The 115,343-nt window shown below is 38.5% G+C and carries 109 protein-coding genes, 1 tRNA gene and 2 riboswitches (1 of these 112 only partly in view); of the genes, 56 read left to right on the top strand and 54 right to left on the bottom strand.

What is annotated here, in order from left to right; all coding sequences use genetic code 11:
- Positions 1-106: 106 nt before the first annotated feature.
- Entirely contained in the window at positions 107-319 is a 213-nt protein-coding gene (locus DS737_RS09270; RefSeq protein WP_004638793.1) for a hypothetical protein, read from the top strand.
- A gap of 49 nt (positions 320-368) precedes the next feature.
- On the opposite strand, the gene bioB is transcribed toward DS737_RS09270, so the two are convergent.
- Together bioB and queG are read right to left on the bottom strand one after the other, a co-directional pair.
- On the bottom strand, positions 369-1,358 hold the full coding sequence (gene bioB, locus DS737_RS09265; protein WP_113997372.1) for a biotin synthase BioB: 990 nt from the start codon (positions 1,356-1,358) through the stop codon (positions 369-371).
- A gap of 79 nt (positions 1,359-1,437) precedes the next feature.
- Positions 1,438-2,562: a tRNA epoxyqueuosine(34) reductase QueG gene (queG, locus tag DS737_RS09260; protein WP_005090755.1), complete on the bottom strand. Its 1,125-nt coding sequence runs from the start codon at positions 2,560-2,562 to the stop codon at positions 1,438-1,440.
- Positions 2,563-2,585: 23 nt separating this feature from the next.
- On the opposite strand from queG, the gene DS737_RS09255 reads away from it, so the two are divergent.
- On the top strand, positions 2,586-4,094 hold the full coding sequence (locus DS737_RS09255; RefSeq protein ID WP_113997371.1) for an NAD(P)H-hydrate dehydratase: 1,509 nt from the start codon (positions 2,586-2,588) through the stop codon (positions 4,092-4,094).
- Positions 4,095-4,100: 6 nt separating this feature from the next.
- Here the strand turns inward: DS737_RS09255 and ruvC are convergent, their stop codons facing one another.
- On the bottom strand, positions 4,101-4,646 hold the full coding sequence (gene ruvC / locus DS737_RS09250; protein ID WP_004638800.1) for a crossover junction endodeoxyribonuclease RuvC: 546 nt from the start codon (positions 4,644-4,646) through the stop codon (positions 4,101-4,103).
- 299 nt (positions 4,647-4,945) lie between these two features.
- Between ruvC and DS737_RS09245 the strand changes: the two genes are divergently transcribed.
- The 4 genes from DS737_RS09245 (at position 4,946) to DS737_RS09230 (ending at position 6,268) form a co-directional block, all read left to right on the top strand.
- A tRNA-Met gene (locus DS737_RS09245) sits at positions 4,946-5,022 on the top strand.
- A 191-nt stretch (positions 5,023-5,213) separates the two neighbouring features.
- Entirely contained in the window at positions 5,214-5,432 is a 219-nt protein-coding gene (locus DS737_RS09240) for a hypothetical protein (RefSeq protein ID WP_004638801.1), read from the top strand.
- 110 nt (positions 5,433-5,542) lie between these two features.
- Positions 5,543-5,752 carry a cold-shock protein gene (locus DS737_RS09235; protein WP_004638802.1) on the top strand — a complete coding sequence of 70 codons (210 nt, stop codon included), beginning with the start codon at positions 5,543-5,545 and terminating at the stop codon, positions 5,750-5,752.
- Positions 5,753-6,055: 303 nt separating this feature from the next.
- Positions 6,056-6,268 carry a cold-shock protein gene (locus DS737_RS09230; protein ID WP_004638805.1) on the top strand — a complete coding sequence of 71 codons (213 nt, stop codon included), beginning with the start codon at positions 6,056-6,058 and terminating at the stop codon, positions 6,266-6,268.
- A gap of 101 nt (positions 6,269-6,369) precedes the next feature.
- Here DS737_RS09230 and DS737_RS09225 read toward each other — a convergent pair whose 3' ends face one another.
- Positions 6,370-7,416 (bottom strand): hypothetical protein, encoded by a 1,047-nt coding sequence (locus tag DS737_RS09225; protein WP_113997370.1) that lies wholly within the window; start codon positions 7,414-7,416, stop codon positions 6,370-6,372.
- Between the two features lie 507 nt (positions 7,417-7,923).
- Here DS737_RS09225 and DS737_RS16180 point away from each other — a divergent pair.
- The 3 genes from DS737_RS16180 to DS737_RS09215 all read left to right on the top strand — a co-directional run bounded on the left by DS737_RS16180 (position 7,924) and on the right by DS737_RS09215 (position 9,394).
- Positions 7,924-8,085 carry a hypothetical protein gene (locus tag DS737_RS16180; protein WP_171287583.1) on the top strand — a complete coding sequence of 54 codons (162 nt, stop codon included), beginning with the start codon at positions 7,924-7,926 and terminating at the stop codon, positions 8,083-8,085.
- A 113-nt stretch (positions 8,086-8,198) separates the two neighbouring features.
- Complete coding sequence (locus DS737_RS09220) at positions 8,199-8,633, top strand: I78 family peptidase inhibitor (RefSeq protein WP_005081013.1); 435 nt, start codon at positions 8,199-8,201, stop codon at positions 8,631-8,633.
- A 200-nt stretch (positions 8,634-8,833) separates the two neighbouring features.
- Positions 8,834-9,394: an FxsA family protein gene (locus DS737_RS09215; protein ID WP_075315694.1), complete on the top strand. Its 561-nt coding sequence runs from the start codon at positions 8,834-8,836 to the stop codon at positions 9,392-9,394.
- Between the two features lie 45 nt (positions 9,395-9,439).
- On the opposite strand, the gene DS737_RS16175 is transcribed toward DS737_RS09215, so the two are convergent.
- Entirely contained in the window at positions 9,440-9,613 is a 174-nt protein-coding gene (locus DS737_RS16175; RefSeq protein WP_004638813.1) for a hypothetical protein, read from the bottom strand.
- A gap of 240 nt (positions 9,614-9,853) precedes the next feature.
- Here DS737_RS16175 and DS737_RS09210 point away from each other — a divergent pair, with 240 nt between their 5' ends.
- Positions 9,854-10,111 carry a hypothetical protein gene (locus tag DS737_RS09210; protein ID WP_171055746.1) on the top strand — a complete coding sequence of 86 codons (258 nt, stop codon included), beginning with the start codon at positions 9,854-9,856 and terminating at the stop codon, positions 10,109-10,111.
- Positions 10,112-10,182: 71 nt separating this feature from the next.
- On the opposite strand, the gene metK is transcribed toward DS737_RS09210, so the two are convergent.
- Entirely contained in the window at positions 10,183-11,349 is a 1,167-nt protein-coding gene (metK, locus tag DS737_RS09205) for a methionine adenosyltransferase (protein ID WP_004638816.1), read from the bottom strand.
- 381 nt (positions 11,350-11,730) lie between these two features.
- On the opposite strand from metK, the gene tkt reads away from it, so the two are divergent.
- On the top strand, positions 11,731-13,719 hold the full coding sequence (gene tkt, locus DS737_RS09200; RefSeq protein WP_075315500.1) for a transketolase: 1,989 nt from the start codon (positions 11,731-11,733) through the stop codon (positions 13,717-13,719).
- Positions 13,720-13,859: 140 nt separating this feature from the next.
- On the top strand, positions 13,860-14,492 hold the full coding sequence (locus DS737_RS09195) for a hypothetical protein (RefSeq protein WP_004638821.1): 633 nt from the start codon (positions 13,860-13,862) through the stop codon (positions 14,490-14,492).
- 36 nt (positions 14,493-14,528) lie between these two features.
- On the opposite strand, the gene DS737_RS09190 is transcribed toward DS737_RS09195, so the two are convergent.
- Entirely contained in the window at positions 14,529-14,939 is a 411-nt protein-coding gene (locus DS737_RS09190) for an OsmC family protein (RefSeq protein WP_113997369.1), read from the bottom strand.
- 109 nt (positions 14,940-15,048) lie between these two features.
- Positions 15,049-16,140 carry an AOC03_06830 family ribosome hibernation factor gene (locus DS737_RS09185; RefSeq protein WP_113997368.1) on the bottom strand — a complete coding sequence of 364 codons (1,092 nt, stop codon included), beginning with the start codon at positions 16,138-16,140 and terminating at the stop codon, positions 15,049-15,051.
- Between the two features lie 273 nt (positions 16,141-16,413).
- On the opposite strand from DS737_RS09185, the gene DS737_RS09180 reads away from it, so the two are divergent.
- Positions 16,414-16,995, top strand: a complete 582-nt coding sequence (locus DS737_RS09180) for a YceI family protein (RefSeq protein WP_004638828.1) — start codon at positions 16,414-16,416, stop codon at positions 16,993-16,995.
- 80 nt (positions 16,996-17,075) lie between these two features.
- Here the strand turns inward: DS737_RS09180 and DS737_RS09175 are convergent, their stop codons facing one another.
- From DS737_RS09175 to DS737_RS09165, 3 genes are all read right to left on the bottom strand, one after another.
- The gene (locus DS737_RS09175; protein ID WP_005080999.1) at positions 17,076-17,615 is read right to left on the bottom strand and encodes a GNAT family N-acetyltransferase; all 540 of its coding nucleotides are present in this window, start codon (positions 17,613-17,615) and stop codon (positions 17,076-17,078) included.
- A 31-nt stretch (positions 17,616-17,646) separates the two neighbouring features.
- Positions 17,647-17,904, bottom strand: coding sequence for a YjhX family toxin (locus DS737_RS09170; RefSeq protein WP_004638831.1), 258 nt, complete (start codon positions 17,902-17,904; stop codon positions 17,647-17,649).
- 258 nt (positions 17,905-18,162) lie between these two features.
- A complete protein-coding gene (locus DS737_RS09165; protein WP_004638832.1) occupies positions 18,163-18,696 on the bottom strand; it encodes a lecithin retinol acyltransferase family protein in 534 nt (177 codons plus the stop codon).
- Positions 18,697-18,862: 166 nt separating this feature from the next.
- On the opposite strand from DS737_RS09165, the gene DS737_RS09160 reads away from it, so the two are divergent.
- On the top strand, positions 18,863-19,597 hold the full coding sequence (locus DS737_RS09160) for a phosphodiester glycosidase family protein (RefSeq protein WP_113997367.1): 735 nt from the start codon (positions 18,863-18,865) through the stop codon (positions 19,595-19,597).
- 39 nt (positions 19,598-19,636) lie between these two features.
- Here the strand turns inward: DS737_RS09160 and DS737_RS09155 are convergent, their stop codons facing one another.
- From DS737_RS09155 to putA, 4 genes are all read right to left on the bottom strand, one after another.
- Complete coding sequence (locus tag DS737_RS09155; protein ID WP_113997366.1) at positions 19,637-19,864, bottom strand: hypothetical protein; 228 nt, start codon at positions 19,862-19,864, stop codon at positions 19,637-19,639.
- Between the two features lie 248 nt (positions 19,865-20,112).
- A complete protein-coding gene (gene trmA / locus DS737_RS09150; RefSeq protein ID WP_113997365.1) occupies positions 20,113-21,198 on the bottom strand; it encodes a tRNA (uridine(54)-C5)-methyltransferase TrmA in 1,086 nt (361 codons plus the stop codon).
- Positions 21,199-21,280: 82 nt separating this feature from the next.
- The gene (locus DS737_RS09145) at positions 21,281-21,763 is read right to left on the bottom strand and encodes a GrpB family protein (RefSeq protein ID WP_004638840.1); all 483 of its coding nucleotides are present in this window, start codon (positions 21,761-21,763) and stop codon (positions 21,281-21,283) included.
- A 99-nt stretch (positions 21,764-21,862) separates the two neighbouring features.
- Positions 21,863-25,627, bottom strand: coding sequence for a trifunctional transcriptional regulator/proline dehydrogenase/L-glutamate gamma-semialdehyde dehydrogenase (gene putA / locus DS737_RS09140; protein ID WP_113997364.1), 3,765 nt, complete (start codon positions 25,625-25,627; stop codon positions 21,863-21,865).
- Positions 25,628-25,827: 200 nt separating this feature from the next.
- On the opposite strand from putA, the gene DS737_RS09135 reads away from it, so the two are divergent.
- On the top strand, positions 25,828-26,319 hold the full coding sequence (locus tag DS737_RS09135) for an Lrp/AsnC ligand binding domain-containing protein (RefSeq protein WP_004638843.1): 492 nt from the start codon (positions 25,828-25,830) through the stop codon (positions 26,317-26,319).
- A 43-nt stretch (positions 26,320-26,362) separates the two neighbouring features.
- On the opposite strand, the gene putP is transcribed toward DS737_RS09135, so the two are convergent.
- From putP to DS737_RS09110, 5 genes are all read right to left on the bottom strand, one after another.
- Positions 26,363-27,859, bottom strand: coding sequence for a sodium/proline symporter PutP (putP, locus tag DS737_RS09130; protein WP_113997363.1), 1,497 nt, complete (start codon positions 27,857-27,859; stop codon positions 26,363-26,365).
- 571 nt (positions 27,860-28,430) lie between these two features.
- On the bottom strand, positions 28,431-28,805 hold the full coding sequence (gene gcvH / locus DS737_RS09125; protein WP_004638847.1) for a glycine cleavage system protein GcvH: 375 nt from the start codon (positions 28,803-28,805) through the stop codon (positions 28,431-28,433).
- A gap of 96 nt (positions 28,806-28,901) precedes the next feature.
- On the bottom strand, positions 28,902-29,927 hold the full coding sequence (locus tag DS737_RS09120) for an AraC family transcriptional regulator (RefSeq protein WP_005080985.1): 1,026 nt from the start codon (positions 29,925-29,927) through the stop codon (positions 28,902-28,904).
- Between the two features lie 129 nt (positions 29,928-30,056).
- Entirely contained in the window at positions 30,057-30,497 is a 441-nt protein-coding gene (locus DS737_RS09115) for a MaoC family dehydratase (protein WP_005080982.1), read from the bottom strand.
- Positions 30,497-32,347: an ABC transporter ATP-binding protein gene (locus DS737_RS09110; RefSeq protein WP_005090733.1), complete on the bottom strand. Its 1,851-nt coding sequence runs from the start codon at positions 32,345-32,347 to the stop codon at positions 30,497-30,499. The genes DS737_RS09115 and DS737_RS09110 overlap by 1 nt, the downstream gene beginning before the upstream one ends.
- Before the next feature lie 190 nt (positions 32,348-32,537).
- Here DS737_RS09110 and DS737_RS09105 point away from each other — a divergent pair, with 190 nt between their 5' ends.
- Both DS737_RS09105 and DS737_RS15995 read left to right on the top strand, forming a co-directional pair.
- Positions 32,538-34,394 carry a non-contractile tail sheath protein gene (locus DS737_RS09105; RefSeq protein WP_113997362.1) on the top strand — a complete coding sequence of 619 codons (1,857 nt, stop codon included), beginning with the start codon at positions 32,538-32,540 and terminating at the stop codon, positions 34,392-34,394.
- A gap of 284 nt (positions 34,395-34,678) precedes the next feature.
- The gene (locus DS737_RS15995) at positions 34,679-34,855 is read left to right on the top strand and encodes a hypothetical protein (protein ID WP_162784517.1); all 177 of its coding nucleotides are present in this window, start codon (positions 34,679-34,681) and stop codon (positions 34,853-34,855) included.
- Positions 34,856-35,005: 150 nt separating this feature from the next.
- Here DS737_RS15995 and DS737_RS09100 read toward each other — a convergent pair whose 3' ends face one another.
- The 10 genes from DS737_RS09100 to DS737_RS09055 form a co-directional block, all read right to left on the bottom strand.
- Positions 35,006-36,265, bottom strand: a complete 1,260-nt coding sequence (locus DS737_RS09100; protein ID WP_113997983.1) for a mechanosensitive ion channel family protein — start codon at positions 36,263-36,265, stop codon at positions 35,006-35,008.
- A 117-nt stretch (positions 36,266-36,382) separates the two neighbouring features.
- Complete coding sequence (locus tag DS737_RS09095) at positions 36,383-36,922, bottom strand: DUF2058 domain-containing protein (RefSeq protein WP_004638861.1); 540 nt, start codon at positions 36,920-36,922, stop codon at positions 36,383-36,385.
- A gap of 3 nt (positions 36,923-36,925) precedes the next feature.
- Positions 36,926-37,606 (bottom strand): YoaK family protein, encoded by a 681-nt coding sequence (locus tag DS737_RS09090; RefSeq protein ID WP_113997361.1) that lies wholly within the window; start codon positions 37,604-37,606, stop codon positions 36,926-36,928.
- 6 nt (positions 37,607-37,612) lie between these two features.
- On the bottom strand, positions 37,613-38,815 hold the full coding sequence (sstT, locus tag DS737_RS09085; protein ID WP_004638865.1) for a serine/threonine transporter SstT: 1,203 nt from the start codon (positions 38,813-38,815) through the stop codon (positions 37,613-37,615).
- Positions 38,816-39,007: 192 nt separating this feature from the next.
- Positions 39,008-40,714, bottom strand: a complete 1,707-nt coding sequence (locus DS737_RS09080) for a SulP family inorganic anion transporter (protein ID WP_113997360.1) — start codon at positions 40,712-40,714, stop codon at positions 39,008-39,010.
- Between the two features lie 68 nt (positions 40,715-40,782).
- Entirely contained in the window at positions 40,783-41,100 is a 318-nt protein-coding gene (locus DS737_RS09075; RefSeq protein ID WP_004638870.1) for an ArsR/SmtB family transcription factor, read from the bottom strand.
- 531 nt (positions 41,101-41,631) lie between these two features.
- Complete coding sequence (locus DS737_RS09070) at positions 41,632-42,198, bottom strand: TetR/AcrR family transcriptional regulator (protein WP_004638873.1); 567 nt, start codon at positions 42,196-42,198, stop codon at positions 41,632-41,634.
- 372 nt (positions 42,199-42,570) lie between these two features.
- Positions 42,571-43,071 (bottom strand): hypothetical protein, encoded by a 501-nt coding sequence (locus tag DS737_RS09065; RefSeq protein ID WP_005080967.1) that lies wholly within the window; start codon positions 43,069-43,071, stop codon positions 42,571-42,573.
- A 24-nt stretch (positions 43,072-43,095) separates the two neighbouring features.
- Positions 43,096-44,157 (bottom strand): linear amide C-N hydrolase, encoded by a 1,062-nt coding sequence (locus DS737_RS09060; protein WP_113997359.1) that lies wholly within the window; start codon positions 44,155-44,157, stop codon positions 43,096-43,098.
- 224 nt (positions 44,158-44,381) lie between these two features.
- Positions 44,382-45,545: a cupin domain-containing protein gene (locus DS737_RS09055; protein ID WP_008941501.1), complete on the bottom strand. Its 1,164-nt coding sequence runs from the start codon at positions 45,543-45,545 to the stop codon at positions 44,382-44,384.
- A 192-nt stretch (positions 45,546-45,737) separates the two neighbouring features.
- Between DS737_RS09055 and dnaX the strand changes: the two genes are divergently transcribed.
- Entirely contained in the window at positions 45,738-47,741 is a 2,004-nt protein-coding gene (dnaX, locus tag DS737_RS09050; protein WP_113997358.1) for a DNA polymerase III subunit gamma/tau, read from the top strand.
- 42 nt (positions 47,742-47,783) lie between these two features.
- Here the strand turns inward: dnaX and DS737_RS09045 are convergent, their stop codons facing one another.
- The 3 genes from DS737_RS09045 to DS737_RS09035 form a co-directional block, all read right to left on the bottom strand.
- Positions 47,784-48,227 (bottom strand): acyl-CoA thioesterase, encoded by a 444-nt coding sequence (locus tag DS737_RS09045; RefSeq protein WP_100833703.1) that lies wholly within the window; start codon positions 48,225-48,227, stop codon positions 47,784-47,786.
- Positions 48,224-49,384, bottom strand: coding sequence for an iron-containing alcohol dehydrogenase (locus tag DS737_RS09040; protein WP_113997357.1), 1,161 nt, complete (start codon positions 49,382-49,384; stop codon positions 48,224-48,226). Before DS737_RS09040 ends, DS737_RS09045 begins: the two co-directional genes overlap by 4 nt.
- Before the next feature lie 559 nt (positions 49,385-49,943).
- Positions 49,944-50,531, bottom strand: a complete 588-nt coding sequence (locus tag DS737_RS09035) for a cytochrome b (RefSeq protein WP_004638885.1) — start codon at positions 50,529-50,531, stop codon at positions 49,944-49,946.
- An 828-nt stretch (positions 50,532-51,359) separates the two neighbouring features.
- Between DS737_RS09035 and DS737_RS09030 the strand changes: the two genes are divergently transcribed.
- Genes DS737_RS09030 through DS737_RS09015 form a run of 4 tightly spaced genes read left to right on the top strand, consistent with a single transcriptional unit; the run spans position 51,360 to position 55,076 of the window.
- Positions 51,360-51,866 carry a low molecular weight protein-tyrosine-phosphatase gene (locus DS737_RS09030; protein WP_113997356.1) on the top strand — a complete coding sequence of 169 codons (507 nt, stop codon included), beginning with the start codon at positions 51,360-51,362 and terminating at the stop codon, positions 51,864-51,866.
- Between the two features lie 17 nt (positions 51,867-51,883).
- Positions 51,884-52,912: a UDP-N-acetylmuramate dehydrogenase gene (gene murB, locus DS737_RS09025; protein ID WP_100833701.1), complete on the top strand. Its 1,029-nt coding sequence runs from the start codon at positions 51,884-51,886 to the stop codon at positions 52,910-52,912.
- 14 nt (positions 52,913-52,926) lie between these two features.
- Positions 52,927-54,048 carry a YdcF family protein gene (locus DS737_RS09020; RefSeq protein WP_005080952.1) on the top strand — a complete coding sequence of 374 codons (1,122 nt, stop codon included), beginning with the start codon at positions 52,927-52,929 and terminating at the stop codon, positions 54,046-54,048.
- Positions 54,048-55,076, top strand: a complete 1,029-nt coding sequence (locus DS737_RS09015; protein ID WP_113997355.1) for an alpha/beta hydrolase — start codon at positions 54,048-54,050, stop codon at positions 55,074-55,076. The genes DS737_RS09020 and DS737_RS09015 overlap by 1 nt, the downstream gene beginning before the upstream one ends.
- 28 nt (positions 55,077-55,104) lie before the next feature.
- Here DS737_RS09015 and DS737_RS09010 read toward each other — a convergent pair whose 3' ends face one another.
- Positions 55,105-56,775, bottom strand: coding sequence for an FMN-binding glutamate synthase family protein (locus DS737_RS09010; RefSeq protein WP_004638894.1), 1,671 nt, complete (start codon positions 56,773-56,775; stop codon positions 55,105-55,107).
- Between the two features lie 341 nt (positions 56,776-57,116).
- Here DS737_RS09010 and DS737_RS09005 point away from each other — a divergent pair, with 341 nt between their 5' ends.
- On the top strand, positions 57,117-57,596 hold the full coding sequence (locus DS737_RS09005) for a nuclear transport factor 2 family protein (RefSeq protein WP_113997354.1): 480 nt from the start codon (positions 57,117-57,119) through the stop codon (positions 57,594-57,596).
- Between the two features lie 323 nt (positions 57,597-57,919).
- Positions 57,920-59,092 carry an MFS transporter gene (locus DS737_RS09000; RefSeq protein ID WP_213068173.1) on the top strand — a complete coding sequence of 391 codons (1,173 nt, stop codon included), beginning with the start codon at positions 57,920-57,922 and terminating at the stop codon, positions 59,090-59,092.
- 2 nt (positions 59,093-59,094) lie between these two features.
- Here DS737_RS09000 and DS737_RS08995 read toward each other — a convergent pair whose 3' ends face one another.
- Positions 59,095-60,585, bottom strand: a complete 1,491-nt coding sequence (locus DS737_RS08995; RefSeq protein ID WP_008941493.1) for an amidase — start codon at positions 60,583-60,585, stop codon at positions 59,095-59,097.
- A 197-nt stretch (positions 60,586-60,782) separates the two neighbouring features.
- Here DS737_RS08995 and DS737_RS08990 point away from each other — a divergent pair, with 197 nt between their 5' ends.
- The gene (locus DS737_RS08990; RefSeq protein ID WP_004638902.1) at positions 60,783-61,259 is read left to right on the top strand and encodes a hypothetical protein; all 477 of its coding nucleotides are present in this window, start codon (positions 60,783-60,785) and stop codon (positions 61,257-61,259) included.
- A gap of 46 nt (positions 61,260-61,305) precedes the next feature.
- On the opposite strand, the gene accC is transcribed toward DS737_RS08990, so the two are convergent.
- The 5 genes from accC to DS737_RS08965 all read right to left on the bottom strand — a co-directional run bounded on the left by accC (position 61,306) and on the right by DS737_RS08965 (position 65,921).
- Positions 61,306-62,670 carry an acetyl-CoA carboxylase biotin carboxylase subunit gene (gene accC, locus DS737_RS08985; protein ID WP_004638905.1) on the bottom strand — a complete coding sequence of 455 codons (1,365 nt, stop codon included), beginning with the start codon at positions 62,668-62,670 and terminating at the stop codon, positions 61,306-61,308.
- Between the two features lie 17 nt (positions 62,671-62,687).
- On the bottom strand, positions 62,688-63,107 hold the full coding sequence (accB, locus tag DS737_RS08980; protein WP_004638908.1) for an acetyl-CoA carboxylase biotin carboxyl carrier protein: 420 nt from the start codon (positions 63,105-63,107) through the stop codon (positions 62,688-62,690).
- Between the two features lie 25 nt (positions 63,108-63,132).
- Positions 63,133-63,582 carry a type II 3-dehydroquinate dehydratase gene (gene aroQ, locus DS737_RS08975; protein WP_004638910.1) on the bottom strand — a complete coding sequence of 150 codons (450 nt, stop codon included), beginning with the start codon at positions 63,580-63,582 and terminating at the stop codon, positions 63,133-63,135.
- A 713-nt stretch (positions 63,583-64,295) separates the two neighbouring features.
- Positions 64,296-65,330, bottom strand: coding sequence for an ABC transporter substrate-binding protein (locus DS737_RS08970; RefSeq protein WP_075315525.1), 1,035 nt, complete (start codon positions 65,328-65,330; stop codon positions 64,296-64,298).
- Positions 65,331-65,921, bottom strand: coding sequence for an ANTAR domain-containing response regulator (locus tag DS737_RS08965; protein WP_004638917.1), 591 nt, complete (start codon positions 65,919-65,921; stop codon positions 65,331-65,333).
- Positions 65,922-66,449: 528 nt separating this feature from the next.
- Here DS737_RS08965 and DS737_RS08960 point away from each other — a divergent pair.
- The 5 genes from DS737_RS08960 (at position 66,450) to mobA (ending at position 75,730) form a co-directional block, all read left to right on the top strand.
- The gene (locus DS737_RS08960; RefSeq protein WP_005080938.1) at positions 66,450-67,802 is read left to right on the top strand and encodes an MFS transporter; all 1,353 of its coding nucleotides are present in this window, start codon (positions 66,450-66,452) and stop codon (positions 67,800-67,802) included.
- Between the two features lie 27 nt (positions 67,803-67,829).
- Positions 67,830-70,376 (top strand): nitrite reductase large subunit NirB, encoded by a 2,547-nt coding sequence (gene nirB / locus DS737_RS08955; protein ID WP_113997353.1) that lies wholly within the window; start codon positions 67,830-67,832, stop codon positions 70,374-70,376.
- Positions 70,377-70,387: 11 nt separating this feature from the next.
- Positions 70,388-72,007 (top strand): nitrite reductase small subunit NirD, encoded by a 1,620-nt coding sequence (nirD, locus tag DS737_RS08950; protein ID WP_113997352.1) that lies wholly within the window; start codon positions 70,388-70,390, stop codon positions 72,005-72,007.
- Positions 72,008-72,323: 316 nt separating this feature from the next.
- Positions 72,324-75,104, top strand: coding sequence for a nitrate reductase (locus DS737_RS08945; protein ID WP_113997351.1), 2,781 nt, complete (start codon positions 72,324-72,326; stop codon positions 75,102-75,104).
- A complete protein-coding gene (gene mobA / locus DS737_RS08940) occupies positions 75,101-75,730 on the top strand; it encodes a molybdenum cofactor guanylyltransferase (protein WP_008941487.1) in 630 nt (209 codons plus the stop codon). Before DS737_RS08945 ends, mobA begins: the two co-directional genes overlap by 4 nt.
- 39 nt (positions 75,731-75,769) lie before the next feature.
- Here mobA and dsdA read toward each other — a convergent pair whose 3' ends face one another.
- Positions 75,770-77,101 (bottom strand): D-serine ammonia-lyase, encoded by a 1,332-nt coding sequence (dsdA, locus tag DS737_RS08935; RefSeq protein WP_113997350.1) that lies wholly within the window; start codon positions 77,099-77,101, stop codon positions 75,770-75,772.
- 407 nt (positions 77,102-77,508) lie between these two features.
- Here dsdA and DS737_RS08930 point away from each other — a divergent pair, with 407 nt between their 5' ends.
- The 7 genes from DS737_RS08930 to DS737_RS08900 all read left to right on the top strand — a co-directional run bounded on the left by DS737_RS08930 (position 77,509) and on the right by DS737_RS08900 (position 84,703).
- A complete protein-coding gene (locus DS737_RS08930; RefSeq protein ID WP_113997349.1) occupies positions 77,509-79,791 on the top strand; it encodes a molybdopterin-dependent oxidoreductase in 2,283 nt (760 codons plus the stop codon).
- Between the two features lie 278 nt (positions 79,792-80,069).
- Positions 80,070-81,101: a GTP 3',8-cyclase MoaA gene (gene moaA / locus DS737_RS08925; protein WP_171287582.1), complete on the top strand. Its 1,032-nt coding sequence runs from the start codon at positions 80,070-80,072 to the stop codon at positions 81,099-81,101.
- Positions 81,102-81,126: 25 nt separating this feature from the next.
- Positions 81,127-81,378, top strand: a complete 252-nt coding sequence (locus tag DS737_RS08920) for a MoaD/ThiS family protein (protein WP_113997347.1) — start codon at positions 81,127-81,129, stop codon at positions 81,376-81,378.
- Position 81,379: 1 nt separating this feature from the next.
- Positions 81,380-81,892: a molybdenum cofactor biosynthesis protein MoaE gene (locus DS737_RS08915; RefSeq protein WP_075315533.1), complete on the top strand. Its 513-nt coding sequence runs from the start codon at positions 81,380-81,382 to the stop codon at positions 81,890-81,892.
- A 17-nt stretch (positions 81,893-81,909) separates the two neighbouring features.
- Positions 81,910-82,833: a bifunctional molybdenum cofactor biosynthesis protein MoaC/MoaB gene (gene moaCB, locus DS737_RS08910; RefSeq protein ID WP_004638941.1), complete on the top strand. Its 924-nt coding sequence runs from the start codon at positions 81,910-81,912 to the stop codon at positions 82,831-82,833.
- Entirely contained in the window at positions 82,833-84,068 is a 1,236-nt protein-coding gene (locus tag DS737_RS08905; protein ID WP_100833686.1) for a molybdopterin molybdotransferase MoeA, read from the top strand. Before moaCB ends, DS737_RS08905 begins: the two co-directional genes overlap by 1 nt.
- A gap of 158 nt (positions 84,069-84,226) precedes the next feature.
- Positions 84,227-84,703, top strand: coding sequence for a winged helix-turn-helix transcriptional regulator (locus DS737_RS08900; protein WP_113997346.1), 477 nt, complete (start codon positions 84,227-84,229; stop codon positions 84,701-84,703).
- A gap of 1 nt (position 84,704) precedes the next feature.
- Here DS737_RS08900 and DS737_RS08895 read toward each other — a convergent pair whose 3' ends face one another.
- Positions 84,705-86,102: an aminotransferase-like domain-containing protein gene (locus tag DS737_RS08895; RefSeq protein WP_113997345.1), complete on the bottom strand. Its 1,398-nt coding sequence runs from the start codon at positions 86,100-86,102 to the stop codon at positions 84,705-84,707.
- A gap of 123 nt (positions 86,103-86,225) precedes the next feature.
- Between DS737_RS08895 and DS737_RS08890 the strand changes: the two genes are divergently transcribed.
- Positions 86,226-87,089, top strand: coding sequence for a DMT family transporter (locus DS737_RS08890; protein WP_113997344.1), 864 nt, complete (start codon positions 86,226-86,228; stop codon positions 87,087-87,089).
- A gap of 5 nt (positions 87,090-87,094) precedes the next feature.
- On the opposite strand, the gene DS737_RS08885 is transcribed toward DS737_RS08890, so the two are convergent.
- Genes DS737_RS08885 through tusD form a run of 4 tightly spaced genes read right to left on the bottom strand, consistent with a single transcriptional unit; the run spans position 87,095 to position 88,497 of the window.
- Positions 87,095-87,406 carry a TusE/DsrC/DsvC family sulfur relay protein gene (locus DS737_RS08885; protein ID WP_004638950.1) on the bottom strand — a complete coding sequence of 104 codons (312 nt, stop codon included), beginning with the start codon at positions 87,404-87,406 and terminating at the stop codon, positions 87,095-87,097.
- A 34-nt stretch (positions 87,407-87,440) separates the two neighbouring features.
- Complete coding sequence (locus DS737_RS08880) at positions 87,441-87,725, bottom strand: DsrH/TusB family sulfur metabolism protein (RefSeq protein ID WP_004638951.1); 285 nt, start codon at positions 87,723-87,725, stop codon at positions 87,441-87,443.
- Between the two features lie 9 nt (positions 87,726-87,734).
- Positions 87,735-88,085, bottom strand: coding sequence for a hypothetical protein (locus DS737_RS08875; RefSeq protein ID WP_075315538.1), 351 nt, complete (start codon positions 88,083-88,085; stop codon positions 87,735-87,737).
- A gap of 43 nt (positions 88,086-88,128) precedes the next feature.
- A complete protein-coding gene (tusD, locus tag DS737_RS08870) occupies positions 88,129-88,497 on the bottom strand; it encodes a sulfurtransferase complex subunit TusD (RefSeq protein ID WP_005080906.1) in 369 nt (122 codons plus the stop codon).
- 63 nt (positions 88,498-88,560) lie between these two features.
- Between tusD and DS737_RS08865 the strand changes: the two genes are divergently transcribed.
- The 4 genes from DS737_RS08865 (at position 88,561) to DS737_RS08850 (ending at position 93,363) form a co-directional block, all read left to right on the top strand.
- Positions 88,561-89,568, top strand: coding sequence for an SDR family NAD(P)-dependent oxidoreductase (locus tag DS737_RS08865; RefSeq protein WP_008941473.1), 1,008 nt, complete (start codon positions 88,561-88,563; stop codon positions 89,566-89,568).
- Positions 89,569-89,719: 151 nt separating this feature from the next.
- On the top strand, positions 89,720-91,114 hold the full coding sequence (gene fumC / locus DS737_RS08860; RefSeq protein ID WP_113997343.1) for a class II fumarate hydratase: 1,395 nt from the start codon (positions 89,720-89,722) through the stop codon (positions 91,112-91,114).
- A gap of 114 nt (positions 91,115-91,228) precedes the next feature.
- Positions 91,229-91,720, top strand: coding sequence for a hypothetical protein (locus DS737_RS08855; protein ID WP_113997342.1), 492 nt, complete (start codon positions 91,229-91,231; stop codon positions 91,718-91,720).
- 131 nt (positions 91,721-91,851) lie between these two features.
- Positions 91,852-91,941, top strand: a riboswitch (glycine riboswitch).
- A gap of 1 nt (position 91,942) precedes the next feature.
- A riboswitch (glycine riboswitch) is annotated at positions 91,943-92,082 on the top strand.
- A 36-nt stretch (positions 92,083-92,118) separates the two neighbouring features.
- On the top strand, positions 92,119-93,363 hold the full coding sequence (locus DS737_RS08850) for a D-amino acid dehydrogenase (protein ID WP_004638970.1): 1,245 nt from the start codon (positions 92,119-92,121) through the stop codon (positions 93,361-93,363).
- 44 nt (positions 93,364-93,407) lie between these two features.
- Here the strand turns inward: DS737_RS08850 and DS737_RS08845 are convergent, their stop codons facing one another.
- Both DS737_RS08845 and DS737_RS08840 read right to left on the bottom strand, forming a co-directional pair.
- Complete coding sequence (locus DS737_RS08845) at positions 93,408-93,860, bottom strand: hypothetical protein (protein WP_113997341.1); 453 nt, start codon at positions 93,858-93,860, stop codon at positions 93,408-93,410.
- Between the two features lie 92 nt (positions 93,861-93,952).
- The gene (locus DS737_RS08840) at positions 93,953-94,600 is read right to left on the bottom strand and encodes an A1S_1983 family putative colistin resistance protein (protein ID WP_113997340.1); all 648 of its coding nucleotides are present in this window, start codon (positions 94,598-94,600) and stop codon (positions 93,953-93,955) included.
- A 98-nt stretch (positions 94,601-94,698) separates the two neighbouring features.
- Here DS737_RS08840 and ispF point away from each other — a divergent pair, with 98 nt between their 5' ends.
- The gene (gene ispF, locus DS737_RS08835; RefSeq protein WP_004638973.1) at positions 94,699-95,190 is read left to right on the top strand and encodes a 2-C-methyl-D-erythritol 2,4-cyclodiphosphate synthase; all 492 of its coding nucleotides are present in this window, start codon (positions 94,699-94,701) and stop codon (positions 95,188-95,190) included.
- Here the strand turns inward: ispF and DS737_RS08830 are convergent.
- From DS737_RS08830 to glnL, 5 genes are all read right to left on the bottom strand, one after another.
- Complete coding sequence (locus tag DS737_RS08830) at positions 95,178-95,702, bottom strand: protein tyrosine phosphatase family protein (protein ID WP_113997339.1); 525 nt, start codon at positions 95,700-95,702, stop codon at positions 95,178-95,180. The two genes, ispF and DS737_RS08830, sit on opposite strands and share 13 nt — an antisense overlap.
- Positions 95,703-95,842: 140 nt before the next feature.
- Positions 95,843-96,763 carry an ornithine carbamoyltransferase gene (argF, locus tag DS737_RS08825; protein ID WP_005080892.1) on the bottom strand — a complete coding sequence of 307 codons (921 nt, stop codon included), beginning with the start codon at positions 96,761-96,763 and terminating at the stop codon, positions 95,843-95,845.
- Positions 96,764-96,875: 112 nt separating this feature from the next.
- On the bottom strand, positions 96,876-97,517 hold the full coding sequence (locus DS737_RS08820; protein ID WP_005080889.1) for a TetR/AcrR family transcriptional regulator: 642 nt from the start codon (positions 97,515-97,517) through the stop codon (positions 96,876-96,878).
- Positions 97,518-97,664: 147 nt separating this feature from the next.
- On the bottom strand, positions 97,665-99,164 hold the full coding sequence (gene glnG / locus DS737_RS08815; protein ID WP_004638982.1) for a nitrogen regulation protein NR(I): 1,500 nt from the start codon (positions 99,162-99,164) through the stop codon (positions 97,665-97,667).
- A complete protein-coding gene (gene glnL, locus DS737_RS08810; protein ID WP_004638983.1) occupies positions 99,151-100,260 on the bottom strand; it encodes a nitrogen regulation protein NR(II) in 1,110 nt (369 codons plus the stop codon). The genes glnG and glnL overlap by 14 nt, the downstream gene beginning before the upstream one ends.
- Positions 100,261-100,589: 329 nt before the next feature.
- Here glnL and rimO point away from each other — a divergent pair, with 329 nt between their 5' ends.
- The 12 genes from rimO (at position 100,590) to lpxA (ending at position 112,954) form a co-directional block, all read left to right on the top strand.
- Positions 100,590-101,933 (top strand): 30S ribosomal protein S12 methylthiotransferase RimO, encoded by a 1,344-nt coding sequence (gene rimO, locus DS737_RS08805; protein WP_004638985.1) that lies wholly within the window; start codon positions 100,590-100,592, stop codon positions 101,931-101,933.
- A gap of 55 nt (positions 101,934-101,988) precedes the next feature.
- A complete protein-coding gene (pyrH, locus tag DS737_RS08800) occupies positions 101,989-102,717 on the top strand; it encodes a UMP kinase (protein WP_004638988.1) in 729 nt (242 codons plus the stop codon).
- Positions 102,718-102,793: 76 nt separating this feature from the next.
- Positions 102,794-103,348, top strand: a complete 555-nt coding sequence (gene frr / locus DS737_RS08795) for a ribosome recycling factor (protein WP_004638989.1) — start codon at positions 102,794-102,796, stop codon at positions 103,346-103,348.
- 3 nt (positions 103,349-103,351) lie between these two features.
- Entirely contained in the window at positions 103,352-104,101 is a 750-nt protein-coding gene (uppS, locus tag DS737_RS08790; RefSeq protein ID WP_004638991.1) for a polyprenyl diphosphate synthase, read from the top strand.
- Between the two features lie 2 nt (positions 104,102-104,103).
- Positions 104,104-104,928 (top strand): phosphatidate cytidylyltransferase, encoded by an 825-nt coding sequence (locus DS737_RS08785; RefSeq protein ID WP_004638994.1) that lies wholly within the window; start codon positions 104,104-104,106, stop codon positions 104,926-104,928.
- Positions 104,929-106,125, top strand: coding sequence for a 1-deoxy-D-xylulose-5-phosphate reductoisomerase (ispC, locus tag DS737_RS08780; protein WP_075315546.1), 1,197 nt, complete (start codon positions 104,929-104,931; stop codon positions 106,123-106,125).
- A 5-nt stretch (positions 106,126-106,130) separates the two neighbouring features.
- On the top strand, positions 106,131-107,486 hold the full coding sequence (gene rseP, locus DS737_RS08775; RefSeq protein WP_004638999.1) for an RIP metalloprotease RseP: 1,356 nt from the start codon (positions 106,131-106,133) through the stop codon (positions 107,484-107,486).
- Positions 107,487-107,520: 34 nt separating this feature from the next.
- A complete protein-coding gene (gene bamA / locus DS737_RS08770) occupies positions 107,521-110,070 on the top strand; it encodes an outer membrane protein assembly factor BamA (RefSeq protein WP_113997338.1) in 2,550 nt (849 codons plus the stop codon).
- Positions 110,071-110,114: 44 nt separating this feature from the next.
- Positions 110,115-110,603 carry an OmpH family outer membrane protein gene (locus tag DS737_RS08765; RefSeq protein WP_005090640.1) on the top strand — a complete coding sequence of 163 codons (489 nt, stop codon included), beginning with the start codon at positions 110,115-110,117 and terminating at the stop codon, positions 110,601-110,603.
- Positions 110,604-110,606: 3 nt separating this feature from the next.
- Positions 110,607-111,677, top strand: a complete 1,071-nt coding sequence (gene lpxD, locus DS737_RS08760) for a UDP-3-O-(3-hydroxymyristoyl)glucosamine N-acyltransferase (RefSeq protein WP_008941463.1) — start codon at positions 110,607-110,609, stop codon at positions 111,675-111,677.
- A gap of 6 nt (positions 111,678-111,683) precedes the next feature.
- A complete protein-coding gene (fabZ, locus tag DS737_RS08755; RefSeq protein ID WP_004639006.1) occupies positions 111,684-112,169 on the top strand; it encodes a 3-hydroxyacyl-ACP dehydratase FabZ in 486 nt (161 codons plus the stop codon).
- The gene (gene lpxA / locus DS737_RS08750) at positions 112,166-112,954 is read left to right on the top strand and encodes an acyl-ACP--UDP-N-acetylglucosamine O-acyltransferase (RefSeq protein ID WP_004639009.1); all 789 of its coding nucleotides are present in this window, start codon (positions 112,166-112,168) and stop codon (positions 112,952-112,954) included. The genes fabZ and lpxA overlap by 4 nt, the downstream gene beginning before the upstream one ends.
- Before the next feature lie 51 nt (positions 112,955-113,005).
- On the opposite strand, the gene DS737_RS08745 is transcribed toward lpxA, so the two are convergent.
- Positions 113,006-113,938: an AraC family transcriptional regulator gene (locus tag DS737_RS08745; protein ID WP_005090635.1), complete on the bottom strand. Its 933-nt coding sequence runs from the start codon at positions 113,936-113,938 to the stop codon at positions 113,006-113,008.
- Between the two features lie 188 nt (positions 113,939-114,126).
- On the opposite strand from DS737_RS08745, the gene DS737_RS08740 reads away from it, so the two are divergent.
- Positions 114,127-115,343 carry the 5' portion of an alkane 1-monooxygenase gene (locus tag DS737_RS08740; RefSeq protein WP_113997337.1) on the top strand. Its footprint extends 22 nt past the window's final position, so the window shows 1,217 of its 1,239 coding nt (coding positions 1-1,217); it begins with the start codon at positions 114,127-114,129; its stop codon lies beyond the right edge, outside the window.

The raw sequence follows: 115,343 nt of genomic DNA, 5'->3' as shown, positions 1-115,343 counted from the left end.
ATTAAAGCTGAATACTTATATGGTTTAGTCAATTGTTTTAGCTTGAGCTGAATTTATCTAGGCTATTGGTTATGATGTTATTTCATCTTGTGATCAGAATAGCGCTATGGATAAGAATTTTGACTCTGAAACCTATACTGTAGATAAAAATTTGACTGATACTCTGATGTGGCTAATGCATCATCAGGAGGTATTTGATTCATTCCATTTTGATGTGCACTCACAGGAGTTATCCGTTACCCATGCTGCTGGTGTGGATATCATCCGAGAAGGAATGTTCTTAAATGCGAAATATGGCATCTTAGTGACATCAGTATAATTTCAAAACGAGAAAGAAAAAGCCTTGTCAGTTGACAAGGCTTTTGCGTTTATGCGCTCATCGCATCTATTGAGAGCTCTGCAACACTTGGTTTTGGCTTTTCAGCAGTCAAACCTAATTTGGCAAATAACACTTGATCTTTACCTTCGCCAGCATTTGGCGTTGTAAGAAGTTTCTCACCAGAGAACAACGAGTTAGCGCCAGCCATAAATGCCAATGCTTGATCCGAATCACTAAGTGATTCACGTCCTGCTGATAGGCGAATATAGCTGTGTGGCATAATGATACGAGCAACTGCGATAGTACGGATCCATTCCGTTACATCTAGTTTTTCGACATCAGCTAGTGGTGTTCCTTCGATTGGCACAAGCATATTAATCGGTACAGACTCAGGATGAACAGGCATGGTAGCGAGTTCATGCAATAAACCGATACGGTCATTACGACTTTCACCTAAGCCAACAATACCGCCACTACACACTTTCATGCCAGCTTGACGGACATGGTCTAATGTATTTAAACGGTCATCAAAAGTGCGCGTACTGATAATATGTGAGTAGTATTCACGTGATGTATCAAGATTATGATTGTAATAATCCAAGCCCGCATCTTTTAAACGTTCAGCTTGAGATTGATTTAACATGCCGAGAGTCATACAGGTTTCTAGACCTAAGGCTTTTACTTCACGTACCATTTCTAGGACGTATGGCATATCACGCTCGTGAGGGTTACGCCAAGCTGCACCCATACAGAAACGAGATGACCCAGAGTCTTTGGCTGCCTGTGCTTCACGAATTACCTTGTCAACTGCAATACGCTTTTCTGCTTCTAGTTTTGAGTCATAGCGTGCTGACTGGGAGCAATACTTGCAGTCTTCAGGACATTTACCCGTTTTGATTGAAAGAAGTGTGCTGACTTGAATCGTGTTTGCTTGAAAATGTTGGCGATGAACGCGTTGTGCTTCAAAAACTAAGTCTAAAAAAGGTTGATCATATAAAGCTTGGATTTCATCACGAGTCCAGTCATTACGTAGGGTCATTGTTATATCCATGATGATTGATTACAAAGATTGAGATTAATCATACAGAAATCGTGCCAAAGCCATAGGGCAAAAAACATCATTTTTCTATTTGATGAACAGTAGATTGCTGCAATTGTTGTTGAATTGCCCAATCAATATGTACATTTACAATCTCATCGTGCCAAGATTTTGCTTCTTGCAATTTGGCTATGATTTCATCTGAGTATGGCGCATTTCCGAGTCCGATTGCAATATTGCGTTTAAAGGATTGATAGCCTGTACGCCTGATTGGACTACCTTCTGTATTTGCTAGGAAAGTTGCCTCATCCCACCGCCAAATATCGAGTAAGCTGATATTATCTAAGCTGTGTCTAGGGTCAAAATCTGGAATTGTTGCCGTCTTCGCAAAGCCATTCCATGGACATATCAACTGACAATCATCGCAACCGAAAATTCGGTTTCCAATACCAGCACGATATTCTTCTGGAATAATACCTTTATATTCAATGGTTAAATATGCGATACATTTTCTGGCATCTAACATGTAGGGTTCAACAATCGCTTGAGTTGGACATATATCAATACAAGCCGTACAAGAGCCACAATGTGCCGTTGCGGGCTGATCAAAGGGAAGATCTAACGATGTGAATAGCTCGCCTAAAACGAAAAATGAGCCTGATTTTTTATGGATGAGTAAAGTATGTTTTCCAGTCCACCCCATACCTGCACTTTCTGCCAGTGATTTTTCGAAAATTGGAGCTGAATCTGCAAAGGGGCGTGACTCAAAATCGCCCACTTTTTCTTTAATTCGATTGGCTAAGGTTTTGAGTCGTCCACGCATCACTTTGTGATAATCACGACCTCGTGCATAGCGTGCGATAATGGCTGAATTTGGTTCAAATGGTACATAACGGGGCTTAGGGGATGCTACAAGATAGTTCATTCGCACACAGATAATGCTTTTTGTACCTGGAACAAGCAATGTTGGATCTGCGCGCTTTTCTAAGTTCTCTTCCAAATAGTGCATATCTGCATGATAGCCACGCTCCAAATATTCTTTAAAACGTGGTATTTGATCTTGAGCATCTGGTTTGGCAATGACACAATCAGAAAAGCCTAAGTCCAAAGCTTGTGCCTTTATCCAGCTTTTAAGCGCGTGGGGATCAAGCTGTTGAATCTCAATCTTTTGAGAAGCGTTTTTGGAAGAGTGAGTAGAGGCCATAAACCGATAATAAGAGGAAAACCATGCAACGTTTAGTTTACCATAGCCCAGTTTATGATAGTCAAAGTATACAAGCATGGGAGCAACGCTGGTTTGCTCAAAAAAACGCTTCACTGGGGTTGATGCAACAAGCGGCTTGGTCAATAGCACAAGAATTAAATAAACAATTTCTAGTTCAAAAAATTAAACATATCGCAATTTGGTGTGGACAAGGTAATAACGCTGGTGATGGTTATTATATTGCTGCTTTTTTAAAGCAGCAGGGTTTTAAAGTGACTGTGTTTGCAACAGAGCTAGGACATTCTATTGATTTACAACAGGCATTTAATTATGCACAAAGCCAGCAAGTTGATATTCAAACCATTGACTATTTGCTATCTGAACATGAAATAGGGCAAGAATTGCCAATATTTGACTGTCATATAGATGCATTATTTGGGATCGGGTTAAACCGAATGCTTGATCAAAAATGGCAAAACATCATTCAACTCTACAATCTGCAAATAGGCTTAAAAATATCGATTGATATCCCAAGTGGATTACATGCCAATACAGGACAAGCTTTGCCGTGTGCTATTCGAGCAGATCAGACTTTTACGCTATTGGGATACAAAGCTGGCTTGTTTACAGGGCAAGGCAAAGAGTATGTTGGGCAATTACATTTAGTCAGCTTGATTCCCGTTGATAGTGAATTACAGCCGATTGCCTATTTGTCACCTAAAAAAGTCATGCTGCCGAAACGTCAAGCCTTTGGACACAAAGGCAGCTATGGACATGTTCTCGTCATCGGTGGTCATGCTGATATGGGGGGAGCGGTGATCATGTCTGCTGAAGCTGCTTTTCATGCGGGGGCTGGAAAGGTAAGCGTTATTTGTCATGCTAAACACCATCAAGCGATTTTGGCGCGCTCTCCAAACATCATGGTTCGAGATATAAATGCCTTAGAACAAAAAGAGATTGAGCAATTACTAAAGCAAATCGATGCAGTCTGTTTTGGTATGGGTTTAGGACGTGATGAATGGGCTGAATCAATATATTTAAAATGGTTTGAATGCCTAAATCGGCATTCGCATTTACAAGTCGTACTTGATGCTGATGGACTTTGGTTTTTGGCTAAACATCCACAACAATTAAATGCTCATGTTTATGCAACTCCACATTCAGGCGAGGCTGCAACACTATTAGGCTGTACTGCTACAGATATTGAGCAAGATCGTATAGCTGCAATTAAACAGTTACAGCAAAATTTTGCAGGGCAATGGGTGCTGAAGGGCGCAGGGAGTCTAATTTTAGAGAATGAGTTATTTATCTGTACGCAGGGTAATGCAGGTATGGGTACAGGAGGCATGGGGGATGTATTGGCAGGCATAATTGCTAGTTTAAAGGCTCAATTTCATCAACAGGTTGCACTACATGAGATTGTCAGTTTACATGCACAGGCAGGGGATTTACTTGCTGAACAAGGGATTAGAGGCTTACAAGCGCATGAAATGGGCAAAATGATTTATCAAGTGGTGAATCAAACCTTTTAATTTAGCCTAACGCCGTCTAGTACTTGAGCGACTCCGACCACGTGCCATACCACCTAGTGCATTTAAAACGGCCAGTTTAGTCATACTTCCTGAGGCGTGAGCATGACAAATGGCTGCAGCCAGTGCATCCGCAGCATCGGCTTGTGGCTTAATGGTTAAGTTCAATAAGCGCATCACCATCATTTGTACTTGTTCTTTATCAGCAGCCCCATAACCTACAACAGACTGTTTAATCTGGCGTGCAGTATACTCAGCCACTTGTAGATCTAAATTTACTAAAGCTGCAATCGCTGCGCCACGTGCTTGACCAAGCTTTAACGCAGAATCTGGATTTTGCGCCATAAAGACTTGTTCTACAGCAGCCTCTGTAGGGCCATGAAATTTAACAATTCGCTCCACACCTGCAAAAATACGTTTTAAACGCTCAGGCATTTCTTGAGTTTCTGTTCGAATAGTTCCTGCATCTACAAAGCGGAGTTTATTACCGTCTTTTTCGATAATGCCATAACCTGTTAAGCGGGAACCAGGATCGATACCTATAATCAGTGACATGAAGCGCTATTAAAGTATAAGTGTGATGCTATTGTTACATAGCCATTCTAGGACGGCACTCTTTTTTTGTAGAGTTTAGAATCGAAAAGAGAATAATTGATCAAAGATTCAATGCAATAGTTTTATTTTTGCTGATATCTCGATTAAAGCACTAATAAAAATATTCTTCAAAAAATGCTAGACAATGTAAAAAAATTCCAGATTCGTATTATTTTTAAACAATATTTTTAATATTTTACGAATTTTATAGAAAATGTTTGCATTAAATTTGATATGGGCGTATAAAGCTAACTCGCTGATGCGGGGTGGAGCAGTCTGGTAGCTCGTCGGGCTCATAACCCGAAGGTCGTTGGTTCAAATCCAACCCCCGCATCCAAATTAATTTTGCTCTGTGATGTATTGAAAGTAGTTGTTTGAACCATACGTCAAACACATGCTACCTTAGCTTAAATAAACCTAAATATAGCTAAAATTATTAGATTCTAGAAATGTAGTATTCCTCTCTCATCTGTCTAGCATTGTAGTAAATTAAATCGATCACCTGAGCTCAGTAATGAGTATAGTGAATTGAAAATTATTAATGAGTGGCGTATAGCCAAAGCCAGTAATGGCAATGAAATTTGTGTGAAAATCATCCCTTTGAAGCGTCAGCAAAATACGTTGAATGGTTCAAAATGGGTAGAAGTAGGTAAGAAAGTACTGTTGCAGTCTGGTCAAGAAGTTGACTTTAACTTGGATGGTAAAAGCTTTTATGCTTCGGTTAATCAGTTATATCGATTGACTTAGATGGTTTTTGTACTTGAAGTATCTATTTAATAAAGATAGATTGAGTTAAATCTAAATATCAAATCTAGATTTAACTCATAAATGAACAAAGTTTAAAAGGTTTAAAAAGTATGTCTGATACAGTTACTGGCACTGTGAAGTGGTTCAACGAAACTAAAGGTTTTGGTTTTATTCAAGCTGATTCAGGGCAAGACGTTTTTGCTCACTTCAGCGAAATCCAAAGCAATGGTTTTAAAGTTTTACATGAAGGACAACGTGTTTCGTTCGTTCTTGGCCAAGGTAAGAAAGGACCACAAGCGACTAGTATCTCTGTTATCTAATAGAAAATACTTTTAGCGAAAAAAGCCTGCATTTCGATGTAGGCTTTTTTGTTTTATTTTCTTACGATTTTTCGATAATAAACCTCAGAATAGACCGTCATCTTAGACTAGATAGATATTGCGCAAAAAAAGTAAAGTCGTGTATAGTAAATATTAACTAGAAGAATAAGACTGCTGATTCAAAAAATCTTTTCATTTCGTAGTTTAGTCAAACCTTTCGTTTTATCAGATTTCTTCTCAGAGTTTATGATTCCAAGTTGCTTGCTGCTAAGCACCCTCCATTTTTAAAAATAGGTTAAAGATATGTCTAATACTGTTACTGGTACAGTGAAGTGGTTCAACGAAACTAAAGGTTTTGGCTTTATTCATGCAGACTCTGGACAAGATGTTTTTGCACATTTCAGTGAAATTCAAAGTACTGGCTTTAAAGTTTTACATGAAGGTCAAAGAGTTACTTTTACGATCACTGATGGTAAGAAAGGACCACAAGCAACAGGTATTACTGTTGTGCCTTAAAACACAGCAATAGCTTTAAAGAAGCCCGCGATTTGTGGGCTTCTTTGTGTTGATTATGCGAAAAATGATCGCAAGTGATGAGCTGGTTGTATTTAGTTTGATTACCAGCCACTGGCAACAGGTTTTTGGACAGGGTGGATTGGATAGGTAATTGTGACTAATGTAATATTACTACGGTCATAAAAAGTACTCCCTTGTATAAATAAGCAACTATTTACTGCTTTGGAGTTTAAGGCGGCATTTATTTGAATCTTCTCAACTTTATATGAGGCATTGTGTTGAGAAGTATGAATGTTTTGATAATCTTGAGTTGTTCTATTCCATGGGATGTCAAAAAGTTTCTTCATACCACCACTGGCGGTTTTTCCTAACAAGTGATTTTCAACTGAGACTTTCAAAGGGTGTTGTATTTCACATTGTCTTTTTTCTTGAAAAGTTGGGCCATTACCGATGGCATACTTTCCACACATACAATTAATAGCCGCATTAGGATTTAAGTTGATAATAAAATCATCAATTTGAATAGATCCTTCAGTAAAACGTTTTGTTTTTTCAGTGATAGTGGGTTTTCCCATTGCGACAACACGATAAGCTACGAAGAGATCATTAGCGTTAATTTTTTTAGAGCTTAGTTTGTGACTATTGAGGGAGATATTGCTATTACCAAATTTTTTTAGGAGCGCAGATTCTACTTCTGCGGCGTAGCTGCTATCTGTTTTTATTGATATATTGCCGACACTGATTGCTTCATAGAGTACCTGAGTGTTCGCGGAAAGATCTAGCTCAGTTAAGTTTTTGACTGTAACGATTTTAATATCTTCTAATAAAACGCTTGTATGGTTTTGAGCTATAGGTGATAAATTTAAGATCTTATAAAAATTACTTATTATTTCTACACCGAATTGAGTCTTGGAATCAATTGTTGTGTACGACTTGGTGGATATCAGGTTTTCTGGACTGGCTGCTTCACCTGTTGGACCAAAACCTTGTTGCCACTGTGCTCCAACGTTTACATCTTCTCTAGGGATATCCATAATTTTAAATCCCTTAAATTTTTCGAAGTTGCTCGCATTGTTTTCTATTTTCGGCAAAAGTGTGCAGCTAGACACAGCCAGCATTAAAGGTAAAATAATAATAGTTTTATTCATACACTTAACTTCTTTATCTGGCCTTTGCTATGTATTTATAGTGCACTGAATGTTAAGCTTTTTTCAAGTGACATAATTTATTTTTCGGACGAGTAGATTTGGGTTGTAGTGGATGTTTGTGACAAATATTGTCACAAATGAATTAAATTTTTAAAAAAATACATTAAACGGGTATACGACCTTTTGCTAATTTCATTTCATTATTTTTTTAGGCAAATTAATAAGTGTAGTACATTTAAAGAGTGCTAAAGTGATGGAAAACTTAGAATCGTATGCTCATGGGTTTGAGCAAGAGATACATGTACATTGTTGTAAGCGATCTATGGGAACGTTGTTGTTTAGTCTAGTGATTTTGATTGCAACGAGTCTCTGAGAGATAAAGCACCTTCATGGTGCTTTTTATTTATGCAGTATTTCTATTCGTTGAATGAATGATCACCTATATTTATTTTTAATAATCGTGCTTTTTATTTAATATGTAAGGCTTATAGCAAAAGGAATAAGCCAATGGACATTATACAAATAAAAGATTTTTCTGCTGAAAAGGGATATACGAAAGCGATTATTGCAATGGATGAGTGGATAAGCGCAGCACCCTATTTTTATATGATTAAGGATCACTATTTAGTTGATGAGGCTATTCGGCTAGAGTATATGATTATTCAGTAATTAAGCAAAACTATGAGTTTAGATCAGAAATAATACTTTCTGTTTCAAATCATAGACATAATAATTTATCATTTTTGATATCTTATTTTTTTCAAATTTAAGAATTCAAACTTATGAAAAAGATCTTATTTTTAGGTTTAATGATGACTTCACTTGCCGCATGTACATCTACACCAAGCAGTGAAATGACACCACCAAAAATTGGAATGGCGAATCCTGCAAGTAAATATTGTGTTGAACAGGGTGGTCAACTAGAAATTCGCAACGAAGCAAATGGACAAGTTGGTTACTGTAAATTACCAAATGGTCAAGTGGTTGAAGAGTGGGAACTTTTCCGTGCGAGTCAACCTAAATGTTTAGCTGATGAAGCACAAAAATTAGTTGGTCAAACAGGTTTAACGGAAGCACAAATTAAAGAAAAAACCAAATCTGAAATTGTACGTAGTATCGGACCAAATCAACCTGTAACGATGGACTATCGTGAAAATCGTGTTACGGTTACCGTAGATCCAAAATCTAAAAAGATTACCCATGCAAGTTGTGGTTAAAACGTAAATCATGTATGGCTCTCAATTAAAAATATTTGATTGGGAGCTTTTTTATATCTGTGAAACATCGAAGACTTGATAAATCCAAAAAAGTACCCATCTCTTTAATTAGTTATTTTTTTATTTGCTGTACTGGCTTTACTTTTATAAACTCTGTGCTGCACATTTTTTCAACCTTCTGAGATAGACGAAGCTTTGACATGAATCTACTTCTTATCGTGGTATTTGGCACAATTGCTGAAGTTTTAGTATGGATCGGCGTGGGCGACCTTGTGGGGAGTATGTGGTACGTATTCTTCTGGTTTATTATCGCCTTCTTTATCGGTCTAAATATTATGCGTTCAAGCACGTCAAGTATTATGCCGCAATTACAACAAATGCAAATGACAGGGCAGCTTGGTAGTGATCCAGCAGTAACGAAAAAGATAGCACTGGCCATGTCTGGTTTCTTATTAATGATTCCAGGATTGATTTCAGATGTGTTAGCTGTACTTGTGCTTATTCCTGCTGTTCAAACAGGTCTTCGTAATGCATTAATGAAAACCATGGCAAAACGTCAGCAAGCGATGATGGATCAAATGATGAATGGAATGGGTGGCGGTGCTGCAGGACAAAATCCTTTTGCTGATATGATGCGCCAAATGCAAGAGATGCAAAGACAGCAAGGTGGCGGTCAGTATCAAGATTCAACCATCATTGATGGTGAAGCAAGAGAAGTAAAACCAGAGCAAAAGAAAATTGAATTTAAAGATGTAAATTAAAATATAAACAAATGACAAAAGCACACTTCAAAATAGTGTGCTTTTTTATTGCTCATCTTTTGATTTAAGTGGCTTTTCTTCTGCTTCTGAGGTGGTTTTGGGGATTTGAGGTTGGTATTGGCTGGTTGTGAGCGTAGTAACTTTATTTTCCGATTGTTTGTAACTGCGACTACGATTGGCGCGCTCTCGAAATCCGCCTTTGTTAATCAGTTGGGTCATCAGATTTGATCCTGTAATCAAGTTTTAAAAAAGTATTTTAGCAAACAATTGCTTTGTAATCACATTGAGTACAGTTCTGTATGCAAGTCAAATATCACATAAAATTGTCATAAAATTTTGTTACTTTGATTTTACATCTGAGTAATCTTGATTGAATTCTTATTTTTTTTCTCATAGGATGAAGTTATGGTCGTAAAACTGCTACCAAATGAAAATAAAAAATAAGAAGTGGGAGGATAAATGATGTTATCTCAATATCATTGTGCGTGTTGTGACAAGGTTGTTGCATCGACAGACAAAGAGTGTCCATATTGCGGTTCACAACATATTCGTAGTCCATATGGCTTATGGATGTTTTGTATTGCTGCTTGTTTAGTTGTGGTGGTGATTGCCAAAGTTGTACATGTTTATGTTCAGCAGAACCATGAAGATCAAGTCATGCAAAAAAATTCACTATTTGAAATTTTTAAACATGAAAATACACATCCCAAAAACTAGATATTTTCACTAGGAATAAAAAAAGCTCACAGCTTGTACTGTGAGCTTTGAGCTACTCTAAGATTTGAGGATTACAATCCTGCGGCATCTTTTAGGATGTCAACTTTATCTGTTTTTTCCCATGTAAATGCAGTGTCAGAGCCTTCACGACCGAAATGACCATAAGCTGCTGTTTGTTTGTACATCGGTTGAATCAGATTTAGCATACGTGTAATGCCATAAGGACGTAAGTCAAAATGTTCACGAACCAATTGCACGATTAACTCGTCTGATACTTTGCCTGTATTAAAAGTATTGATCGAGATAGATGTCGGTTCTGCAACACCAATTGCATAACTTACTTGGATTTCACATTTGTCAGCTAAACCAGCGGCAACAATGTTTTTTGCAACATAACGACCAGCATAAGCAGCTGAACGGTCCACTTTCGATGGATCTTTACCAGAGAAAGCACCGCCGCCATGACGTGCCATACCGCCGTAGGTATCTACAATAATTTTACGACCAGTTAAACCACAGTCACCAACAGGACCGCCAATCACAAACATACCCGTTGGGTTGATGTGGAATTTAGTTCCAGCATGAAACATCTCAGCAGGAATGATTGGTTTAACAATTTCTTCAATCACTGCTTCTTTGAGTTGAATTTGTGAAATTTCGGGATCATGTTGAGTTGATAGTACAACTGCATCTAAGCGCACAGGTCTGCCATTTTCATAAGCAAATGTTACTTGGCTTTTCGCATCTGGACGTAACCAAGGTAGAGCACCTGAACGGCGTAATTCAGCTTGGCGTTCCATTAAACGGTGTGCATAAGAGATTGGAGCAGGCATGAGTACATCTGTCTCACGGCTTGCATAACCAAACATAAGACCTTGGTCACCAGCACCTTGATCTTCTGGCTTTTGACGATCAACACCTTGGGCGATCTCAGGAGATTGTTTACCGATCATGTTGATTACAGCACAGGTTGAACCATCAAAACCCAAATCTGAGTGGTGATAACCAATACCATTTACGGTTTGACGTACAATCGCTTCAAAGTCCACATTTGCAGTTGTTGTGATTTCACCAGCAAGAACAACAGCACCTGTTTTTACTAATGTTTCACAAGCGACACGCGCATACGGGTCTTCTTTTAGGATTGCATCTAAAATCGCATCACTAATCTGGTCAGCCATTTTATCTGGATGACCTTCGCTTACAGATTCTGAAGTAAAAACAGCATACTCGCGCATGAACGTCCTATCATTGGTATTTTCAAAAAGACAGAGTATGTTACATCGACTTGGCGGATAGGACTAGCATAAGCTGACCAAAAAGCATGAATTTATTTCATTTTCATTGTGTTTTTATTGATATGTGTATCAGAAAAACTAATATTAAAGCTTTAATTGATAAAGTTTTTCTGAATTGCTGATGTACTTTTTGAAAAAATACCTTTGAACAAATGTTTATCCTGTGAGCATTTACATAAAGAATTGTATTTGAACGATCAAAATATAAGAAATATCGTGTATTGCACTTTACCCCATCTTGTTTTTTTAAGACAATAGTCGCAGTTTTTGAAAGATGTTTTCTCATCTTCTTTTCTTATTGATTTAATCGGATTCTGACTTATGACAACCCCTTTAAATGAACGTCGTATTGCAAATGCAATTCGTGTCTTGGCTATGGATGCTGTGCAACAAGCAAACTCAGGGCATCCTGGTGCTCCAATGGGGATGGCAGATATCGCTGACGTAGTTTGGCGTGAATTTTTAAATCACAACCCGACAAATCCACAATGGGCAAACCGTGACCGTTTCGTATTGTCAAATGGTCATGGCTCAATGTTGCAATATGCGTTGTTACATTTGACGGGATATGATTTGTCTATTGAAGATTTAAAACAATTCCGTCAATTACACTCTAAAACTCCTGGTCATCCAGAATTAGGCTATGCACCGGGTATTGAAACGACAACTGGTCCGTTAGGTCAGGGTATTGCCAATGCAGTTGGTTTTGCTTTAGCTGAAAAAACTTTAGCTGCACAATTTAACAAAGATGGTTTAAACGTTGTTGATCACTTCACTTACTGTTTCTTAGGTGATGGCTGCTTGATGGAAGGTATTTCACATGAAGCATGTTCACTTGCAGGGACTTTAGGTCTTGGTAAGCTTGTTGTTTACTATGATGACAATGGTATTTCGATTGACGGTGAAGTTGAAGGTTGGTTTAGTGACGATACTGAACAGCGCTTTAATGCTTATGGCTGGCAAGTACTTCGTGTAGACGGGCATGATGCTGATGCAATTCGCCAAGCAACTGTTGAAGCGAAAGCAGAAAGCAATAAACCAACGATCATTATCTGTAAAACGATTATTGGTTTAGGTTCACCGAATAAACAAGGTAAAGAAGATTGCCACGGTGCACCACTTGGTAAAGATGAGATTGCTTTAACTCGTGAAGCATTGGGCTGGAAAGAAGATGCATTCGTAATTCCTGAAGATGTTTATGCAGCTTGGGATGCAAAAGCAAAAGGTCAAACTTCTGAAGCCGCTTGGAATGAATTGTTTGCTCAATACCAAGCAAAATATCCAACTGAAGCGGCTGAATTATTGCGTCGCATCAATGGTGATTTACCTGCTGATTTTGCTGAAAAAGCAGATGCTTTCATTGCTGAAACTAATGCTAAAGCTGAAACCATTGCGACACGTAAAGCAAGCCAAAATACATTGCAAGCATTTGGTCCATTACTTCCTGAATTATTGGGTGGTTCTGCTGATTTAGCTGGTTCTAACTTAACGCTTTGGAAAGGTTGCCAAGGCGTACAAGAAAATCCAGCGGGCAACTATGTTTACTATGGTGTTCGTGAATTCGGTATGACGGCAATTGCAAACGGTGTAGCTTTACACGGTGGTTTTGTTCCTTACGTTGCTACATTCTTGATGTTTATGGAATATGCACGTAATGCAGTGCGTATGTCAGCATTAATGAAGCAACGTGTGATTCATGTTTATACGCATGACTCAATTGGTTTAGGTGAAGATGGTCCTACGCATCAACCAATCGAACAAATTGCATCATTGCGCGGTACACCAAACTTAAATACTTGGCGTCCATGTGACACAGTTGAAGCTGCTGTTTCTTGGAAATCTGCGCTTGAGCGTAAAGATGGTCCGACAGCACTCATTTTCTCTCGTCAAAACTTACCATTCCAAGCACGTAATGAAGCTCAAATTCAAAACGTTGCAAAAGGTGGTTATGTGCTTGCTGAAGAAAAAGGTGAGTTGAAAGCAATCATCATTGCGACTGGTTCTGAAGTTTCATTGGCAATGGAAGCATATGCACAACTTGAAGGTGTGCGTGTAGTGTCTATGCCATGTGCTGAAGAATTCATGAAGCAAGATGCTGCATACCGTGAAGCTGTATTACCTGCACATATTCGTGCACGTGTAGCGGTTGAAGCTGCTCATGTGGATTACTGGTGGAAATTTGTTGGTTTAGATGGCAAAGTGATCGGTATGACCACTTACGGCGAATCTGCACCAGCAAAAGACTTGTTCCAGTTCTTCGGTATTACGACTGAAGCTGTTGTTGCTGCGGTTAAAGAACTGACTGCTTAATGATTAAGTGGTATAAAAAAGCGTCCTGATTAAGGACGCTTTTTTTTACATATTGAATTGAGTTTCTTAAAAACAATAGTGATAGAAAGTTAAAGAAATTATTAAATATTCTTTTGTTCTATAGGTGAATTATAATTATTATGAGTTACATATACCCACATTTATTTTCAATAATTTGTAGAATCGCTGCCAACCGTACTTATTATTTTGAGTGTGATGATTGGCGTTTAAAACTTAGAGAAGCTTTATTTGAACAAAGTACCATGGCTGATCTCGGTATAGGTTTTGATACAGAAATACTTTTTACAGAAGATCCAAAACAAAATTTATGTAAGTATCAACTACTTAAATATACAGACAATTTAATTCAGAGTTTGAAAGATATAGAAGATTTATCTGCTTGGCGATTCTTTGGGATAGAGTGTATTGATGAATATGAAACACGATCTTTAAAGTTGGCAAGCTTAGAGCTTGTTCAGTCTTTTGAAAAAACAGAAATTTTTCCACTACATAGGTCTAAAATTATAGAAATGATTAACATGCTTCTAATACATAAGTATGGTTATGAGTTAAGAAGCGTTGATGAAAAATATATTAAATTGGACGAGAAGCAGGGAGTATTCTACTGTCCAGATGACGAGAGTGAAGTGAATTGGTATGACTTAACGTATATGGTTATAAGTTTAGAAGCAAAACAAGTTATTCCTATAAATATATTGGATGAATTCAAATGTCAGGAACTGAATTATCAGTTTAATATTAGTTTTTTATAAATATGGTTTTTAAAATAAAAACCATATTTATATTGCTTACCCGATGCTTAATTCACTCTGAATCGAAATATTTGACGTTAATAACTTATGAATCGGGCAGCTTTCCGCGACTTTTAATAAACGTTTGTGCTGATCGTCAGTAAATTCACCTTTAAGCACAATTTTACGCTCGATATTGTTATGACCTGATTCAGGTTGACCATTTGGGTTTAAACTCAAATCAACTTGAACGTGGTCAAGTTTAATTCCTTTATGTTTAGCGTACATTTCCAAGGTAATGGTAGTGCAAGCACCTAAAGCAGAAAGTAAAAGCTGAACAGGGTTGGGTGCTGTATCTTGACCACCTTTATCAGCAGGCTCATCCGCATGCCATGTATGGCCAGATGCATCAGTCAGTGTTACGCGATAAGGGGTCAAAGTGCTTTCAGCTTGTACAGAATAAGTCATGATTTACCTTGTTGTTGGTATAAATGATTGAGCATATCTCAAAAGTGTTGCTTATTGGATGAAAATAAGGACATTAAAGCCCTTATTTTCAATGAGTTTGAGTATTTTATTAATAGCGCGCCTTGGCTAATAAGTTAGCATTATGATCTAAAAACTCAGCATCTAAGAAATGAGCTTTACCACCATGATGGATTACCGTCGATAATATATCATCTACTATATCATCAGTCGTCGTCGTACCAGTATCAAGTTCAACAGTAGACGTTGCTGAATCAATATTCGCTGGCTGTATGTAACCTTTTTTAATAAAGATTTGGTCAAGGCGACCCTCATTTGCAGCACGGTAAATTGATGATAAATCCTCAATCAATAAATTCTGACTCTTTGCTTGATTGATTTCAGTTTGAGCAACTTCCTGAAGTTTGGTTCGGTATAAATTTACTTGCTCTTGGGCTTCTTCAATAATCAGGCGTGCTTCTGCTTCTAAGTTTGCACTGTTAGTAACAGTGGCGACAATCGCATTTGGATTGTCACAGACTTGTTGATAGAAAGAGACGGTACGCTCATCACCAACGACAATAATTGGTAAAGGATTTTGTTTATAGACTTCCTGAACGCTTTTATCAACACGATTTAGAAACTCTTTGATATAGTTTTCTTCTTTCGTGGCATTTGAGCGATCATTTGAGCTCGTTGTATAAAGATGCGTGTTTTCTAATGGGAATTCTAATCCTTGAAGTTCATCTTCTTGATTAAACTCATGTACGAGCTGATCGTTAAATACTTCAAATAATCGCCCATTCATTCTTGAAACAATTACCATGTAATAATGCACAGAACTGTTCAATTCACGGAGAATGTCTCGTGTAGCAAAATGTTGATCAATAATGACTCGTGGTTTTACCTTGAAAGGGAAGTTGAAAATTTGAGTACTTTCAGGTGTTGAGAAGATTGCTAAAGTATCGAGATTATAATTGTGATCATGCTCCGAAAGCTCTTTCTCAATTTGCTCTAATAGCGTCTGAACTTCACGCTTATCATGGGCTTCAGATAAGCGAGTTTCTAATTCTTTTAGTGCATTTTTTAATGCAATTGCATCTTGCTGGTTATCTGGAAAAGTTCGATGTGTTGGAACAAAAATGCTGATCGCTGGATTGGCTTGAACCGTGTTTAATTGATCAAATACTTGTTGTAAATTCATGATGTTTCCTCTAAATGAAAATATTTAAAAATTTTTTAAAGGTGATTAATTTTTATAACATCGTTTGCTAAAAACCACGGTTAAAAAATGATAAGTTTTGTATAGCTCGAATTTGTGTAAGTTATGCTTTATTGTTGTTTGTGTGATTTATTTATCTATATAGATGTATAATCGTTGCAAAAATAAAACACTGTGTCATAAATCAACCGCAGTTTATTCCTGCACTTTTCTACTACAATCAATGAAATTTTGAAAAAATGATTCGAGGATGCCATGAACAGATTAAAAACGTTATCTCTAGGTGTATGTTTAGTATTAGGTTCAACACTAGTACAAGCGAAGGCTGTTGACTACAAAATTGATCCAACTCACACAGCGACTGTTTTTAGCTGGAACCATTTCGGTTTTTCTACACCAAGTGCAAATTTCACTGATATTCAAGGTGTAATTAAAGTTGATAATGCAAAACCAGAAAATTCTTCAGTAAATGTGACGATCCCAGTTAGCAGCGTAAATACAAATGTTGTTGCACTGGACAAAGAATTTCAAGAAGAAGCTTGGTTTAATGCAGCAAAATATCCAAACATCACTTTTAAAAGTACTAAAGTAGAAACTAAAGATAAAAAGCACTTCAAAATTACAGGTGATTTGACTGTTAAAGGTGTGACCAAGCCTGTGGTATTGGATGCAGTATTAAATAAACAGGGGGAGCATCCAATGGCAAAAGTTCCTGCGATTGGTTTTAATGCAACCACTTCATTTGATCGTTCAGCATTTGGTATTGGAAATTACGTACCGAATGTTGGTGACAAGATCACTGTAAATATTACAACTGAAGCAACTGCTGCTAAGTAATATTTAACAAATAATAAAAAGCTCAGGTGAATACCTGAGCTTTTTGTTTTGATGAAGAAAAATTTTAATGCTTAGCTCGATTATTCTGTCGCATTGAATGCATCTGAATATGTAACATTGCCTGTCGGTGTATGATCATAAAAAGGCAAAACTTGAAAATATTCAGCAGGCACACCATCCAGAATTAGTTTTGGATCTGCTTTAAATCCAAATCGACCATAATATTGAGGATCTCCAAGCAATACACAGCCCAAAGCGTCTAGATCTTTTAATGCTTCAAGGCCTGCATGTATTAACTTCGCTCCAACACCTTTACCCTGAAAATCAGGCAGTACCGAAATAGGCCCTAAACCATACCAGCCAGTTGTAGCATCTGATATTTGAACAGGCGAAAATGCAATATGCCCGATAACCTGATGATCACTTTCAGCAACCAGTGAAAGTGTTAGTTGGTTAGAATCTCTTAATGCATTTACAATGAACTGCTCTGTATGACTCGAATACTCCTCACGCTCAAAAGCTAATCGAGTTAAATCAAAAATAGCATTTATATCGGTTGGATTTTCATCACGAATAATTAGATTCATATTCATTTTCTCTTGAGTGTCTTGATCTAACATGTCACAAATTTGTTCGATCAAAGGTTTTATATTAACGATTGTCTAATTGGGGGCGCACTGATCTAAGCCCGTGTAAATTGATTTGATAGGGCTGTCCATTAAGTGATTTGATCAGTTTCTTCTTTTTTAACTTGTTGAATGTTTCAAGACTACAATCAGATAGCAAGAAACCTTCTCGGCTGTAACACTCTACAGCGATAGTTTGACCAGCGTCATTACGAAGTTTTACGATTTTTCCGCCTTTAGCTAAGACGTGTAATGTCCTTTGTTCGGACTTAGATAGGTTCATGTTGTATCCAGATATAAGTAATCATAAGCAAAGTTAAGCTTTTAAAAGCCAATAAAATCGCGTCGATAACCTATTTCAATATGCTATTGAAATACGATTATCAGATTACTGCTATCTCCAACATAAAATCCTCGATGAGAAGTAGATTGATACGAAATGTACCGAATGGAAATATTTTATAGAAACTGATAATAGAAGTAAATATCGATGTGCATATAGCCTATGCTTGAAAACCCGTTTTCAACACAAGTTGAACTATTATTTTTTCGAATTTTTTTCTTTAAGTTGTAAGTAGATTGGGATAGGTTTCTTTGCTTGCTTTTTCAGCATGAGTTTAATGTATAACGCAATCGCAAAGCACGCTGTTGCAACTGTAAGCATAAGGCTATTCATATAGCTCATTAGTGAACTTACATAACCAATCGTCGTTAGTCTTCGTTGCATACGCTCAACTTGGGTACTGGATTCAATGCCTGTAATCGCCCAAGTACATAGGTGTTCGCAATTATTGATAATTAAATGGTAGTTGTTTTCATGCATCCGCGAGCGCATCCGTTTTACGACAACTTTTGCTTTATATCGAGGCGAAGGGTAATGGCGAATGTAAATGGGTTTACCTCGAGCAAAACGCTGAAGGGTAGTCATTTCAATGGGATGTTTTTTAAAGATATGAGCAAAACCAGAGTAATGGATCACACGTCCACGACCTGCATAAATTCCATGATGGCTATAGCCAAAATGTTTCACAATGAGATGCGCGCCGAGCGGAAAGCGTCGATGTTTTTGTTGCATGCGGATACAAGATCTTTGTATTTACACTTGTATTCTAATCAAAAACACTGAATCAATCGAGTAACTTTATGGTTTGAATGGCCTGAATATGTTTGGAGATTGTATCTGGATTTTTGCGTTATATTGTTAATTGAGAAGATTGTATTTATTCAAAATAGAGATGCGTATGAGAGCTGGTTTCCCGATATTACTTACATTATTGGCTATGCCGAATGCTTTTGCTATGCAGCATCACGTTTATCAATTTGAACGTGTTAATTATAGCGTGGTAGAGGTTCAAGACCTCAATGTGTTGAAGCTCTATTTAAAAAGCCCAAAAACTAATCGTTATTATCACAAGTTTTCTAATATTCAAAGTGAGTTGCAAGCGTGCGAGCGTTTAGACTTTGCCATGAATGCAGGCATGTATCATCCAGATTTTCAACCTGTTGGCTTATATATAGAAGATGGAAATGAAGTGGTTGCATTAAATGAAGATCGTGGTTTTGGAAATTTCTTTATGCAGCCCAATGGCGTGTTGGCTTGGAATCAAACACAAGCAATCATAAAAACAACATCTGAATATAAGCAGCAAGGTTTTGATGCCATATATGCAACTCAGTCTGGACCTATGTTGATTTATGATGGAAAGATAAATCCTAAATTTTTACCCAACTCGAACTCTTTGAAAGTTCGTAATGGTGTGGGTATTAAAGACAATACATTGTATTTCGTCATATCACAGCAACGTGTGAGTTTTTATCAGTTTGCACAATTTTTCAAACAGCAATTGTTAGCAGAGAATGCTTTATACCTTGATGGTTCTATTTCAAGTTTCTATTCTGCAAAAACTAAACAGCATGATCGCATGATGAACTTAGGGCCGATTGTGGCAGGTGTGAAGGGGGATCAATGTAGATAGTACCTAATCCCTTTATAATAAAAGGGATTAGGTTTTGTTTTATTGAATTGGTGGGTTGATCATTTCAAGAAGCTCTTTACGGCTGTAGCCTCGAGAAATAAGTACCTTTTTGATGCCTTTAATTACGTCTTCGTCTGTTGCTTTAACCAGAGCTTCCAATAATTGTTCGTTTGTTTTACATGAGCAATCATTTTCGACGCAAGCAATTTGATTCTTATGTTCATTGTGCTGTTGTTCAGCAGAGAACAGTTTTTCCCAAAAACTCATAGAGCCTTTCATATTCGGTTTAACATAGATCGAAATATAATCAATCTAAAATAAAATACAAGCCAGAAACAGTGATAAAAGCAGCAGTTAGACTCTGATTTTTCCGATGGTAATTGGTGAAATCAACGAAAATATGACATTGTTATGACTTGATATTTAAAGAATAATATTTTTTGTTTTTAAAAGTATTTAGAAATTAAAGAGTTAAAATTCTCTTTAATTTCTAATGTTACATTGACATAAATTGTTTAAATTTTTTCGAGCAAAACACCTGACTCAATATGGTGTGTAAATGGGAATTGATCGAATAAAGCAAATTTGCTGATACGGTGGGTTTGAGCCAAAGTTTTTAAATTATCATGCAGCGTGTCAGGGTTGCAGGATATATAGATAATTCGTTCGAATCCTTGCATAAGTGTCAAAGTTGCATCATCAATGCCCGCACGTGGTGGATCAACAAAGATCGTATCAAACTGGTAGCTTTGAATGTCTATATTTGCTTCTTGTAAGCGTCTAAACTCACGCTCACCTTCATAGGCTTGAGTAAATTCTTCAGCTGAAAGACGTGCAACTTGGATATTTTCAATCTGATTTTGTTCAATATTCCATTGTGCTGCATAGACTGAGCTTTTTGCGAGTTCTGTTGCAAGAACACGATTAAATTTTAAGGACAGAGGCAGAGTAAAATTGCCATTACCACAATACAATTCTAATAAATCTTTTTGTGAGTTTTGTGCTGCATCACACGCCCATTCAAGCATATGTTTGCAAACTTGTGCATTCGGTTGGGTAAAACTACTTTCGATTTGTTTGTATTTAAATATGCGTCCATGAACATTGAGTTGTTCAACAACATAGTCATCACCAACAATCACTTTTTGACCGCGGCTACGACCCATAATTTTAATGTTTAACTTTTCAGCTAAAGTTTTTGCAGCAGCTTCCCACTCACTATCTAAACGACGATGATAGATGAGCGTCACTAACATTTCTCCGCTTAAGGTTGCGAGAAAGTCCGCTTCAAAAATACGTTGTGATAAGATTGGGACTGCTTTTAATTCCTCTAATAGGCGAGGCATTAAGTCATTAATGCTTTGGTCGGCAATAGGAAACTCATTAATACGGATAACAGTTTTTTGTTTACCATCTTCAGCACGTTCAAACATGGCATAGAACAGATCATCATCAGTATGCCACAGACGAAATTCGGCACGCATACGGAAATGTTGTTCAGGTGATTGAAATACTTCTAAAGCAGGGGGATTGAACGGTGCAAATTGTGCAGTAATTCGTTCAACTTTCTCTTGAAGTTGCTGTTGATAAGATACGGTCATAACTACCAAAAATACAAAACAAATTTAGCTGTGAATGGTAACAAAAAAGCTGCATGAGGTGCAGGGAAATTGCGAGTTTCATTTATTTAATATCGTTATTCATCTTTAACACTCTTTGGATAAATTCAGCTTTTAATTCACGGTATCGATCTTGGGGGATTCCTGTGCAACTGCGCTTTAAAGCATTATATTGCTCAACAAGATCAGGTGATTCTTTTAACCTATCTCGGAAAATTAAAAAAAATCTAAATACTGATCCACTCGTAACAATTTGAAGAGCGACATCATTATCTAATGATTCCAGCATACAAAGTTCATTGGTACGCAAGGTATCAAGCTTTTCTTTAAAATTGAGTTTTTTAAGATTATCAATTGTTTCTAAGAAGTATTTTTGAGGAATTTCAATATAAATATCTAAGTCACCTTTTGAAACAGCGTTAGGGATTGCAGATGAACCTATGTGTTCAACGATTGCGTATGGGGTAAGGTTAAGTATTTGATTTTTGTATTTTTCAAAAAGTTGTTGGCAATGCTGTTGGTATTGATCGGGTGGAAAGAATTGCATATAGACGTTCTCATTTTTGTGAATAGCTTTAAGTCTAGAAAGTAATAAAAAACCCGAACCATGTAAACATGATTCGGGCTAGGAGATTGAGGACTAAAACTAGTCTTCAGATAAAGTCATCAAACTTGCATTACCGCCTGCTGCTGCAGTATTTACGCTAATGGCACGTTCGATGACGAGGCGTTCTAATGGAATCTGCTCACCTGTTTGAAGATGAGTAATACCAACGATAGCTCCTGAACGATTCGCAATTTTATGCTGTAAGGTTTGAAGCTGTTCTACTGAACCTTGATGTAATACAGCATCAAAGTGATCTGTTTCAACACGTGCAATGACTTTAATTGCGGCTAAAACTTCTTTTGGTAAAGATGCTTGATATTTAGCCAAGAATACGTTGTCTTTTAGCACTGCTGCTGAACTACCAACTGCAAAAATTGCAAGAAGTTGTTGTAGCTGAGCTGCTTCATCATTGGCAATTGAAAGCACACGATGACGAGGTAAGATAATGTATTGGTTGCTTTCACCCGTAGGGCCTTGCAACTCATAGAACTTACCTACACCAAATGCAGGAATCGTTGCAATTGCTTGAGGCATATTTTGGTTTGCCCAAGACAATAAGCTTTGATAAGCAACATTTGATACCGCATCAAATTGAGAAATTTCTGCCTTCACCGCAAATGGTATAGCCAATACTTTCTCAGAACAATGTTCCATCAAACGGTACATATAAAGTGGGCCGCCTGCTTTCGGACCAGTACCAGATAAGCCTTCACCACCAAATGGTTGTACACCTACCACTGCACCCACGATATTGCGGTTAATATATAAGTTACCTACTTCCGCACGTTGGATCACAGTATTGATGGTTTCATCGATACGTGTGTGTAGACCCATGGTTAAGCCATAACCTTTGGCATTGATTCGATCGATCAATTGCTCAAGTTCACCATACTTATACGTGATGATGTGCAATACAGGACCAAATACTTCACGCTCAAGGTCATCAAGGTTTGGTAATTCAATCGCAGTTGGCGGTACAAAAGTCCCTTGCGTAAGTGTTTGTTGGCTTGCAGTATCGTTAAACATCAATTGATGAACAGGGTAACCCTTAGATTTCATCTTTTGGATGTGGGTATCGATGGTTTGTTTTGCTTCAGTGTCGATTACAGGACCAATGTCAGTTTTTAAGATCGCAGGGTTACCGACGATCAACTGTTGCATTGCGCCTTTTAACATTTTGATGACGGTTGCCGCGCTATCTTCTTGTACGCACAAGATACGAAGTGCAGAACAGCGTTGACCCGCACTGTCAAATGCAGAACTTACAACATCTAGAACCACTTGTTCAGTAAGTGCTGAAGAATCCACGATCATCGCATTTTGACCACCAGTTTCCGCGATTAACGGGATAGGCTGACCATTTGGAGATAAGCGTTTTGCCACAGTCTTTTGCAAGATTTTTGCAACTTCGGTAGAACCTGTGAACATGATGCCTTGAATACGATCATCTTGGCTCAGTTGAGCACCTACAGTTTCACCACGACCAGGAAGGAGTTGAACAGCGCCATGTGGTACGCCAGCTTCCCACAAAATTTGGACAGCTTGTGCTGCAATAAGTGGTGTTTGTTCTGCTGGTTTAGCAATTACACAGTTACCGCTTACTAATGCTGCTGCAATCTGACCAGAGAAAATTGCAAGAGGGAAGTTCCATGGGCTGATACAAAGAACGGTACCTAATGGTTTTACTTGTGCATGTGCAGGTAAATTCTCAATTTGAGTTGCGTAGTAACGTAAGAAGTCTACTGCTTCACGTACTTCAGCAATTGCATTGGCATAAGTTTTACCACTTTCACGGCAGAGTAAAACCATCAATTCCTGAATACGAGCTTCCATCAAATCAGCTGCACGTTTTAAGCAAGCTGCACGTTCAGTTTTATTTGTTGCAGCCCAACTTTGCTGTGCTTGTACTGCTGCTTCAAGTGCAAGTTGTACATCAGCACTCGTTGCTTCATTCACATAGCCCACAATTTCACTGTTTTGTGCAGGGTTTGTAATTGCAATGGCATTACTTTCATCGTGAACAGTGGATTCAAAGCCCAGTAACGGTGTGCTTTTCCAAATGTGGTGACGTAGCTTCTGTGCTGTTGCATTTAGATCAGCAAGTGGCGTGTCATTATTTAGGTCAAAACCATTTGAGTTTGGACGCAATGGGTATAAATCATGTGGAAGAGGAATTGCTGGATGTTTTAATCCGAGCTGGCCTTCTTCTTTTGCAGCAGTTTGAATGTCTTTGATCGGTGATTGGATTAAATCATCAACTTTCAATGTTTTGTCTGCGATACGGTTTACAAACGATGTATTTGCGCCATTTTCAAGCAAACGGCGGACTAGATAAGCCAACAATGTTTCATGGTTACCTACAGGCGCGTAAACACGACAAGGAATACCGAGTTTATTATCTTCTTTTGAACCTACGACTTGCTCGTACAACGGTTCACCCATTCCATGCAAGCATTGGAATTCGTATTGACCAGGGTAGTATTTGCTTGGATCAGCAAGATTGTAGATCGTCGCAAGTGATTGCGCGTTGTGTGTTGCAAATTGTGGATATACTTGATCTGGTGCAGCAAGAAGTTTCTTCGCACAAGCGATGTATGACAAATCGGTGTGTACTTTACGGGTAAACACAGGGTAGTCAGTCATACCGTCAATTTGAGCTTTCTTGATCTCGCTGTCCCAATATGCACCTTTCACCAAACGGATCATCAAGCGTTTGTTACTGCGTTTAGCAAGGTCAACGATATAATCAACCACATAGAAACAACGCTTTTGATAAGCCTGAATAACGAAACCAATTCCTTTCCAATTGGCAAGTTTTGGCTCAAAACATAAACGCTCAAGTAATTCGAGTGAAATTTCTAAACGTTCAGATTCTTCAGCATCGATGTTTAAGCCGATATCATATTGTTTTGCTAAGCATGCAAGCTCAAAAACTTTGTTATAAAGTTCGTGATGAACACGGTCAATTTGGGCACGTTGGTAACGTGGGTGCAAAGCAGAAAGCTTAATTGAGATACCAGGACCGTCATATACACCACGGCCATTTGATGCTTTGCCAATTGCATGAATCGCTTGAGTGTAGTCGTTGTAGTAACGTTCAGCATCATGTTCAGTAAGTGCTGCTTCACCTAGCATATCATACGAGTAGCGGAAACCTTTGTGTTCTAATGGTTTAGCATGTTCAAGTGCTTCTTCGATGGTTTCACCAGTTACAAACTGTTCGCCCATCATACGCATGGCAACATCCACCGCTTTACGAATGATACCGCGACCACTACGTGCCAGAAGTCCAGTTAAAACACTAGATAAACTCGTTTGCTTTGGCGTTTCCATCAGTTTGCCTGTGAGCATCAAGCCCCAAGCAGCAGCATTAACGAACATGAGGTTACTTTGACCGACATGGTCTTTCCAGTTACCTTGGTTGATTTTGTCACGAATCAATAAATCACGTGTCGCTGTATCTGGAATACGAAGCAATGCTTCAGCCAAACACATGAGTGCAACACCTTCTTGAGAAGAAAGCGAAAATTCTTGAAGTAGACCTTGAACGATACCCGCTTTACCAGCTGAGCTTTTACGCTCACGTAAATTGTTTGCTAAGTTAAATGCGAGATCATAAATTTTTTGATCAAGATCAGGGGAGATATTCGCAGCTTCAGCAAGTTCTGCCACTGATTCAGGTTCTGCACGTCGCCAAGCAGTATTAATGCGTTGCTCAAACTCACTTTTTTCTTTAAATTCGGTGATGTAAGCACCGCTATTTTGAGTTGTGTCCATGTCTAGGCGGGTATCCAAAGTATTCATGCTAAATTCCGATAACAATCTTGAAGTTCTATCGATATTTGATGCCTTGCTTGATGCAGTTTTAGTTTGCAGCGCGGTTAACAAATAAAATACCAACAGACTCTATCTCTATTGAGTAGAGAGGTTTAGATAATTTATCATTACAGAATAAAACCCGTATAACTCACTATATTTCGACCATTTTTTAGAGGAAAATTCAGTTGGATAGCCCAATTTATACTTTAGATCGAACTGATTTGAAAATTCTGGATATTCTTCAAACAGATGGGAGAATATCAAACAGTAAGTTAGCTGAATTAGTGAACTTGTCTCCGACTGCGGTAATGGCGCGCGTGCAAAAGCTGACAAAAGATGAATTTATTCTTGGTTACGAGGCAAAGCTCAATCCGAACAAGCTGAATGCAAATTTTTTGGTATTTGTTGAAGTGCTTTTAGATAAAACGACACCAAATGTTTTAGATGATTTTATTGATGCTGTGACCCAACATCCTGAAATCGTTGAATGTCATATGGTGAGTGGAGGTTTTGATTTTTTGATTAAGTTGCGTAGTGCTGGTATGGAGGAGTTTCGCCGTATAGCAGGGCAAATCCTATGGCAACTCCCTGGTGTCAAAGAGACGCGGAGCTATCCAGTGATGCAAGTTGTAAAAGACAGCTCTAAAATCAAGATTAAATCACGCGCAAAATACTAGATCAAAAAAAGGGGCTCGAAAGCCCCTTAAATTTATTGAAAAATTATTTCATTTCACGTGCATAGATTTCATCAGCTTGTTCAAAGCGATTAGTAACATTCGCATTTGGCGCTTTACCAAGTAAGCTGACAACAACAATGCTGATAAATGCAAATACAAAACCTGGAATGATCTCGTAAATACCTGTATCGCCAAAGAAGTTTTTCCAAACGATAACCGTTACAGCACCAACGATCATACCTGTCAATGCGCCGTTTAGAGTCATGCGTTTCCAGAACAATGAAAGAATAATCAATGGACCAAATGCGGCACCAAAACCTGCCCAAGCATAAGCAACTAAGCCCAGAACTTTACTTTCAGGATTTTGTGCAAGGAATAACGCAAGCATTGCAACCACAAGTACCATACCACGACCGATCCAAACCAACTCTTTTTGAGAAGCATTTTTACGGATAATGCCTTTGTACAAATCTTCAGTTAAGGCGCTCGAACAAACCAATAACTGGCAACTCAAAGTACTCATAACCGCAGATAGGATTGCAGCAAGGATGATACCAACGACCCAAGGATTGAATAGAATTTTAGTCAATTCCATGAATACAGTTTCAGGGTTGGCAGTAACTGCAGCGGCAAGTTCTGGATGCTGTTGGAAATATGCGATACCAACAAAACCAGAGCCAACTGCACCAGCTAAACATAAAATCATCCATGTCATGCCGATACGTCGAGCAGCAGGAATAGATTTGACTGAATCAGCAGCCATGAAGCGAACTAAGATATGAGGTTGACCGAAATAGCCTAAACCCCATGCTGCTGCAGAAAGAATTGCGACCAAACTTAAATCTGAAGCAAAATTATAAGCATGCGGGCGAGCTGTTTCTACTAAAGCAGCAAATTCTGCAGCACCTGCATCCAATGAGAGGTAGGTGATGATTGGGAGCAGCAACAACGCAAAAATCATCAAGGCTGCTTGGAAAGTATCCGTCCAACTGATCGCAAGGAATCCACCAATACAAACATAACCAATGGTTGCAAATGCACCAAGCATTAAGGCTGTGCCATAAGGTAAGTCGAATAATGTTTCAAATAAACGTGCACCAGCGACCATGCCAGAAGCACAATAAATCGCGAAGAAAACCAAAATAATCAAAGCGGATGTTACGCGTAAGATTTTTTTCTGATCATCAAAACGACCGGTAAAATAATCAGGTAGGGTAAGGGCATTATTTTGCACTTCGGTGTGTACACGTAACCGTCCTGCAACCAAGTACCAGTTGAGCCATGCACCAATAATCAAGCCAATGGCGATCCATGATTCAGATAGTCCTGCCAAGTAAATTGCGCCAGGTAAACCCATGAGTAACCAACCACTCATGTCGGATGCACCAGCCGATAATGCGGTGACAAAACTGCCTAGACTACGTCCTCCAAGAATATAATCATCAAGACTTTTGGTAGAAAAATAGGCGTACAGACCTATACCCAACATGGCAGTAATATATACCACGAACACAACAACAGTGGGATTAGAGAAATTCATAATGGATGCTTATCCTTATATATCCATAACGGTACAATCCCATCTGAATAGCCAAAAATTGATTTACTATTCTAATAAGACTGATAAGGTCACAGATTCAAGCATGAATGTTTTTTGAATTACTGTTATTTTTATGTTTATTTATTGTTTTTTTTGTGTAAATTTAATTAAGTGTATGAATATTAATTCCTTTATCTACAAATCAAGTGTTTTTCTTGCTTTTAAAAACCTGTAAAACTCATTTTTAATTATGTAAATCTTGTTTTTGGTTACAAATGTCTAAATTTTTTAGAGTTAAAGTGATTAATTTGAAGAAAAAATACCTAAAAGTACAAATGTAGAATAATTATTTTGAATAAAAAGTGAGTGTTTAAGTGAATTCATGGCTTATAGGAGCAGAAATAATACTGATTTTTACTGCGGATGAATTTTGCTTGAAAAGTATGCAATTCTGATTTATGGGAGGATTTGGGGTCTGTTTCACAACCTGCTTTTAGAGCTATAAATCATTCAGTGATCCATAAAAAAGCCCAGCATGTGTGCTGGGCGGCTGATTCAGGTTAGTATAAAGTTATAAACCCGACTCATATTCACTATTAGATAGAAGTTTTTCCACATCAGCCATATTGTCTGGCTTAATTTTGTAAATCCAACCTTTGCCATAAGGCTCTTCATTGACGAAATCAGGATCATCTTCAAGGTCTAAATTTACTTCAACCACTGTACCTGAAACAGGTGCATGAATATCAGAAGCTGTTTTTACAGATTCAACAATACCTGCTTGTTCAGTTGCAGTAACTTTACTGCCAACCTCAGGGGTTTCAACATAGACTAAATCACCCAACTCATCTTGTGCATGGTCAGTAATACCAGTTACAACCAAGTCACCTTCGACTCTTACCCATTCATGTGTGCGCGCATATTTCAAATCCGCTGGATGATTCATGACAACTCCTTAACAATTCGTCGTATCATTTTTTCTAGCTTTATACAGGTTTTTCAATAAAAACAAAAGCATCGATCAATGAAGCAATTTAGAAAATTATAAATATGGATCTTTACGCCAGTTACTTGGGCTACGGCCACTCCAACGCTTAAATGCACGGCTGAAATTGGCGACATCAGAATAACCCAACTCATCAGCAATTTGTTCTAGACTATAATCTGTACGTGAAAGCAGTGATGTAGCATGGCGATAACGGACTTCATCTACGAGTGTCGAAAAAGAGGTGCCTTCGGCTGCCAGTTGGCGTTTTAGGGTTCGATCAGACATATGCAAGCGTTCAGCGACATTCTCGATACTCAGGTAATGTTGTTCTGAATTGGTCAAAATGTCACGTACCCGCATCGCCAAACGACGTCTTTCACCTAGTGCTGATAATTCAGTTTCACACTGGTTGATCGCGATTTGACTGGCGATTGGATCGGCATTTACCATTTTTAAGCCGAGATATTTTTTGTCAAAACTTGAAATGAGATGAGGTTGATTAAAACGAATCGTACTACTTAACTTATCTTTATACTTTTCAAACCCTGTAGGCTCAGGGAAATCTAGATCCACTTCACCTCTTAAATCCTCAATCCCTGTTAAGGCTTTTGCCATGGTCATGATCCCGATGGTCAAGCCTAAGATGATTTCGGTGCGTAAAGGCTCAACTTCAATATCACATTGCAGTTGTAAAGTTGCTTTTGGCCCAAAGGTCGAGAAGTATAATTGTAGAAATGGTAAACGCAATTGAATGAATCGACTGGCGAGCGCAATTGCATCGGTAATGTCATGCGCTGTCATGATGGCATAGCCAATAAATCCATGAATTGAAATACGCATTTGCGTTCCGAGATGGAAGCCTAAAGTACTTTCACCTGTCAGACGCAATGCATGCTTCACCAATTCATTCGCAACGGGTGTAGGAATTCGATAATTCGGATCAGCCAGTTGTTCGCTTGTTAAATGAAATGGAGCGAATAAAGTTTCATCGTTATATCCCCAACGAGAAACAACATCTAATAGTAATAAGCCATAGACGCCTGGTATACCTTGATCTTGACGAGTTGAAGTTGTTTTCATCTGCTTTCCGTGGCGCTCATCAATTTTGCCAATATCTTTTAAACACTAAAGTCTTAATCATCTTTACATGAAATAAAATAATCAATCATAAAAATTGTTGGACAAGCGGGTCATTGCTCATTCAAAACATTAAGTCGGCTTTGTAAATACCATAACTTTGGTGGTAGATATTAATAACACATCACCGTTTTGGTTCAAAGCTTGTGTGACGTAACTGACAATACCACGATCAAGTTTGGTTTTAGAGGGTACAATTGCAGTAATTTCAACTTCAACATGAATTTTGTCGCCCGCACGAGTTGGTCTAGGCCAGCGTAGACTTGACTCAGTCCCTAAGAGACCACCTGCGATTGGAAAACATTCAGTCCATAAGCGCATCGTAACAGCAGATGTATGCCATCCACTGGCAGCTAGACCTTGAAACACAGGGTGTTGTGCAGCAGCTTGTTCATCTAAATGAAAAGGTTGCGGATCGTATTGACTTGCAAATTGCTTAATTTCTTCGAGTGTCATTTCATATTCGCGACTAATGAAACGATCACCAACATTTAAATCTTCTAAATACAACATTATTCAGTATCCTGAGCCACCACGCGCTGTTCTACTAAAAAACCACCTGTTTGGCGTTTCCATAACTGGGCGTATAAACCATCATTTGCAATCAATTCTTCATGTGTGCCTTGTTCAGCAATTCGGCCTTCATCTAACACAATCAAACGATCCATCTGAGCAATAGTAGATAATCGATGCGCAATTGCAATGACCGTTTTGCCAACCATTAAGTCATTTAAACTGCTTTGGATTGCTGCTTCGACTTCAGAGTCAAGTGCGCTGGTTGCTTCGTCTAAAATTAGGATAGGAGCATCTTTAAGAAAAACTCGTGAAATCGCAATACGCTGACGTTGACCGCCAGAAAGTTTAACACCGCGTTCACCAACAAAGGCGTCAAATCCAACACGTCCTTTTTGATCGGTGAGTTGGGGAATAAATTCTTCTGCTTTTGCCTTTCTTACAGCTTGTTGAATTTCAGCTTCAGTCGCATTTGGGCGACCATACTTAATATTTTCTGCAACAGTGCGATGTAATAAAGAAGTATCTTGAGTAACTAACGCAATATTGGCACGAAGACTGTCTTGAGTGACGTCATTAATATCTTGGCCATCAATCAGTATACGACCTTGGTTGATCTTGTAAAAATGTAGAAGTAACTGAATGAGGGTTGATTTTCCAGCCCCTGAACGACCGACTATTCCAATTTTCTCGCCAGGCTTTATGGTTAAATTCAAATGATCAATTACATTTTTTTGATTATAAGCAAAGCAGACATTTTCAAAGCGAATTTCACCATGATTGACTTTTAATTCTGTTGCATCTTGTTTGTCTTGAATTTGAATCGGTTTACCTAAAGTTTTCATACCATCTTGAATAGTACCGACATTTTCGAACAGCATGGTGACATGCCACATGATAAATTCTGCCAAACTATCGAGTTTGAGCACCATTGCTGTGGTCGCTGCAATTACACCTAATGCAGCTTGTCCTTGCGTCCATAACCAAACTGAAGTTCCGATGACACCAATAAAGAGAAATGCGCTGAGTAGGCGAATACTAATTTGATATTTTACACCTAGACGCATTTGCTTATAAACGGTGACCATAAACTCTTGCATCGACTCTTTGGCATACTGGCTTTCACGTCCAGCATGAGCAAATAATTTCACCGTTTGAATATTGGTATAAGCGTCAGTTACACGACCAGTCATAATTGAACGTGCATCCGCTTGCTCCTGAGAGACTTTTCCTAAACGTGGAATAAAGTAACTGGCAATGAGAATAAACAAAACCAGCCACACAATTAACGGAACAATTAATATAGGAGAGATCGAACCCAGTACGAGGCTGATCGTTATGAAATAAATAAAAACATAAACCACCATATCACCGAGAATCATCCAAAACTCTCGGACAGCCAATGCAGTTTGCATGACTTTGGCTGATAGGCGACCTGCAAAATCAGTGTGGAAGAAATCTAAGCTTTGTTGTAGAAGTAAATTATGAAATCTCCAACGCATGCGCATTGGAAAATTACTAAATAAAACTTGATGTTTAATGATTGCTTGCAAGCTGACAAAGAAAATATTGGCAAATAATATGCTTATTAAAATCGTAAGATTTTGTTGATTGGTTGCGAAGAAACTATCGGGTTGACTGCTACTGAGCCAATCAACTAGTTTACCTATATAAGCAAAGAATAACGCTTCAAAGCAAGCAGCCGCAGCCGTACAAGCAATTAACAAAAATAAATATGGTCGGATCCCTTGAGTCGCTTGCCAAACGAAAGCAAAAAAAGTAGTTGGTAGAGGTTTGTTTAAGTCTTTGGTGGGGTATGGGTCGACTAATTTTTCAAACCACTTCAACATTGTTTTTTCCTCAAGACGTAGACTTAGATTCAATGACTAAATGCTTTGCTATTATCTAAATGTATGTATAAAGTTTTAGCTTTAGCTGTATAGGATAGCAGAAAAATAAAGTAATTAATGATAATCAAACAAACACAATTTTATTATTCCTTAATATTAATAATTATCAATAACACTTGAGAAAAACCACATGCAACAATATTCTGATTATTCACAAAGTCCTAAATTAAAGATTGAGACTACTCAAATTGATCGTTTTAATCCAACGTATTGGCGGGTTGATGGTCCGCAAACGATGTCTTTTGCAATTACCAATTACTTAAATGGTTTTGAAGTGGTATTTAGGTCGCGTACCACAACAGATCTTGCTGGAATTGTTTGGGACTCACACGATGCAAAAGATCATAAGTTTCTGGCTTATGAAACGAAATATGATTACTCAGGAATGATCTGGGATTTTGATCTTGAGCTTTCAGCTTCCATGCCAGCTTTAAATAACGAAACATTAACCCCAACATTGACTGTGCATTACCGTGAGCAAGGTCAAGATAAAGTTGCTTATATCGTATTGTTTAATTATGCAGATCAACCTGCTTCACGAACTACACATATTCAGATTAACTGGGATACGGTAAAGGCAGGTTTTTCGGCGACTGATGATTTTCCTGTCACTCATATTAACCGTATTTCATTTTCAGCATTTACAATGAGTTATAACGGCCACTCGACACTTGCTTTGCCTCAAGCAGAGGATGGTTATATTCGAATAATCAATTCGGTTACTACAGGGGTGAATGCAAAATTAGCATTGAAGCGAGTCATCGTGGCTCAACACCAGCATGGCATTTGTACTAGTTATGATGATCATTATGATTTAAACCCTCAGCGTTTGGTGGATAATATTGAAGCCTTGGGTTATCAGGGATTGATGAACCATTATTGTGGCATGTCAAAGTATCCAGAGATGAAATGGCGCAGTGATCTAAATACTTGGCAGATTCCCGACACGCTTGTGAGCAATGAAAATGTTGTGAATCCATGCGCGCTAAAGTGGCATGAGTATTTTGCTAACGCGTTAGATCAAGCAAATATGCAACCTATCTTTGGCGTGAGTTTTGAAATGTATTCGCTTGCGGCAAATGAGCTCTGGGCGCAGCGGGACTGGCATAGTAATTTGGGCCGAACTGGATATGAGCCGCCAAGTTATTTTTTTAGTCCCTGTGATCAAAATGCAATGGCTTACCTACACAAAGCTTTTATTGAGTTTTCTGATACATTGGCTGCAGCGGGATGTGAGGTCAATATGCAGATCGGGGAGCCATGGTGGTGGTATAACCAAGGTACTGATTTGCCGTGTATTTATGATTTTCCAACTAAGCTGGCATTTCATGCGGATACAGGATTATACGCACCAGATGTTGGAACCATCTATGAGGCTATGCATAAAACGGGGACACCTTATGATGAATTCAAAGCATGGCTGAGAAATAAGTTAGGGCAAACATGTCAAGATCTACGCACTGTAATTAAAGCAAAGTATCCAAATGCGAAAGTTAGTCCGTTAATTTTCTTTCCGACGTTACGAACACCAATAGAAACACTTGTGACAGATATTAATTATCCAAGTCATCACTATGCGTATCCAAACTTTGATTATATTACAACTGAGTCTTATGATTGGATTTTAGAGGCGAAATTAAGTTTGTCACATCAGGTTCTCTCTGAAACTCCAGTACAAGAATTAAACTACCCAGCTGACAAGACTGCCTATTTGGCAGGCTTTGTACCAGACGCCTCTATTGCTCATCTTTATGGTTTTGATCGTACTAAACCTTATCAAACACCGATTTGGCAACGTATTTTTGGTGACATGGAAAATAATGATGTGTTGGGATTGTTGAAGCAATTTATTTGGGCTTATCCGCAAATTATGTCGGATTCAATCACTATTGATATTGAACAAGCACCGGAAGGTTTTTTTATTCAGCAGGAATATCATTTACCTGTGAATGACGACACACCTTATCCGCCAGAAATTTACTTATAACTTGATTCTTTTTTGCAGCAATTAGCTTTAAATTAAGATGTATGATCATCTGATTTTGAGTTGATTGCTGGGTAATTTAATTTGGAATATATATTTCTAATAATGTGAATAGTAAATTAAAAATTAGTTAATTACTTTTAAAGAGGTCAGTTACGAATTTTTTTAATTGTTTTTTATGATCATAGACAAGATAAATGGTTTAAATTGAGCGATAATCGCACTGGATTTTTTGCATAAAACGTGGATAATTGTGACTTGTTACACACTTATACGGAAGTGAAAAGTTGAAAAGAGTTGGAAATTTAGGCGCTTGTTTATTGTTCATCGCTGGTGTTTTTTTCTTGGTTATGGGGATTCCTTCAACCGATTTTGTTCTTATCGCAATCGCAATTGCACTGATGGTTGCTGCTTTCTTATTAATTTATGAGTTTAATCTAAATTTATTTAAGTGGAACAAATAACATTATTCAGTATAAGAGAGGCTCTTTAAGAATAAATTAAGAAAAAAGATTAAGGGTTTAGATATTTTTCCCATTATAAGTCAATTTAACCTACCTATGGCTTGAGTCTTTGCTGCATAGAATTTAGTAAAAACTCAAGCCATTAAAAATTTAAGTCATATTTTTAGTGTCTATATGGTCGTTGTTAAGGTTTTGAAAATCATATCCAGACGGTGCTTGGTAAATTCTTAATCCAAACTCTGGGATAATTGCAATTAAATGATCGAAAATATCAGACTGAATTGCTTCATAAGAAGCCCAAGCAATTGTATTGGTAAATGCATAAATTTCTAGAGGTAAACCTTCACTAGTGGGTTGTAATTGGCGAACCAAGATCGTTTGATTTTGAGCAATGCCGCTATGTTGACGCAAGTAGAACTCAACGTAAGCCCTGAAAGTCCCTAAATTAGTTAAGCGTCTTTGGTTATATCGAGATTGGTTACTTAGGTGATTATTAAATTCTTGTATTTCAGATTTTTTAGAATCTAAGTATTGATCCAATAATAAAAAGTCTCTCAGCTTTTGTTGCTCTTCTTCGCTCATAAAATGAACACTACTTTGATCAATGAACAGTGAGCGTTTCATACGGCGGCAACCTGAGTTACTCATGCCACGCCAGTTTCGAAAAGTATCTGTAACTAACTTATTCGTTGGAATGGTGGTGTAGGTTTTATCAAAGTTTTGAACAGTCACAGTATGTAATGACATATCAATGACATCGCCATCAGCATTTAAAGATGGCATTTCAATCCAGTCTCCAATACGAACCATATCATAAGATGCGATTTGTACACTCGCTACCAATGAAAGAATAGTGTTCTGGAAAACCAACATCAACACGGCTGCCATTGCACCAAAACCAGCGAGTAGGGTAAATACATCTTTTTTAAGAAAAGTACCCAAGATCATTAGACCACAAACCACAAATAAGATCAGCTTAACAAGCTGTAAATAACCTTTGATCGGTTTGTTTCTTGATTTTGGATTACGTTGATAGATCAGATTAAAAATATTGAGTGCTTCACTTACTGTCAGTGCAAGTGTAAGGAAAATGAAAGCTTGCGCGCCCATTTGCACAAAACTGACCACTTTCTCTGGTAGATGAGGGACAGTCGTAATTCCATTCATAATAACAATGGCTGGAACAATATTGGCAAAACGGCGGGTAACACTATGTTGTGCAAAAATAGACTGATTTGGGGATTTAAGTTTGGTAATTAAGTGTCGTATTCCACGAACAATGATTCGTTTAGCAATAAAATTTGCCAGTGCTGCAAATAATATTAGAATTGTTAAAGCAATCAACATTTCCAATAAAGGATATTGACTCAACTCAACTTTTATTTCACGGATAAAATCTAAATAATTCAAACCCAAACACCTTACGATTCTTTAAGCAAGAATTGTAAGGTGGAATTGTGGGGATATTATTTTAAATCACAGTTTATATACGATTTGTAAGACGTTTTTACATAATATGTGCAGGATTTACCACATGAGATCATCAGGAATAACATAGGCTGCATACGGATCATCTTCGTCGGTAGTTTCATTATTTTGTTCGCTGTTGTTGTTCACCAAGATAAAGCCCTGCATTTTTTGATTGATTTTATCTGCCAAGGCTTTAGGGAGATAGGCGTAACTTTCTTGATCTTTTGCAATCACAAGTGAACCTGAAACAAGCGCGTTATATACTTGTTGAGATAGATAAACTTTTTTAATTTTATTGTCATCAATAAATTGGTAGGCAATATCACCTTCAGTTTGTAGAACTTTGTGTTGTTTGATCATTTGAATGATCGATGCCTTTAGTGCTTTTTCTTCTAAAATACGTTGTTTTTCTGAGTTTAATGCTTGGTCTTTGGCGATTTTTTCTTGTTTAGCTCGATCAATATCGGCCTTTAATGCAGCGTCATCATTTTGTCCAAGACGTTGTTCATGCTGAACTTGTTTAGTGAGCTTTTTCGCTTTTTTATTATCCACCAAACCTGCTTTTAATAACTGAGCTTGAAGTGCATTTTTAACCATGATTTAGTCCGAATTTAAATTTGATGGAGAACGAAAATAATAAATCCAATATGCCACACTCATTATTAAGCTTAAAGCTGTAGAAATGAGGAAGGTTTGTAATTGTAGGTAAGGATAGAGCATGCTGGCAAGCACACCACCGACTAAAAAACCGAAAAAAATAAGTAAGTGAAGAAAAATGCGACGTCTTTCTACATGCAATCCACGGGCTTTATAACCTAATGCTAGGCCGATATCAGTGAGTACACCTGATAGGTGGGTAGTACGAATAATTGCACCCTTATAGTGGCTGACCATTGCATTTTGAACGCCCATGGCGACGCATGCCCAAAGTAAACCATATCGTGGAAAATAAGGAATAAGTAACCATGTTAGAAATAGGGAAATCGCGACTAGACTTAATGGAAAGCCATAATGGCGACCAAGCGCCACATTGCCATTGCCTAGAATCAGTCCACTATAAAATGAACCAATCACATAACAAATCAAAACGAGGCTGAGATAAAGAAGGTGATCTGGCTGCCAATTCACCAAGCTCATTGCGAGTAGGCTGGCATTTCCTGTCATGTGGGAAACAGACTGGTGAAGTACGGTGAATAAACCGAGAACGTTTACCATCCCTGCATTCAATGCCAATAAAAAAGCACCCAGTTGAATCCAGTTTGGTAAACGTTGAAAAGGCATACTGACCTATGAGTCTTGGCGGTTTCTAAAATCTACGGCTGCAGTAAATAGAACGTCAGTCGATGAGTTAAGTGCAGTCTCAGTTGAGTCCTGCAATACACTAATAATCATACCAATCGCGACGACCTGCATGGCAATCTCAGATGATATACCAAATAAGCTACAAGCAACAGGGATGAGTAATAATGAACCACCAGCAACACCCGAAGCACCACAAGCAGAAACTGCTGCAACGACAGATAAGATGACCATAGTACTAAAGTCTACGTGAATACCAAGTGTGTTCACAGCCGCTAACGTTAAAACAGTCACTGTAACAGCAGCCCCGGCCATGTTAATGGTTGCACCAAGTGGAATGGATACACCGGCAGTTGCTTCATTGACACCTAAGCGATGTGCAAGGTCTAAGTTTACGGGAATATTTGCCGCCGAACTGCGTGTAAAAAAGGCGGTAATTCCACTCTCTTTTAAACATTTGAAGACCAGTGGATATGGGTTCGAACGCATGGTGATTCCAACTAAAATTGGATTTATCACTAATGCGACAAAAATCATTGTACCGATGAGAACCATCAACAAATGTGCATAGCTTGCTAAGGTTGCAAAACCAGCATCTGCAAAGGTTACTGCAACCAAACCAAAAATACCCACTGGTGCAAAAGCAATCACGATATGGATAATTTTATTGACCGCATTCGAAACATCAGTGAGCACATGTTTTGTATTGTCAGAACTGTGACGTAAAGCTAAGCCAAGACCAACAGCCCATGCTAAAATACCGATAAAATTAGCATCACTGATTGCTTGTACTGGGTTTGCAATAAAACTCAGCATGAGGTTCTTTAAAATCTCAGCCAGATTGCCGGGTGCTTGTAGTTCTGATTGCGCCGCTAAATGTAAAAACAGTTGACTTGGAAAGAGAATACTCGCAATTACTGCACTGAAAGCAGCAAGAAGCATTCCTAATAAGTAGAGTGTTAGTACTGGTTTTAAATTCGCATTTTGACCGACTTTGAAGTTTGCGATAGAAGAGAGTACAAGTACAAAAACTAAAATTGGTGCGACAGATTTTAAAGCCTTGATGAATAACTCACCTAATAAACTTAGGTAAGGTGTGACATTTGGGAAGAGCAATGCCACGCCGACCCCTAAAAAAATAGCGATAATAATTTTGCTAACTAAACTCAAGCGAGACAATACATTAAACATATGAAGGCCTTATAAACCTATGCACGATTTAAGGTTAAACAAGCGCCGTATTCTATACCTAAGAACCGTGAATATTAAAATTTTTTTTGCAAGCGAATTGCTTTAAAAATAATTTAAAAAATAACACAATGTTTTTAAAAAGTATTTTTAAAAAATATGCCATATCTTTTTGAATAAAAAAAGAGCTATAAATTACTTTTTTGTCGTGCTGCTTTCCGAAAGTTGTTGTATCGCTTGGTAATGCGTTAGAAAAACTTGTCCAGACAATTCCTTGATCAAAGCTGATTTGATTAGCTTTTCCATCACAGGACTTTTGACTTCGGAAAGGTGTAGTTGAATATTTAAAAGTGATAACTCTATGTTTATTTCCTCCAACATTTCAAGCGCACTCAGATCGATGTTGCTGATGCTTGAGCAATTAATGACAACGTGCTGTAGTTGAGGGTTTTGACTCACGTGAGTAATGATGTAGCCTTTCAGTACATGTGCGTTGAGAAAGCTTAGATTTTCATCAACACGAAATGAAACGATATCAGGCGAGGTAATTACTTTATAGTGAGATATATTTCTAAAATGCTGCGTGCCTTCTACTAATCCGATCACCGCGATATGTGGTCGGCTGACACGCCACAGTAATAGTACAAACGTTAAAATAATTCCAATGATTAATCCTGTCGTGATATCAATACAGGTTACGCCGATAAAAGTTGCCCACATTGCCAAACCATCTGCTTTTGAATATCGCCATGTCTCAATAAAAGGACTCAGTGTTATCAACTTCCAGATAGAAACAAAGATGGTTGCAGCCAAGACTGCTAAAGGTAGATTTTGAAAAAATCCGGTAAAATATAAACTGACAACGATCATCAAGATGGAAGATAGAACACCTGCCATAGGGGTTTTTGCGCCAGCATCAGCATTGACTACAGTACGAGATAAACTACCTGAAACTGCAAAACCAGAGTTTATGCCAGCAGCAATATTGGCTAAGCCAAGAGCGATTAGTTCTTGGTTGCTGTTTAGATCGTCACGTTTTTTTAGCGCAGTTGCCTGTGCTATGGCCAGTGACTCAATAAAGCTAATCATGGCGATCATAAAAGCACTGGGAAGTAATTTTATTACCAAATTCCAGTTCCACGATGGAAAATCAAAACTGGGTAAAGCTGAGGGGATGACACCAACCGTTTGAATTGAATAATGACTGCTATTAATGATAAATGTCATGATGAGAATAGAGCAAAGTAGAATCAACAATGGAATGATTCTGTTTATAAAACCTGATCGAATTAATTTAGGCAATAAGAACAGTAAGACAATTGAAATAATTCCGATACTAAAGTTACTTAAACTAATTTGATGAAAATTTTGTTGAAGACTAATAATAAACTCAGGAATATTGTTCGCTTGTAAAGGAATGGCAAATAAGAACTTAAATTGTCCCAAGGCAATTAATAAAGCAGACGCGATTATAAAACTTTTGATCACGGGGTGGCTAATCAGTTGGATTAAAAATCCAAAACGGAAAATGCCAAGAACAAATGAGATCAAACCAACTAAGACAGCAAGTAGGCAGGCTGCTTCAATATAGGCTTGAGATCCCACTGTAAATAGGGGATTCAATGCTGCAAAAACCATCATTGAAATAATGGCAACAGGACCGATTGAAAGTGTTGAACTACTGCCCGTAAAGGCATAAATGATCATTGGCAAAATACTTGCGTATATACCCATGATTGGAGGTAGTCCTGCTAACATTGCATAAGCCATGCCTTGTGGGACAAGCATAGCAAGTACGATTAAGGCTGCGACTAGGTCAGCCTTAAAACTTGCTGTTTGATAATGACTCAACCATTTACGAGCTGGAAATAATCTATCAAAGTCAGGCATTAGCAGTTTCATGCATAATATTCTAAATCATAAATTTATATATATTATGCAGAAAAAATGCTAAACAAAGGAGAGATAATTTAAACTTCTACTTGGGGACAATAATGTTTATATAAGGTTTCTAAAAGAATACTGAGTTTGGGATCAAGGATGGAGTAAAAAATTTGTTTACCATCTCTGCGAGTAGACACTACTTTACTTTTACGCAACATCATCAGTTGTTGTGAAAGTGTGGGTTGAACAATTTTTGTTACTTCGGCAATTTGAGAAACATTGAGCTCTTTTTGAGTTAGATGACACAAAATGATTAATCGATCAGTATTTGCAAGAGATTTAAGTACATTTACAACGATATCAGCAGACTCTCTCATTGCCTCAATTTCAAGATCCTTTTGCATACGCTCATCACTACCAGAAAACCGGGTCTAGTATAAGGTGAGAAATGGGAAAAAATGTAGTAAAACTGCATAATTGCAATGGATTTTAATGACATATCATATCAAAAAATCTAATAAGTATATGTGTTTTTGTGATTTATATCTCAAAAATAATGGTTATTATAGATGTAATTCACAAAATAATTTTTATTGCTTAAAAATGGATCAATCCATTCTGATGTAAGTAGTAATTATTAATTTTTGTTAAACAATAAAATTAAGTTGTTAATATATCTAAAAATATGCAAAAAATTAAAATAATGATTGTGCTTTGTGAAAAATTGTATACAATTGCCAATAAGACAGAATAATCTGTCTGCATAAAAAGGATCGGAAATGTGAAAACATAACCGCCAGAGGGTAATAATACTTATTATTCTTTTACACTCAGACGCAAGCGTGAGCCAGAAAAATAATTATAAATCACGCTTTATTTTTTTATCACATTATTTTTTATAAGCTATCCCTCTATGACTAAAGGGATAGAGCTGTTTATGTTAGTGCTTGCTCAAAACTGATTAATTGATTTACACGCTTCCAATACTCATTAATATCGACTGAGCTTTTGTTGACATGTGCCTGTATTGTCATACCATCAAGTATGCTTACAATGAGTGTTGCCAGATGGATTGGATTTTGAATCCCAAGATTCGCAAGCAAGTTTTCAATGAGTGCCGTCAACCAAATTTTATATTGTGTTGCTGGTTCCAAAGTCGAAGGGTAGATTTTAATAACTTCTTCGAGTGCTTTTTGGAACATGCAGCCGTTAAAATCGTCACTATTGAACCATGCTGAATACCATTCAAAAATTGCTCTAAGCTGTCCCAAATGATCTGTTGGGTCACACTCTGCTAGTGTTAAATTTAACGAGGCTTGTAAATTTTGATTGCGTTGGATCAGACATTCTTGAATTAATTTTTCCTTGGAAGGGAAATATTTGTAAAATGTCATTTTTGCGACATTAGACTCGCTTATGATCCGATCAACCCCAACCGAATTGTAACTATGCGAGTTAAACAGTCGTAACGCTGTGGTAATAATATCTTCTTTTTTTGACATATAACGCCTCGAGTTTGCTCGTCATCAAGAGCATCTTTTTGCATTTCATCATGCAATTTTGGCGAATAGTCTACACCGTATCAAATAAATATCATAGCGAAAAATAACAATATTTATTTGATTGATTTTAAATTTTACAACGAAATAGACTAGTTAAAAATAACAGCATGAATTTATAATATTAATATCGAAACTGTATATATGAGTTAATAAGAAAATATAAAAAATAAATTGTGGTTAACTTTAGTTTATATAGATAGTGAGTAAATAACTAAGCATATAAGTTTAAATAATAATCATTTGCATTTTTTGAAATTAAAGATCAACTGTAGCAATACAATTGATCTCTAATTATGTGTAAACAAGGAGGGGCTAGCGGGTGAGTTCAGTTATGAGTTGTGCAAAGTTATGGTAAAGCATAGATTGTTGCGTTGGGGTATAAACTGAACGTTTAATTACGCCTTTATTGGTATCTATAGCAAGATCCACATTTTTGGCGTTTCTCAACTCATACAAGAATGAACTCGGAATAACGAAAGTGTTGGATGAGCGCTTTGGAATCAAACGGTTTATATATTTTTGCTGGGTCGGTCCTATAGGTGCATAGGTAAATGTTTTGCCATCGATGGTAAAAATAATGTTACCGATATCATAATAGTCATAACTACTAGTCAGTGCGACATCAAGCTTAAGTTGTTGTTTGTTTTGCTTGTCCCATTCAACAACCACACTCGGACAAAGTTCATTCGCCTTACAGGTTAAAGAACCTGCTGTTGCTATAAGATCATTGCTGTTACTACTTGTTGATGTTACTGGTGTGACACAACCAGCAAGTGTGAACGAAAGACCAATTAAGACAATGATTTTTTTCATATCTGAATTCTCTTGGGTGAATTTTTAACGTGAATGGTGTAGCTGAGGACCAAGAAACTCAAATGGCTTGGCAATTTTAAATTGATTCGTGGCATCACCAGCAAAGGTATTCTGTTGATCTTTGCCAAGATCAAGTTTACGCGTTATTCCATCTTTAAAATTAATTTTCTTTAAATCTATCCAAAAAACATTTGGTGAAACTGCAGATTCGAAGAAATATAATTGCTGTTTATGATCTGCTACAGTTCTCCAGCGTGTTGAAGAGATATTCGGTTCTTCTGCTGTATTTAAACCATAGGGTACAGATGCATTGCGAATAACACTAAATACAGAGGCGATAGCATCTTTTGGATTATCATTTTTAGGAATTGCATTGATATAGAATGATGCGCGTGCAAATCGATCCGCCGCACGATTTGTACCAGGTAACATAACGGTTCCACCTATTTGCTGCCAATAGGTATTCAATGCGAGTTGCTGGTCAAAGGTTGGTGAATTGGTCATAACTTGGTATTTCTTATTATGATGAATGACTTGCTTACCACCAATATATTCAATAATTGCACTATCACCAGTTTTATCTGAAATCGACAAGTGTAATGTTGTTAGGCGTTGCTCACCAGGAACGTTGTCTGTAATTAGATCAAATGGTTCTTTCTCTAAGGTTTTAACTGCTTCAGCTACTGTTGAGAAATTATCAAGTACGTACTGTGCCCAAGCGGAGATACTCAATTGTGGTTTGTTCGATTTTTTAGTGTCTGGATATTGAGATTCTACTAACCAAAGCACATTTGCCACTAAGCCCGCTTCATTCATTCCATCTGTTGTCGAAATATCATAGCCAGTTGCGATCACACTACCGTATTTGGATTTCCATTTCAGTGATTTTGGTCCAGCATTGCTATCGCGTTCGATACCACTTGGCATAATCCAAAGGTTTGTTCCGACATCAACCTTCCAATCCATTGAGCGGGCAGTAATAATATGATCATTATTGCCTAAATACACCGCTCTAGTGCAAGCGTGAACCGTCTGAAGAAAGAGGGAGGATGCAATAAATGAACAAACTAAGGTTTTTTTAAGCATGATTGGCTCCGTTGTAATCAAAAAATAATTAGCTTTAATGTATGTTTAATATTATTAATAAACAGTTTATAAATTTTTTATTGTTATTCAAATATTAATATGTAATTTTTATACCAATAATTGGATTACAACTTTCGAGTATAGTTAATGACCTGTAATAAAACGACATAGTTGATGTGTTTCATATACTTCCATAAATATACTCGAAAGTCGTTGCTAAAAAGTTAGTTTGGGGGCAAAAGCATCACGATTGCACTATTGAGCAATTGAGCTATATCTTCTAAAACTTCATGTTGATTGAATTGCTCATTAAACTCTAAGCTTTCACCATCCGCGATTTTCTTTAATTCATTTTCAAAATTTTTGGACACACATACATTTTCACTATTTGCCCAGAAATCTAAACTGTCTCCTAGTTCTCTGTAGAGCAGTCTCGATGCTGGTTCTAAAATTAACTGATAACCAGTCCCAATGACCTCCAGTAAATCTTCTGTTGTAATTTCTTCAGGTTCAGGAATGCTATTCGGGTAATTTGATTCACTCATATAAGACATGATTGCCGCCTCAAATTCAGGGGCTTGAGTAAGGTAATCTAACAATTGCGCTTTTAAATAGGCAAGTTCAGTACTGTTGATCTTACCGATTGGAGCAGTGTGTTGACGTACAATGTCGATGAGTGGTTTTTTAAGTATTTCATTTTCAGCAAACTTATCACTGACCTGATCGATCATTTCTGAAAGGTTTGGCATACGGAAGCCAAAAGAAAATGTTAAACAGTCATCTTCTGCAACACCATAATGTGCAAGTCCAGGTGGAACGTAAAGTAAATCGCCAGGTGCAAGCACTTCGTCAAATTCAACATGCATGTCCGTGAGAAGTTTTAGTGGCTGATCAGGAATAAGCGCAGTTGTTTCATCACATTTTTGGCCCAACTGCCAACGGCGATGACCATAACCTTGTACTAAGAAAACATCATAAAAGTCAAAATGTTTGCCGACAGATCCTCCTTTAGGTGCATAAGACACCATAATGTCATCACGTCGCCACTGTGGAATAAAAGGAAATTTTTTCCATAATTCTGCGATATCAAAAGAGTAGTGGTCTACTGCTTGTACCAAGAGCGTCCAAAGATTCGGTAGTTTTTGGAAGTCACCTTTGGTTAGTGGTGATGATTTTACATGCCATTCATTTGGATTTTTATTTTTTTGACGGATTAAGCGAGCTGTAACATCTTCTTCTAAAGCGAGTTCTTGAACATCGGCTGGTTCTAATAGACCAATGATCTCAGGCATTGCATTGCGTACAAGTAAAGGTTTCTTTTGCCAATATTCAGCAAGAAATTGTTCTGCAGTAATACCGCCTAAAACCGTCAAAGATTGTTGAGACATAAGGAGAAAACCGAAACGTATAAATTTGAAGTGTATTGTCTATGCAGTTGAGGATTGGTGCAAGCATTGTCGCGATGCAATCGTTGTGGAAATAAAAATGATGGAATGTATTTAATCTTGATCAATTAGCAGCGTATTCGTTCACAGTCTTTCAAAAAAACAGTATGCTTAGGATGCAAAAAGGGAGCATACATGTATCAAGTACTGGCAAGAAAATACCGTCCTCGTAATTTCAATGAGTTAGTGGGACAAAATCATGTTTCTCGTGCGTTAACCAGCGCTTTGGAGCGTGGACGTTTACACCATGCTTACTTATTTACAGGAACGCGTGGGGTTGGTAAAACCACGATTGCACGTATCTTAGCCAAGTGTTTGAATTGTGAAACTGGTGTAACTTCAACACCATGTGAAGTATGCGCTACTTGTAAAGCGGTGAATGAAGGTCGTTTTATTGATTTGATCGAAATTGATGCAGCATCACGGACTAAAGTCGAAGATACCCGTGAACTGCTTGATAATGTTCCGTATGCACCGACACAAGGTAGATTCAAAGTTTACTTGATCGATGAAGTGCATATGCTTTCTACGCATTCTTTTAATGCTTTACTTAAAACATTGGAAGAACCTCCTGAGCATGTAAAATTTCTATTTGCAACGACTGATCCGCAAAAGCTTCCAATTACTGTGGTTTCACGTTGTTTGCAATTTACGTTGCGCCCTCTGGCTGTAGATGAAATTACTGAACATTTAACAGCGATCTTGGCTAAAGAGCATATTGATGCGGATCAAGATGCGATTTGGCAAATTGCGGAGTCTGCACAAGGTTCTTTGCGTGATGCATTATCTTTAACTGACCAAGCAATTGCCTATGGCCAAGGTGCAGTGCATCATCAAGATGTCAAAGATATGTTGGGCTTGATTGATCGTACGATTATTTATGATTTGATTTTAGCTATTCATCAAAATCAGCAGGCACAAGTGAGTCAATTGCTGATGCAATTTAGACAACAAGCATTAGATGTTTCATTGGTTCTCGATCAGTTGGTTTCAACATTGCATGAATTGGCCATGTTGCAGTATTTGCCTGATCTTGCTCTAAAATATAGTGAAGAAATTAATCAGAAAATCTTACATCTTGCTCGTTTAGTTTCAGCACAAGATTTACAACTTTATTATCAAATCGCATGTAAAGGTCGTGCAGATTTGCAGCTGGCGGTCACACAAGAACAAGGTTTTGAAATGTGTGTTTTGCGGATGCTTGCATTTAGACCATTGAGCATAGGTGAAGTCACCGTCAGTGATCAGTCAACTGTAATCATTGAAACATCATCGCTGCAATTCACCCAAAGTTCAGGTGTTGAACAGCAGCTTGCAGTAGTAGATGCTAAAGTAGTTAATGTTGAACCTGAACCTGAACCTGAACCTGAACCTGAACCTGAACCTGAACCTGAACCGAAAAATTCTGATCTAATGGTGTTTGATGCTGAGGATGGTCAGCTTATCGGATTGGATACATCAGTTGATCAGCAACATTTTCAGTTAGATATTACTAAGTCAGAAGATGTTTTAGTTTTTTCAGTTGAGTCAAATACCCAAGTTCAGTTGAGCGAGCAAATCGTTGAGCGGGCACAGGATGATCATTTCGATTTAGTGGTGGATGATACTCAACCTGTCGATGTGGCTATTCCTGAGGCAGTTATAAAAGAGACTGGCGATGATAGCGAAAAGCCAGATGTATTTATGACGCAACAGGATGAGGTGACACCAACAGATTTGATGCCTCAAGACATTCTCAAACTGCCTATGCAGGTGTTAGAAGGAGAGTGGGATTTAGCAAAATGGGAATATTGGTTTAGAACCAGTCAATTGTCACCAGCAGTACAAGAGCTCGCACAGCATGGCGTGATGCATGGGCAAATTAATGGTGCTTCTATTTTCCATATTCCACAGCAATACGAGGGAATGTTGTCTCAATTGCAACATGGTTTAGAGGAAGCATTGAAAGCACAATGGCCGAAGACCCAGTTCAGTGTAGAGTATGGTGATGTGAGCTCCAATACACCTTTAATTCTGCAAAACTCACGTAAGGAAAAAGCATTTAATCGTGCAGTAGAGTTGTTGCATCAAGAGCCAACGATTAAAAGTTTAGTGGATACATTTGATGCTGAGTTGCAAAATATCCAATTGAAACCTTAGTCTACTTAACCAAGGCAAAGTTTTTTCACTTTGCCTTGGTTGTTATTTTTCTATCAGTAGATATTGATTAAGTACCTCACGCATATTTTGAGGAATTGCTGTACTTTTACGATTTTTTCGATCGACAAATACATGAACAAAATGCCCTTGAGCAGCAGCTTGTATTTGATGCTGTTTAAAAATTGCTAACTCATAACGTAAGGAAGAGTTACCAATTTTTCCAATGGCAACACCGACTTCAATGATTTCTGGAAAAGACAATTCTTGGAGGAAGCTGCATGCTGAGTCAACGACTAATCCAATAATTTCGCTGTTGTGAATGTCAAACCCTGTTTTCTGAATTAGGAGTGAGTTTGCGGCAGTATCAAAGTAACTATAATAGGTCACATTATTCACATGACCATAAATATCGTTATCGGCCCAACGTGTTTGAATGTTAAAAAAGAATTTAAATTGTTCACGTGTTCTTAAAGTTGGTTTACTCATGCATAAATCGCCTGATAAATTTGTAAAGCGTCTTGTTCTGTCATCTCTCTAGGATTATTTTGCAATAATCGAGTTTGTAACATCGCATCTTTTGCAAGTTGCGCTAATTGTGATTCTGCAATATTCAAATCTTTTAGTTTTAGCGTCAAACCACTGTGGTCTAAATGATTTTGCATATGATCAATGAACAAATCGCATAGGCCATCGATACAGCCTGTGCTTCGAGGATCTAATAGTTGCATTAATTCAGCATAATATTGTTTCGCTTTTGGCGCGTTGAATTTTAGAACTTCAACAAGAACCAGTGCATTAGTATGGCCGTGTGAAAGATGAAAATGTCCACCCAATGGATAGGCTAAGGCATGCACTGCACCTACGGGTGCATTAGCAAATGCTTGACCAGCCAGCATTGAACCTACCAGCATATTTTGACGTGCCTCTAGATCTGATCCATTCTTAAGTACTTTGGCTAAATTATTGTTGAGTAACAATAATGCATTTTTAGCTAACATATCTGCATAAAAGTTCTTTTTAAGCTGTGATGTGTAGGCTTCTATCGCATGTACCATTGCATCTATTCCTGTTGCGGCAGTGATATGTGCTGGTAACGCTTGGGTAAATGTTGCATCTAAAATTGCCACATCTGCATAAAGAATAGGAGAGACAACGCCCATTTTGGTCGTTGCTCCCGTAGTGACAATTGAAATAGGGGTAACTTCTGAGCCTGTGCCGGCTGTAGTTGGAGCAAGGATTAAAGCCAAACGAGGTGCTTTTGCCTGATTTACGCCATAAATCTCAGTGAGATGTTGCTGCTGCTGCGGGTGTGTAAGTAGTGCAATTAATTTAGCGACATCCATGGAGCTGCCACCTCCAAAACCGATCACAACATCAATCTGCTCCTGTTTGGCGAACTCAACTGCTTCTAATACAAGGTGTTCTGGAGGGTCGGCTTGTATATCTGAATAAATAATATAGTCCAAGCCAATTTGATCTAAAATTTTTAAGATGGGTAGGTGAAGCTGATGCTGAATCATTCCCTGATCAGTAACTAAGAGCGCTTTATGATAATTCTGTGATTGCAGAATACTGCCAAGTTCATTGATAGAGCCCAAGCCTGAAATAATGTTGGAAACGGTCTGAAATTGAAATGAGTTCATACTTGTGTCCTTTCTGCTTGGAAAATCTAATTGTTTTCATTCTGCCACGTGTATTTAGGAATGTCAGTATTTCTCTCTATGTATCCGACATAGTCTAAAAACATCGTTAAATTGTTAATAAAACTCTACAAATGCAAAATTTTAATATGAGATTGCTATAAGTTTCAGAACACAAATAAATTAACATTAGATGCTATTTTGAGTGTGTAACTCTGAAGAAATTATGCCATCTAAAACGCCCAATTAGGGGGTAGACGGTTAGATGTGTGTAAAGGATTTTGTTGCAGAAATATACCAGAGCTGAGCTCAAACCATACGTGAAAAATCCTTTGAGGATAATATATCGCCCGATAATTTAATATGATATAGCTTGGTTTGCCTTTGAGTGTACTCATTGTTGCGTTCTAGGGTCAAAAGGATATCTTTTATATTTATCAGTACCTTATCGTAATTAGACCAATTGGTATACGATTTATTGTAGACATTGGCTTATTCATATAAGAATTATATTCTTGAATAAGCCTTTAGAAATAGGTTTGTGTAACAAAGTCTTTGTAAACTATTTACTGCTTGTCATTTTAATCAATGTCCGGTCTTTTTTAACGTAATGATGGTATAAGGCGGCACCAGCATGACCTGCAATTAATATCCAAACTAGCCATTTACCCAAAATTTCCTTGTGAATAAAATCAATAGGTTTTTCAAATGCTTCAAAACTTATTCCTAGGCCATTATGTATCCAGTTTTGGAAGATATAGGTATCTTCAAATTTTGGAATATTAAAAAGGAAGAAGTACTCTGTATCTACGCCTGTACCTAGATATCCAGTTAGCGGTGTAATGATCATAATGGAATACAAGGCAAAGTGACCTGCGTGGGCCGCTAAATGGGATAGTTTACTTGCGGGCTCTAGTTTAGGTTGTTGATTTTTAAGACGCCATATAATCCTGAGTATGATGATCACACCAATACTGATGCCTACCGATAGATGTAACTGTAGTGCAGTAAAGTTTTCAGGTGTCCCTCTTTCTGTAAACCAATGTCTGTAATAAACAGAGCAATATGCTGCTAGAAATAACAGTGCTGTTCCCCAGTGAAACCATTTAGCAATGGTTCCATAGTCTGTGGATGTATTATGTAACGGCATGAGTGATTCTCCGAAGGTTAAATAACTTAAGCTGGCTGAAAAGGAATTATTTGTGTTTAGAGTTTTCACAAACTCCAAATCACAAAATAAATGACTGATATAATTTAATTTTTAGTGGTTGATTGGAGAGAGTGGGAATATATTCATAGCTCATTCGATATTTCGCATTCATAAATAAATCATCCTTCTGGTTCTGATAAGAATTAGGTCTAAGAACAAGACTGCTAATGAGATAGATAGGATAGATATATGAGCAACTATTTATATTATTCATATGCTTACATTGGATAATTTTGGTTCGTATGAAACTATACGAAATTAATTATTAAGATAGTATTAAAACATTTATTATTTTTATTATATATTTATCTAAAATTGGGTTAGTGGTTAGTGGTTAGTGGTTAGTGGTTAGTGGTTAGTGGTTGAAGTTCTAGCCTCTATATCTGTTTGGAACCAAACCCAAGCGAGTTCATCGGTACTCTACAAGCTGATTAGCTGCAATTAGAATTAGACTATCAAGACAGTTAAGATGTCAGCTTGATATTCAAAAGTTAGTCAAATAAATGTGATTGTCGAGCGCGGCTCCAAGCTATGCGCTCGTAGTTTGCACACTTCATTTATTTCCAAAAAGTAAACATCTAAGAAGAATAATCATTACTAATAAACATTATTTCCTTTCAAATCAATGCAAGTTTTGACAAAATACCTGATGTCAGAATGGTCAACTCATGCATAATGACATTTAATAGTTTTGCGTTTATTTTGCAGGAATTTTGCATGTCATATAACTATCTATTCAAAATACAAGTTGTTGGAGTGTTTTTTTAAATGAAAACGCCCTATAAGGTGTTGTGTGTCTGTTTAGGAAATATTTGCCGCTCACCAACAGCAGAAGTTGTTTTTAGACATCATTGTGATGCGCATGGCCTGAATGTAATCGTCGATTCGGCAGGTACCAGCAATTATCACCCGAATAAAGCTCCAGATCGCCGTAGTCAGCAACATGCAAGTCAACGAGGCTATGATCTTTCTGCATTGAGGGCGAGACAAATGATCTTGACAGATTTTATTGAGTTTGACTTGATTCTTGCCATGGATCATGAAAATTACCAAGATATTCAATCGCTCATGTCTGAAGCTATCACTGAGTTCGGTGCGCATAAAATTCGTGCCAAAATTGCTTTAATGAGTGAACATGATCCTCGATATTCCCAGCAGGCTGTTCCAGATCCCTACTATGGTGGAGCTGATGGTTTTGAGCGTGTACTTGATCAGTGTGAATCAAGCAGTCAAGCTTGGGTAAATATTCTAAAAGAACAAATGAGCGTTGCGTAATTAAGGTTAAATGTCATATGCAAGTAAAACAACAGGTTCAACTTCAACATTTAAATACCTTAAATCTTGATGTAGTCGCTTCTCATTATGTTCAGCTTAATCAATCCAGTGAAATCGTTGATGCTTTGGCATTTGCTAAACAAGAAAACTTGAATGTTCTCATTTTATCTGGTGGTAGCAATTTGCTTTTGCCACAACATATTCATGCTTTGGTGATCCATCTCAATATTCAGGGTATCAACGTGCTGAGTGAAGATGATCAAACTATTGCGGTAAAAGTTGGCGCGGGTCAGGTTTGGCATGATTTCGTATTATATTGCACCAAGCAAAACTGGTTTGGTCTACAAAACCTTGCGTTAATTCCAGGTTTGGTAGGTGCTTCACCAGTGCAAAATATAGGTGCTTATGGTGTGGAGGTGGGTGAGTTTATCGAATCCGTGCAAGTCTATGATCGCCAACTGAAGCAATTTGACACCATTGCTGCTCGTGACTGCCATTTTTCTTATCGCCACAGTATTTTTAAAGATCATCCGCAGCGTTATATCATTGTGAGTGTTACCTTTAGATTGTTAAAGCATGAAAATCTAAAGTTAAGTTATGGTGATCTAAAACAGGCAGTAGCTGATGACTTAACTGCTGAAAATTTGCAGAATCAAGTGATTCAGATACGCCAAAGTAAGTTACCAGATCCAAAAGAATATCCAAATGTTGGTAGTTTTTTTAAGAATCCTATCTTAACAGAAATTGAATTTGACAAAATTACTCAACAATTCCCAAACATTCCACATTATCCTCAAGGCAACGGCAGTGTTAAAGTTGCAGCAGGTTGGTTGATTGACCAAGCAGGCTGGAAAGGAAAACAGCTTGGTTCAGTGGGTATGTTCCATAAACAGGCGTTAGTCTTGGTGAATTACTCAAATGCCACCTTAGTTGATGTTCAGCGTACATACAAAGCGGTACAGCATGATGTAAAACTGAAATTTGGTATTCAGCTTGAACCTGAACCTGTGTTGTACAGTGATCAAGGTTTAATTCAATCACATTAGAGTTGAGGAGATATATGAAGAAAGTGCATTGGATGGTCAGTTTAGTGCGAATCATTACGATACTTTTCGTGCTATTGGGCTGCTTTGTGCTTTTTTTATATTCACCTTTTTATTCTCAAGTAATGGTCAAAGGTTTAAATCATTTTGTCTCGTTCAATGTAAATGAAGTCGCTGCTGAAAGCCAAAAATCGGCGGCTTTGAGTGAACATGAGAGCCTAGAACCTGGTTCAAATTTATGGATCGCGCGGCAAGCATATTTTAAGTTGTTGGATAATAAGGATAAACAACGAGATGCTGAGGATCTTAGAGTCCTTCAAGCACGTTATAAGGTGTTACAACAGCTGATTGTTGAAGAACAAGAGAAAGCACCAGAAGATCCAAACAAAAAAACAAGTTTGCCAGAACAAGCTTCCGAGCAAGAGCATATGCTTGCAGCAAGTAGCCCAGCTGATTTTTTGCAACATACGACTACCGAGAATCAGGCTTTGATGGATGCATATCTTAATTTTCTCGATACTTATCCTATACCATTACCTATAGATGAAGAATCCGAGTCATTACTGAGTAAGGATTTGCTTGAGTCTAAAAAAAATAAACAAGATGATCGTGGTGATTTAAAAGATACAAATCAACCTTATGCAATTGTTGTTCTGGGTGGGGGCTTAACACTTGGCGCAAATGGCAAAGATATTGTTGTGAATAATTATACAAGACTTCGTTTAGAACGTACGTTGGAAGTTGAAAAGCAATATAACTTGCCTATTGTTTTGAGTGGTGTGGAAGCACCTTATATGCAAGCTTGGTTAGAAGAACGTGGCATTAAAGCCAAACTATTAGAAAATAGAAGTATGAACACATGTGAAAACACACGTTTTAGTTCTTTACTGCTGCAAAAGAAAGGTGGTGCTCCTAAGGTTATTCTCATTACAGATGAGTATCATATGCCGCGAACTCGACGTTTATTTGCATTAAATGGAATCGAGACGGTTCCTGTTGTTGCGCCGATGCCAACTAAATTAACAAGTTGGCGTCCAAGTGAAAAGAATTATGACCATAGTCGTCGTGCAAATTATGAGTTACTTGCCACGATCCGCGATGTGTTGTTTGGTTCAAGTGATTGTCGGGAGATACCATAATGTCAAATATTCCTTTTCTAAATCCGACAATTTTAAAGCAACTGGATCTACCTGTACCTAATCGTGAGACAACACCTCAGCTACTTGAAGTATTGGATCTGAATAAAATGATTGAACCACCAAAGGCACTTTTGGCTTATCGTAAATTGTATGGATTGGACTCATTAGAATGTGAGCATTGGCAAGGCTATGTTGAAATGCCTTTGTTTCGCCTACATGTGCAAGTATTTCAGCCTTTAAGAGATCATGTGCAAGGTACAGTGTGTTTATTACATGGTTATTTAGAGCATAGCGGTATTTATCAACCTATTATCAAAGAGATTCTTGATCAAGGTTTTAGTGTGTTGACCTATGATTTGCCAGGACATGGTTTAAGTGATGGCTCTGCTGCCAGCATCCAGAACTTTGATCATTACCAACAAGTACTTCATGCAGTTTATGATGCGGTACGTGATGCAAAACAATTACCTAGACCTTGGTTAGGCATTGGACAAAGTACGGGTGGTGCGATCTGGATGCATCATTTATTGGAATTTGCTGAACGTCGAGAAGATCCAATCGTAGATCGGGTATTGTTATTGTCACCTTTGATCCGACCTGCAAAAACGGCATGGTGGCACAATTCAGTTGGATTAGGCATCATTCGTCGTATTAAAAGTCAAGTACCACGACATTTCCGCCGTAATAATCATAATCCCGAGTTTTTGCGTTTTATTCGACTGAAAGATCCATTACAACCTCGTATGATGGGTATGGATTGGATTCTGGCGATGTCAAAGTGGATGCTAGAAATGGAGCAACGTCCGGCTTGTCGTATCCCAGTATGGTTAGCCCAAGGTGCACTTGATCAGACCGTGGATTGGCGATACAACATTGAATATATTCGCCGTAAATTTAGGTTACAGACATTATTAATGTTAGAGGAAGGCTCGCATCAATTAATTAATGAGCGTGCTGATATTCGTGCCGCATTAACAGGATTAATTCCAGCATTCCTACATGCAAAACCAAATCACCACTATTATTAGTGGTGATTTTTATCAAACAATTTAAGAATTAAAAGCTTTTGGCATCTGCCATTTTCCACATGCGATAATAAAAATTCTCATCATCATGTAGCTCATCTTGTAACAGTTCTTTCTCTTTGAGGAAGAAATGGATCTGTGCGTAGTTTTTGATTTCACGATCATTCATACGTTGAGCTAAATGATGTGCTTTGATGTCGGAAGGGTGTTGTAAGCCTGCTGCGGCAATCATTTCAGAAAGGGCGTGCAATGTATTTTTATGGAAACTAAATACGCGCTCTGCTTTGCTTGGTACATGAATTGCCTTTTGACGGTCAGGATCTTGTGTGGCGACTCCAACAGGACATTGGTTGGTGTGACAGCTTTGAGCTTGAATACATCCTACAGCAAACATAAAACCGCGTGCAGAATTCACCCAATCGGCCCCGAGTGCAAAAGTGCTGGCAATATCAAAAGCACTAATAATTTTTCCACTCGCGCCAATTTTGACTTGGCTACGCAGACCAGCCCCTACAAGTGTGTTATGTACGAAACGTAAGCCTTCTCGTAGAGGTGTACCTATATAATCACTAAATTCTATCGGGGCTGCACCAGTACCACCTTCGGAGCCATCCACTACTACAAAATCAGGAACAATCTTGGTTTCTAGCATTGCTTTTACGATACTCATGAATTGCCAAGGTTGGCCAATACATAATTTAAATCCAACTGGCTTTCCACCAGAAAGTTCTCGAAGTTGCTGAATAAAATGCATCATTTCAATGGGTGTATTAAAACTTGGATGCTTAGAGGGGGAAACACAATCATGTTCTCTCGAAATGCCACGAATGCGTGCAATTTCTTCGGTGATTTTATGTTTTGGCAGTATACCGCCGTGACCAGGTTTCGCGCCTTGAGAAAGTTTAACTTCGATCATTTTGATTTGTGGGTTTTTAGCCTGTTGAGCAAATTTTTCTGGATCAAATAAACCGTCAGGTGTGCGGCAGCCAAAATAGCCACTGGCGATTTGCCATACAATATCACCACCATTTTCTAGATGATAAGGACTCAAACTTCCTTCGCCTGTATCATGATAAAAATTGCCTAATCGAGCGCCTTGGTTTAACGCACGAATAGCATTTGCACTCAAGCTACCAAAACTCATTGCGGAGATATTCATGATAGAAGCACTATATGGCTGGCTACATTGTGCGTTTCCAATATGTACACGGAAAGTTTTGGGATCAGCAGGTGGACATGGTGTAATTGAATGAACGATAAAGCGATAGTTGGGTTCATACACATCAATGATGGAACCGAAAGGTTTATCTGCGTTTTCATTTTTAGCCCGTTGATAGACGAGGCTTCGTTGCATACGTGAAAATGGCAGCGCATCTTGATCGGCTTCAATAAAATATTGTCGGATTTCAGGGCGAACATCCTCAAATATAAAACGGAAATGTCCAAGGATTGGATAGTTTCTTAAAATGGCATGTTTCTTTTGTAATAAGTCGTGCAGACCAATTAAGCTGAGAATACCTGTTACTAACCATAAGCCGTTAAGTAGAGTATCCGATATAAAATAATAAATGGTATGCGGGGTGTGGGTAATCTTAAACCATGTAATCGTTAAAGCAGTAAAAATACATAAGAACCAAATCGAATGTCTTGAAAAAAAAGTATTAAGTAGTTTGTGTCGTATAGCTTGTGCTGGACTAGCCATGTGTTTCAATTTCCAGATATTTCACTAGTTGTAACCTTGCCAATACTGACAGAGAAGTACAAGTGAGGAATTGTTAGTAGAGATAATGATTCTAAATAACGATCTACTTCAATATACTATGTATATAATAATTAATATCTATAATTGAATTTTATATTATGTGGTCTTAATTTATTTAATTATAAATTAATATGATACAGATAAATAACAAAAAAGAGATTTAATGCCAATCCAGAATTTAAAACTAAACTTAAAATGTGGGGGATTTATTAAATGGTCTAAATATAAGTTACATTTTATGAATTGAATAAGATAATTATTTAACTATAAGGAGGTACAAATTGAAACTGGTTTATGTTTCTGTGTTATTTGGCGGTGTTTTATCAGGTTGTGTGAGTGTGAGTAAGTTTGAAGATCATTCTGCACACCAAATAAAAGCATGTAAAAGCACAAATGATCAAGAAATTAGCGCATTATTTGAAAAATGGAATCAAGATTTACAAAGTGGAAAACCTGAAAGCATTGTAAAGCTTTATGCCCAAGACTCGGTTTTACTTCCAACTTTATCTAATAAATTGAGATTTACCCCTACTGAAAAGGAAGATTATTTTAAGCATTTTATGGAAAATGCACCTTCGGGAAAGATTGAAACACGATTTATCGATATTGGCTGTAATACTGCATTGGATACAGGGGTTTATACGTTTTCTTTTGCAAAAACAGGGGAGTCTGTAAAAGCCTGTTATAGTTATACCTATCAATGGAATGGTAAACAGTGGTTAATTACGAGTCATCATTCTTCGTTAATGCCAGAGGCTTAATAAAATAATATTGTATTAAAAGGTGTTTATATAAATTAGAGATAGAACGATATTTATCTCTAATTTTAAATATTAATTTTATAGTGTGGAGATATAAGGAAGATGCTTGATGTTAAAATGCATCTCAAATTTTTAATACATATTCGCTACTTGATTCTATGTTTCTTGCTGCATGCTCATGATTTTCCTTAGATCCATTTGTTTTATTTGAAAATATTTTAGCTAAATTGATTTATTGATTGCTCGGTTAAGTTACAATTTATGACTCAGCTTAGCAAAATGATTTGATAAGTCAGTGTATTGAAAATGTGAAGGTCTATAACTTGTCCCAACTTCTTACAATCCAAACACGATTAGGTGGTTTTTACCTATTTTACTACGCGATCGTGGGGACATTTATGCCTTATTGGAACTTATATCTTCAAGATCAGGGCTTTGATTACCAAGAAATAGGGATTTTGTCTTCTATTGCGATTGTCACTCGTTTTTTTGCGCCATTGATTTGGGGGTGGATTGCGGATAAATCGGGTAGACGCATGCTTCTCGTTCGAATTGCAACGTGGATGGAGGCCTGTATTTGGTTTTTAATTTTTATTATTCCAAATAATTTTCAGTCTGTTGCGTTGTTGATGCTGATTTTTAGTTTTTTTCAGAATGCAATTTTAGCCCAATTTGAAGGTGTAACATTATTTTGGTTGGGAGAGAAGCGAGCAGAGCTTTATGGGCGAGTGAGAAAATGGGGTTCTGTAGGCTTTATTGTTGGTGTATTTGCCATCGGGGCATTACTTGAAGTTATTCCAATATCAATGTTGCCGATCTTACTTCTAGCAATTTCATTTCTTGCTTTCTTATGGTCATTTACGATCCAAGAGCCTGAACATGCACCGAGTTCACAGAAAAAATTAGAACCATTGTGGCCAGTATTAAAGCGGCCAATGATTGCAGCATTTTTTACCATTGAATTTATTTTGTTGTTTTCTCAGGCACCATTTTATAGCTTTTATAGTAATTATTTACATGAGGTCGGATATAGCACTACACAGATTGGAAGTCTGTGGGCGACAGGAGTTATCGCTGAAATCATCATGTTTGCTGTAGCCCATAAACTTTTCTTTCGTCGTTTTTCATGGCGAATATTGGTTGCTGTTTGTCTAATTATGACAAGTGTACGTTGGTTTTTGGTTGGAATCTTTGAAACGAACTATATGGGGCAATTATTGGCGCAATGTTTACATGCATTTAGCTTTGGTTTGTTTCATTTAATTGCGATGAAAGTAATTTTCCAAAATTTTTCAGCAGGCCAACAGGGGCGCGGGCAAGCTTTGTATAGCACGATGTGGGGTTTGGGAGTGGCATCTGGAAGTTTGTTGGCTGGACATTACTGGACGCTTTTATCGGGTGCAACCATTTTCTTGTGTGCAGGTATTATTGTGCTGTTCGGTTTGATCTTGATTTATTGGTTGCCGAATCAGCTTGAGACGGCAACCCCAAAATAATATTAAAGCGATATTTTCTTGTATTGAGGCATCCATGGTTGAGCTTGTTCTAATTGCGCTGCAAGTTGTAACAAGCGATCTTCCCGCCCAAACGGAGCGATAAACTGACTACCAAGTGGTAAACCATGCTTATTCCAATATAAGGGCACTGACATGGCAGGTAAACCTGTAACATTTGCCAGTTGTGTGAATGGCACCCAGCTTAAATTGTCTTGTACCATTTTTTCAACCAGTTTCCCTTGTGCAAGATAATGTGCTTTTCCGAGTTTTAGTAAACCTTTTAGAATGGGTTTCTGCCACGCAGGCGTAGCAATCTCACCATTTTTTGGTGCAACTGAAGCCGTAGTCGGAGTCAAATAAAGGTCATATTTTTCAAAGAAAATGTTCATTTGAGTGCTATAAAGTCCCCAGTTATTGAGGTTGTGAATATATTCAGTTGCTGTTGTTTTAGCACCAAATGCAGCCAAAGCAATGGAGTCAAGCTCAAAGTCCTGATCTGTAGAGCCGGTCATTTGTTTGATTTGTGCTTGCATATAGGAGAATTGGCTAAACCATGTCGTAATAAAGTCTTTTGCTAAAGCAAGTCCATCGATTTTGGGGCGATCTTCCACCACAATATGTCCAAGTGACTCTAAAAGTTTGGCGGTCTGTTGAATGGCTTGAATAGCATCTTTAGATACTTTAGTGCCAATAGGTGATTGGGTGTTAAATGCGATTTTAAGTTTTTTAGGGGATTGCTGGATGATATCCAGATATTTTTGATCGGGCGCCTGAATGGTAAAAAGTGAGCTTTGTTCAGGACCTTGCACTGCATCGAGCATAGCAGCACTGTCACGAACTGTTTTGCTTAAAACATGTTGCATCGCTGCACCATGCATGGCTTCACTATATTGTGGTCCCCATGGTGTACGACCTCGACTTGGTTTAAGCCCAAACAATCCACAATAAGATGCGGGAATGCGGATTGAGCCTCCACCATCTCCAGCACCTGCGATCGGTACAATACCACCTGCCACTGCTGAAGCAGATCCACCCGATGAACCACCACTATTATGTTTTAAATTCCATGGATTATGGCATGCCCCCCAAGCATCGGGTTCCGTAATTCCTTTGATTCCGAACTCTGGTGTATTGGTTCGACCAAAACTAATGATTCCTGCTTTTTCCCAACGGTTTACAATTTCTGCATTAAAATCCGGGGTGTAATTGATTCTTTTTAATGAATGGCTGCCATAAGAAGTGGGTACACCTTGATATTCTTGAAATAAATCTTTTACTAAAAAGGGAACGCCTGTAAATGGTCCCGATAGATTTTGTTTAGTGCGTTGCTTGGCTTGTTCATGCATCGGGATGATAATTGCATTGAGTTTGGGATTAACTTGAGCACTTCGTTCTAGGGCAAGTTCTAATAACTCTACTGCTTGAATTTCTTTATTTTTTACAAGCTGAGCTAAACCAAGACCATCATATTGGACGTATTCAGAAAATTTCATGGCTTTGATCCCTAAAGCTAAATTTTTACAGTAATATTTTGTTCAAATTGAACTTAGCATACCTTAAAAAAGTAAAATCAATAAATAGATTGCACCAGAAAAATATTGTGTTGATATGGTTATGAAGCAGTGTTTTTATTGAAAAATATGCTAAGTTAAAGCCAAGGAATGTTTAGATGATAACTTAAATTAAATCTATGAAAAATATTTATATTATTGGATTCTTGTGTGCTTGCTCAACATGGACATTAGCTGAAACGACAGCAAATACGAGTGTTGTGAACACCCCTCAAATGGCAACAGCGAATAGCATTCGTGTCACAAATCGTCCTGAAATTATGGGGCTTTGGGGAATGGAAATACCAAATAATAAAAAATGTGTTGAGTACTACAATTTTCGTGGTGCAAATGAAGTTGTAATTAGAAGTGGTAAAGAGTGGTCTTATGGAATGTATGACTATCAGCCTTCTGACAATCAATTAGAGCGTTTACCCGCACTTATTTTACAAATCAAATATGATAATAATGAAGTTGATTGTTCAGGCCAGCAAGTTGATCAAACAGGTGAGGTTTCTCAATATTTTGTCAAATGGGCTAATCCTCATACGATAGATTTTTGTGCCAATGAAAAAGGCGACAAGTGCTTTGCAACTTTACGCCGTGTTTTGCCATAAAATATTGATATAAAAAACCTCTTATTCGTAAATAAGAGGTTTTTTTTTAAGCAGTTTCAGCTTTTGGTTCAAGCTGTTTTAGCAAATGCTTTTCAAGGTAATGAATATCCATTGCTTGTTCGCAGAAGTTTTTGTCCTTCAAGATCAAATCTTTATGTAATGGGATATTGGTTTTAATACCTGTCAAAATCATTTCATCAAGTGCTTGGCGCATACGTGCAAGTGATGTTTCGCGATCTTTACCATGAGCAATTAATTTTGCAATCATTGAATCATAGTATGGGGGAATGCTGTAGCCTTGATAAATATGAGAATCTAAGCGAATACCTGCACCACCTGGTGCGTAGAAACTATTGATTTGACCTGGTGATGGTAGGAAGGTCGTTGGATCTTCGGCATTGATACGGCATTCGATCGCATGACCTTTCACTTCGATCTCATGTTGTTCAAGGTTTAGACCTAAACCACCAGCAATACGAAGTTGTTGTTCGATGATATCGACTCCAGTCACCATCTCGGTCACAGGATGTTCAACTTGAACACGTGTGTTCATCTCGATAAAGAAGAACTCACCATCTTCAAATAAGAACTCGAATGTACCTGCACCACGATATTGCATGAGCTTACATGCATTGACGCAAGCTTCGAGAATATCAGCACGTGCTTGTTCTGGAAGATTTGGCGCAGGTGCTTCTTCTAATACTTTTTGATGACGACGTTGGAGCGAACAATCACGATCATATAAATGAATTGCATGACCATTTCCATCACCAAGTACTTGAACTTCTACATGGCGAGGTTTTTGTAAAAAGCGTTCCATGTAAACGGTGTCATCACCGAACCACATTTCAGCATCACGTTGGGCAGCTTGAACAGACTCAAGTAATGTATCAACACGCTCAACGATACGCATACCACGACCACCACCACCAGCAGCAGCTTTAACAATCAGCGGGAAACCAATTTCTTTGGCTTCTGCAAGCGCATTGTGGATAGTTACTGCATGGTCACAGCCTGGAACAGTAGGTACGCCTGCCTTTTTCATCGCAATAATCGCCGATACCTTGTTGCCCATGAGGCGGATATGCTCAGGGCGAGGACCGATGAAAATAAAACCAGAATTTTCTACAATTTCAGCAAACTCAGCGTTTTCTGAGAGAAAGCCATAACCAGGATGAATTGCATCAGCACCTGTGATTTCTGCGGCAGTAATAATGGCAGGAATATTTAAATAGCTTTCACTTGTCGTGCCCGGTCCAATACAAACCGCTTCATCTACGAAGCGTAAGTGCATTAAATCTTTATCTGCATCGGAATATATACCAACAGTTTTAATGCCAAGCGTTTTGCAAGCCCGAGTAATTCGTAATGCGATTTCACCACGGTTTGCAATGAGTACTTTTTGCAACATAGAAATCCCCAGACTGATTAAGCGCGGTAGCGGAATAATGGCTGACCAAATTGGATTACATCACCATTTTTCACTAGGATCTCTTCGATAACGCCGCTTTGAGTTGCCTCGATTGGGTTCATGATTTTCATTGCTTCGATGATCCCAAGTGTTTCACCAGCAGAAACCGTCTGACCTACTTTTACAAAAGGTGCCTCACCAGGACTAGGCGCTGCATAGAACACACCTACCATTGGAGATGGTTCAACTGCACCACGCGGTGTTTTTGCAACTGGCGCAGCTGCTGCAGTAGCCGCAGGGGCAGCAACAGGCGCTGCTGCATAAACTGGTGTTGGGCGAGTCAATGAGATGGATTGATCACCTTCCTTAACTTCAATCGCTTGTAAGTCAGATTCAATCATCAAGTCGATGAGCTTCTTGATTTTACGGATATCCATGAGTGAGCATTCCTGAAGGTTTAAATTAATTAGAAGATTGAATTTTTTCGATAGCGTAGTTGAGTGCAAAGGAATAACCTTGTGCACCTAAGCCACAAATCACGCCGATGGCTTTGTCTGATAAATATGAGTGGTGACGAAATGATTCACGCGCATGAACATTTGACAGATGAACCTCAATAAATGGGATCGCAACACCGAGAAGGGCGTCACGTATAGCAACAGAAGTATGGGTGAGTGCAGCAGGGTTAATGATAATGAATTTAACGCCTTCATTTTGCGCCTGATGGATACGATCGACGATCGCACCTTCCCAGTTACTTTGAAATGTATCTAATATCAGTGATGCATGTTTAGCTTGAGCAGTGAGCTGTTGGTTAATATCATCGAGAGTGAGATAACCATAAACTTCTGGTTCGCGCTTTCCTAGTAAGTTTAAATTCGGTCCGTGAATTACCAAAATGGTTGAGCTCATTCAGCCTGCTCCAATTTTAAAACTGCAAATGTTTTTTGCAAGATGTCTGCAAAGTTTGCTTATTATGGCACAAAATTCTGCAATTTTTTATAATTTCATTTAATCGATGAAGAAATTTGCATACCAAGCATGCTGCATATAATGAAAACTTTGCAAGGAAATGGCAATGTTAAAATATGACAAATTTTTCGATATTTTTAAAGTTTCATTATTTTAAACTGAATCGGCTGAAATGGTTCATGGCATTTGTGTAACTCAGCAGTCATTACTGTAAAGTGTTGATTTCGATCATGGGTTTTTCATGATCTATAAATAGTGGATAAGTGTTATAAATATTCAGATTTATTTTTTTTGAAAGATACTAATCTATTGTTTTTATTTTGATTTCTATCTTTATATTTGTTTTTTAATTTCGTGTTGATGACATGAGGAAATGCATTGCAATAAAGTTTTGATTTCAAAGTTAGTTTGATTCTGGGCATATTTTTAATGTTATAAGAAATTGTTTATTCTCTAAGCGGTTTGAGAAAATATGGAATTGGCAAAAGTGATGTGTTTTTATATTTTTGATGGCAGTTAATGACATAAAAATGTCCGAAAAAGATATGCTGGGTTTCGCTAAGATCATCTGACTTAAAAGGCTATATTGATTGGCTTAGCCTTTTTTGGGTCTTTCAAAGCTGTCTTTACTATAAAGACAGCTTTTTTTTGGGCTAAATGTTGCTGTTGAAGCTGATTGCATTTTGATAAGTCTCTAACAAAAGACAGTCTTGTGCTAGATCCAGTTCGGGTCTTTGTGTAGGTTGTGGTGTTTGCCATTTTTGCATCTGTTGAAATAGCCATTCAAAATCTTTAGTTTTCGGTTTTGCATCGATCTGTATAAAGTTTCGAATGATATTTTGGATTTTAAAATATTTTTCAACATGAACCTCAGGTGAGCAATTGAACTGAATGATGTCAAACTCGACTAGCAATCGCCAAACAGGTGAGAAGTCTTTTATTTCCTTCAATTCTTTTTGTGCTCTCAACACTGCACTAGTGAGTGCAATCAAAGTGTTTGGATGTTGTTGAGCCCATTCTTGGGTTACTGCTAGTACTTTATCAGCTACATTTGGGATAATTTCCTGACTCGAACAAACAATATGGCTCAAGCCAAAGACTTCAGCTTGAGTATTCCAAGGTTCACCCACACAAAAACCATCAATCAGATGGGTGTTGAGTGCTTCGACCATATAAGGTGGTGCTAAGGTTTTGACATCCATCGAATGTGCGAGATCTGCATCAGCGAGTGCTAACCATTCTCTTAAGCAATAATGATGAATGGAGTGCTGAAATACATGTGCTAATGAAAGCGTTTGATGGGCTTTAATTTTTTGCACCAGCTTATGTGCTGAAACTTCAACTGGGTCGTGTTGGTGAATATCTAATTCATAGCAAAGTTTTTGACTCAGGCTAATAAACGCACGGTTTTCGCTCAAAACTAACGGGGTTTGCAATGGTATGCCGATTTGATCTGCACCAACCGCGGCAGCTGGAAGCATTGCAGATAGGCAATGTGCGGCATCGAGCAGCCCAAAAGCAAGGCGATCACGCAGACTTGCCCAAGAAGCTTCTTTAACCAAACTGATATTTAATCCGACATCTTCAAAATAGCCACGTTGTTTGGCCCATAATAAGGCAACACAGTCCAGTAATGGTATGTAGCCAAGCTGCAAGTCTACTTTTTCTAATTCTACTAAATGGCTCATCTATTCATCCTTTAGTTGATTATTTAAAAGTTGTTGCGCATCGAGTAGGCGACGAGCCATCTCACCAATGGTCATGCGATGACTCATGGCATTTTTTCTGAGCAGCTGAAAGGCAGTGTCTTCACTTAAATCATGTAATTGCATCAATAAAACTTTGGCTTTCTCGATATCTTTGCGATCCGCAAGTTTGGTTTTTGCATCTCTAAGATCACCTTCAAGTTTTTTATGCTTTTTATATTGCTCAATTGAAATATCTAAGATGGTATGTAGGCGAGATGGTTCTATACCATCAACAATATAAGCAGTTATGCCTGCATCAATCGCTTGTTTAATGGTGTTTTTATCGGTGTTTTTGGTAAACAACACAGTTGGTAGATCAAAGTTACTGACACAGCTTTCGATTACATCACGATGTGGATGATCCATATCGAGTAAGATTACATCTGCTTGCAGATGTTCAAGTTTGAATATATTTAAGTGATCAAGGGTAAAGCAAGCAACCACATCAAAATCATGTTCTATTAAACAGGTTTTAATGTATTCCGCCCGAGCCTGATCATCGTCTATGAGTACGATCTTGAGTTTCGGCATAAGTATAAAGTCAAACAGTCGGTTTATGCACGTTATGAAGTCAGTGCTGTGGGTTTTATTATTTAAGCAAAATTAATGCCATGAGAAAATTTAATATAGTGCAAAAGTTCCAAAGGCGATCTATTGATGCGCTGTATTGTATCGCTGCTTAAATATCTAACGGAATAATTATTTGGTTTTATCCATCTATTTTATTGGGATGTGCATTTTTGGTGCGTAAAAAGTCATGTTTTGAAGCAAGCTGAATTGTGCTTTAAAACAGGTCATCTGCATATTTGTGTTGATGAGCACAATTTAGTGCGTGTTAAGAAAACTCGTTTTTTGGGATAAAATACTTATAAAACAATAGTTAATCAAATATTTTTGTTTAAATAATAAAATATGGCATGACATTTGCTAAATCTTTACTAAGTCAAAGACGACTTTTCAAATAAAATGTAAGACGGCCAACGATGTCCGATCTGATCGGTTTGTTTACACAATGATTTGTGTCGACAAAGCAGTATACGTTCAGTATAGGAGATGGCAATGTCTTTAGATCTATCGGCTAAAAAAGCCACATCAATTAAGTTATTTAACTTTTCTGCTCCAGCGATGCGGGCATTCCATATGAGTTGGCTTGCTTTCTTCGTATGCTTCTTTGCTTGGTTCGCATGTGCACCTTTGATGCCAGTGATTGCTGGCGAATTCAATTTAACCAAAGATCAGATTGCCAATATCAATATTGCAGCAGTGGCAATCACGATTGTCGTGCGACTTATTGTTGGTCCATTGTGTGATAAATATGGTCCGCGAATCACTTATACCGCTTTACTGTTGATCGGAAGTATCCCTGTATTTGGAGTTGCCGCAGCCAATAGTTATGAATCATTTTTATTCTTTCGACTGTTGATTGGTGCAATTGGTGCAAGCTTTGTCATTACGCAATATCACACCAGCATCATGTTTGCTCCAAATGTTGTCGGAACCGCAAATGCAACAACCGCAGGCTGGGGAAATGCGGGTGGTGGTGCAACGCAAGCACTGATGCCTTTAGTCCTTGCAGCATTGGTAATGTTTGGTGTTGAACAGGCGATGGGCTGGCGTGTTGCGTTAATCGTACCTGGCTTGATGATGGTTATCGTCGGGATCTTATATTGGAAATATACACAAGACTCACCACAAGGCAACTTTAAAGAGCTTCGTGCACAAGGTGTGGTTGTCGGTAGCGATAAAAAAGGTGGATTAGCAATTTTAATGCACGCAGCACGTAACTATCGTGTGTGGATTCTCTTTATCTCTTATGCTGCTTGTTTCGGAATTGAAATCTTCATCCACAACATCATCGCGATGTATTACGTCACGCATTTTGAGTTTGGCTTAAAAGAAGCAGGCTTAGCTGCAGGAATCTTTGGTCTACTTGCATTATTTGCCCGTGCTTTAGGGGGCATGGTATCGGATCGAGTGGCGCTTAAAAAAGGATTGGATGGGCGTACAAAGGTTTTATTCCTTCTCATTTTAGGTGAAGGCTTATTCCTGATTCTTTTTTCTCAAATGAACAGCGTGACATTAGCAATTTTGAGTATGACGATTTTCGCTTTATTTACCCACATGGCGTGTGGAGCAACTTATGCATTGGTTCCATTTATTGATCGTGAGGCACTAGGTGGTGTTGCAGGCATTATTGGTGCTGGTGGCAATGTGGGTGCAGTTGCAGCTGGGTTCTTATTGAAAGGTATGTTGGACATCCAAACTTGTTTAATGGTTTTAGGTGGCTTGGTTGTTATTGCTGCGGGTTCTGTAATGTTTATTCGCTTCTCAGTAGAGCATAAAGAAAAAGAGCAGCGTCTATTTGAACAAGCACTTATAGAACGCCACGCAGAACAAAACAGCGCAGCTTAATTGCAATCAGATTTTAGGAGAAACACAATGAAATTAGTGATGATTGGTCACGGTATGGTGGGGCATAAATTCATCGAAGCCATCTTAGAAAAAGCAGATGATGAATTAGAAATTACAATTCTTGCTGAAGAACCTCGTATTGCATATGACCGTGTACATTTGACTGAATACTTCTCTGGTAAATCGGCAAAAGACTTATCTCTTGCACGTTTTGATTTTGCGGATGCGCATGGTATTGATCTTCGTCTAAATACTAAAGCAACTGCCATTGATACAACTGAACAAACCATCACAACTAATCATGGTGATGTAATTCATTATGATAAATTGGTATTGGCGACAGGTTCATATGCCTTTGTTCCACCAATTTCGGGTAATGATCGTGAGAATTGCTTTGTTTACCGTACCATTGAAGATTTGGATGCGATTAAAGCTGCAAGTCTAAATGCGAAAACAGGTGTGGTTATCGGTGGTGGTTTACTTGGATTAGAAGCGGCTAAAGCTTTACGTGATTTAAATCTAGAAACCCATGTAGTTGAGTTTGCACCACGTTTAATGGCGGTACAGATTGATGATTTAGGCGGTAAAGTATTACGCCGTAAAATCGAAAACTTAGGTGTAAAAGTTCATACTCAAAAAGCGACACAATGTATCGAAGCAGGGAATGACGCTACACATGTGATGAAGTTTGCCGATGGTAGCGAACTAGAAACAGACATTATTTTATTCTCTGCAGGGATCCGCCCACGTGATGAATTAGCACGTTCAAGCGGTTTGGCACTTGGAGAGCGTGGTGGTATCAAAATCAATGATTACTGCCAAACCTCTGATGAAAACATTTACGCAATTGGTGAATGTGCACTTTGGGATAATAAAATTTTTGGTCTGGTTGCACCTGGCTATGATATGGCGCGTATTGCAGCCAAACATATCTTAGCTGAAGAAACACATTGTTTCGCTGGTGCTGATATGAGCACGAAGTTGAAATTGATGGGTGTAGATGTGGCATCAGTAGGTGATGCACATGGTATGACACCGAACTCGCTTAGCTATTTCTATGCAGACGAAGATGCGTTGGTTTATAAGAAAATCGTTGTCGATGCAGATAAAACCAAATTACTGGGTGCAGTACTGGTTGGTGATGCAAAAGAATATAACGATCTTTTACAAATGATGTTGAATGGTATGGCATTGCCAGAAACACCTGAAAGCTTAATCATGCCAGGATTTGCTGATTCTGGTGCGAAAGCGGGTGGCAGTGGTGTTGATTTACTTCCAGACAGCGCAACAATTTGTTCATGTAACAACGTGTCGAAAGCAGATATTTGCCAAGCGATTTGTGATGGTTCGACCTCTTTAGGTGCTTTAAAGAAATGTACCAAAGCAGCAACGGCATGTGGTGGTTGTGCGCCATTAGTTACTCAAGTTTTAAAGTCTGAGTTGCAACGTCAGGGGGTAACGGTTAATAACCATGTCTGCGAACACTTCCCATACTCACGTCAAGAGATCTATCACTTGGTGCGTGTCAATGAAATCAAAACATTTGATGATTTGATTCAACAACATGGCCATGGTTTAGGTTGTGATATCTGTAAACCAATGACAGCAAACATTTTGGCATCGTGCTGGAATGACTTTGTGTTGGAACCAACTCACGCAGGTCTACAAGACAGTAATGACTACTACTTAGGAAATATCCAAAAGGATGGTTCATACTCTGTTGTGCCGCGTATGGCAGGTGGTGAAGTCACGCCAGATGGTTTGATTGCGGTAGGTCAAATTGCTAAAAAATATAACCTTTATACCAAAATTACTGGCGGTCAACGTGTTGACTTATTTGGTGCTCAACTACACGAGCTACCATTCATTTGGGAAGAGTTGAATGCAGCAGGCTTCGAGTCAGGTCATGCTTACGGTAAATCATTACGTACAGTGAAATCATGTGTAGGTAGCACTTGGTGCCGTTATGGCGTAGATGATTCTGTTGGTTTAGCGATTGAATTAGAAAACCGCTACAAAGGCTTACGCTCACCGCACAAACTAAAAATGGCTGTGTCAGGTTGTACGCGTGAGTGTGCTGAAGCACAAGGTAAAGATGTCGGTGTCATTGCGACAGAAAAAGGCTGGAACTTGTATGTGTGTGGTAATGGTGGAATGAAACCACGCCATGCAGAGCTTTTAGCGTCTGATCTAGATACTGAAACTTTGATTCGTTATATCGACCGCTTCTTTATGTTTTATATCCAAACTGCTGATCGTTTACAACGTACCAGTGTATGGCGTGACAACATGGAAGGTGGTTTAGATTATCTCAAAGCTGTGATTGTTGATGATTCGCTTGGTCTTGCAGAAGAGCTTGAAAATCGCATGGCACATGTCATTGGAACTTATCAAGACGAATGGCGTACTGCGGTAGAGAATCCTGAGATTCGTAAACGCTTCCAAACTTACATTAATGCAAGCGCTGAAGAGCAAGCTGATCCATATATTCAATTTACCGAAGTGCGTGATCAGATCCGTCCATTAAATGAAGCTGAACGTTCAGTTGATCGTATCCCGATGGTAGAAGCATAAGGAGAATCAAAATGACAAATCTAAAAGACATGAATATGCTTCCAGAAAATCAATGGATTGATGTGTGTCATCTTGATGACATCACCCCAAATACAGGTGTAGGTGCACTTATTGCGGGTCAATCTGTTGCTTTATTCCGCGTAGGGAGCGAAAAACGTATTTATGCATTAAGTAATAAAGATCCGTTTAGCCAAGCAAATGTCATGGCGCGCGGTATTATTGGTGATTTGCAAGGTGAGCGTGTTATTGCATCACCGATTTACAAGCAGCACTTCAGTTTAGCAACAGGTCGATGCCTAGAAGATAAAGATCAAAAGCTTTCTGTTTTCCCAACCAAAATCGAAAATGGTCGGGTTTGGGTAGGTACTGTTCCGCAAAAAACTTATATTACCAATAATGGTGTTTCTCAAGAAAAATTGAAGCTCGTTTTGATCGGTAATGGTTTGGCAGGAATGCGCTGTCTAGAGGATTTACTCGACATGGCACCTGATCGTTATGATGTAACGGTGATTGGTGAAGAGCCTTGGGGTAACTATAACCGTATCATGCTTTCACCCGTACTTTCTGGTGAGAAAACCATTGATGACATCATGTTGCACCCACATGCATGGTATAGCGATAAGGGCATCAAGTTTATAGCGGATGATCCTGCGGTGAAAATCGATCGTACTCGTAAAGTGGTACATACGCAAAATGGCGAAAGTGTCGATTATGATCGTCTGATTATTGCAACAGGTTCATCGCCATTTATCCCACCTGTGCAAGGCGTGGATTTGAAAGGTGTGATCAGCTTCCGTGATATTTTCGATGTCAACACTATGATTCAATACTCTGAAAGTAAGAAAAATGCTGTAGTGATTGGTGGTGGTTTGCTTGGCTTAGAAGCTGCATATGGTCTCAAGCAACGTGGTATGAATGTCACTGTTCTTCATCTGATGGATCGTATCATGGAGCGTCAGCTTGATGGTCGTGCGAGTCGCATGTTGCGTCAAAGCATCGAAGAAAAAGGTATTAATATTATCACTGAGGCAAATACTGAAGCATTGATTGGTAAAGATGGTCATGTTAACCAAGTACGTCTGAAAGATGGCACAGTGTTGGATGCTGACCTTGTGGTATTTGCAGTCGGTATTCGTCCAAATATTGCTTTGGCTCAAAGTGCTGGTTTGCGTTGTAATCGTGGTATTTTGGTTAATGACACCATGCAAACCTTTGACCCAAGTATTTATGCAGTGGGTGAATGTATTGAGCATCGTAATCAAACTTTTGGTCTTGTTGAACCATTGTGGGGACAAGCATTTATCTGTGCGACGCATTTGGCAGAACACGGTAGTTTAACTTTCAAATCACCAACTGTTCCGACTCAGCTGAAAGTGAGTGGCGTCGATGTATTCTCGGCTGGAAATTTTGAACCGAAAGAAGATTATGAAGACATTATCCTGAATGATGAAAAACGACAAATTTACAAGCGTATCATTATTCAGAAAGATAAAGTTATCGGTGCTGTACTGTTCGGTGATACTGAAGATGGCATGTGGTATGCGGAATTGATTGCAGATCAAACACCAATTTCAACATTTAGAAATAAATTGTTATTTGGTAAGGATTTTGCAATGAAGAAAGCAGGATGAAAGCTAATCCTTTCGTAAAGATTAGGTTAAGCGTTAAAGGCATTGCCGCATATGTTGTGTAGGAGCAGATGTTTTTTGCAAATGCATTGCCTTACTTTTCAGGGATGAAAAGTAACAAAAATCCTTTGTTGAGCTGACGGTACGTCCTTGCTACCGCAGCCCAACAAGGCGGCATCCATGCCGCCTGTCACGGTAGTGTTTGAGGAGAAAATTCCAGTATTAGAATGGTGATCTAAGCTAAAACTGGGGAAGAACTCAGAATGATTTTTTAGTTAAGTGTAGAGTTCAGCGGATTAACTAGGTAAAAGGGGCAGTCATGAACAGTATTCAAAATTTAGAACACAGTCGCTCCGATCAAGCAGAAACAATCATTACAAAAACAACGTGTCCCTATTGTGGGGTTGGATGTGGTGTTGATGTCACGGTAAATCACAAAGCGCAAGGAACAACTGTGCGAGTAGCGGGTGATTTGGATCATCCATCTAATTTTGGACGCCTTTGTATTAAAGGCAGTAATTTAGCGGATACTCTAGGATTAGAGACTCGCGTTTTGCATCCGATGTTTGGTCGTAAGAGCCATCGTAAGGTAACGACATGGGATGCAGCCATAGAAAAAATCGCAGATCAATTTCAAACTTGTATTGAACAATACGGTCGTGACAGTGTGGCATTTTATGTATCAGGGCAGCTATTGACTGAGGATTATTACGTCGTCAATAAGTTTGTGAAAGGTTATCTTGGTACAGCCAATATTGATACCAATTCGCGTCTGTGTATGTCTTCAGCAGTTGCAGCGCATAAGCGTGCTTTTGGTGAGGATATCGTGCCAGCAAGTTACGAAGACTTTGAATTTACCGATATGGTGGTGTTGGTGGGTTCTAATACTGCATGGTGTCATCCTGTACTGTACCAACGCATCATGCAGGCGAAAAGTAAAAATCCAGATTTATTTGTCGTTGTGGTTGATCCACGTTTTACCAGCACTTGTGAACAAGCGGATTTACATCTTCCAATTTTACCTGGACAAGATGTCGCCCTGTTTAATGGTTTATTGCAGTACTTATATAAGAATAACTTTATTGATCAACATTTTGTCGATACACATACTGAAGGCCTAGACGCATTATTAGAATCCAGTCAGACTGAAACTGATTTTGACTCAGTCGTGAAACGTACAGGTATTTCAGCAGAAAAATTAAAATTCTTTTTTGAAAAATTTGCCACCACTGAAAAAGTCGTGAGCTTATTTTCAATGGGTGTGAATCAATCTTCTCAAGGAGTCAATAAAGCCAATAGCATTATCAATTGCCATCTTTTGACAGGGAAAATTGGGAAATTAGGTGCTGCACCATTTTCAATGACAGGTCAACCAAATGCCATGGGTGGTCGTGAAGTGGGTGGCTTAGCCAATATGTTGGCAGCACATATGGACATCGATAATCCATCACACCAAACACTTGTACAAAACTTTTGGAACAGTCCTGTGATTGCCAATCAAGCGGGACTGAAAGCAGTTGACTTATTCCAAGCAGTCGAATCTGGGAAAATTAAAGCCATATGGATTATGGCAACCAATCCAGTGGTGAGTTTACCTGATGCGGATCAAGTAAAACGTGCATTGAGTAAATGTGAGTTTGTTGTGGTTTCAGATATTTGTGCTGATACAGATACCACAGCTTATGCGGATGTGTTGCTTCCTGCGTTAGGTTGGGGTGAAAAAGATGGCACGGTGACCAACTCAGAGCGCCGTATTTCACGTCAAAGAACTTTTCTACCTGCACCAAAGCAAGCAAAAGCAGACTGGTGGGCGGTTGCTGAAGTTGCGAAAAAATTAGGTTTTTCTGGTTTTGATTTTAACCATGCATGTGACATTTTTAATGAACATGCCGCGTTATCTGCGCATCAAAATGCAAGTTTGGATCAACGTGATCAAGTGGAAAACTTTCGTTATTTCAATCTAAAAGGACTAATGAATCTGTCTTTGGATGAATATGATCATTTACGTCCGATCCAGTGGCCCGTTTGGGAAAAAGGTCAAAGTACAGCGGTTGAGCAGTTGTTTAATCAAGGCTTGTTTAGCCATAAAAGCAAAAAAGCAAAATTGATCCCGACAGTGGCAATTGATCCAGTTCATGCAGTTTCTGAAGATTATCCATTGGTGTTGAATACAGGACGTATTCGTGATCAATGGCACACCATGACGCGAACAGGTTTATCAGCAAATCTGACCACTCACCGAGCTGAACCATTTTGTGAAATTCACCCGAATGATGCTTTAAAATTTGGTATTCGTGATAAAGCATTGGTTGAAGTGAAGTCACAATGGGGCAGTTGTGTTCTGCGTGTCACTTTGGCTCAAGGCGTTCGCCGTGGTCAAATTTTTGCACCGATTCATTGGACGGAGCAAGTTGCCTCTGATGCCCGTGTCGGAAAAGTGGTTAATCCAGTTGTAGATGCAATATCAGGTGAACCTGAGTTTAAACATACGCCTGTCGCAATTCAGCCGTTCCATACGACATGGCAAGGTGTTTTGTATGTCCGAGATGGGTTTGAACAACAAATCAAAACCTCATTGCAAACATGTGCATGGTGGGCAAAAGTTAAAATAGCCAAAGCAGTTCGTTTTGAAATTGCAGATCGTCACAACTTTGATCAGACTCAGAAGAATTTAAAAAGTTTCTTGCCTTTTGTAGATGAAACCTATGAATGGTTGAGTATTGAAGATGTTTCAGCACAAATGAGTCATAGCATCATTCTGAAAGATGGGATTTTGATTGCCAGTCTTTATATTGCGCCATCGGATATGTTGCCTGACCGTGATTGGGTTGCGAGTTTATTCAAACGTGAGCGTTTAAGTGCATTACATCGTAAAGCACTGCTTGCTGGTATGCCGATGTCAGCCGCAAATAATGATGGACCATTGGTTTGTAGCTGCTTTAAAGTAGGTAAAAATAAGATCATTGAAGCAATTAAAACGCAGAATATTACTCATGAAAAACAAGTGACAGCTTGTCTAAAAGCGGGTGGTAATTGTGGTTCTTGTTTACCTGAAATCAGAGGTTTGATTAAAACCTGCCAGTTGGAGGCGGAAGCATGAATACAGATTTTCCCGCTACAGATCTCGTGATCTTGGCGGGAGGACAGGCACGACGAATGAATGGGATGAACAAACTATTGCAACAGTTTGATGATCAGATTCAATTGTCAAAAATTTGTCAGCGCTTTAAAGCGGAAGTTCAGCAGATATGGGTCAATAGTCATCGTGATAGCTCGATCTATAAAAGCATAGAGCCGACTGTTGAATGTTTTTCTGATGATCAACAAGGGTTTTTAGGGCCGTTGATGGGAATGAAAAGTGCATGGTCGCGTGTACAAGCAGAATATGCATTATTTATTCCTTGTGATGTGACTTATATCCCAAATCAAGTGCTTGCAAAGCTGCATCGTGCTTTAGAGAAAAATCCGCAAGCATCCGTGGCGTATGTAAATATCAATGGCGATGCGTTGTATCCATTTTGCTTGTTAAAAAGAGCGAGTTTATCGATATTAGAAAACCAGCTCGCTGCAAATAAATTAAGTTTAAGAGAAACTTTTAGGCAACTACACGCTCAACACGTTATCTTTCAAAAGCAAAGTCTATTTTGTCATAGCATCAACTCTTTGGATGAGCTGCAACAATACAAGCAAATGAAAGCTTTTAAACAGATGTTTACTACAGACTGATCAGTGAAAAGCTTTCATGTGATTATTTTAAATAAGTGTTTATATTTTGGATTTTTGCAGATAAATTTCCATTTCTTCCACAGGAACCATACCACCACCAGTCGCCCAAACAATATGATTGGCATTATTCATTTGTCGTTCAGTCAGATGGTGCATAGCAGCATATGCTTGGTTTTGGGTGATTAAGATTGGGCCTAGCATTCCAGCCAAGGCAGATGGTTCCAATTGTAAATCTTCTGATTGATTGAGTAGCCCCAATAATTTATACATGCTTTGATCATCCAGTGTGTAGAAAGCATCGAGTAGTCTCTGCATCGCTCGACCCACAAATCCAGATGCACGTCCTACTGCTAAGCCATCTGCTGCGGTAATGTTATCAATGCCCAGGTCTTGTACTGAGATTTGATCATGCAAGCCTGTTGCTACACCTAGCAGCATGCAAGGTGAGTGAGTTGGTTCAGCAAATATACAATGTACGTGATCACCCAAAGCCATTTTTAAACCAAATGCGACACCGCCTGGGCCACCACCAACGCCACATGGCAAATAAACAAATAAAGGATGCTCTTGATCAACCGTAATATTTTGAGATTCTAATTGTGTTTTTAAGCGTTCACCTGCAACGGCATATCCTAAAAATAAAGTTTTTGAATTTTCGTCATCAATAAAAAAGCAATTTGGATTTTTTAATGCTGCTTTACGACCTTCTTCAACTGCAACACCATAATCCTGTGCGTATTCAATAACGGTAACACCATGTGACCTTAATTTATCTTTTTTCCACTGACGTGCATCTGCCGACATATGCACAGTGACATCGAAGCCAAGTTTGGCACTCATGATACCAATCGAAAGTCCTAAATTACCTGTAGAGCCAACGGCAATACTGTATTGACTAAAAAAATCTCTAAATTCAGGACTGTCTAATTTTGAATAATCATCTTCAACTGTTAATAACCCTGCTTGAAGGGCAAGTTTTTCAGCCTGATAGAGCACCTCGTAAATACCGCCACGTGCTTTGATCGATCCTGAGATTGGCAAATGGCTGTCTTTTTTTAGCCATAATTTTCCAGTGATATCTACTTTGAAATGAGCTTCAAGTGTTTGTTGCATCTTTGGAATCGAAACCAGTTCAGACTCAATCATTCCTTTACTTATCTCAGTTTCAGGAAATACGGACATCAGATAAGGAGCGAAGCGAGCTAAACGATCACGAGCATCATCAATATCTTGTTGAGTCAGTCCTACAAAGGGCAAACCTTGTGCTAAAGAGGTGGTTTGGGGATTCAACCAAATTGTTTCTTTAAGTTGAATCAGATCATCGACAATCGGATGTTGTGCAACAAGGGTTTCAATTTGGTTTGAATTCATTGGGCTGCTCATAAGATCTTTCTATTATGGAGAGGAATAATTGAAGAAATTTCATTCTTTTTAGATATTCATGTATTACAGCGATTAGATCAATAAAAATTATATTTTTATATCAACAACCTTATTAATTTATAAAAACTCTGTATAACTAAATCTTAATTTTATTTCGGATAATTGTACTTGATCTTTACTTAAATAAGTTCTATTTTGGAACTTGATTGATTTTAATCCATTGTCCAAATGATTTGTTAAGATTGAACATCATGTTTGGATAAGTAAAAAGTCAGAAAAATAATCGAAATAAGTGCTTGTTGTGCTTTTTCATCATTTGTAGTTTGAACCTTGTTTGCTTTTAAAAATCAAAAAGGCCTTTAGCGGATGAGATCGCAAATCATAGGGAGAATAAAATGCCAATGTCGACTACGATAGCAAGACAGGATGTGACTGCTTGTATTTTATGTTCGAGAAACTGTGGTTTAAGTGTTGAAGTTGAAAACAATCAATTTAAGAAAATTAAAGGTGATGATCAGCATCCGTTTTCACAAGGTTACATTTGTCAAAAAGCAGCACGTTTACAGCATTATCAACAACATGCAGATCGTTTAACTCATCCCTTGAAGCGACAAGCTGATGGTTCATTTCAAGAAATTTCTTGGGATCAAGCGATCCAAGAAATCGCAGATCAATTAGTAAAAATTCGTGATGTACATGGCGGAACAGCATTTGCATCGGTTGGTGGTGGTGGGCAAGGCAATCATCTAGGAGCGGCTTATGGTCGCCAACTATTGTATGCAATGAAAAGCTTTTATGCCTATAACTCACTTGCTCAAGAAAAAACTGGTGATTTCTGGGTAAATGGACGTTTGTTTGGTAGTCAAGCATGTCATACCACCGAAGATGTGGAACATGCGGATTATGTTTTATTTATTGGAACCAATCCGTTTCAAGCACATGGTATTCCAAATGCTCGTGATACTTTAAAACATATCAAGAAAGATCCAAACCGAACAATGGTGGTTTTTGATCCGCGTGTTACTGAAACGGCTAAGCAAGCTGATATCCATGTGCAATTAAAACCAGGTACAGATTCCTATTTGATGTCTGCAATGATTGCGATCATGTTGCGCGAAGATTTGTATGATCAAGCATTTATTCAAAAACATACGCATGGGTTTGAGCGAGTTAAACAGGCATTTTCTACAATACCAATTGAAGAATATATTGAGAAGGCAGATGTCTCTGTAGAGCTGATTTATCAAATTGTACGGGATTTTGCCAAAGCTAAGCGTGGTTGTGTTCGGATTGATTTAGGTATTCAGCATACTTTAAACACCACCTTAAACGGATATTTGGAAAAACTACTTTATTTGCTTGCAGGACATTTTGGTAAACAGGGAACGAATAACTTACACACCATGTTTATTCCGATCTTGACCAATACTGATGAGCGTAATCCTAAATATCGTCGTACGGTTCATCATAAGATGTTCCCAATATCAGGTTTCTTTCCACCAAATATTTTACCTGACGAAATTCTAAAAGCAGGCGAGAAGCGAGTACGTGCAGTCTTTGTAGATAGTTGCAATCCATTGCTCACCTATCCAGATACCACAGCTTATGAAAAAGCATTCCAGTCATTGGAGTTGCTAGTTGTGGTTGATGTTGCAATGACAGAAACAGCGCGATTAGCCCATTATGTATTGCCAGCGCATAGTCAATTTGAAAAGTGGGAATTTACGGGCTTTAATTTGGAATTCCCACAAAATGGTTTCCATTTACGTCATCCGCTTTTTAAAGCTCAAGGCAATACGCTGCCTGAATCGGAAATCTATACTCGCCTACTTGAAGCAATGGGTGCTATTTCAAAACAGTTTCCTCTACTGAATAAGATTGCGCAAAAGGATTCCGCTAAAACAGCATATCTAGGTTATTTTGCTGCACTTGCTGCCAGTTTTGTGAAAAATAAAAAGTTAGTCCCATTTGCGGCATCTATTGTTTATCGAACACTTGGGCAGACACTACCAAATGACGCCGCATCAACGGCTTTATTATTGCCTTTGTGCATGCAGTATTCTGCACAACACTATAAAGCTGTCAAACAAGCGGGTTATAAAGGGAATCGTTTAACACTAGGTGTAAACTTATTCCAAGCGATATTGCAAAAACGTTCAGGCGTGATTCTCTCTCAACACAACTATGATGATGTCTGGGATTTAGTTGCTTATAAAGATAAAAAGATTCATCTAGCAATCCCTGAAATGTTGATTGAATTAGTACAACTGAATCAACAAACTCAAGGTACAAGTGAGCAGTTTCCATTTGTTTTATTGGCGGGTGAACGCCGTAGCTATAATGCAAACCAAATCTATCGTGATCCAGCATGGCGTAAGGTTGATGCGGAAGGTCGATTGAGAATGAATCCTGAAGATGCAATTCATTTTGGTGTAGAGACAGGTCACTCATTACAGTGTATTTCAGAACATGGTCGGATCACAGTGGTTGTCGAGATTGATGAGGGAATGCGAAAAGGGGTCGTTTCGCTGCCGCATGGTTATGGTTTACGTTATAGCGGAGGTCAGGCGATTGGACCTGAATTAAACCGATTAACTTCATTAAAGCATTGCGATCCTTTGTCGAAAACCCCATATCATAAATATGTGCCTGTGCGACTAGAGAAACCTGCGGCATAGTGGATGGATTGAGTTGATTTGCACTATTTTATTGCGTTTAAATTGATATGTGTTTTGAAATAGTGCAATCTCGTTTAACGATAATCTCCTATAAATCATCAGATTTTGTTCTAGGATTAAAATGATAAGTTCATTCAACCAAAGATAGAGCATATAGTTGAATGAGTTTTAGGAATTGGAATAATAATTGCTTAGCTAAAATTCTCATATGTTCAAGAAAATAGATAAGCACACAACTTGTGCTGAACATGATGGGAAAATTCACAATATGAGTGCATATGATGAAGTATGAAATACCTGAAACGAATTTACCGATCTTGCAAGATCAGTATGCTCGTATTAAGCGTAAGTTACGTATTTCGGTGACGGATCGTTGCAATTTTAAATGTGTGTATTGTATGCCCGAGCATCCTGAATGGATGAAAAAGCAAGATTTATTGAGCTTTGAAGCATTGTTTGTATTTTGCCAATATATGGTCAGTCAAGGAATTGAAAATATTCGTATTACGGGTGGTGAACCACTCATGCGTCAGGGCGTAGTTCATTTTATAGCTGAGTTACAGGCTTTACGTGCAGAAGGACTAAAACGTATTTCGATTACTACCAATGCACACTATCTCGCCAAATATGCACAACAATTGAAAAATGCGGGATTAGATGATTTAAATATCAGTCTTGATAGCTTGGATCCAACCCAATTTAAGTCGCTGACTAAAAAAGAGTTAGCACCTGTTTTGGCAGGTATAGAAGCGGCTAAGCAAGCCCAACTGCCATTTAAAATAAACTGTGTGTTAATGAAAGGTCAAAATGATGATCAAATTGTACCGATGGTCAAATGGGCTAAACAGCAAGATATTCCACTACGATTTATTGAGTTTATGCCGTTAGATGGTGATCAGCATTGGTCACAACAGGCAGTGGTGAGCGAAGCAGAAATTTTAGAACAGCTTGCAGCACATTATGAAATTCAGCTGATTCCGCAACAGCATGAGCCAGCGAGACAATATCAACTGGATGGTAATTATCGCATTGGTATCATTTCTACGATTACTCACTCTTTTTGTGGGGAATGCGATCGAATTCGTTTAACTGCACAAGGTGAACTCTATAATTGTCTATTTGCCCAACAAGGTTTGAATATCAAACCGTACTTATTAAAGATACTCCGAGCGCAAAAAACACAACAATTATCTGATTTTGATCAACTAGATATGCAGGTGAAACCTTATATCTGGCAAAAAGCTCAAGGCTATCATGCAATTCAACATCAACAAGTGCGTAAAATCAGTATGCACATGTTGGGTGGTTAATTTAATAAAATGGTGTGGAGAGGAAATGCAAACCATTGAAGTGAAAATTGAAGCTTTTGGAGCGATAGAAAGACTTTTGCCAAAAGCACTTAGTTTTGAGTTTGCTCATCACCAATTAGTCAAAGATGTATTACAACAGATTGTAACCCTTTATCCAGAATCGAGTAATGCGATGGAAAAATGTGCCTGTGCGATTGGTGAGGATATTGTGACTCGTCAAACGATCTTAGATTCATCATGTACTTTGGTGCTGTTATCACCAGTTGCGGGAGGATAAAATGCGTGAGTTTGCTAGAGTCCAAGATCAGGTTTTAAGCTTAGACAGTTTTGATCCAATCCAAGATTTCCCAGAATGTGGTGGCATCGATATTTTCATTGGGACAGTACGTAACCATCATGAAGGTAAAGCAGTAAAAGCACTTAAATACACCTCTTATACGCCTGTCGCTGAAAAAATGATTCGTGAAATCGAACAGGAAATCAAAGATAAATATCAAGTTTCTTATGTGCGCGTGATGCATCGTATTGGTTATTTAGATGTGAGTGATACTGCGATTATCGCGATTGCTTATGCTGCACATCGTCGTGAGGCATTTCAGGCGTGTGAAGAAGCCGTAGAGCGTGTCAAGCACGAAGTCCCGATCTGGAAAGAAGAGTTTTTTATGGATGGAACGAGCCAATATGTTGAAGGGTGTTGTATTCGTAAAGATAGCCCTGATACGACTACTCCAGAAAAACATAGACATGAACATAACCATCAACATTGCGCACATGAGCATACACACGAATAAGGTTTTAGGAAGTTAAGATGAAAAATGTTGGGATGAAACCTGAAAGTTATCGTGTTGCAGAAGCACAAGCGATTTTACATGCACCACCACATTGTATTCAGTTACTTCGAGATGGAAACACAGAAAAAGGTGATGCTTTAAAAACTGCACGGATTGCGGGTATTTTGGCAGCAAAACGTACCGATGAGCTGATTCCACTTTGCCATCCATTACCGATCTATCGTGCCGATGTGGAATATGATTTACACGAAGATCATGTTGTGATTTTAACGACGGTTGAAACGATTGGACCAACTGGTGTTGAAATGGAAGCTTTAACTGCTGCAAGTTTAGCAGGCTTAACGATTTACGATATGTTAAAGCCACATTGTGAACCAGATGAGCTGTGTTTAGACCAATGTAAATTACTCAAGAAAAAAGGCGGAAAATCACATTTCAAACGTACCTTACGTCAGCCAGTCTCTGCTGCTGTGATTGTTCTTTCAGATACTGTGGCCGCTGGTCGCAAGCCTGATACCGCTGGAAAATCTGTAGTTGATACACTAACTGAAGCTGGATTTGATCCAATTCATTATCAGATTTTGCCTGATGAATCTGATCAGTTAAAGGATCTAGTGTTAGAACTGACCAAATCTTATGCGTGCATTATGACTGTTGGTGGTACAGGAATCGGGAAGCGTGACATTACTGTCGATACGTTGGAGCCGCTATTGGAACGTAAATTAGATGGTTTAATGGAAGCTTCTCGAGCATTTGGTCAAAGACGTACACCTTATGCAGCGATGTCTCGTGGTGTAGCAGGCTTTATTGATCGTTCATTGGTTGTGACTTTGCCGGGTAGCCGTGGTGGTGCAACTGAATCAATGGCTGCAATACTGCCTGCTTTGGTGCATATCTTTGATGTATGCCGTGATCTGCCTCATCCGGGAGGCTATGAATAATGTCTGGATGCGGCGCTGAAAAAGGTTTAATCAGTATTGATGAAGCATTAACTTTGATTCAAACCCAACCTAAAACTCTAACAGCAGAGACGCTGGCTTTAGGAGACAGTTTAAATCGTTATCTGGCAAAGGCGGTGTATTCTGAGGTTAACTTACCGAGCTTCTCTCAAAGTGCAGTTGATGGTTATGCAATTAACTGCTCGCTTGATGATCTTCAAAATGCTAGCTTCAAGCTGAATGGGGAAATCAAAGCAGGTACTGTTTCCGAGTTACCTTTGCAGCAAAACCACGCGATTCGGATTTTTACAGGTGGGAAAATACCTGAGGGAACGACCCATGTCGCTCGCCAAGAAATCGTGATCCTTGAAAGCGCTGATCAAATTCGTTTAAGTGAACATATTAAACCACATGCCGATATTCGATTTACGGGTGAGGAAGTCCAACAAGGACAACAATTGGCAGATGTTGGACAAAAAATCAATATTGGTACACTCGCTGCTTTGAGTATGGCAGGAGTACAAAGTTTAGACGTCTTCTGCAAGCCAAAAGTCGCTGTGGTGATTACGGGGGATGAGGTTGCTAAAACGCCTGAGGATTTGCAAAGTGGCAAAGTTTTTGATGCGAATGGCCCACTTCTAAAGGCTTGGTTCAAAGATTATGGGCAGGATGTTGAAATCATACATATTGCCGATACTGCAGAGCAAGTCAGTGCATGTTTTGAGCAACTTAAACAAAAATATGATGTAATCATTACGACAGGAGGTGTTTCTGTTGGTGATTATGACTTTGTTCGTCCTTGTGCTTTTGAGACAGGATTTCAACAGGTTTTTTGGAAAGTGAAGCAAAAACCGGGTAAACCACTTTTTTTTGCTGAATATACACAAGCTGATGGTCTTCATCATTGTTATTTATTAGGGTTGCCGGGAAATCCTGCGGCTGTTTATGTTGCTATGCAGATTTATGGAAAAGCGTTGCTTGATGCCCTGCAAAGCCAAACACAAACCTTACAGTGGTTTAGTGCAACGCTAACCCATGCACTAAAACCTGATGCACGAGAGCGTTTCTTGAGAATGCATGCTTATTTTGAAAATGGGCAGCTTAAACTTCAAAGTTTGGCCAAACAACAATCTCATATGCTCAGTAACTTGATGCAAGCGAATTGTCTGGTGCGCGTTCCATCCAATATTCAACTAGAAGCAGGTCAACAGTTGTCAGGTCTATTTATTCAAAATTAAATTTTGAATAAATTAAAATTATCCTGAGTTTTACCAAGTTCCGATATTGCACTGATGTGAAAGGTGATTTAGTGTATATACTATATCTTGCTTATTTTGTAAGCATAACGGTTCAAGGTATCGCTGCGATATCTGTTTAAAAAGATTGGGTGATAATAATGAAATGGGAAGAAATTGGTGACCAGCCATGTTCTGTGGCTAGAACACTTTCGATTCTTGGAGATCGTTGGACGATGCTTATTTTGCGTAATGCTTTTATGGGCGTCCGTCGTTTTGATGATTTCCAACGTAGTCTGGGTTTAACCAGACATGTTCTTTCCGAACGGCTAAAGCGTTTGGTTGAGCATGATATTCTTGTCAAAGTTCCATACGTAGAACGACAGGAGCGCTTTGAGTATAAATTAACCGAGAAGGGGTTGGATTTATATCCTATTATTCTTTCAATGACCCAATGGGCAGATAAGTGGATGGATATGGGTTTAGGTAAACCCATTGAATTTACACATAAAACCTGCGGAAATAAAATGACCCCTAAAATGGTTTGTTCAGAATGTAATGAACCGATCAAGGCAAAAGAAGTACGTGCAAGTGCTGGTCCTGGCTATTTTGCTTATATTGAACAAAAAAGTGCATGATTTAGTTTTTTTGTAGTTCTATTTCCTGTTGAATCGCGTGAGATAGAACTTCAAAAACTTTTTGGTCGGAACATTGAGCGACATTGAAGCGGATAAAGTTTTTATAATTTTGACTTTGGCTAAACGCATTTCCCGGCGCTAAAATGACATTATTTTCGAGACACGTTTGGGCAATACGTGCAGTATCTAAATTCTTAGCTAATTCACACCATAAGAAAATACCTGCTTGAGGCTTTATCCAAGGTCTAATCTTCAACTTTTCTAATTGTTTAATCGTAAAGTCCATTGATTTTGCTAAACGTGTTTTTAATTCATCTAAATGTTTGCGGTAAGTTCCGTCGGTTAAAGCAGCGTATAAGATTTCAGCGGATAGATGGCTACCACCAAAACCAGTCGCAATTTTTATATCTGTGAGATCTTCTATCCATTGAGATTTTGTTGCGATATAGCCCGTACGTACAGAACCTGACAACGTTTTAGAAAAACTACCAATATGAATCACCTTTGAAAGGCCATCTAGTGCTGCCAGCCTAGGTGCTGGATCTAATTCTAAATCTGCAAAAATATCATCTTCGATTACAATCAGGTTGGATTGTTCAGCCAATTGCAATAATTGATAGGCTGTAGATGCTGTTAGTCTTGCACCTGTAGGGTTATGAATACCAGAATTGGTTATATATAACCGTGGATTATGTTGTGTGATTGCTTTTGAAAAAGCATTTAAATCTGGACCCGTAGGTGTATAAGGAATGCCAATAATTCGAATTTGGTGAACCTTGAGTAACGCATGAAAATTAAAATAACAAGGATCATCTACCAGCACGACATCATTTGGCTTTAAAAAATATCGACAAATTAAATCAATAGCTTGTGTACCCGAGTCTGTTAATAAGATTTGGTTAGGTGTTGCTTCGATTCCTTTACCTAGAATTTTACGCGCTAATAGCTCACGTAAGGCAGGAGAACCAAGTGGTGATGAATAATCAGTTAAAATTTTTGATTCAACTTTAGAAATTTTACGAATTGCTTTTCGGATGTTTTCATGTGGCATCCAGTCATCAGGTAACCAACCACAGCCGGGCTTAAACATATCGGGCTTGGCTTCTAAAGACTGTCTTGAAATCCATAAAGGATCTATGTTCCGATCAATTTTGGGATGAATCTGAGAGATAGATAGAGGCGGAATTGGTCCAGATACAAAAAAACCAGACCCTGTCTTAGACTCGATTAGACCTTGTGATGCAAGGCGCTCATAGGCTTCTACGATCGTAGAGACAGATAAATTGAGTTGCTTGGCTAAGCCGCGAACCGAAGATAGCCGTGAACCTGGGGTGAGTGAACGAGTTTTAATTTGTTCATGGATATGTTGTATAACAAAATCTATTTTTGTGGTTTTCATTGTGATCATCTTAAACTGTATTGTTAATATATACAGTACAGTTATTTGAAATTGTACTGGATTGTGTATGGTGAATTTACCATAACACAGTTTAAATTCTTCATATAGATGTGGAGAGTTTAAATGAAATATTTCAATAATGGATGGGTAAATGGACTTGTCGGGGTCATAATTTTTGCTGGCTCTTTGCCGGCCACACGTGTTGCTGTACTTGAATTTAGTCCTACTTTCTTAACTGCTGCAAGGGCTGCAATTGCTGGTCTTTTTGCAGTGCTGTTATTGGTGTTGTTGCAGCAGCAGTTACCAAAACGAGTAGATTGGCTACCATTGTTTTATGTTGCGATCGGTGTCGTTGTCGGCTTTCCACTTTTTACAGCACTCGCTTTGCAATATGTGAGTGCAGCACATAGCATTGTTTTCATTGGGTTATTGCCATTAGCGACCGCTATTTTTGGTGTGGTGAGGGGGGGAGAAAAACCGAGCCAAAAATTTTGGTTTTTTGCAATTTTGGGGGCCGCTTTAGTCTTTGGCTATATGTTAGTTCAAACCAAGAGTTGGTTATTTCATTATGGTGACTTTTACATGGTGTTGGCGATTTTACTTTGTGGCTTTGGCTATGCTGAAGGGGGACGGCTTTCAAAGCATTTAGGCGGCTGGCAAGTAATCTGTTGGGCACTACTTTTAACTCTACCTGTAATGCTATGGATCTCATGGTTATATATGCCAAACAGTTTTGCTGATATTTCATGGTCAGCAAAGTTAGGTCTAATTTATGTCTCAATATTTAGTATGTTGATTGGTTTTTTCTTTTGGTATAAAGGCTTAGCTCAAGGAGGGATTGCTGCAGTGGGGCAGTTACAGTTATTGCAACCGCTATTCGGATTGGCAATCGCAGCTGTTTTATTACATGAACATGTCAGTATAACGATGTTTGCAGTTACGGTTGCTGTGATTGCCTGTGTTGCTTGTGCTAAAAAATTTGCTTAAGAAAATTATAAACAATTTGCAGGTTTAGGAACGCCAGCCAAACGGCTCAGATGACGAGCGACTAAACCTGTATTGAATCTTTGTTGTAAAACAGCATTATTAATTTCTGGACTGACAGTTTTCATTAAAAACTTGATCAGTGGTCGAGTTGCAGGTGAATGTCCGAACTGTTGATAGAACTGACGAACCGCTTGAAGTACTTCGAAATGCCATTCAGTTAATTCTAAATCTAGAGACTGCGCTAATACTTGCGCTACATCATGATTCCAAATCGTGTAATCAACTAAATGACCGTCTTGATCTAAATCTAATTGCATAAAATAGCCTAAGTGTATTTCAAATTGAAAGATGTTATTTCAAGCTAATACAGCGATTAAACTGTAATACAAGCTGAGCAAATTGAGCGTAATCAATGCACTTTACATGTGTTTTTAAGTCATCACTCAATAAAGCAGAGTCACTTTCTAAACAATATATATTAGGGTACGTCTCAATGATCATGTGATTGATACCCAATACAGCATCACTCATCATAACGATATGATCATTTGCCTGAGCCATTTGTGTTAAGTCTTTGCATATTTTTTCAATATGAAGATAAGGGGCTTGAATCAAAAAAAGTGTAGCTTCTTTCATTATGGCTCCTTACCAATACAGTACGTGATCAAATGATTGGATGAGCTCGGGATTGAGTTCAATAAACTCAATCTCTTGTTCTGAGTTCTGAACAATATCGAGTTGTTGATTTTTTGTTTCGATGAACAAGGGGGTTAAATCATAAAACTCGAAACTTTCCACCATATTTGAGGCAATTTTAAAGGCATGCTGAATAGAATCAAAAGTAAGCTGATCATTGAGTAAGCTGAGTGCAGCATCTTTTAATAATACTTTGACAGAAATCCCAAAGGTTGCTAAAACCATAGTTGCAGATAAACTTTCGTTGATTTGCAAACTGGTTAAATTGGGCTGCGTTAGGATGACGAGTACAGATTTCACACAATATACCTTTTAAAAGCAACACTCTATTAAAGAACTTAAACTAAAATTGAATTAAGCGAGAACAATCTTGCACTGCATCAGCAAGTTCGCCAAGACCAACAAGCTCAAAGCCATGGGCTAAGTTGTGGTGTTGGAGAGAATGGCGTTGTGCATTGCTCGCATCGGTGATACCCCGGGCAAGGGCAGCACTGACACAGACAGGGAGTCGAATGCCAAGCTTTTGCCATTCTTGTTTTAGGTTGCGCTGATCATCAGGAAACCACTGTAAATCATTCGCAACTTGAACTCCATCTTGGTAAAAGAAGACACGAAATTCTTCACGCATATTGTGTAATGCTTGTGCCAGACCAAATGCATGCCAAGCCATGACAGAAGTTGGTGCGGAGGTAATTAGCAGTAATGTACTCATTGAATATTCACGGTCATGTAGGCGAATGATGCGGACATAATTAAAAAAGAAGGTAATTATACAATGATTTTGGTGACAGGTGGTTTAGGCTTTATCGGTTCACATATTGCTTTGAGTTTGCTGGCTCATGGAAAAGAGATTGTTATTGTCGATAATTTAGCGAATTCAACGTTACAAACCTTGGAACGACTTGAATATATTTCAGGGATGTATATCCCATTTGCAAAATTAGATGTCAGAAATACGCCAGCGCTCAATAAAGTGTTTGAACAATATTCCATCGATACCGTCATACATACTGCTAGCTTTAAATCACTTGAAGAATCTACCTTAAAACCGCTTGAATATTATAATGATAATGTAAGTTGTATTATGAGTTTACTCAGAGCGATGCAGCGTATGGGTGTTCGACAACTCGTGAACTTGTCAAGTATTGCAGTATATGGGCAGTCTGATGCATTGCTTTCGGAGGAGACTGCGTTTAATTACAGTTATCCGAACCCTTATATCCGTTCTCAGCAAATCGTAGAAGATATTATTGCGGATACTTATAAAGTTGACCATGAATGGAAAATCGTAAACCTACGTTTATCCAATATTGTAGGTGCATTTGAACATGGAGTACTCGGTGAGTATGTCGTTCAATTACCTAAAAACATTGTCCCTTTAGCATTACAAGTTGCAGCGATGCAAAGAGAATGTATCGATCTACAGAATCAAGCAGAAACCGATGATGGAACTGTCGAGCGCAGTTTCTTGCATGTATTAGATGTTTGTGAAGCTGTAATGATGACGATGAATTGGTTAGAAACACAAAATAGCTGCTTAGAAGCATTTAACCTTGCACATAAACAATTGACTTCGATCCAAACCTTATTAGATGAAATTGCGAAAGTTACACAAGCTGAGATACGTGTTCAGCCTGCGGTTTATCAACATCAAGAGCTAGCAAGATTAGGTGCAAATATTGAGAAGGCGAAGCAGGTCCTCAATTGGGAACCAAAGCGGTCTTTGACCCAAATGTTAGAGGATGAGTGGCGTTTTTATCTCAATACGCTAAAAGGAAACTAGATAATGATTCTTATTTACATATTTTGATTGTTCTACGATAATGGTCAAGCTAATCAAAAATCCGTCATGGATTGATTCTGATTTCGCTAGCCAAAGCATCTATTTGCTTCAGCCCGTGAGAACTTTAACCAAATAGAGCAGAGGTTGTTTTATGCAAATGCGAATTGAACACGATACGATGGGTGAAATTGAAGTTCCCAATGAAGCCTTGTGGGGTGCGCAAACGCAACGAAGTTTACAGAACTTCAAAATAGGTCAGGAGCGTTTACCACGCGCGATGATTCGAGCAATGGGGTTAGTAAAAAAAGCCGCAGCTATCACCAATACAGAATTAAAACAACTCCCAGAAGATTTAAGCCAATATATTGTTAATGCCGCGGAAGAAGTAATTGCCGGAGATTGGGATTCTCAATTTCCTTTAGTCGTTTGGCAAACAGGTTCTGGTACGCAAAGTAACATGAACTGTAACGAAGTCATTGCAAATATTGCGAACCAAAAATTAGGTCAAGCACTCGGTGCACAGAAGCCAGTACATCCAAATGATCATGTCAATCGTGCTCAATCAACCAATGACTCGTTTCCAACAGCGATTCATGTGGCAGCAAGTCTGCAAATCAATGAGTTATTAATTCCTGCTGTTGAGCAATTAAAACAGACTCTACAACGTAAATCTGAAGAATTTAACGATATTGTGAAGATTGGCCGGACTCACTTGCAAGATGCGACACCTTTAACTTTAGGGCAAGAGTTTAGCGGCTATGTTTCTCAATTAGAGCATGGCTTAAAGCGTTTGCATCAAGCACTTGCTGGTTTATATGAACTGCCTCTAGGTGGTACAGCTGTAGGCACTGGCTTGAATGCACATCCAGATTATGCAGTCAAAGCAGCAGCGCAATTAGCTGAATTAACTGGCTTACCATTTGTGACTGCACCAAACAAGTTTGAAGCTTTGGCTGGGCGTGATGCTGCGGTATTTGCTTCGGGCGCCTTGAAAACATTAGCTGCAAGTTTAAATAAAATTGCCAATGATATTCGCTGGCTAGCGAGTGGTCCACGCTGCGGATTTGGCGAGATTCGTATTCCAGAAAATGAACCTGGTTCAAGTATCATGCCTGGAAAAGTCAATCCAACTCAAAGCGAAGCAATGACGATGGTTGTGGCTCAGGTCTTAGGGAATGATACAACAATCAATGTGGCAGGAGCATCAGGCAATTTTGAGTTAAATGTGTTTATGCCCGTCATTGCGTATAATTTATTGCAATCTATTCAGCTGCTTGGTGATGCTTGTAATAGTTTTAATGATCATTGTGCAATTGGTATTGAGCCAAATCGAGAGAAGATAGATTATTTCCTTCATAACTCTTTAATGTTGGTAACCGCTTTAAACCCTGTTATTGGTTACGAGAATTCAGCAAAAGTCGCGAAAACAGCTTATAAAGAAAATAAAACCTTAAAACAGGTCGCTGTTGAACTTGGTTTAGTAACTGAGGCGCAATTTGATGAAGTGGTGAAACCAGAAAATATGGTGTCGCCAAATAGTAAATAGTATCTCGTGGTGCAAAGTAGCCTTTTCTCATGAGGAAAGGCTATTTTTATCAGTGGTTTTTATAAAGTGAACTGCGTACAATATCGTTTTGATTGACTAGACCAACGTTTTACTATGCTTAATATTTTCTTAACAGATACCCAAACCCACATTCAATATTCTGGTCTATCACATGAAAATCCTGTTAAGTTTTTATTGAATTTAAAGAAAATTTTTCCAAGCACAGCTGATTTATTGTTACCCGTCTTGCCTGATGACAATAATCTAGAAAATGTAACTTGGGAAGCAACATCTAAAGATTTTGAGGTATTTAAAAAGTTACTAGAAGGTTGGGGAATTATTGAGTTGCGTTTAAGTGCAATCACAACCTACAAAGATAAGAATTTTGCCAATGAACTGGTTAAAAAAGCTCAAGCTCGACGTAAATACATTGCTCAATCTCAGCCACAGCTATCTATGATTGCTTTAGATTATATTCTTATGCATGAAATTCATGCTCTCATTGATGCTGAGCTAGTGATGATTGGTGAAAAGTTCTATCTGCCGACCTTGCGTGAGCTTTGGAAAGGACAATTTTCTGAACAAATTTTGCAAGCGAAGTTTTAACTTTTAAAAGCAGACCATTGGTCTGCTTTTTTGTGTTTGATTTAGAAGTCACTATTTCACCTACAAACTTTTACAAGATTTTCTTATAGATTTTTTTTCAAACGGCATATATATTGCTTAGAAGGGATATAAATATTATTGCGGGAGAGAAGTTCTTCAATGAACTCGCCGAAGGAGCAACGACCCCGGAAACTCTCAGGCAGAAGGACTGTAATAATAGACATACAATCTGGAGAGCAGTGCTCAATTTGTAGAAATTTATAAAATCTGATCTACGATATACACTCACCGAAGGGGAAGGCTTAATGATTAATTGGTAATCATCTGCCGAAACTCTCAGGTACCATGACAGATGGGGCTATGCATTAAGGAATGTTCTGCATTTCTAGGAGTTTGCTATGCCACATGTTGTTGTCATTGGTGCGGGGATTACAGGTGTAACGTCTGCTTATGAACTAATTAAGCTAGGTTATCAAGTCACTGTCATTGATCGTCATCTATTTCCAGCAATGGAAACCTCTTTCGCCAATGGTGGGCAATTATCTGCGTGTAATGCTGAAGTTTGGAATCAAAAGGCAACGGTGCTCAAGGGTATCAAATGGATGAGCAAGAAAGATGCACCATTATTGCTCAATCCATCATTCAGTCTGCACAAATATCGTTGGTTAATTGAGTTTTTAACTCATATCAAAGATTATAAAGCCAATACCATTGAAACCGTACGCCTAGCTTTATTGGCAAGGCAGCGTTTATTTGAAATTGCAGAAAAAGAAAATATTTCTTTTGATTTGGAAAAACGTGGCATTTTGCACATGTATCATACCAAAGAAGATTTTGAAATCGCGAAAAAGGTCAACGATGTATTGGTTGAAGGAAAGTTAGAGCGGAATGCGATTACACCTGAGGAAATGAAGGCAATTGAGCCGAATTTGACAGGTGATTATTATGGTGGATATTACACAGCTGGAGACGCAACAGGTGATATTCATAAGTATTCAGTGGGTTTGGCAGAAAAAACACAAGAATATGGAGTTAAATATCGCTTTGGTTTGGATGTTGTGGATGTCAAATGTTTGCAAGACAAAGTCCTTATTCAATGTAAAAACAGTTCTGAAAATATGCATCCAGAATCGGATGTCCATACCGAAATTGAAGCTGATCTCGTCTTGGTGTGTGGTGGCGTGGGAAGTTATCAATTGGCGGATCTGCTAGGTGATAGTGTCAATGTCTATCCTGTGAAAGGTTATTCGATCACGGTTCAACTTAAAGATGAGCAAAGTGTCAAAAATGCCCCTTGGGTAAGTTTGTTGGATGAGAGTGCCAAAATCGTCACCTCGCGATTAGGCGCAGATCGATTCCGTGTTGCAGGCACAGCTGAGTTTAATGGATACAATCGTGATATTCGTGCAGATCGGATTCAGCCTTTAATCAATTGGGTAAATCAAAACTTCGATATCTCGACGGAACATGTTGTGCCTTGGGCTGGTTTGCGTCCAATGATGCCGAATATGTTGCCTGTTGTGAAACAAGGAAAGCAGCCACGCGTATTCTATAATACTGGGCATGGTCATTTAGGATGGACGTTATCTGCTGCTACAGCAGTATTGATTAGTGAAGAGATTTCACGGAAGTTTCCAAACTAAAATTCAAAAAAAGCCGATGGATGCATCGGCTTTACTTGAGTGAATTAGATCGAGAGGAAATTATCTCGATAATTTATAATTTCTCTCGAAAAATCATCCTTAAAGTCTTTGTAATTAAAGGTTTTAAGGAGTTTAATGTTAGGGTTTTCAAGTTTGTCTAGTATTGCATTACATAAGGAGACTCTGAATTCTTCTGGTGTCATCTTTGAAACACAATCTGGGTCAAATAGTAAGACTAAAACAATAGTTTTTATCCACCCTTTTTCACTGTAATAGTCTTTTCTACGTTCTATTCTATTTTTTGGCATTCCCCATTTAATATTTTCTTCCATATTGGGGAAAACGGCATAAATATAAATTATGCAGTCATTTATATCTGCACCATAGTCTTTATCTTTAATTATATTTCTAATAAATAGTTCTAAATTCTCAAGAATGGGAAGGATAATATTATCCTCTTTACCGCCTCCAGTTGTGGCAGTCGTTAGAATCAGCATAGTTTTAACTCCGATTCTTATATTTCCTCATGACGGGCAAGGAAAGCCGAACAGTTATTCTTTGTTTTAACATTGTCCGAATTGTATATATATCAATCATACAAACGATAAATACCTGTAAAGCGTTCGCAACCTTTTTGTTCTGATCTGACCACTAATAAGGCACGTTGAAAGTCAAACTGATACTGACATTTTTTCTCATTGTCGATAATTTGGTTTTTTTGATCGGATGTACTATACGCCAGTAGAGACATCGTTTGCGATTCTAATCGATTGTTTGGGCTGCGATAGGCAGTTCCTTCGATTTTAAGGCGGTCTTTATCGAGTTGGTGGATTTGGATGTGCACAGGTTGCTTAGCTAGAGCGCCGTGTTCATATTTTAGATAATGTTGTGTAAGTGTTTGATTTATTGATGTGTAAAAGTTCAAGTCATCCATGCGAGCATCAAACTGTTGTAAGTAACACGTTTTAGATTTGCACTGTTGTAGCTGACGCAACCACATTTCTTGGGTTGCATGCAAAAGTTGCACAGGTGCATCCGTTACTAAATAAGCTGTTAAAAATTTATCATTCAGCTTAAATCTTTGTTCTTCGTATTGCTTAGAACATACATTCAGAAAGTCGGCACGATGATTAGAGCAGTCAATTGCTTTAGCAAACGCAAATGTTGAGCATAAACAACTCAATGTGATGATACAGCCCGTTTTCTTTAATTGATTTCTTACAGTGTTCAACAGCATAATCACTTATACTTTCAGTCTAATTTGCTCACTGTACTATAGCGAAATAGAAAGCCTGAATTCAAGATTAGTTCAGTATATTCTAAAAGGAAAATCATATGGTTGCTCAGATTCGAATTGGTCAAGGCATTGATGTACATGCTTTTGACGACGGGCAGTATGTTACTTTGGCAGGCATTAAAATACCGCATACACATGGTTTAAAGGCACATTCTGATGGTGATGTAATCCTACATGCGTTGTGTGATGCTTTGTTAGGGGCACTTGCCTTAGGGGATATCGGTCAGCATTTTCCAGACACAGATCCCGAATATAAAGGTGCAGATAGTCGTATTCTACTAAAGCATGTTTATCAATTGATCTTAGATCGTGGTTATCATTTAAATAACGCTGATATTACCGTTGCATGTGAACGACCAAAACTAGCACCACATAATTTAGAAATGCGTCAAAGTATTGCTGATGTATTAGATGTGGATATTACGCAGATTAGTATTAAAGCGACGACCACTGAAAAACTAGGTTTTACTGGCCGTCAGGAAGGTATTTTGGCGAGTGCAGTTGTACTACTTTCACATCAAGCAAAATGATCTGCATTGATCATGGATTGTTGGAGTTCTTGTGTTGCTTTACGACCTTGTAGTTGTAGAGCAATACTATGAATGAGACCCGTCCATGTTTCATTAGGTTCCCAGATTTCATGTAACAGCGCTTGCGCGGTCGGTAGATCAATATTCATATAAAATTGACGATAGAGATACATCAAGCTACTCACACGCATATTCTTGGCACAATGCAGCCAAACCACTTCATTCTGAACAAGATGATCGATTAAATCTAAAACAAGTAGGCATTGTTCTGAGCAAGGTACATCCCAATCAATAGGAATGTGAATATAGTTAAGACCTAGGTCTAAACAAATTTGATCTTGTTTAACTAAATGATTTTCAGATTTACTCGTTGCGATATTGATGACAGTGCTGCATCCATACTCTTTAATTAGTTGCAACTCTTCAGTAGAAGGTTGAGCTGAAGTAAAGAGGTGTTCATGCACTAAGGAAAAACTAGGAATTTGTGTGAGTGTTTGTTCTAATGAAGTCATCATGTACGCTATCGCAAGCATTTAATCGTGTCGATAAACTACTATAAGTGTTTTTGTTGGAGTGTTCAATTTAAGCGTATAAATAAAAACAGCACCACGAGGATGCTGTTTATAGGATCAAAGTAAGCGCGAATACAAGCTTAATCTTTTTTCATATTCTCATTGAGTAAAAATTCCATCAATGCTTTCTGTGCATGTAAGCGGTTTTCTGCTTCATCCCAAACGACCGCATTTTTGTGATCTAACATGTTTTCAGAAATCTCTTCACCACGATGTGCTGGCAAACAATGCATAAATAAACAATCAGGATGAGCGAGATCCATCAATTGTTCATTGACTTGGAAATCTGCAAATGCTTTTTCACGAAGCTTTTGTTCTTCTTCCTGTCCCATGCTTGCCCATACGTCGGTGACAATCAGGTCGGCATTTACAGCAGCATCTTCTGCTTTGTTAAAGACTTCCACACAATCTGCAAACTCAGCTAGGAATTCTGGTTTTGGCTCATAGCCTTCAGGAGAGGCGATTTTGAGTTTAAAGCCCATCATATGTGCAGCTTCAACATATGAGTTACACATATTGTTGCCATCACCGATCCAAGCGACAGTTTTGCCTTCAATACTGCCACGATGCTCTTGGAACGTTTGCAGGTCGGCAAGGAGTTGACAAGGATGATGGTCATCAGTGAGACCATTGATCACAGGTACTTTTGAATAGGATGCAAAGCGTTCAACAATATCATGACCAAATGTGCGAATCATGACGATGTCAAGCATACTTGAGATAACACGAGCAGAATCTTCGATGGGTTCACCACGACCAAGTTGTGTATCGCGCGGGGAAAGGAAGATCGCACTGCCACCGAACTGGCAAATACCTGCTTCAAAAGAAATGCGGGTACGCGTGCTCGATTTCTCAAAAATCATTCCCAAAACTTTACCAGCAAATGGTTGATACAACGTATTGCTATGCTGCATGCGTTTAAGTTCTTGTGCGCGATCTAAAATGCGTTGCAGTTCTAAAGAAGATAGGTCACGTAAAGTTAGAAAATGCCGAAGCGCCATAGCTACTCCCACAATAATTATTGAGTAAAAACAATAATTAATTGTTGTTTGACGGGTGGTGAATAAAAAAGAATTGAATACTATACTACAGGTATTCGAAAATGCAAAAGAATTAGACCTTTTGATGAGCTTTTAAAAACAAATCTACTGAATATTGAATATAATCAAAGATTTCTAGATCATTTTCTGGGATCTTTAAGCCCATTAAAATGCGCCATTCGACATCACGTAAAATACCGAAATACATTGTTGCTGAGTAATGTGGTTGTGTGCAGATGATTTCATTTTTGAGATGGGATTGATGTAGTGCACATGCGATTGTATTTTGAACATTCACCGCACATTTATCATAGAAATAATTTGCCAGTTGAGCATCTTTCTGGGTTTGCTCTGTAAACATGCGCATAAATGCAATATTTTCTGGTTTGATAATGTGGTGGTAAAAGCGTTGAAGCGTTTGAGTTAAATAATGATTCAAACTGACACAATCTGGAGAGTAAGGTAAACATACACCATTAAAAAAAACCTCTCTTCGATAATCACAAATCGCAGTAAAAAGTCCTTCTTTATTACCAAAGTATTTATAAATAGAGGCTTTTGATCCTCCAGCATGACTTACGATGTCATCCAAAGAAACATCATCATAACCCTTTTCAAGAAATAGATCGGTTGCACAAAGTAATAGCGCAAGACGACGCTCTTGTCCGCGACGGGTTTGAGGCTGTTCACAGTTTGGGTAACAAATATCTGCCATTGTATTCGGTACTATTGATGGTGGGGTTGCGATTATTATAGCAAAAACCATATGTGTTGTATGGTGTTCTAGAGGAAGTTGTTTTCTCCTGTTAAATAGAAAAAAGCGAGCTGATATTGAGCTCGCTTTTTTAATGACTTCTAAGGCTTAGGCTGAACGAATTTCTTCATCGTCATCATCTTCAGTCGAGTCCATGCCAAGCTCTTTAAGTTTACGGGTTAGGGTGTTGCGTCCCCAACCTAAAAGCTCAGCGGCATGACGTTTTCGACCACGGGTTTGCTGTAAAGCTGCTGTGATCAGTGTGCGCTCGAACATCGGTGTTGCAATATCAAGTATTTTCATTTCACCATTTTTGAGTTTTTGGATAGCCCATTGTGCCAATAACTCATCCCAATGATGAACAGCAATTCTTTCCACAATATTAGGATTGCTCGGAACTGTTGAGGCTGCTCCATCATTTGGTGATTTTTGGATCGAAACTTGTTTAAGTTCAGCAGGTAAGTCCTCTGGATAAACTTCACGACCTGTGATCATTACTGTAAGCCAACGACACGTATTTTCGAGTTGGCGAACGTTACCTGGCCATGGCAACTGCTGCATGTAGTCCGTGGTTTCGGTACGTAAAATTTTAGGACTCACGCCGAGTTCTTTACCTGCACGTGCTAAGAAATGCTGTGCAAGCATAGGGATGTCTTCGCTTCGATGAGCAAGTTTAGGAATATGAATACGAATGACATTCAAGCGGTGATATAAGTCTTCACGGAAACGACCTTCATTTACAAGTTTTTCGAGGTCTTGATGTGTCGCTGCGACAATTCGTACATCCACTTTCACAGGAATGTGACCGCCAACGCGGTAGAATTCACCGTCCGCAAGAACACGGAGCAAACGTGTTTGGGTTTCAAACGGCATATCGCCAATTTCATCAAGGAATAAAGTGCCACCATTCGCTTGTTCAAAACGACCTTGATGTTGTGTGTTAGCCCCTGTAAATGCGCCTTTTTCATGACCAAATAACTCGGTTTCAATCAAGTCCTTTGGAATAGCAGCCATGTTTAGTGCAATAAAAGGTTTAGCGCGACGAGGTGAGTGTTTATGCAATGCATGGGCAACCAACTCTTTACCTGTACCAGATTCACCATTGATTAGAACAGTAATATGGGATTGCGATAAACGTCCAATGGCACGAAATACTTCCTGCATAGCAGGAGATTCACCAATAATTTCGGTCGATTGCAGTGGTGAAGCAGTTTTGGTTGCTTCTTGTTGCTGCAATTTATTGATATGTAAGATTGCACGATTAACGAGTGCAAGTGCTTCATCAATATCAAAAGGTTTTGGTAAATACTCAAAAGCACCTGTTTGATAACTAGAGACAGCTGATTCAAGATCAGAATGTGCTGTCATAATAATTACAGGTAAATCAGGGTGTGAGTTCTTAACCTTAGATAAGAATGTTAAACCGTCAATTCCTGGCATGCGGATGTCGGTCAGAATGACATCTGGTGCATCATCATGTAAGCGCTCAAGAGCAGTTTGTGCTTCTTCAAAGTTGGTGACATCAAAACCTTCTTCTTTGAATGTTTTTTCAAGTACCCAACGCATGGCACGATCGTCATCTATAACCCAAATTTTATTTCGTGACATGGTTTGACTCCCAAGGTAGATATAAGCTAAATACGGTTTTTCCAGCAACGGATTGACATTCAATCATTCCGTTATGTTGATGCATAATGTTTTGAGCAATACTAAGCCCCAGTCCTGTACCTTTAGCACGTCCTGTGACCAGTGGATAAAAAACAGACTCCAGAATACTTTCCGGTACGCCTGGTCCATTGTCTTCTATGTCGATTCGGATCGTTGATCGATTTAACACGCCATTAATTGTGACAAGTCGTTGAATCCGAGTTCTTAAAATCAGTTCAGGTTCAGAATCAACAAAGAAATCCTTATTTTCAGTCATGGCTTGTACTGCATTAACACTAATGTTGAGCATGACTTGAATGAGTTGGTCACGATCAGCCATCACGTCAGGCAATGAAAGATCGTAATCACGAGTGATCTTGATTTTCTTTTTAGTTTGGTTGGTAATTAATGAGCGTACTCGCTCAAGTGGCTCATGCACATTGACATGCTCGTAACTAGGCAGTTGGCGTGAACCAAGCATCGTATCTGCGAGGTTGGTCAGCCGATCTACTTCACTAATAATAATGTCCGTAAATTCACCATAACTATCATCATTTAAGCTGCGCGCGAGTAGCTGAGTTGCACCACGTATTCCAGCCAATGGATTCTTGATTTCATGTGCGACTCCTCGAACGAGTTGACGAGCAACTTGATGCTGTTGAACTAGATTTTCTTCTTTCGAAATTTTCAGCATGCGATCAATCGGGTTGAGCTCAATTAAAAGTAAACTAGATTGATTTTTACCTGTATTGAGTTGTGAAACTGTATAATCGACATGGATGGATTTGAAGTTGACATTTATTACAGCTTCACGACGAGTGTAATGTTGTCCGCTTTTCAAGGTATTTAATAAAGCTTCATAGGTGTTAAATGGATCATCATGCGCATGTAATAGATTTAACACAGGCTGACCAGATGCACGTAGCAAACTAATATCAAATAATGCTTCACATGCTGAATTTAAATAAAAAATATTAAGCTGACTATCGACCAATAAAATAGCAGTTGTTAGGTTATCGACCAGTAGTCGATAGTCGATAGTGTTATGTTGATCCATTTGTGAATCGTCCTGTTTTAAAATGGCGCAATTAAATATCAATTTGAATAGATTGCCATTAACTTCTTAAATGTACGTTATGCAAAATGCAAGCCAACTTTGTATTGGCTAATTTTCAATAGCTTATTGATGAATACATCCATTTATACGGTATTTTTCACATAGATAGGATGATTTAATAATTTTATCATGTTCCAAAATGGTGCATGTGTGGATTTTTATCAAAACTTTGGTTGTATTTTGGTGCATTACACAAAGAGATGGCTTTGTAGCTATGCGTAAGGCGAGAAAAGACATACAATACGCCGATTCAAGTGGAGCGCAGATTCATGAAGACCCCCAAAGTCGGTTTTGTATCTTTAGGTTGTCCTAAGGCATTGGTAGATTCTGAACGAATTTTAACTCAGTTAAAGACTGAAGGTTATCAAGTTGCATCAGATTATGATGGTGCAGATTTGGTTGTGATTAACACCTGTGGTTTTATTGAATCTGCAGTACAAGAGTCTTTAGATGCGATTGGCGAAGCCATGAGCGAAAATGGTCGAGTTATCGTTACAGGTTGCCTAGGTAAGGACGAAGATAAAATCCGCCAAATGCACCCAAATGTTTTAAAAGTAACAGGTGCTGCGGCATATCAAGATGTGATGGAAGCTGTGCATGAGTATGTACCAGCACCACCAAAACACAATCCATTTATTGATTTAGTTCCTGAGCAAGGTGTGCGTTTAACGCCAAAGCATTATGCTTATTTGAAAATCTCAGAAGGATGTAACCACCGTTGTACATTCTGCATCATCCCAAGTATGCGTGGTGACTTGGTTTCTCGTCCTGTAGGTCAAGTGCTCGATGAAGCAGCAGCGCTTAAGCGTGCGGGCGTAAAAGAAGTTTTGGTGATTTCCCAAGATACTTCTGCGTATGGTGTAGATACTAAGTACAAGTTGGATTTTTGGAATGGGCAGCCAGTCAAAACCAAATTCTATGATATGTGTGAGGCACTTGGTCAATTAGGTATATGGGTACGTTTACATTACGTTTATCCTTATCCACATGTGGATGCTGCGATTGATTTAATGGCACAAGGCAAAATTTTACCTTATTTAGATATCCCTTTTCAGCACGCCAGTCCGCGCATCTTAAAATTGATGAAGCGACCAGCTCACAGTGAAAATACATTAGAGCGCCTTAAATTGTGGCGTGAAAAATGTCCTGAATTGGTGATTCGTTCTACTTTTGTTGTTGGTTTCCCTGGCGAAACAGAAGAAGATTTTCAAATGCTCTTAGATTGGTTGAAAGAAGCACAACTTGATCGTGTTGGATGCTTTACATATTCGCCAGTTGAAGGTGCGACAGCAAATGATTTGCCAGATCATGTACCAGAAGAAGTAAAACAAGAACGCTATGAACGTTTTATGGAAGTTCAGCAGCAAATTTCGGCTGCTAAATTACAAAAGCGTATTGGTCAGCGAATGATCGTGTTAGTTGATAGTTTGGAAGAAGAGTTCCCAGTTGCAGTCGCACGTTCGTATGCTGATGCACCAGAGATTGATGGTAATGTTTTTGTTGAAGATATCGACAAGAGTGTAATTCAAGCAGGTAATTTGCTTGAGGTCGAAATTACAGATGCGGATGAATATGATTTATTTGCAAAGTTAATTGCGATTAAATCTACTTAATGTTGAATGAGATATAAAGAATAATTTTTGAGATTGGTCGGTTTGGAGTAACAGTATGTCAACGTCTAAAAATCCACGTTATGCGCGAATTTTGCTAAAGCTTTCGGGTGAAGCTTTAGCTGGAAATAAAGATATGGGTATCGATGCCCAAGTTCTAGATCAAATGTCACTTTCAATTGCGCACCTAGTAGGTTTGGGTGTTCAGGTCGGTATCGTGGTTGGTGGTGGTAATTTATACCGCGGTAGCCAATTGCAAAAAGACGGCTTGGTTGGACGTGTAACTGGCGATCAAATGGGAATGTTGGCAACCGTTATGAATGGCCTAGCAATGCGAGATGCATTGGTTCGTCGCAATATTAAAACCCGTTTAATGTCAGCTTTGTCGATCGGAACAGTGGTGGAGTCATATTCTAGTCGCGATGCGATTCGCCATTTAAGTCAAGGCGAGGTTTGTGTTTTTGTAGCAGGTACAGGCAATCCATTCTTTACAACTGATACTGCGGCTTGCTTGCGTGGTATTGAGATCGAAGCGAATTTGATCTTAAAAGCAACCAAAGTTGATGGTGTATATAATAAAGATCCAAGTAAATATGATGACGCTGTAAAATATGACAATCTGACTTTTGATCAAGTGCTTGATGAAAAGCTAGGTGTAATGGATCTTACCGCAATTTGTTTATGTCGTGACCATAATGTGCCATTACAAGTCTTTGATATGAACAAATCTGGTGCATTGCTTTCCGTCGTAATGGGCGAAAAAGAAGGAACTCACGTTACGAACTAATGTACGTAAGCCTGAAAGCTCTTTATACTACGCATAATTTTTTTGTAATATCTCATGAATAAGTAAGGAAGATCATATGATTAACGATCTTAAAAAAGACGCAGAAGACCGTATGAATAAGTCACTTGACTCGTTAGAACATGGTTTTGCCAAGGTTCGTACTGGACGTGCTCACCCATCAATTTTAAATGGTGTGATGGTTCCTTACTATGGTTCTGATGTTCCGCTTAACCAAGTTGCAAACATTGGGCTTGAGGATTCACGTACTTTACTCGTGCAACCATTCGAACGTTCAATGGTTTCTGCAATTGATAAAGCGATACGTGAGGCAGGTTTAGGATTGAATCCTATTACGGCTGACGCTATTCGTGTACCAATGGCAGCATTGACGGAGGAAACTCGTCGCGATATGCAAAAAGTTGCACGTAATGAAGCAGAAAATGCAAAAGTGGCGATTCGAAATATTCGTCGTGATGTATTGGGTGATATCAAAGCATTATTGAAAGAAAAAGAAATTTCTGAAGATGATGATCGTCGTGCATCAGATGAAATTCAAAAAATTACGGATAAATTTGTTGCCGAGGTTGATAAGCGTCTTGCAGCGAAAGAAGCAGAATTGATGAAGGTCTGATTTATGACCTCATCAGAAGAACATCATCCTCCTCAACATGTTGCCATCATTATGGATGGCAACAATCGTTTTGCTAAAAAAAAGCAAATGCAAAAAGGCGATGGACATCGTGAGGGTAAAAATGTCCTAGATCCTGTCGTTGAACACTGTAAAAGATCAGGTGTACGTGCTTTAACTGTTTTTGCATTTTCAAGTGAAAATTGGAATCGACCACAATATGAGGTTGATTTACTCATGCAGTTGCTCAAAGAAACAATCTATGAGCAGCTTCCTCGTATGGAAAAATTCAATATTGCATTACGTTTTATTGGTGATCGATCTAGATTATCAGAAGAATTACGGGATTTGATGCAAGAAGCGGAGCAGAAAACAGCTGCGTTTGATTCTATGACACTTTCTATTGCAATTAGTTATGGTGGTATGTGGGATATGGCACATGCTGCAAAATCTATTGCTGAAGATGTGGTTGCAGGAAAGCTCCAAACAGATCAGATAAATGTTGATTTATTTGATAAATATGTCAGTCTAAATGATTTACCAGCTGTCGATTTGTTGATTCGTACAGGCGGTGATTATCGTTTGTCTAACTTCTTGCTGTGGCAGGCGGCCTATGCGGAGTTGTATTTTACCGATACTTTATGGCCAGAATTTACCATAAAGGAGTTAGATCACGCATTCCGTGTTTTCTCAGGGCGAGAAAGACGTTTTGGTAAAACCTCTGAACAAATTCAACAAGCGAAAATAGAGAATTAATAATGTTTGAGCGGATTATTACCGCATTGGTGTTAGTTGCAGTTGTTTTAAGTTGCATGTTTGCAACGCAATCACATTATCCAATGTTTGTGCTTATGATTTTAGCTGCGGGGGTAGCAGGTTATGAGTGGTTTAAACTCATGCCTCGTGTTCAAACGACTGCATCAAAACCCAAAGCATGGGTATATGGTGGCTTTGTTGCACTAGTTTCGACACTTGCATTGTTTTATGATGATGTTGCACTGTTACTTTGGGCTGCATCTATTCTCACTTGGCTAGGTAGTATTTATTGGGTGAGGAATTATCCCGAATCTGATAATTGGTACAATCCGTCATTATATCTTATTGGCTTTATCTTAATTTCAGCTGCGGTTACAGCGCTATATGCGGTTTGGCATAGTTCGCCATGGTGGTTAATGTATTTGTTCCTTTTGGTTTGGGGAGCAGATAGTGGGGCTTATTTTGTGGGTCGTAAGTTTGGTCAAAAGAAACTTGCACCTTCAGTCAGTCCAAATAAATCACTAGAAGGTTTGTATGGTGGTATTGCAACAACTGTAATTATTATGTTGGTTGTTCAATATTTCTATCTAAATCTAACAATTGTACAGTTGATCCTATTTTTAATGCTCTCCATCATTACTGTATTTGCGTCAGTTTTAGGTGACTTATTTGAATCTATGATTAAGCGTCGTGCAGGTATTAAAGATTCTGGACGCGTGTTGCCAGGTCATGGTGGTGTGCTTGATCGTATTGATTCTTTACTTGCAGCCGCTCCGATTTTTGCAGCTGGAATGTATATTTTAAAACTTATTGGTGTAGATCTTTAGATGACTCAAGCTGTATGTATATTGGGTGTTACGGGCTCAATTGGACAAAGTACTTTAAGAGTATTACAACAACACCCAGATCAATACTCAGTATTTGCAGTTTCTGCTTATAGTCGTTTAGATGAACTTTTAGAAATTTGTAAACAATTTCATCCGAAAGTTGTTGTGGTTCCAAATAAAAAAGCATTGGAATTACAACAAAGATTCAAGCAAGAAAATTTAAACAATATTGAAATATTAACCGATGAAGCAGGTCTTGTTGCAATAGCTGAGCATTCAGAAGTTGATATTGTGATGGCAGCAATCGTCGGTGCTGCTGGGCTTTTGCCGACCTTGGCTGCGGTCAAGGCAGGCAAGCGTGTATTACTTGCGAATAAAGAGTCACTGGTGATGTCTGGTGATATCATGATGCAAGCTGCTAAGCAACATAATGCATTGTTATTGCCTGTAGACTCCGAACATAATGCAATTTTTCAATCACTTCCACATGATTATTTAGATGCTGAAAGAACGGGACAACCTCAGTTAGGCGTGTCTCGTATCCTATTAACAGCATCAGGTGGTCCATTTTTAAATCATTCGTTGGAACAATTATCCAAGGTCACTCCTCAACAAGCGTGCAAGCATCCGAATTGGTCGATGGGGCAAAAGATTTCTGTTGATTCTGCAACTCTGATGAATAAGGGGTTGGAATTGATAGAGGCGTGTCATTTGTTTTCAATATCCGAACATTTTGTTACAGTTGTTGTCCATCCACAAAGTATTATTCATTCGATGGTGCAATATGTGGATGGTTCGACTTTGGCACAAATGGGTAATCCTGATATGTGTACACCAATTGCACATGCATTGGCTTGGCCAAAACGTTTGGCAACAGATGTTCCGGCGTTAAATTTATTTGATACGGCACAGCTTGATTTTCAAGCACCTGATATTATTAAGTTTCCTGCATTGGATTTAGCTCGTCAAGCGATGCGTGCAGGCGGTTTGGCACCAACGATCTTAAATGCTGCGAATGAAATTGCTGTTTCGGCTTTTTTGCAGCATAAAATTAAGTTTACAGCGATTCCTGAAGTTGTTGGACATACTTTACAAGTTGTACAAAACGCTAAAGCAGAAAATATAGACATCATTTTGCATACTGATATGATCGCTAGACAAGTTGCAGAGACGTATATTGTGGATATAGGGGGCTAAATCGTATGAATGCACTATTTATGATTGTTGCAGCGATTTTATTACTTGGTCCACTTATCGCTATTCATGAATTTGGTCATTATTGGGTTGCTCGTAAATTAGGTGTCAAAGTCTTGGTTTATTCCATTGGTTTTGGTCCTACGTTATTGAAATGGCAATCCAAAAAATCAGGTATTCAATATCAGCTTTCTGCATTACCTTTGGGCGGTTACGTCAAAATGCTCGATGAGCGTGAGGGAAATGTCGCTGAAAAGGATCTTCCTTATGCATTTAATCGACAATCACCTTGGAAAAGGATTGCGATTGTTGCAGCAGGGCCGTTGGTTAACTTGATTTTTGCTGTATTACTGTTCTGGATTTTATTTTTACCCGCTCAGGAACAATTGAACACACGTATTGGCAAGATCATGCCGGATACTGTTGCTGCACAGGTTGATTTACAGGTGGGTGACAAAGTGGTTGCTGTTGATGGTCAGTCAACACCAACTTGGGAAAAACTAAATTTTGCATTAATTAACCGTATTGGTGAGTCTGGGCAGGTTTCAGTCGTTGTAGACCGTGAGGGTTCTGAAAAACAATTTAATTTGCCGATTCAGAACTTCCTTAAAGATCAAAGTCAGTCTCCTTTGGATGCATTGGGGTTTTTACCTTATCGGCCGATGATTCCAGCAGTAGTAAAAGAGTTGACTACTGATGGTGCTGCAATACGTCAAGGCATGAAAGAGGGTGATCGAATTGTTGCGATTAATAATGTCGCAATGAATGACTGGTTTGATGTGGTTAATGTAGTACAAAACTCTCCAGAAAAATTGCTGAACGTAGATGTAATGCGTCAGGGTGAATTGGTTCATTTACAGATGATCCCTCGTGGTCAACGTGACAATATGGGTAACGTTACCGGTGTTTTGGGTGTTAAAAGTGATGCAGGTAAAGTCACGATACCAAATGAATATAAGCAAACAATTCAGTACACACCTTTAGAGGCTTTAGGTGTAGCTTTTGATAAAACAGTGCAACTTTCACAGATGATTTTTAACTCGATCGTTAAAATGATTCGAGGATTGATTGGTCTGGATAATTTATCTGGTCCAATTACGATTGCTAAAGTGGCTGGACAAAGTGCGGAAATGGGATGGCAAACTTTTATTTCCTTTATGGCACTTATGAGTGTGAGCTTGGGGATTTTAAACCTGTTGCCAATTCCTATGCTTGATGGTGGTCATCTAGTTTATTACTTTATCGAGATCATCCGTGGAAAACCTGTTTCTGAACAAATACAGATATTGGGTCTAAAAGTTGGTATGTTACTGCTCGGTAGCATGATGCTTTTGGCTTTATTTAACGACTTCATGCGTTTATAAAAACGCAAATGGAATTTAACTTACTGGAAAATATATGGGCATGCGTCACACACATTTATTAATGCCTTTGGCACTGGTTAGTGCGATGGCAGTGGTACAACAAGCATACGCAGCAGATGAGTTTCTTGCACGAGATATACGAATTGATGGGCTAGTGCGTTTAACACCTGCAAGTATCTATTCGATGTTACCAATAAATAGTGGTGATCGTGTAAGTGACCCAATGATCGCGGAAGCAATTCGTAGCTTATATGCTTCGGGTTTGTTTGATGATATCAAGGCATATAAGCAAAATGATGTTTTGATCTTCAACGTTGTCGAGCGACCAGTTATTTCAAAACTGGAATTTAAAGGCAATAAACTCATTCCTAAAGAAGCCTTAGAACAAGGCTTAAAGAAAATGGGTATTGCTGAAGGAGAGGTTTTCAAAAAATCTGCGTTACAGATTATTGAAACTGAACTAGAGCAACAATATACCCAACAAGGGCGTTATGATGCTGATGTGACGGTTGAAACCGTAGCACGACCAAATAACCGTGTTGAGTTGATGTTGAATTTCAACGAAGGTACTGCAGCAAAAGTTTTCGATATCAATATTATCGGCAATACAGTATTTAGTGATAGTGATATCAAGCAAGCCTTTGCGGTAAAAGAAAGTGGTTGGGCTTCTATTGTTACCCGTAATGACCGTTACGCTCGTGAGAAAATGGCAGCAAGCTTAGAGGCTTTACGTGCACTGTATCTCAACAAGGGTTATATCAATTTTAATATTATTAATTCACAACTAAATATCAGTGAAGATAAAAAAAATATCTTTATTGAAGTTTCAGTAGATGAAGGCAGTCAGTTTAAGTTTGGTGAAACCAAATTTTTAGGTGATGCACTTTACAAACCAGAAGAGTTGAATGCCTTAAAGCTTTATAAAGATGGTGAGACTTATTCGCAAGAGCGTGTAAATGCGGTTAAGCAATTATTACTGCGTAAGTATGGTAATGCAGGTTATTACTACGCTGAAGTCAATGTCGTTCCAGATATTAATAATGAAACGGGTATTGTTAATCTAAATTATTATGTGAATCCTGGGCAGCAAGTTACAGTTCGTCGTGTTAACTTTTCAGGAAACAATAAAACTGCTGACGAAGTCTTACGCCGCGAAATGCGTCAGATGGAAGGTGCTTTAGCCAGTAATGAAAAAATTGACCTGTCTAAAATCCGTCTAGAACGTACTGGTTTCTTTAAAACTGTAGATGTGAAGCCTGTTCGTGTTCCGAACTCACCAGATCAGGTAGATCTGAATGTTGCCGTAGAAGAGCAACACTCAGGTACAACCACGCTTGCTGTGGGTTATTCACAAAATGGTGGTGTGACGTTCCAAGCGGGCTTAAGTCAAACCAACTTTATGGGAACTGGTAATCGTGTTGCGATAGATCTTTCTCGTTCAGAGACACAAGATTACTACAACTTAAGTGTGACTGATCCATACTTTACGATTGATGGTGTAAGTCGTGGTTACAATGTTTATTACCGTAAGACAAAGCTGAATGAAAACTATAACGTTAACAACTACGTAACGGATAGTATCGGTGGTAGTTTAAGTTTTGGTTATCCAATTGATGAAAATCAGAGTTTAAGTGCTTCACTTGGTATTGATCAGACTAAAGTCAGAACTGGTCCAAGTGTATCGACTTATATTCGTGATTATTTACTTGCAAATGGTGGGAAGACTACGGGATCTTCTACTTGGTGTCCAAGTGGCGAAAATGAGACGGTGTTTGACCCCGATAATCCACTTACTCCGAAACCAGAACCAGGAACATGTAAAGGGGGATTTGAGGACTATAACAGTGCATTTGAAGGTGAATTCCTGACCTATATGCTTAATTTAGGTTGGTCATATAATACACTCAATCGCCCTGTATTCCCGACTTCCGGTATGTCGCATCGTGTAGGTCTTGAAGTTGGTCTTCCAGGTAGTGATGTCGACTATCAAAAACTAACTTATGATGCCCAAGCATTTAAATCATTAGGTGCGGGCTTTGTTCTCCGTGGTTACGGAAAGTTAGGTTATGGTAATGATTTACCATTCTATAAAAACTTCTATGCAGGTGGTTATGGTTCGGTGCGTGGTTATGATAACAGTTCATTAGGACCTAGATATCCAAGCGTGATTTTCCAAGAAACAAACCGGAATGACCCTGATCCAGAGGAAGTGGGTGGTAATGCACTTGTTCAGTTTGGTACTGAATTGGCATTACCAGTACCATTCAAAGGCGATTGGGCACGACAAGTGCGTCCAGTCATATTTGCTGAAGGTGCACAAGTTTTCGATACCAAATGTGATATTTCAAATAGCGCGTATGGTGAGAAAGGTATGATCCTGAACGGTCAAGCCATTTCTGATGTTAAGCAATACTGTAAAGATAATTACGGTTTAGATTTTGGAAATTTACGTTATAGCGTAGGCGTTGGTTTTACATGGATTACCATGATTGGACCTTTATCACTGAGCTATGCTTACCCGCTTAATGATAAGAAGGGTGATGATACTAAATCAATCCAATTCGAAATTGGTCGTACTTTCTAAGTACGACCTCGGTTAAATTTGTAAAATATATAAAGGACGGACTCATGAAAACATTAACAGCACTGGTATTCGGTTTGGGTTTAACTGTATCAGCTTTTAGCAATGCTGCTGGTATAGCAGTGGTAGACTTAGCAAAAGTTGTAGAAAGCAGCACTTATCTCAAACAACAAAATGCAAGCTTAGGTCAGTCAGTAAAACCAACATCGACGAAGTTAGAGCAGTTAGGCAAAGAAATCGAGACTTTACAGCAACGTGCTCAATCGGCAAATCAAGCGGATTTGCAGAAACTTTCGGCTCAGTACCAAGCAAAAGTGAATGAATTCAATACGACACAACAAAGCTTGCAGACTAAAGTTCAGTCAACTTTGCAAACGATGAATACCACTTTTGAGAATCGTGTGAAGCAAGCAGCTGAACAATTGCGTAAAGAGAACAATTTAGACTTTATTTTGAATAAAAATTCTACGATTGCCTCTGACGCTCAGTATGATTTAACTGATAAAATGATTCAAAAGGTCAATGCAATGAAATAATCAATGAATAGACGTAGTTACCGTTTAGAAGAAATTGCTCACCTTGTACAAGGTGAGTTTTTTGGTGAAAAAGACTTCGAAATTTTTAACTTAGCAAGTTTAGAACAAGCACAAAGTCAGCACATAAGTTTTGTAAATGGTGATAAGTATTTAGCACAGGCTGAGTCAAGTCTTGCTGGCGTTTATATCGTCACACCGACATTAAAAGCGCAATTGAAAGATAAGAAAAACTTTATTGTTGTTGAAAATCCTTATTTAGCTTTCGCAATGTTAACCCATGTTTTTGCAAAAAAAATAACTCAACGTGGAATTGAAAGCACAGCCCAGATCCATCCTTCAGCTATCATCGCAGATGATGCCTATATTGGTCATTATGCTGTAATTGGTGAAAACTGTGTGGTTGGTGCTAACACGATTATTCAAGCTCATGTATTTTTAGATGATCATGTTGAAGTGGGCAAAGATGGTTTCATTGATACTCATGTGACGATCACAGGCGAAGCAAAACTTGGTGATCGTGTTCGTATTCATGCAAATACAGTGATTGGCTCTGAAGGTTTTGGTTTTGCACCATACCAAGGAAAATGGCATCGAATTGCCCAGTTGGGTTCTGTTCGTATCGGAAATGATGTTCGTATCGGTTCAAATTGCAGCATTGATCGTGGTGCTTTAGATGACACAATTTTAGAAGATGGTGTCATTATTGATAACCTTGTGCAAATCGCTCACAATGTACAGATCGGTGAAAACACTGCGATAGCAGCAAATTGTGGTATTGCAGGAAGTGCGAAGATTGGCAAAAACTGCATACTTGGTGGGGCGAGTGGGGTTGTTGGACACCTAGAAATCACAGATAATGTGACACTTACAGCAATGTCAATGGTCACAAAAAATATTTATGAAGCTGGAACCTATTCTTCAGGAATGGGACTTTTTGAAAATAAGCACTGGAAAAAGACGATTGTACGTTTAAGACAATTAGCAGATGTGCCATTGACCCAAATAATGAAAAGACTGGATCATATGCAAGCTCAATTAGAGTCCCTTGAATCAACCTTAAAGTTACGTAAATAATTTATTATGACCGAGTCTACATTACCAGCATTTACAATGCCTGAATTACCAATGGATATTCTCACCATTCGTGAATATTTACCGCATCGTTATCCTTTTTTATTGGTTGACAGAGTAACAGACGTTACAGAGAACAGCATCGTTGGCTATAAAAATGTGACGATCAACGAGGAGTTTTTCCAAGGGCACTTTCCAGCTTACCCAATTATGCCTGGTGTTTTAATCATTGAAGCATTAGCGCAAGTCTCTGGTATTCTGGGTTTTGTACTCACTAACCAAAAGCCAAAAGCAGGTTCATTATTTTTATTTGCCGGTGCAGAAAAAATAAGATTTAAGAAACAGGTTGTTGCGGGTGACCAGCTTGTCTTAAAATCTGAACTTGTGATGCAAAAACGTGGCATTTACAAGTACAATTGTACTGCAAGTGTTGACGGCATTGTTGCGGCAACAGCTGAGATTATTATTTCACACCAGAAAATTGAGCAGGCATGAGTAGTCAAAATTTAATACATCCTACAGCAATTATTGATCCGTCTGCAGAAATCGCATCTGATGTGCAGATCGGACCTTATTGTATTGTGGGTCCAAATGTAAGTATTGACACAGGTACAAAATTACACTCACATGTAGTGATTGGTGGTTTTACACGGATTGGTAAAAATAACGATATTTTTCAATTCGCAAGTGTTGGGGAAATCTGCCAAGATTTGAAGTATAAAGGCGAAGAAACTTGGTTAGAAATTGGGGATCACAACACGATTCGTGAGCATTGCACATTACACCGCGGTACTGTACAGGATCAAGGTCTGACTAAAATTGGTAGTCATAACCTTTTTATGGTCAATACGCACATTGCACATGACTGTATTATTGGTGATCACAATATTTTTGCCAACAACGTGGGTATTGCTGGACATGTACATGTGGGAAATCATGTCATTGTTGGTGGTAATGCTGGTGTACATCAATTCTGTCGAATCGATTCATATAGTATGATTGGTGGTGCTGCGTTGATCCTGAAAGATGTGCCTGCTTATGTGTTGGCTTCCGGTAATCCTGCACATGCGCATGGTTTAAATATCGAAGGTATGCGACGTAAAGGTTGGTCTAGAGAAACGATTCAGGGTCTAAGAACTGCATACAAACTGATTTATAAATCGGGTTTGACAACTGAACAAGCAATTGAGCAAATTCGAAATGAGATTTTAGGCTCAGTTTCAGAAGCGCAGTTGTTGATTGACTCATTAGAACAATCAACACGTGGCATCGTACGATAATTTATTGGTCATCTAAAAAGACACCTCGGTGTCTTTTTTTATTTGTACAATTTAAGGTTCAACTTCAACATATTGCTGTCGATATTGCTTAGGTGATAATTCAAAAGTTCGTTTAAATGCTTGGCTGAAAGCCGTTTCAGATGAATAGCCCACTTTATTGGCGATGACTTGTATAGAGTAGTTGCTTTTACGTAAATATTGGCTTGCTAGGCGCATACGATGCTGTTGTAAATAGGCGAGAGGAGACTCACCAATTACTTCATGGAATAAACTCGCAAACTTCGAGCGTGACATACAGCACTGCTCTGCAAGGGATTCGACAGTCCAAGCATCTTCCGGATGATTGTGAATCGCTGCGAGACTATTACTAAGCTCGGGGTGATTTAATGCACTAAGCCAGCCATGTTGACTCGAAATTTGTTGAATATGGTCGCGGATACATTTGATTAGTAAAATATTAACTAGATGATCGATAATAATATCTCGACCTGCTTGAATATTTTGAGTCTCTAATGCCAGAAAATGTAATCCAATTTGCAGCCATTCAGGCGCTGTATTATCACCTTGTTGAATATGAATGAGTGAGGGTAGAGCTTGAATAAATGGACGAGCCATAATCGTATCAATTTGACATCGAATGGTAAGTATCAGATTTTTTTCAGATGACTCTGTACCAAACTCAACTGCTTCTTCACGATGACCATCAAACAATTTTGAGATATCAACCGCATCAATAAGCTTGGTGATGGCATTATCTGCGCCTGTATGTGCCTGTCCCGATGGGATTAAGACAATTTCACCTGCATGTGCGACGAGATTATTCTGCGCATCAATTTGAATATATACTGAACCGACTAAAACAATATGTACGATCAAAGCAGCTTGATCTTGGCAAATGAATCCCCATTCTCCTTGTGTTTTCAAATAGATATATTCAGTGTGATTTAAATGAATATCTGCAAAAATTTTACTTAAGGCGTCCATATGCGTTTTATATAATGTATGTAATTTAAATTATAGAGAGCTATTGTAATAACTCAATATGTGTTTTTAGGACAAAAACAGGGGGGATTACGCCAAAGACTTATACATAGGTTTTTTGGACGCTTGCAACTGTCATCGCCTTCATAATTCTTCAAAATATACATATATACGAAGACATGGATACGACGATGAATGCGCCAGTAAATGTTAGTCAAGAACTTACGCCAGTAAGCATTCCAAAATCAAAAACTGAATTGGATCGTAAACGTTATCTATGGGCCATCAGCCCAGCTTTACCTGTAATTGGAATTGGAATTTTAGCAGGTTATCAATTTGCCCCTCGTCCCCTAAAGAAAATCTTCGCTTTAGGCGGTCCGATTGTTTTACATATTGTCATTCCAACAATTGATACGATTATTGGTAAAGATGCGAATAATCCAAGCGACGAAGATATTAAATTGCTGGAAAAAGATCCGTATTATTCTCGCTTAGTAAAAAGCTTTATTCCATTACAATATGCAGCGAACTTATATGCATGTTATTTAACAAGCCGAAAAGAAACCTCTTTTCTTGATAAAATTTTGCTTGGTGTTTCAATGGGTGCGATCAATGGTATCGCCATTAATACGGCACATGAGTTGAGTCATAAACATGATCGTATTGATCATATTCTTTCTCACTTAGCATTGGTACCTACAGGTTATAACCATTTCCGTGTTGAACATCCTTACGGTCATCATAAGCGTGCCGCAACTCCTGAAGATCCAGCGTCTTCACAAATGGGGGAAACTTTTTACGAATTTTGGCCACGTACAGTGATTGGTTCTTTAAAATCTGCAATTGAGATTGAAACCAATCGTTTAAAACGTAAAGGCAAAGAGTTCTGGTCTACAGAGAATGAGTTGTTACAAGGTTGGGGCATGAGTGCTGCATTTCATGGTTCAATGGTTGGTTTATTTGGAAAAGGTGTAATTCCATATTTAGCAACTCAAGCATTTTATGGCATTAGTTTATTTGAAATTATTAACTATATTGAACACTATGGTTTAAAACGTCAAAAAGATGCAAACGGCAAGTATCAACGTACAATGCCAGAGCATAGCTGGAACAACAATAATATCGTAACGAACTTATTCTTGTACCAATTGCAACGTCACTCGGATCATCATGCTTATCCAACTCGTCCGTTCCAAGCTTTACGTCATTTTGATGAGGCACCAGAGTTGCCAAGTGGTTATGCAAGTATGCTTCTACCAGCATTGATTCCACCTCTATGGTTTAAAATGATGGATAAACGTGTTGTTGATCACTACAAAGGTGATTTAAACAAAGCGAACATTTATCCAAAACGTCGTGCAAAACTTTTCAAAAAATTTGGCGGGGTTGATCAATCATTAGTACAAAC

This window comes from Acinetobacter haemolyticus (assembly GCF_003323815.1).
GTDB lineage: Bacteria > Pseudomonadota > Gammaproteobacteria > Pseudomonadales > Moraxellaceae > Acinetobacter > Acinetobacter haemolyticus.
This window is presented reverse-complemented; position numbering and strand designations above follow the sequence as displayed.

What these genes read in the sequence shown, in the direction of transcription:
- DS737_RS08930 (WP_113997349.1), top strand. Translation starts at nt 77,509, where the DNA reads ATGCCAATGTCGACTACGATAGCAAGACAGGATGTGACTGCTTGTATT.
- metK (WP_004638816.1), bottom strand. Translation starts at nt 11,349, where the DNA reads ATGCGCGAGTATGCTGTTTTTACTTCAGAATCTGTAAGCGAAGGTCAT.
- fabZ (WP_004639006.1), top strand. Translation starts at nt 111,684, where the DNA reads ATGACCGAGTCTACATTACCAGCATTTACAATGCCTGAATTACCAATG.
- DS737_RS08855 (WP_113997342.1), top strand. Translation starts at nt 91,229, where the DNA reads ATGCTTAATATTTTCTTAACAGATACCCAAACCCACATTCAATATTCT.
- DS737_RS09010 (WP_004638894.1), bottom strand. Translation starts at nt 56,775, where the DNA reads ATGGCTAGTCCAGCACAAGCTATACGACACAAACTACTTAATACTTTT.
- DS737_RS09090 (WP_113997361.1), bottom strand. Translation starts at nt 37,606, where the DNA reads ATGCCTTTTCAACGTTTACCAAACTGGATTCAACTGGGTGCTTTTTTA.
- rseP (WP_004638999.1), top strand. Translation starts at nt 106,131, where the DNA reads ATGAATGCACTATTTATGATTGTTGCAGCGATTTTATTACTTGGTCCA.
- DS737_RS09270 (WP_004638793.1), top strand. Translation starts at nt 107, where the DNA reads ATGGATAAGAATTTTGACTCTGAAACCTATACTGTAGATAAAAATTTG.
- ispF (WP_004638973.1), top strand. Translation starts at nt 94,699, where the DNA reads ATGGTTGCTCAGATTCGAATTGGTCAAGGCATTGATGTACATGCTTTT.
- DS737_RS16175 (WP_004638813.1), bottom strand. Translation starts at nt 9,613, where the DNA reads ATGACCCAACTGATTAACAAAGGCGGATTTCGAGAGCGCGCCAATCGT.
- DS737_RS09110 (WP_005090733.1), bottom strand. Translation starts at nt 32,347, where the DNA reads ATGTTGAAGTGGTTTGAAAAATTAGTCGACCCATACCCCACCAAAGAC.
- DS737_RS09015 (WP_113997355.1), top strand. Translation starts at nt 54,048, where the DNA reads ATGTCAAATATTCCTTTTCTAAATCCGACAATTTTAAAGCAACTGGAT.
- DS737_RS09035 (WP_004638885.1), bottom strand. Translation starts at nt 50,531, where the DNA reads ATGCCGTTACATAATACATCCACAGACTATGGAACCATTGCTAAATGG.
- DS737_RS09165 (WP_004638832.1), bottom strand. Translation starts at nt 18,696, where the DNA reads ATGCAACAAAAACATCGACGCTTTCCGCTCGGCGCGCATCTCATTGTG.
- uppS (WP_004638991.1), top strand. Translation starts at nt 103,352, where the DNA reads ATGACCTCATCAGAAGAACATCATCCTCCTCAACATGTTGCCATCATT.
- gcvH (WP_004638847.1), bottom strand. Translation starts at nt 28,805, where the DNA reads ATGAATCATCCAGCGGATTTGAAATATGCGCGCACACATGAATGGGTA.
- DS737_RS08945 (WP_113997351.1), top strand. Translation starts at nt 72,324, where the DNA reads ATGAACAGTATTCAAAATTTAGAACACAGTCGCTCCGATCAAGCAGAA.
- DS737_RS08785 (WP_004638994.1), top strand. Translation starts at nt 104,104, where the DNA reads ATGTTTGAGCGGATTATTACCGCATTGGTGTTAGTTGCAGTTGTTTTA.
- DS737_RS08990 (WP_004638902.1), top strand. Translation starts at nt 60,783, where the DNA reads ATGAAAAATATTTATATTATTGGATTCTTGTGTGCTTGCTCAACATGG.
- nirB (WP_113997353.1), top strand. Translation starts at nt 67,830, where the DNA reads ATGAAATTAGTGATGATTGGTCACGGTATGGTGGGGCATAAATTCATC.
- lpxA (WP_004639009.1), top strand. Translation starts at nt 112,166, where the DNA reads ATGAGTAGTCAAAATTTAATACATCCTACAGCAATTATTGATCCGTCT.
- DS737_RS09170 (WP_004638831.1), bottom strand. Translation starts at nt 17,904, where the DNA reads ATGAACCTATCTAAGTCCGAACAAAGGACATTACACGTCTTAGCTAAA.
- DS737_RS09060 (WP_113997359.1), bottom strand. Translation starts at nt 44,157, where the DNA reads ATGCTTAAAAAAACCTTAGTTTGTTCATTTATTGCATCCTCCCTCTTT.
- bamA (WP_113997338.1), top strand. Translation starts at nt 107,521, where the DNA reads ATGGGCATGCGTCACACACATTTATTAATGCCTTTGGCACTGGTTAGT.
- DS737_RS08900 (WP_113997346.1), top strand. Translation starts at nt 84,227, where the DNA reads ATGAAATGGGAAGAAATTGGTGACCAGCCATGTTCTGTGGCTAGAACA.
- DS737_RS09095 (WP_004638861.1), bottom strand. Translation starts at nt 36,922, where the DNA reads ATGGTTAAAAATGCACTTCAAGCTCAGTTATTAAAAGCAGGTTTGGTG.
- tusD (WP_005080906.1), bottom strand. Translation starts at nt 88,497, where the DNA reads ATGAGTACATTACTGCTAATTACCTCCGCACCAACTTCTGTCATGGCT.
- DS737_RS09080 (WP_113997360.1), bottom strand. Translation starts at nt 40,714, where the DNA reads ATGAAACTGCTAATGCCTGACTTTGATAGATTATTTCCAGCTCGTAAA.
- sstT (WP_004638865.1), bottom strand. Translation starts at nt 38,815, where the DNA reads ATGTTTAATGTATTGTCTCGCTTGAGTTTAGTTAGCAAAATTATTATC.
- DS737_RS09215 (WP_075315694.1), top strand. Translation starts at nt 8,834, where the DNA reads ATGAATCTACTTCTTATCGTGGTATTTGGCACAATTGCTGAAGTTTTA.
- DS737_RS09255 (WP_113997371.1), top strand. Translation starts at nt 2,586, where the DNA reads ATGCAACGTTTAGTTTACCATAGCCCAGTTTATGATAGTCAAAGTATA.
- trmA (WP_113997365.1), bottom strand. Translation starts at nt 21,198, where the DNA reads ATGACCGTATCTTATCAACAGCAACTTCAAGAGAAAGTTGAACGAATT.
- DS737_RS08845 (WP_113997341.1), bottom strand. Translation starts at nt 93,860, where the DNA reads ATGCTGATTCTAACGACTGCCACAACTGGAGGCGGTAAAGAGGATAAT.
- DS737_RS09195 (WP_004638821.1), top strand. Translation starts at nt 13,860, where the DNA reads ATGAGTTACATATACCCACATTTATTTTCAATAATTTGTAGAATCGCT.
- DS737_RS09115 (WP_005080982.1), bottom strand. Translation starts at nt 30,497, where the DNA reads ATGTTGTATTTAGAAGATTTAAATGTTGGTGATCGTTTCATTAGTCGC.
- DS737_RS09040 (WP_113997357.1), bottom strand. Translation starts at nt 49,384, where the DNA reads ATGAACTCATTTCAATTTCAGACCGTTTCCAACATTATTTCAGGCTTG.
- DS737_RS09145 (WP_004638840.1), bottom strand. Translation starts at nt 21,763, where the DNA reads ATGCAATTCTTTCCACCCGATCAATACCAACAGCATTGCCAACAACTT.
- DS737_RS08995 (WP_008941493.1), bottom strand. Translation starts at nt 60,585, where the DNA reads ATGAAATTTTCTGAATACGTCCAATATGATGGTCTTGGTTTAGCTCAG.
- DS737_RS08820 (WP_005080889.1), bottom strand. Translation starts at nt 97,517, where the DNA reads ATGGCAGATATTTGTTACCCAAACTGTGAACAGCCTCAAACCCGTCGC.
- DS737_RS09225 (WP_113997370.1), bottom strand. Translation starts at nt 7,416, where the DNA reads ATGAATAAAACTATTATTATTTTACCTTTAATGCTGGCTGTGTCTAGC.
- DS737_RS08885 (WP_004638950.1), bottom strand. Translation starts at nt 87,406, where the DNA reads ATGCAATTAGATTTAGATCAAGACGGTCATTTAGTTGATTACACGATT.
- murB (WP_100833701.1), top strand. Translation starts at nt 51,884, where the DNA reads ATGCAAGTAAAACAACAGGTTCAACTTCAACATTTAAATACCTTAAAT.
- DS737_RS09020 (WP_005080952.1), top strand. Translation starts at nt 52,927, where the DNA reads ATGAAGAAAGTGCATTGGATGGTCAGTTTAGTGCGAATCATTACGATA.
- DS737_RS08970 (WP_075315525.1), bottom strand. Translation starts at nt 65,330, where the DNA reads ATGAGCCATTTAGTAGAATTAGAAAAAGTAGACTTGCAGCTTGGCTAC.
- DS737_RS09220 (WP_005081013.1), top strand. Translation starts at nt 8,199, where the DNA reads ATGAAAAAGATCTTATTTTTAGGTTTAATGATGACTTCACTTGCCGCA.
- ispC (WP_075315546.1), top strand. Translation starts at nt 104,929, where the DNA reads ATGACTCAAGCTGTATGTATATTGGGTGTTACGGGCTCAATTGGACAA.
- argF (WP_005080892.1), bottom strand. Translation starts at nt 96,763, where the DNA reads ATGGCGCTTCGGCATTTTCTAACTTTACGTGACCTATCTTCTTTAGAA.
- putP (WP_113997363.1), bottom strand. Translation starts at nt 27,859, where the DNA reads ATGAATTTCTCTAATCCCACTGTTGTTGTGTTCGTGGTATATATTACT.
- DS737_RS08965 (WP_004638917.1), bottom strand. Translation starts at nt 65,921, where the DNA reads ATGCCGAAACTCAAGATCGTACTCATAGACGATGATCAGGCTCGGGCG.
- DS737_RS08745 (WP_005090635.1), bottom strand. Translation starts at nt 113,938, where the DNA reads ATGGACGCCTTAAGTAAAATTTTTGCAGATATTCATTTAAATCACACT.
- DS737_RS08880 (WP_004638951.1), bottom strand. Translation starts at nt 87,725, where the DNA reads ATGAAAGAAGCTACACTTTTTTTGATTCAAGCCCCTTATCTTCATATT.
- DS737_RS09105 (WP_113997362.1), top strand. Translation starts at nt 32,538, where the DNA reads ATGCAACAATATTCTGATTATTCACAAAGTCCTAAATTAAAGATTGAG.
- dsdA (WP_113997350.1), bottom strand. Translation starts at nt 77,101, where the DNA reads ATGAATTCAAACCAAATTGAAACCCTTGTTGCACAACATCCGATTGTC.
- lpxD (WP_008941463.1), top strand. Translation starts at nt 110,607, where the DNA reads ATGAATAGACGTAGTTACCGTTTAGAAGAAATTGCTCACCTTGTACAA.
- frr (WP_004638989.1), top strand. Translation starts at nt 102,794, where the DNA reads ATGATTAACGATCTTAAAAAAGACGCAGAAGACCGTATGAATAAGTCA.
- DS737_RS08895 (WP_113997345.1), bottom strand. Translation starts at nt 86,102, where the DNA reads ATGAAAACCACAAAAATAGATTTTGTTATACAACATATCCATGAACAA.
- tkt (WP_075315500.1), top strand. Translation starts at nt 11,731, where the DNA reads ATGACAACCCCTTTAAATGAACGTCGTATTGCAAATGCAATTCGTGTC.
- DS737_RS08840 (WP_113997340.1), bottom strand. Translation starts at nt 94,600, where the DNA reads ATGCTGTTGAACACTGTAAGAAATCAATTAAAGAAAACGGGCTGTATC.
- DS737_RS09075 (WP_004638870.1), bottom strand. Translation starts at nt 41,100, where the DNA reads ATGCAAAAGGATCTTGAAATTGAGGCAATGAGAGAGTCTGCTGATATC.
- rimO (WP_004638985.1), top strand. Translation starts at nt 100,590, where the DNA reads ATGAAGACCCCCAAAGTCGGTTTTGTATCTTTAGGTTGTCCTAAGGCA.
- DS737_RS08915 (WP_075315533.1), top strand. Translation starts at nt 81,380, where the DNA reads ATGCGTGAGTTTGCTAGAGTCCAAGATCAGGTTTTAAGCTTAGACAGT.
- DS737_RS09180 (WP_004638828.1), top strand. Translation starts at nt 16,414, where the DNA reads ATGAACAGATTAAAAACGTTATCTCTAGGTGTATGTTTAGTATTAGGT.
- moaA (WP_171287582.1), top strand. Translation starts at nt 80,070, where the DNA reads ATGATGAAGTATGAAATACCTGAAACGAATTTACCGATCTTGCAAGAT.
- mobA (WP_008941487.1), top strand. Translation starts at nt 75,101, where the DNA reads ATGAATACAGATTTTCCCGCTACAGATCTCGTGATCTTGGCGGGAGGA.
- DS737_RS08890 (WP_113997344.1), top strand. Translation starts at nt 86,226, where the DNA reads ATGAAATATTTCAATAATGGATGGGTAAATGGACTTGTCGGGGTCATA.
- DS737_RS09055 (WP_008941501.1), bottom strand. Translation starts at nt 45,545, where the DNA reads ATGTCTCAACAATCTTTGACGGTTTTAGGCGGTATTACTGCAGAACAA.
- glnG (WP_004638982.1), bottom strand. Translation starts at nt 99,164, where the DNA reads ATGTCACGAAATAAAATTTGGGTTATAGATGACGATCGTGCCATGCGT.
- DS737_RS09230 (WP_004638805.1), top strand. Translation starts at nt 6,056, where the DNA reads ATGTCTAATACTGTTACTGGTACAGTGAAGTGGTTCAACGAAACTAAA.
- DS737_RS09185 (WP_113997368.1), bottom strand. Translation starts at nt 16,140, where the DNA reads ATGAATTTACAACAAGTATTTGATCAATTAAACACGGTTCAAGCCAAT.
- DS737_RS09235 (WP_004638802.1), top strand. Translation starts at nt 5,543, where the DNA reads ATGTCTGATACAGTTACTGGCACTGTGAAGTGGTTCAACGAAACTAAA.
- moaCB (WP_004638941.1), top strand. Translation starts at nt 81,910, where the DNA reads ATGAAAAATGTTGGGATGAAACCTGAAAGTTATCGTGTTGCAGAAGCA.
- DS737_RS08905 (WP_100833686.1), top strand. Translation starts at nt 82,833, where the DNA reads ATGTCTGGATGCGGCGCTGAAAAAGGTTTAATCAGTATTGATGAAGCA.
- DS737_RS09030 (WP_113997356.1), top strand. Translation starts at nt 51,360, where the DNA reads ATGAAAACGCCCTATAAGGTGTTGTGTGTCTGTTTAGGAAATATTTGC.
- queG (WP_005090755.1), bottom strand. Translation starts at nt 2,562, where the DNA reads ATGGCCTCTACTCACTCTTCCAAAAACGCTTCTCAAAAGATTGAGATT.
- DS737_RS08865 (WP_008941473.1), top strand. Translation starts at nt 88,561, where the DNA reads ATGATTTTGGTGACAGGTGGTTTAGGCTTTATCGGTTCACATATTGCT.
- DS737_RS09175 (WP_005080999.1), bottom strand. Translation starts at nt 17,615, where the DNA reads ATGTTAGATCAAGACACTCAAGAGAAAATGAATATGAATCTAATTATT.
- putA (WP_113997364.1), bottom strand. Translation starts at nt 25,627, where the DNA reads ATGAATACTTTGGATACCCGCCTAGACATGGACACAACTCAAAATAGC.
- dnaX (WP_113997358.1), top strand. Translation starts at nt 45,738, where the DNA reads ATGTATCAAGTACTGGCAAGAAAATACCGTCCTCGTAATTTCAATGAG.
- DS737_RS09120 (WP_005080985.1), bottom strand. Translation starts at nt 29,927, where the DNA reads ATGAAAACAACTTCAACTCGTCAAGATCAAGGTATACCAGGCGTCTAT.
- DS737_RS09160 (WP_113997367.1), top strand. Translation starts at nt 18,863, where the DNA reads ATGAGAGCTGGTTTCCCGATATTACTTACATTATTGGCTATGCCGAAT.
- DS737_RS09190 (WP_113997369.1), bottom strand. Translation starts at nt 14,939, where the DNA reads ATGACTTATTCTGTACAAGCTGAAAGCACTTTGACCCCTTATCGCGTA.
- nirD (WP_113997352.1), top strand. Translation starts at nt 70,388, where the DNA reads ATGACAAATCTAAAAGACATGAATATGCTTCCAGAAAATCAATGGATT.
- DS737_RS08830 (WP_113997339.1), bottom strand. Translation starts at nt 95,702, where the DNA reads ATGACTTCATTAGAACAAACACTCACACAAATTCCTAGTTTTTCCTTA.
- pyrH (WP_004638988.1), top strand. Translation starts at nt 101,989, where the DNA reads ATGTCAACGTCTAAAAATCCACGTTATGCGCGAATTTTGCTAAAGCTT.
- ruvC (WP_004638800.1), bottom strand. Translation starts at nt 4,646, where the DNA reads ATGTCACTGATTATAGGTATCGATCCTGGTTCCCGCTTAACAGGTTAT.
- DS737_RS16180 (WP_171287583.1), top strand. Translation starts at nt 7,924, where the DNA reads ATGGACATTATACAAATAAAAGATTTTTCTGCTGAAAAGGGATATACG.
- aroQ (WP_004638910.1), bottom strand. Translation starts at nt 63,582, where the DNA reads ATGAGCTCAACCATTTTGGTAATTCACGGACCGAATTTAAACTTACTA.
- bioB (WP_113997372.1), bottom strand. Translation starts at nt 1,358, where the DNA reads ATGACCCTACGTAATGACTGGACTCGTGATGAAATCCAAGCTTTATAT.
- DS737_RS09070 (WP_004638873.1), bottom strand. Translation starts at nt 42,198, where the DNA reads ATGTCAAAAAAAGAAGATATTATTACCACAGCGTTACGACTGTTTAAC.
- DS737_RS09155 (WP_113997366.1), bottom strand. Translation starts at nt 19,864, where the DNA reads ATGAGTTTTTGGGAAAAACTGTTCTCTGCTGAACAACAGCACAATGAA.
- accB (WP_004638908.1), bottom strand. Translation starts at nt 63,107, where the DNA reads ATGGATATCCGTAAAATCAAGAAGCTCATCGACTTGATGATTGAATCT.
- glnL (WP_004638983.1), bottom strand. Translation starts at nt 100,260, where the DNA reads ATGGATCAACATAACACTATCGACTATCGACTACTGGTCGATAACCTA.
- DS737_RS08960 (WP_005080938.1), top strand. Translation starts at nt 66,450, where the DNA reads ATGTCTTTAGATCTATCGGCTAAAAAAGCCACATCAATTAAGTTATTT.
- DS737_RS08765 (WP_005090640.1), top strand. Translation starts at nt 110,115, where the DNA reads ATGAAAACATTAACAGCACTGGTATTCGGTTTGGGTTTAACTGTATCA.
- DS737_RS09045 (WP_100833703.1), bottom strand. Translation starts at nt 48,227, where the DNA reads ATGAGTAAACCAACTTTAAGAACACGTGAACAATTTAAATTCTTTTTT.
- DS737_RS08850 (WP_004638970.1), top strand. Translation starts at nt 92,119, where the DNA reads ATGCCACATGTTGTTGTCATTGGTGCGGGGATTACAGGTGTAACGTCT.
- accC (WP_004638905.1), bottom strand. Translation starts at nt 62,670, where the DNA reads ATGTTGCAAAAAGTACTCATTGCAAACCGTGGTGAAATCGCATTACGA.
- DS737_RS09065 (WP_005080967.1), bottom strand. Translation starts at nt 43,071, where the DNA reads ATGAAAAAAATCATTGTCTTAATTGGTCTTTCGTTCACACTTGCTGGT.
- DS737_RS09210 (WP_171055746.1), top strand. Translation starts at nt 9,854, where the DNA reads ATGATGTTATCTCAATATCATTGTGCGTGTTGTGACAAGGTTGTTGCA.
- fumC (WP_113997343.1), top strand. Translation starts at nt 89,720, where the DNA reads ATGCAAATGCGAATTGAACACGATACGATGGGTGAAATTGAAGTTCCC.
- DS737_RS08920 (WP_113997347.1), top strand. Translation starts at nt 81,127, where the DNA reads ATGCAAACCATTGAAGTGAAAATTGAAGCTTTTGGAGCGATAGAAAGA.